This is a genomic window from Rhizobium sp. WW_1 (genome assembly GCF_003610155.1).
GTDB classification, from domain to species: domain Bacteria; phylum Pseudomonadota; class Alphaproteobacteria; order Rhizobiales; family Rhizobiaceae; genus Rhizobium; species Rhizobium tropici_A.
The window spans coordinates 515,136-628,054 of sequence record NZ_RAIN01000001.1 but is presented as its reverse complement, the minus strand read 5'-3'; the positions used below and the strand labels follow the sequence as shown (position 1 = coordinate 628,054).

Genomic DNA, 112,919 nt, shown 5'->3' with positions numbered 1-112,919 from the left:
GGCGCGCAAGCTGGCTGACATGATTGAAGGCATCGAGGACGAGAAGATCAGGGCCGCGGTTCAGCGCCTGGGCACGGCCATGGCCTGGAAGCGTAGGTAGAAGCCGGCCAAACCGCCGGTTTTGCAGATTGTGGACAGAATTTAAGTTGTCTGTCTTTGCCAGGTCACAATTCTTTGAAGAAAGTTGGCCAACCGTGCCTTGTTAGCGGCAAGCAGCCGTTATATCGCATGAAACATTCGAAGACCTCTTTAACGACGGGTGACTCTATGCCGATGTCCGACATGCTCCTGACCAAACGCCATCTGCTGGGCGGCTCTGCCTTTGCAGCCCTTTCCGTGGCGTTCTCTACCTTTGCCGAGACCGCATCCGCCGCGTCCGCAGAAGACGAAGTGCCGCCGGCTGACGGCGACGTCAACATGAGCGAAGTGCTGAAGCCCGGCCCGCTGCCGGAAATCGCGCTCGGCAAGCAGGATGCCCCCGTCAAGATCGTCGAATACATGTCGCTGACCTGCCCGCACTGCGCGCATTTCGCGGTCACGACCTTCGAGACGATCAAGCAGAAATACGTCGATACCGGCAAGGTTCTCTTCATCATCCGCGAGTTCCCGTTCGATCCGCGTGCCGCTGCCGCCTTCATGCTCGCCCGTTGCGCCCCGCAGGAGCAGTACATGCCGATGGTCGAAATGCTGTTCAAGCAGCAGATCGCCTGGGCCTCGCCCGATGTCGACGGCCGCGCAGCACTGCTGCAGATGTCGAAACTTGCTGGTTTTACTGAGGATAGCTTCACGAAGTGCTTGACGAACCAGAAGCTTCTGGATGATGTCAACTCAGTACGGGAACGCGCAGCCAAGGATTTCGGCGTCAATGCCACGCCGACCTTCCTGATCAATGGCAAGCGCTATGCAGGGGACATGTCTGTTGCTGCCATGTCGAAGCTTATCGACAGCCTGCTCTGATCCGCGCCTTTTTCAATCACAGGCGGGCGGCCGAGGTTGCGCGCCTGTGATTGCCTCCTTTAGATTCGAGTCTGGAGCGATCACGCTCCCGATGCCGGCATCGTGGACGGCCTTCTCCCCGCATGGGAGAAGAGGGCGTTGCCTATGAAGTTCAACAGACTGAGACTTGTCGGCTTCAAATCCTTCGTCGAACCGGCGGAATTCGTGATCGAGCGCGGTCTGACCGGCGTCGTCGGCCCGAATGGCTGCGGCAAGTCCAATCTTGTCGAAGCCCTGCGCTGGGTGATGGGTGAGAATTCCTACAAGAACATGCGCGCCTCCGGCATGGACGACGTGATTTTCTCCGGTTCGGGGAATCGTCCGGCGCGCAACACGGCCGAAGTCGGCCTCTATCTCGACAATAGCGATCGCACAGCACCTGCCGCCTTCAACGACAGCGACGAAATCCAGGTCACGCGCCGCATTGAGCGCGAGCAGGGCTCCGTTTATCGCATTAACGGCAAGGAAGCCCGTGCCAAGGATGTGCAGCTGCTGTTTGCCGATGCTTCCACCGGCGCGCGTTCGCCCTCCATGGTCGGGCAGGGTAGGATCGGCGAGTTGATCCAGGCAAAGCCGCAGGCACGCCGCCAGCTTCTGGAAGAGGCTGCGGGCATTTCCGGCCTGCATTCGCGCCGGCATGAAGCCGAGCTTCGTCTGCGCGCCGCCGAAAGCAATCTCGAGCGGCTTGACGATGTGACGTCGCAGCTCGAAAGCCAGATCGAAAGCCTGAAGCGTCAGGCGCGGCAGGCCAACCGCTTCAAGATGCTCTCGGCCGATATCCGCGCCCGCGAGGCCATGTTGCTGCATATCCGCTGGGTGCAGGCCAAGGAGGCCGAAGCCGAAGCCGATAGCGCACTCAACCAGGCAACGGTGCTGGTCGCCGAAAAGGCGCAGATCCAGATGGAGGCGGCAAAGGCTCAGGGCATTGCCAGCTTCAAGCTACCGGAACTGCGCGACGACGAGGCGAAGGCCGCCGCCGCCCTGCAGCGCCTGCAGATCGCCCGCTCGCAGCTGGAAGAAGACGTCAATCGCATCCTGCGCCGCCGCGATGAGCTGATCCGCCGTCTGGCGCAGCTCGCCGAGGATATCAGCCGCGAACAGCGTCTGGTTGCCGACAACGCCTCCGTCCTCGCAAGGCTGGACGTCGAAGAAGCCGATCTCACAGATATCCTCGCCGACTCAGGCAGGCTTGCCGAGGAGACGCGTCTCGCCTTTGAAGAAGCCGCTGCCAAGCTCGCCGACAGTGAGCGGGTCTTTACCGCCCTGACCGCAGAGCGCGCCGAAGCCGCAGCCGGCCGCAATCAGCTGGAGCGAGCCATACGCGATCTCGCCGATCGCAAGATGCGGCTTGAGCGGCAGGCCAGCGAAGCGAACGCGGAGCTTGCCGCCATCGACGGGAAGATGGCCGATCTGCCCGACCCAAGCGAAAAGCGCGACATGGTCGAGACGGCAGAAAATGTCGTTGCGGATGCGGAAGGTGAGATTCAGCGTGTCGAAGCCGTTCTCGCCAAGGCGCGTGAAACCGAGGCGTTGTCGCGTGGACCGGTCGAGCAGGCGCGGGCGCGGGTGAATGCGCTCGAAACCGAGGCTCGGACCATTTCCAAGATGCTGGCGGCCGGCGATACGTCCGGTGCCTTTTCGCCCGTGGCCGAGGAGTTGCGCGTCGACCGAGGCTTCGAGACCGCGCTCGGTGCCGCGCTCGGCGACGATCTGGAATCCTCGCTCGATTCCGGGGCGCCGGTCTATTGGTCCGACAATGGCAGCGGCGGCAACGATCCGGCCTTGCCGGAGGGCGTCTCCCCTCTGATTACCCATGTCGGCGCACCGGCGGCGCTGACGCGACGCCTGCGCCAGATCGGCATCGTTTCGGCTCAAGACGCTCTGAGGCTGATGCCGGAGCTGAAGCCGGGTCAACGGCTGGTGACGAAGGATGGCGCCGTGTTCCGCTGGGACGGTCATGTCACCGGTGCTGATGCGCCGAGTGCGGCTGCCCTGCGGCTCGCTCAAAAGAACCGCCTTTCCGAGCTGGAAGCCGAAGCAGAGTTTGCCCGCGATGTGCTTGCCGAGGCCGAGGAGCGCCTTTCGGCTGCCGCCAATGCAATCCGAGGTGAAGAGGGCCGCTTGGCGACCGCTCGCGACGCCAGCCGCCTTGCCGCCCGGCATCTGGCCGAGGCGCGGGAAGCGCTCGCCGCCGCGGAACGCGCTTCCGGCGACCTCATCCGCCGCCGCGACGTGATCGTCGAGGCCGTCAGCCGGCTGCAAGAGCAGCTGGAAGATGTGGCCATGCAGGATGAAAATGCCCGCATCGAGCTGGAGGATGCGCCGAATCTCGACGCCATCGACCTGAAGCTGCGTGACCAGCAGGCCGAAGTCGCGACGGATCGTGGCGTTCTGGCTGAAGCCCGTGCCCGCCATGAGGGTTTGAACCGTGAGAACGAGGCGCGTCAGCGCCGTCTCCTCGCCATCCGGCAGGAGCGCGACACCTGGCGCCAGCGTGCTGTCAGTGCCGAGGAACACATTCAGACGCTGCGTGACCGCGAAGAGGAAGCGCGCGAGGAAGCCACCGAACTCGATCTCGCCCCCGATGAATTCGACGACAAGCGTCGTGCCTTGATGAACGAGCTGCAGAAGGCCGAGGAAGCGCGCCGTCAAGCCGCCGACCGCCTCGCCGAAGCCGAGATGGTTCAGCGCGAGGCCGATCGTCATGCGGCGACTGCGCTCTCCGAATTGGCGGAAAGCCGCGAAAAGCGTGGCCGCGTCGAGGAGCGGCTGGTCTCTGCCCGTGAACGCCGGCAGGAAAGCGAATTGCGCATCCGCCAGTCCCTCAATGTCGAGCCGCATGAGGCGATGCGCCTGACCGGCCTTTCGGCGTCGCAAAACGTGCCTGACCTTCGCGAGGTCGAGCGTGAACTGGAGCGGCTGAAGATCGAGCGGGAGCGTCTCGGTGCGGTTAATCTGCGCGCCGAAGAGGAGAGCAAGGAGCTGACGGAACGGCTGCAGGCGCTGATCAAGGAGCGCGATGACGTCATCGACGCCATCCGGAAGCTGCGCGGCGCAATCCAGAGCCTGAACCGCGAGGGCCGCGAACGTCTGATCGTCGCCTTCGATATCGTCAATGCGCAGTTCCAGCGGCTGTTCACCCATCTTTTCGGCGGCGGCACGGCGGAACTGCAGCTCATCGAGTCGGATGATCCCCTGGAAGCTGGCCTGGAAATCCTCGCCCGCCCACCGGGCAAGAAGCCGCAGACCATGACGCTGCTTTCGGGCGGCGAGCAGGCGCTGACGGCCATGGCGTTGATCTTTGCGGTGTTCCTCACCAATCCCGCGCCGATCTGCGTTCTGGACGAAGTGGATGCGCCGCTCGATGACCACAATGTCGAGCGCTACTGCAACCTCATGGACGAGATGGCGGCCTCCACCGAAACCCGCTTCGTGGTCATCACCCACAATCCGATCACCATGGCCCGCATGAATCGCCTCTTCGGGGTGACGATGGCGGAACAGGGCGTCTCACAGCTCGTTTCCGTCGATCTGCAAACCGCCGAACGGCTGCGCGAAATCGCCTGAGAGCAATTCCGCGCAAGGATTGTGAAAACTGTTCTCGTTTCGACAAGAAATTGCCGTGTCGCCTGCCGTGCATCATCAAAGCGTGCTAGCGTCACCTCTAAATCAACAACAGGGGCGCTGATCCGCCCGGAAGGGACGCATGTCTGGCTCGACTGGCGGTGTTTTCGATTTCCTCGGAATACTCGCCGTATTGCTGCTCGTCGCTGCCAACGGCTTTTTCGTTGCGGCCGAGTTCTCTCTCGTTTCCGTCCGCCGCAGCCGCGTGACGGAGCTCGTCGCCGAAGGGCGGATGAATTCCAAGGCCCTGCAGAAGGCGGTCGACAATCTCGACGCCAATCTCGCGGCCACGCAGCTCGGCATCACCATTTCGTCGCTCGCCCTCGGCTGGGTCGGCGAGCCTGCCCTTGCTCATCTGCTCGAGCCGCTGCTCGATTTTCTCCCCGGGACATGGGCTGCGGCCGGGTCGCATGCCATCGCCGTCGCCATCTCCTTCATCATCATCACGGCGCTTCATATCGTCCTTGGCGAGCTGGCGCCGAAGAGCCTGGCCCTGCAGCGCAGCGAAGGCACCGCGCTCGGCGTCGTGCGGCCGCTCGGCCTGTTTCTCTTCCTGCTGCGCCCGGCAATCACCGTGCTCAACGGTCTCGGTAATCTCGTCCTTCGTCTCTTTGGCCTGCGCCCCGGTGCGGGCGAGGGTTCGTTGCATTCGCCTGCCGAGATCAAGCTCCTGATCGCCGAAAGCCAGGAAGCGGGCCTGCTGGAGCAAGCGCAGCAGGATCTGGTCGAACGCGTTTTCAACATCGGCGACCGAGATGTCTCCGACATCATGACGCCGCGGCTGGAGGTCGATTGGATCGACGCCGACGACACGCCGGAGGAAATGCAGAAAACCATTCGCGAGAGCCGCTTCGAACAGCTTTTAGTCGCGCGCGGATCGATCGACGAGCCAATCGGCATGATCCTGAAGAAAGATCTTCTCGATCAGCTGCTGAACGGCGAGCGGCTCAATCCGATGGCCGTCATCCGCCAGCCCTTGGTCGTTCATGAATCGACCGCCGTCTTCAAGGTGCTTGAAAACTTCAAGCGCGCGCCCGTCCGCCTCGCGATGGTCATTGACGAATATGGCAGCCTGGAAGGCATTGTGACGCAGACGGATCTGCTGGAAGCCATTGCCGGTGATCTGCCCGACATGGAAAACGACACGCCCGATGTCGTCGAGCGCGCCGACGGATCGTTGCTGATGGAAGGCATGATGCCGGTCTACGACGCCTTTGCGCGGCTCGGTCTGCGTGTGGGCGAAGAGGACGTCAATTTCCACACGCTTGCAGGTTTTGCGCTCTACCAGCTTGGTCATCTGCCCGAGGTGGGCGAAAGCTTCTCCTTCGGCGGCTGGCGTTTCGAGATCGTCGATCTCGACGGCATGCGCATCGACAAGATCCTGGCCCAGCGCGAGCCGCAGGCCTAGCCATCTTCGTTGCCAAGCACGACCCGGAAGCTCCTGATTTCCATCAATCGATTGAAATCGGAAAGCTCCGGGTCATATTTATTGTGCAGCGCAACATTTTGCCATATTTCTCGATTTTCATTTGTGGCTCAATGAATTAAGTTCAACCGGAGGAGTTGGACGGAGACAATGACGAATTGGGTCTACACATTCGGCGACGGGAAGGCCGAAGGGAGCGCAGCAGATTTTGAGCGGCTCGGCGGCAAGGGCGCGAATCTTGCTGAAATGTGCAATCTCGGCCTCCCGGTTCCGCCGGGCCTGACGATCGTCAGCGACGTCTGCACTTTCTACTACAAGAACGGCCGCAAGATCCCCGAGGAGCTGAAACCGCAGGTCATGCGAGGGCTGCAGCGGATGGAGGCCATCGCCGGGCGTAGGTTCGGCGATACCGAGCGTCCATTGCTGGTGTCCGTGCGCTCTGGCGGGCGCGCCTCGATGCCCGGCATGATGGATACCGTCCTCAATCTCGGTCTCAACGACGCCACCGTTCAGGCGCTCGGCCACGATGCCGGCGATGCCCGTTTTGCCTGGGACAGCTATCGCCGCTTCATCCAGATGTATGCCGATGTCGTCATGGGCCTTGACAACGAGGTTTTCGAAGAGATCCTGGAGGATGAGAAGGCGCGGTTCGGTCATGAGTTCGATACCGATCTGACGGCCGTCGAATGGCAGCACGTCGTTTCGATCTACAAGACCGTCATCGAGGAAGAGCTGGGCGAAGCCTTTCCACAGGAGCCGGAGGTTCAACTCTGGGGCGCCGTCGGTGCGGTCTTTGCGAGCTGGATGAACGCCCGCGCCGTTACCTATCGCCAATTGCACAATATTCCCGAGGCATGGGGAACGGCCGTTAATATTCAGGCAATGGTGTTCGGCAATCTCGGCAATTCATCGGCGACCGGTGTTGCCTTCACCCGCAACCCGTCGACCGGCGAGAAGGAGCTTTACGGCGAATTCCTCGTCAATGCGCAGGGAGAGGATGTCGTTGCCGGCATCCGTACGCCACAGAGCATTACGGAGGCCGCACGCCTCGCATCCGGCTACGATAAGCCGTCGATGGAAAAGCTGATGCCGGAAGCCTTTGCCGAGTTTCGTGACATCTGTGCGCGGCTCGAAGCGCATTACCGCGATGTTCAGGATCTGGAATTCACCATCGAGCGCGGCAAGCTCTGGATGCTCCAGACCCGCAGCGGCAAGCGGACCACCAAGGCGGCAATGAAGATCGCCGTCGATATGGTCGACGAGGGACTGATTACGGAGGACGAAGCGGTGTCACGCATCGAGCCGTCGACGCTGGATCAGCTGCTGCATCCGACGATCGACCCGCGCGCCCGCCGCGAAGTCATCGGCTCCGGCCTGCCCGCATCCCCGGGTGCTGCGACCGGCGAGATCGTTTTCACGGCGGAAGAGGCTATTCTCGCCGAAGAGGAAGGTCGCAAGGCCATCCTCGTGCGGATCGAGACCAGCCCGGAAGACATTCACGGGATGCACGCCGCCGAAGCGATCCTCACCACGCGCGGCGGCATGACCAGCCATGCAGCTGTGGTCGCCCGCGGCATGGGCATTCCCTGCGTCGTCGGCGCCGGCACCATGCGTATCGACATGCGCAACGAAAAGCTGATCGGCGTCGGTGTCACCTTGAAGAAGGGCGATATCGTTACGATCGACGGCTCCACCGGTCAGGTGCTCAAGGGCGAGGTGCCGATGATCCAGCCGGAGCTTTCGGGCGATTTCGGTAGGATCATGGCGTGGGCCGACCGCTCGCGGCGCATGACGGTGCGCACCAATGCCGACACTCCGGCCGACGCACGCGCTGCTCGCTCCTTCGGCGCCGAAGGCATCGGCCTTTGTCGCACCGAGCACATGTTCTTCGAAGGCGATCGCATCCATGTGATGCGCGAGATGATCCTCGCGGAGGACGAGGAGGGGCGCCGCGCCGCCCTTGCCAAGCTCATGCCGATGCAGCGCCTCGATTTCACCGGCCTGTTCACCATCATGCATGGGCTGCCGGTCACCATCCGCTTGCTCGATCCGCCGCTGCATGAATTCCTGCCGAAGACGGATGAGGAGATCGCCGAAGTGGCTGTGAGCATGGGTATGGAGGCGGCCGCCCTGCGCCAGCGCGTTGACGCGCTGCACGAGTTCAATCCCATGCTCGGCCATCGCGGCTGCCGGTTGGCGATTTCCTATCCCGAGATCGTCGAGATGCAGGCCCGCGCGATTTTCGAAGCTGCTGTTCTCGCCGCGCGCGAGACGGGAGCGGCTGTCGTGCCTGAGATCATGGTGCCGCTCGTCGGCCTGCGCTCCGAGCTGGATTACGTCAAGGCACGCATCGACGAGGTGGCGCGCGCCGTGATGACCGAAGCGAAGATGAAGATCGATTATCTCGTCGGCACGATGATCGAGCTGCCGCGCGCTGCATTGCGTGCCCATATCATCGCCGAGGCGGCTGAATTCTTCTCCTTCGGCACGAACGACCTGACCCAGACCACCTTTGGCATGTCACGCGACGACGCGGCCTCCTTCATCCCCACCTACCAGCGCAAAGGCATCATCGAGCATGATCCCTTCATATCGCTCGATTTCGATGGAGTGGGCGAACTCATTCGCATCGCGTCCGAACGTGGCCGCCGCACGCGCAACGACATGAAGCTCGGCATCTGCGGCGAGCATGGCGGCGATCCTGCCTCGATCCATTTCTGCGAGGATATCGGGCTGGACTACGTATCCTGCTCCCCTTTCCGCGTGCCTATCGCACGGCTTGCCGCGGCTCAGGCGGCGATCAAGGGGCGTGCTTGATTCGTAAAGGCCGAACGGCGCCCCATCAGCGGCGCCAATAACCGCCGCGATAGTAATAGCCCGGACCGCCGACCACCACGGTCGGTCCCCAGAAGAAATCATCGTTGCTTTCCATGAAAGCCCGTTGATCCGCGCGCCGGCTGAGATCCTGGTTCATAAGGCAGTTGGCGAAGGCCTGTGTGCCTGGCTTGAAGCCGTAGCCGCTGCATCTGCCTGCGTCTGCCGCTCGGATTTCTTCGGCTGTCTGGCAGGAGGAAAGCGCAAGCGTAATGGCGAGGAGGGAGAAGACGGAGGCAGCGATACGCATGACTTGAGGTCCTGATACAGGTGTGCAGGCGACAGTTATAGCGCCGCGCATGGCGGCGCGAAAGTCGTATTGCGGCCGCAGGCCGAATTGCTCAGGCGGCTTCCTTCGGTCTTGCCGGCAGCCTCTGCAGAAGGTCGACGAAGGCATCGGCAAAGCGCAACAGGTGCTCGGTGTCTTCATCCGGCTGCAGCAGACGGATTTCCGCACCGTCCCCGTCAAGCGCGGCAAAGAGCGTACGCATCGTCGCATCGCCTTCGGGAATGCGGATGACGGCCAGTCTGCGGCAATCGTCGATCAGACCGGCGGCGGGCAGATCGAACAGGAAATCGCCATGTACAGCCGAGGCGGCGTTTCTAACGGCCTCGCAAAAGCTCGGCTCGCCGTCGGAGAAGCCTTCGAGCGAAAGCTCCAGTTCCAGCAGTTCCAACGGCAGGATCGGGTCCGCCAATTCGGCTCCGGCAATCGCCGCACCCGGCAGCTGTTTGGCAGCGACGTCTTGAGAAAGCATCGGTTCCATCTCATCAAGTCCTTTCACAGCCTCGATAAAACGCTAAAGAATGGCCTTTTTTAGGAATTTAAGCAAGCGCTCACGTTTTTGGTCTAGGCGTTACTGGTTTCAGCCTCGAGAGAACATTGCGTGTTGGTGCCGTGACATTCGATTTATTTTCGTCGTTTCTTGATCTAAACATAGGTCGTATTTTGGGATTCGGTGCATCCGGCTTCCGATCCGACGCGCCGACGAGCCCTTGATGACCATTCGCTTCGACCGTCCCGTTTCACATGCCGCCCGCGCCGCGCGTTTGATCGCTTCTTTTGCCCTGGTGTTGTGTGGCGTGACGCTGATCGGCCATCGCTTCGGGCCGCTGGAGACGCCTTATTTCGTGCTGCTGCTGCTGATTTCGGCCGGCTGTGCCGCGTTGGCGGTGCTGCTTGCGCTGGTCGGCCTTGCCCAGCTCTGGCAGAATGCCGCCATCGGTGGCGTTTCGGCCGTGAAGGCGCTGGTCTATGCCGCACTGCCGCTTGCCATTTTCGGCTTCGGCGCCGAACGCTATTGGACCCGGCCGCATATCTACGAGATTTCGACCGATCTCAACGACCCGCCGGAATGGCTGGCGACGCCGGATGCGCGCCAGCTATGGCTGCCGCCCCGTCATCTGGTGACGCAGCCGGAGCGCGAGGCGCAGTTCGATGCCTATCCCGCCTTGATCAGCCGCCGTTATGAAGGTGCGAGCGACCGTGTTCTGGAAGCGGTGCGCAAGGTCGCGCATGATTATCACATCACCATCGTCAAGGCCGAAGGCGCCGATGTCGCCGATCCGAACGGCGATACGAGACCGAAGCGGCGCGGGCGTGCACGGACCGTCAATCCCGCGCAGGATGACGTCGCCGGCGGCGATGTCCCGGCAATCGTTCCCGTGCCGACGCCGCGTCCCTTCCGCGACGGCGTGGCGGAACTCATCCGCCAGAATACCGACGTCATTCTGCAGGGAGAGACCCGCACCCGCATCTTCGGTCTGCCCTGTGACATACTCATCCGCATCCGCGAGGAGGCGGAAACGACGCTGGTCGATATCCGCGTCGCCTCTCGTTACAGCCAGGACGATCTCGGCGTCAGCGCCGATCTGGCCGATGGCTATCTGAAGGCGTTGGATGCGGAATTGCTCGGCATCGCCGGAAGCTGAGGTGGCTCAAGCCGGACGATAGGCCCCGAGCAGCGCCGGTGGCCCATCGGTTTCCACCTGGCCCTTCTCGACCAGATCCTCCAGATGCGCGAGTACAGAAAGGGCGGCCGCCCCATGCAGACGCGGGTCGGTATCGCGATAGATGGCTTTGACCATGTCCGGGATCAGCCGGTCGCCGGCCTTGATGCGCTCCAGCACGGCGCGCTCGCGCATGCGGCGGTGCGTTCTGAGGCCGCGCATGAAGGAGGCGGGTTCCTTCACCGGGCCGCCATGGCCCGGTAGAAACAAACGGTCCTCGCGGGCAAGCAGACGCTCCAGCGAGGTCATGTAATCCGCCATCGAACCATCCGGCGGCGCAACGATCGAGGTTGCCCAGGCCATGACATGATCGGCCGAAAAGACGATGCCGGTGCCGTCGAGCGCGAAGCAGGCATGATTGGCCGTGTGGCCCGGCGTCAAGAGCGCGGTCAGCTGCCAGCCGTCTCCCGAGACGCTTTCGCCATCGCCAAGCACGATGTCAGGCCGGAACTCCATGTCGGAGCTTTCGGCAAAGGGATTGACCTCGCCCTGATAGAGCGGCCGCGCCGCCCGGTGCGGCCCTTCGCCGACGGTGAGCGCGCCCGTCGCCTCCTTCAGCCGCTTCGCCAGCGGCGAGTGATCGCGATGCGTGTGGCTGACGAAGATATGCGTGACCTCGCGCCCCTTCAGCGCCGCCATCAGGGCGGCAAAATGCGCCTCGTTCTCCGGACCCGGATCGATGACGGCGACGGAGGTCGTGCCGACGATATAGCTGTTGGTGCCGTGAAAGGTGAAAGCGCTGGGATTGTTGACCGTCATCCGCTCGATGCCTGACGCGACAGGCACGGCGCGGCCATAGGCGGGGTCGAAGGCAAGGTCGAAGTCAGGCGTGCTCATGATTGCTTGTATTCGATTTCGATAAAGGACATTGGCTCGGAGCCGGCATTGACGACATTGTGCTCGACACCGGCCTCGCGCCGATAGGCGGCACCCCTGGCGATATCGACCCGGCGGCTGCCGCCGGGCTCCTCGAGCAGAAACTGGCAGTCGGTCATCGGAACGACGACATAGCCGAGGCCATGCACATGATGCCCGGTATCGGCGCCCGGCCCGAAATCCCAGCGCGTGATGCGGCAGACGGCGTCATCGAGAAGCACGGTGGGCACGGCCGGCGGTCGGGCGCGAAACTGGCTCATCGGACCTCCTCATTCCTGATGCAGTGCAGCAAGACCTATCATACCGGCCCGAAAAGCGCACAGAAATATGTATGCGCACTCAACTTAGTCATTGTAGCGCGATGCGACCTTTGCTAATCAGACGCCGATTTGGCTGGTATAAGCAGCCATCTCCTCTGTTGGGGCGTCGCCAAGCGGTAAGGCACCGGTTTTTGGTACCGGCATTCCCAGGTTCGAATCCTGGCGCCCCAGCCAAGTTTTGCTGTTTTCTCGGAAAATGCCCGATTTCGAAGGCTTCCAGCATGGCTGGGAATCTGGAAATCGCGATTGTCATACAGGAATGTCATATTCCATTGTCTGACACGTTGAAGGCTTGGGATGCCTGTTTGCCCTCCAAGAGGGTTCTCAAATGGCAGTGGCTCAATATGTTTTTAAACGTGGCGCAATCTATTGGTGGCGTCGGCGTTTACCGGATGGAACCGGTTCGCGTGCTCTGTTGCTGATCGAAATCAGCCTGCGGACAAAATTTCTGGAGCGGGCGAAACGGCTCGCGGCCGAGATTACCCTGGTTAGCGAGCATCTCATTCGGGACATACGCCAAGAGATGATCGACCCTGACGACGCGAAAAAGATACTTATAAAAGTTGCCAAGAAGCATAGCGCAGAGCTGGACGTGACCGCCGCAGCGGAAGTCGCAAACGGCGAAGACGTGGAAGCTTCTCGTTGCAGCGATATTGTTGCGGGTTGGACAAATCGGATTTTCGCAGCCCAAGGTGACTTGGCAAGAATAGGTCCACATGAACAGCGCGAAATGAAGGCTGCCGGTCTCGATGAGGTGGTGATCGACGAAGTCAAAAAGCATCTGAATTTCTATCGATGGCACGGAATCTATCCGCCTCCTCCTGGCAAAATTCTCGAAATTTTAGAAGAGCACGATATTCCGGATACGAAGGTCAATTTCCAACAAGCACAACAGCTGTATCTTCGCGGCATGTCTGCCGCTCTTTTAGATACACGAAGGCGTTGGACAGGCGTTCGGCCAGACGATGACGCACTGTTGCAAGCCGCGCTTGTCGCTGATGCCGCAGCCATAGAGCCGTATGTACCGCCGCGTCCGACATCCAAACCCATACCCATACCCCAAATGGATGGGCCGGAATTACAGCAGGAAGAAGATGATTTCGATGTCGAAGATGAAATCGAAGAGGATGGTGACGATCTGGAGGAGCCCACGAGAGGCTTGGTCGAGATCGTAGAAAGGGCCGCCGGTCAAAATGTAAAATCTGACGATTGGACGGATAAAACGGCAAAGCAGCATGTCGCGCTGGCAAAGCTATTCGTACGTTTCGTCGGACATGATAACCCTGCGAAGATGCGGCAGTCGCATGTCGCTGACTTCAAGCTGACGCTGTCCGAGATGCCCAAAAATTACGGGAAGTCTCCGCGAGACCACGTTATCCCTCTTATCGACATTTTGGCACGCGCCAAGGACATGCCGCCAGAGCAAGTCGGTTTGTCACAGGGAACGTTGAACCGGCACATGACGCAGATGGGCAATATTGCCGACATTTGCAAACATGCTGGTTTTCCATTCGGGAATTTTGAGGGCGTTTCTGGTTTGCGGTCGAAAAAGAAAGGCAGTGGGCGGGGCGAACGGGCTCGCTTTTCGACCGACGAACTTCGGCTGCTTTTTAACCTGCCCATCTGGAATGGATGTGACGGCGAGAACAGCCGGTTGTCGCCTGGAGAATTGACATTCCATGACGCGAGCTACTGGGGTCCGATGCTGGCCCTCTATCACGGTCCGCGTAGGGAGGAATATTGCGGATTGCTGGTTTCCGAAGTGGAGGCGGATGCTGAAGTTCCTGCTATCCGCATCGAGCCGAATTTCGTTCGCGGCTTGAAGAATGCAGATTCTAAACGCCGCGTTCCGATTCATCCTGAGTTGATCCGATTAGGTTTCCTGGAATACGTCGCCGCGCTCAAGGACATTGGGCATGTTCTGCTATTCCCGGAACTCAGAGCGGCAGCACCGTCCACCCCGATGGGGGACGTTTTCGATGAAGCTTGGCAAGACATGCGGGTAGCAGCCATTCCATCTGCGAAAGAGGATGGCAAAGTGCTGCATTCCCTTCGGCATTGGTGCAATAACGAAATGAAGCAGTTCGGAGTGGCGGCGGAAATCAGAAAGGATATTCTCGGGCACACCAACGCCGACACAAATGAAGGACGCTATTCTGATGCCGCCCGACTGCGCGTCATGGCCAAGGCTCTGGCTCAGTTGCCTCAACCGACCGCTCACCTTTCGCGGTTTCCAATTCGTCTGATCGAGCGCGTTGAAAAACATCATGCACCGCCGACCAAAGCGAGGAAGTCGGCTCCATGACCGCCGCGCAATCTCCATTTGCTAAAGCGATGGCATTGGCCAAACGCCTCGTTGAATTGGGAATAAATCCCTTTCAATCTGATGCTGATCGATACGTCGTCTTGCTGGATGGCGGCGGTGGGGAAATCATCGACTGGGGAAAGCCTCTGCGCGGCACCCGCTTTTTCGAGCCAAATGCCATTCGCAAGGATCGGCCAATGGTTGCCGATTTTGAAGCCTTCGCTAAGCGGCGCGGGCTCAATGACTGCGTTTACTGGGGTGTCGGCCTGACAGGGGCTAAGGCCGATCCTGAGAACCTGGATGCGGCACTGAAAAGCTTCAACGAAAAGATAAATATCGAATTTAGCGAGCTTCGAAAAAGCGGGAAGTTCGAAGTGCTTCTCCTGGCCATCCATCCACGTTATGATGACTTCTCAGGGCTTTTCGATTTGCATGCGCATTTCGTCGCCAGGGTTCCCTCAGAACATAGGGATGCAGTCAAACTACGGCTGCGGATAAAGTTCAGTAAGACGGATTTCCCTGATCGTGCAATCCGTAACGCTGGTGCTGTGGCAACCTATATGCTTTGGGGAGTCTTCCGAAACGACATCATGGTGCAGTGGCCGGACAACGCGCTACGAGCCGCCTGGAAGCTCACACAGAGCCGTTTTCATTTCGTAAGGACCGGTGGCTCATTTCGGCAATGGAGAGCTTCCACAGTGCCGGTGAAGGACAAGGCCGGGTCTTCGGTCGATGATGCAAAAAAGCGCAGCAATCGCGCGGAAACGGCTGATACGCGACAACAGGTTGCAAATAGCGACCGGCTGCTTTCAAAGATCATGATAAAAATCCGAGGCGTCCGGATGGCGGCACTTCTTTTCGAGGCAGCGCTGCCGCGTGAGGAAGCCTCTGTCAAGGCGGAGGGACGTCCCGTCCGGGAGTATTCTTCAGCGGCTAGTATCGTAACTCAGGAGCCGCCAACTTTAGAGGAGGTGACGGCCACTGCCCAACTTTCTGGTGGCCCCACCACGGTTTGGAACCGTTTCATGGTAGCCATAGAGCCCGTCACGGCACCAATCTCGGTGTGGACCAAAAAAATCCACGGAATCGGGCAACAAATTATCCGGCGGCTCCTGAGTTGATGCACCTGAAACCCGATTAGGAAACTCCCAGAACCTTGATGCCGTCTGGCCGCAGTTCCCCACCGGGAGACACATGGCGATACAGGGTTTGGCGGGAGATTTTTAGCTCTTTGCAGAGATCGGCAACAATCGTGTCAGGTTGACCCATTGCTGCTTGTGCTAGGCGAATCTTGGCTGCTGTCATCGTCGCCTTTCTTCCGCCAACACGCCCACGAGCACGAGCGGAAGCCAGTCCGGCCATGGTTCGCTCTCGAATCAGCTCACGTTCAAATTCGGCGAGGCTGGCAAAAATCCCGAACATCAACTTGCCCTGGGCAGAGGTCGTGTCGACAGGGGTCTGCCCGGATAAAACACGAAAACCTATCGACCGTTTAGAGAGGTCATCGACTGTCGTAACAAGGTGACGTAGATCACGGCCCAGCCTGTCGAGCTTCCAGACAATGAGCGTATCACCAGGACGAATGGCTTTCAGGCAGCTTTCCAGACCGATACGATCATCTTTCTTCCCGGATGCCAAGTCCTGATAAATCATAGCCGGGCTCACTCCGGCCTCAATCAATGCATCTCTTTGAAGGTCTAGCGTCTGGCTGCCGTCCGCTTTCGAAACCCTCATATATCCCAATAGTTCACCCATGCTGAAGTCCTTGTCACCTAAACGGTCGTTTATGTGACCATGATGAATCGTGATCCTGTCGGCGGCAATCGCGTCACTTAAAGCGTCACTTTTTCAATGCTCCAAATATGTGCTGAACATGTTCATTGAGACACGCAGCCGTAGACACCGTCGTCCGGCCGTGAATTATGCTTAGTTGCTGTTTCGTCATCAAAACTACCTTAGCGGGCCAATGCTGGAATTTTCAAAAATCAATGCCTTCGACGGCGGCCAACGAGCTTCATTCGAAGAACTGCTTTGCCAACTGGCGCAACGTGAGAAATTTCCAAACGGCTCTCGTTACCGACGAGTCGAGGGCGCTGGCGGGGACGGTGGTGTCGAGGCTTATTGGACGCTGCCCACCGGCAAGAAAGTCGGTTACCAGGCCAAGTTTTTCCTTCGTGCTGGCGATATCGACTGGGCGCAGATCGATAAATCTGTACTTCAGGCAATCGCCACTCATCCAGAGCTTGAAAGATATGTGGTTGGCTTGCCATGCGACCTCACAGACAAGCGAGGCAAGGCGAGAAAGGATAGCAAGTCGGGGTGGGAGCACTGGGAAAAGCATAAGAAGGACTGGGAGCAGGCAGCGCTTGCAAACGGCCTCTCCCATATTGATTTTGTTGCATGGCCTAAAAGTGAAATCAACTCGAGGCTGATTGCGAAAGGTGCGGAGGGACTTAGAGAATTCTTTTTTGGGGGCGTCGAGCTTTCTCAGGAATGGTTTCAGAACCAACTTGATCAGGCGGTTGCAGCTCTTGATGAAAGATATCATCCGGAAGATCACGTTAACATTCGCCTGCAGACATTGTTTTCAACAATAACCAGAAGCGCTGCATCCAGGAATAAACTTTCAACGACGTTGAACGCGGTATGCCAATTCACATTACCTGGCGGAGAAATAGCTTCGCTGTCGGCTCAACCGGACGTAATCATCCTTGAAAACCTTAAGAAGACGCATGCAGACCTCAATGCAATATCCGAAGATTTCGATCTTAGCCCCGCGCAGCGCTGGGATGTTGACAACTGGATCAATAAGTTAACCGCCTTAGAGAATGCAACGTCGGCACTAAACTCCTGGTGCTGGTCGCAATCTCGGAATCTGAAAGACAATTCTCGGGACGAAACTACTCTGCGGCGTTGCATTGACGAACTCGCGAAGCTTTCATCCTTAATATCGGATTTTGACGATACCATCCGTTCACCTTATATGATTGCCGAAAATCAGCGACTTGCCATCGTGCGAGGTGCGGCTGGGGCGGGAAAGAGCCATCTTTTTGCACAGTGTAGCGCCGATGCGCTCAAGGCGGGGCAACCAGCCCTGCTATTCCTTGGGCAGAGGTTTAACGATACAGAACTTTGGACACAGATTGCAGGCCAGCTTGGCTTGCCTGGTAGGACGCCGGATCAGATACTTGGTGCTCTCGATGCTGCAGGAACCGCATCCGGTGTGAGATGCCTAATTTCGATTGATGCCATTAACGAAGGCGTCGGCAGCAGATACTGGAAAAATCATATCGCTCCTTTTATCCAGATGCTCCAAAGCTATGCTGGCGTCTGCTGTGTCGTATCTTGCCGAACCGAGTATTTCGATGCCGCTGTACCCGATAGCACCGCATCAAAGTATCGAATATTTGATATTCGAGGGTTCGAGACTTCTGAAGAACAATTGGCAGCAGCGCGGGTCTATCTTGATAAACGCGGCATAGCTCGCCCCAGCACGCCTTGGTTGGCACCTGAATTCATCAATCCGCTATTTTTACGTTCCGTCTGCGTTTCGTTGGAGAGAGACGGAAAATCAGAATTTCCTTCCGGCCTTACAGGAACGAAGAAAATACTGAAATACTACCTCGAAAGTATGGGACGTAATATCCAGGCAAACGAAGATTCTGCTGTATCGCTTGTTTCCAAGCTTGGCCGTACAGCTCAAGAGATCGCAGCTCGTATGTTAGCGGATCGAACTGACTTCCTAGCTCTCGACAAATGTCGTGAGGCGATAGCCATTCATTTCGGTGACATAACGCCGCGCTCGGAAAACGAATGGCTGTCGATCATTCTGAGAAACGGGCTTCTTCGCAAAGACCCAAATCCGGACGCTTCAGATGAGGTATTTGCGGACCCCGATGTTGTGCGGTTTAGCTTTCAGCGTTTTCAAGATTTCTTGATGGCCGAAAAGGCGGTTGAAGACATCAGTGATCCAGCTGGAATCTTCGATGAAAACCAAGCTCTAAACTTTTGCATCGATGCCAAGTCGCATGTTGCCTGGCAATGGCGTGGCCTTCTTGATGCGCTCTCAACAGTGTTGCCAGAGAAGTTTGGCAAAGAGTTGGTGGACTGCATGCCAGGAGCCGCTAACCAATGGTGGAAAGACTGGGGAATTCGTGAGGGGTTCAAGGAAAGCGTTAAATGGCGGGAACGTTCTGCGTTCTCCGACCGAAGCCTAGAATTGCTGAATAAGCTCGGCGGTTCTGATTCGTTGGACATTCTGATACAGATCGCCGTCTCAGCCGATCATCCTTGGAATGCCGAGCTGTTGCATCGAAACTTAGAAAAACGAAAGCTTCCGCATCGTGATGCCAGCTGGACCAATTGGGTAAATGCTCAGGATTCTGATCCTGATTCGAATGTGGGGGTATTGATTGAGTGGTGCCTCACTGGGCAGGCACCAAACACAAATCCCCAAAACCGGTTTTTGGCAGCGCTTTCTCTATGCTGGTTTTTTTCGACTACCAATAGACGAGTTCGCGACAAGGCAACTAAAGCTCTGTCAAACCTGTTACTCGTTGAGGAGGGCATATTCGTTGAACTGCTGGCAAGGTTTGCCAAAGTGGACGACCCTTATGTCCTGGAAAGACTCCTTGCTGCTGGGTACGGCGCATGTTGCCGTAAACCAGAAGCGGGAAAATTGAACCTGTATTCGCAGGCGGTTTACAGCCACCTTTTCGAAAATCGATCACCACCTTATGGAATGTTGTTACGAGATTATGCACAAGGCATAGTTGAATTGGCGGAATACCATTCGTCCTTGCCAGTTGCCGTCGATATTCAGGTCTGTAAGCCCCCGTATAAATCTCCAAAACCGCGCCTTTCTGTCAGTGAGGAGCAGTTAAATATTGTCGCCCAAAACGCAGGAGACGACAGTATCGCATCTTCTTCAACGTCATCGATGGCCGATTTCGCGCAATACGAAATCGGCTCGCGGACACACGACTTTCTGACTGTTCCTTTGCATAAGGAACGCCCGCTTACTGCGAAGCACAAACTAAAAATTTTTGAAAAGGAAATCGTGACGTCGAATTCCGAACGCATGGTTGCATTCGAAAAGCTCGAAAAAACGGCCAATCCATATTGGTATGGGCTCTATTCAATAGAATGGGGACGTAGGGTATCGAAACCAAGCAAAGCGGAGGTCAAGCGTTGGGAGAACGATTTGGATGCCGCTAGACTCAATTTCCTGGGACTTTTGTCGGCGGAGGAAATTAAACGTTACGAGAATGAAGCTGTACCCGGTTTGTATCCCGCAAAAAAGGAAACGAAGCCACCGGAAAAGTTCAATCAGGGATCACTTCGCAGGTGGGTGGCAAAACGGGCGTATGACTTCGGATGGACGAAGGCACGTTTTCCGCATGATAGCTCCGGTAGAGGAGACTATTCTCGCGACCGACCGATGATAGAGCGGATTGGCAAGAAATATCAGTGGTTGGCTCTTGACGAGCTGTTGTGCAGATTAGCAGATAACTACTGGTTGGATACGGGGTTCGACGATCCACCCTTCGCATATCGACGTGCCACAGATATCGGCTTCAGGCGTGACATAGATGCGACGATCACCGAGGATAGAGAAAAACGTTTAAACTCGGACGAAGCGGGCAGTCAGTGGTTTTTCGAGCCGGTTATCAAATTGCCTTCCGTCGAGGAGCAGACCCTCACTAAATGGCCGTTTGAGCAAGACCCAGCCTCAGAGCTGGGACGGATGCCATTTCGCGTAGACGAGACGGGCAAGCGTTGGCTAGTGGTCTATGAGCACCAATCGCAGAGCGAAAAATATTCTCAGGACCGGCGGGGTGAGCACGGTTTAAGACTGCAGGAATTCCGCTTCCTCTCTGCAGTCAAAGTCAAGCTTACCGATGCAAGAACCGTAGCCAAGGCCTTCGAAAAGAAGCAGCAGATCGATATCCAGCATTGGTCCATCCCCGAGATGACCGACAGCGCGTTTTTGTACGAAGCTCCGTGGCGTTCAACGTGGCCGCAAGATGGATGGCGGTATGATAACTGGCGAGTGCCGACAGGCATTCCTTATGCCCAACTCGGAGCACGGTATCATTGGGAGAGTCATTTGGACGCCTCCCTGCCAAGCGGCTATTCAGCGTATATTCCCGCGCCGTGGCTTGCCCGCGAGCTAGGCCTCCAGCCGGATTTCGCGGAACTTGGTGCCTGGAAGGATGCAGAGGACAAAATAGCATTTAGACAGTTTTTTGGTGAAGATGGCAGTGTCGTAGCCCTGTTGTCGGAAGATCATCTGTCGAGAACTATCGGAGAAGACTGCACATTTTTGACGGTTATGATTGCCGAACGAAATTCCTGGCCAGGGGGGAGCAACCACCATGCAGCCTGGCGACGATCAGAGGGCGTTTGCTGGAGAGATGGGCGCGGCATAAACAAACTTTTGTGGAAGAGAGACACGCGCAACGGGACATCGGACCTGACGGGAACCGACGCCTAGTAATACCCAAAATTATTTCGTCCATTGCGGCCGACGGAAATCTCCTGAACACTTCATCATGTGGTCACTTAATTCCGAGTGACCTTCGGTTGCCAGCCATGCCTTCGTGAACACGAAGGCAGCAGGCCAGGGGGCTTTGCCCCCGTGGACCCCCGAAGGATGAGGCTGTGTTTCATGAAAGACGCATTTGTAAAAATCCGAATCTCCGATATCGACAAATCCCGGCTCATGGAGTTCGCTGGTCAGTCGAGCAAATCGGCTTCGGAAATCGTCCGCTCTGCTCTCGATGAAACCATGCGTGGGAACATAGCTGGCGATAAACGCCGCAAAGATATCGCGACGCTGCGTCGTTCTACGAATCTGATGCTCGAAGCCTTTGCCGAAAAGCCAATCGACGTTCAAAAAATTAAGGAAATTGCCGCCCAGGTCCGTCAGGATGCCCTCAGGGTGCTGGCATGATCTGCGCCGTGATTATCAAAGCCATCAGATTTAGGACGAGGTCGAGCGTAAACAGGCTGATCAGCCATCTCAAGAACGGCGTCGATAATGACGCAGTTACGTTTCTTACCGGCACCACCGCCGATATCACCGACATGCATTCCGACGCATTGGCTAAACGGTCAACGTATTCAATACGTCATTGGATCGTCAGCCCCCATGAAGCGACCACCAGGCACCAGATGCGCGAGGTCGTGACGATGCTCGCGGAAGAGTTCGATTTTGATGCTACACGCGCGGTTATCGTTGAGCACGCGAAGCCGCGTGCTGCGGCAGATGCTCACAATATTCATTGGCATGTGCTGGTCGGCGAGGTTGATCCCGTGACCCGCAAAGCGCTCCGGTGCTCATTTGATCGCATTATCCACGAGCTTGTCGCCCGGTGGTCGGAATACAAATTTGGGCACCGGTTCGTTCAGGGGATGCACACGAAATCCGTAATCGTTGGATTGCGTAAGCGTGGCGCTGAAGATGTCGCCACGAGTATCAAAGGTCAACTTGGTGAAGCGGAGCCTCCGTCAAGGGAAGCCTTTACTCATGCCCAGCATCAGGCCAAGAAACGAGTGGGGACTGATCTTCCGGCTGTTAGACAGGCTGTGAAGCAGGCCATGGCGACTGCGACCAAAAGGGCCGACCTGGAAGTCTCATTGGCCGCCTCGTCACTGCTGGTTGCGGCTGGAGAAAAGCGTGACACATGGATCGTGACTGGTTTGGACGGAGAGTTCATTGGCTCTCTGGCCCGCTTATCGGGTGTCAAGAAGGCAAAAATCGACAGAATAATGGGGGGAGTGAGCGATGAGCCAGCCAACGACAAAAGTGACAATCGAACAAGCAATTCTGGCCGAAGCGCGAGCCATTCGCCGCCTGCTGCAGCCGCCAAGCGACCAGCAAATACCCGGCCCCGAGGTTCTCATTCAGATACAGGCCAAAATCCTGGAAGCGCTGGAAAACGTGTCGAGCCAGATAGAGCGCCTGAATCAGAGATTGGATCACCTCAAGCCATCGCCCATAGTCCCGTAGGCTGGTTTGCAGGCCTAAATAAGGACACGGCTCGGCTTTCTTTGCTTCTCGGCAAGGCCAACATGGCCGCGATGTCCGCAGAAGAGCGCATTGCAGCATCCCTTTGGGAGATCGAGGAGCAGGCGAGATTTGATTTTAATCGGAAAGTTCCTGTCTTCGCATGTTCTGAAAAGACCGCCCGACTGCGGATCGACGTCGCAGACAAAGAGAAAAGCGTTGCCAAAAAATGGGACACGCACTTCGATGCGGAGCGACGGCTTGGCAAGGCCAAACGACCCAGGTGGTGGCACTACTTACTGGGAATTGCGTTTATACTGGAACGCCAACAACGGCACGTAGCGTCAGCGTTTCAGCAAGCATCCGATGAATTAAAGAAGTGCAGCTCCGATCTGCTGGTGGCAAAATCGAAGCTCGTTCGCCAGGAGTTTCGCGACAAAGAGCAGCATACCGCTCTTGTTCAGGAAATAACCAAAAGAAAGGAAGCTGCTGGTCCAGTCCTTGAGCAAGTGGCGGCAGCAAACAAGATCATCCGGCAGCATCCGCTTATGGCATTCTGCGGTCTCGATTTCATTCTCGCCCAAGCCCGTACTCGGGTCCGTGATCAGCAGCAGGCCGAGGAGAAGTTCGAGAACGACTTAGACAATCGTCGTTTCGGATATGGACTATAATCCGTATACCGATGTCTATCTGCGGCATAAAAATGTCTTGCGCTGTTGCCACAATTGTCTGTAGCATTGTCATATTAGGTAAGCAGGTTTCGCAAGGCTTCTCAATGGCTTGAGAAAGCGGAAAAACCTAGCTGGGGCTCCTGGCGCCCCAGCCATGTTTGCTGAATAATATATCGCTTAGCGTCACCCTTAGGGGAAAGTCGGTCCCGATTGAGGACAAATGTACTTGTTAGTATTTGCAACCTATAATATTATTTGTATGCTCCTATAACCTCTGGGAGAGTCGGAGCAAATGCATGGGGTTTATATCGTCGCTGCTGGCCTTGATCGGAGCAGGTGGTAATCGGACGGCTGATACGAGCGACCAGCGTGCCGAAGTCGCCCGCTTAAATGCCGAGGTTGCGACAGAGACAAAGCGGGCGTTGGATATGATTGAGGCGGCGATACCCAGATTGACACAACGTTGCGCTGAGGTTTGCGGAGATGATCCGCAAATGTGCGAAAGCATGGTCAAGGTGCTTGATGAGCAGAAAGAGGCTGCGCTCAAGGTTTTGAGAATGGCCGAGGACTACGAAACCAAGATCATGATCGCGGATAGTTTCATCAATTGGAACAGGGTGCTTCAGCAAGTCCGAGAATGGCGCGAGACCGCTTCACGAATGGCGCCGTGGGTCGAGGAAATCATCGGCCGGTACGACAGAGCTTTTGATAAAGCCGGCGCACGGAATTAAAGGTTGCACCACCGCTTCACACGTCCGCTGGCGGTCGCCGCCGCCCCAAGTAATGTCTTGTTAACACGGCACCAGATGGCCAATATCCCGTCGACAATGGGACCGGCGCACTCGCACTGAACTCGCCATCCCATCACCAAAACGAAAAGGCCCGCCGAAGCGGGCCTCCTGGTCAAAGGATCTTCGCCAGAAAATTCTTGGTTCGATCCATCTGCGGATTTGAGAAGAGCTCCTTCGGAGGACCTTCTTCGAGGATCTGGCCGTGATCCATGAAGATCACGCGGTGGCCCACTTCGCGGGCAAAGCCCATTTCGTGGGTGACGACGACCATCGTCATGCCTTCCCGCGCCAGATCGTTCATGACCTGCAGCACTTCGCCCACCATCTCGGGGTCGAGCGCCGAAGTCGGCTCGTCGAAGAGCATGACGTCGGGCCCCATCGCCAGCGCGCGCGCGATGGCGACACGCTGCTGCTGACCGCCGGAAAGCTCGTCGGGATAGTTCGCTTCCTTGCCGCGCAGGCCGACTTTTGCCAGCAGGTCATGCGCCACGCGTTCGGCCTCCTCAGGCGCAACCTTCTTGACCTTGCGTGGCCCGATCGTGATGTTTTCCAGGATCGTCAGGTGCTTGAAGAGATTGAACTGCTGGAACACCATCCCGACATGCTGACGCAGCTTGTGGATGTTGGTCTTGGGGTCGGTCAGCATCATCCCTGCGACTTCGATGTCGCCGCTGGTTGGCGTCTCCAGCCCGTTCAGGCAGCGCAGGAAAGTGCTCTTGCCGCTTCCCGACGGTCCGATGACGACGACGACTTCGTTGTTCTCCACATGCGTGGTGATGCCTTTGAGGATTTCATGATGCCCGAAGGACTTGTGAAGCTCTTTAACGCTTATCAACTTGAAGCCTCCTCTCGATATAGGACGAGCACTTCGACAGGGAGAAGATCATGATGAAGTAAAGTACCGCGACGAAACCCCAGATCGTGAAGGATGCGAAGGTTTCGGCAATCACGATCTCGCCCTTGTAGACCAGCTCGGCAATGCCGACCGGCGCCAGCAGTGAGGTATCCTTGATTGTCTGGGCCGCCTGGTTGACCAATGGCGGGATCATGCGCTTGAAGGCCTGCGGCAGAACGATGTAGCGCATCGTCTGGAAGCCGGTCATCGCGATGCTTGCCGCTGCCTCCTTCTGCCCCCGGTCGACGCCGAGGATGCCGGCGCGGACGATCTCGGTGACATAGGCGCCCTCGTTCAGGCTGAGGGTGAGGGCGGCTGCGAGGATAGGGTAGGTGAGCTGCCCGAACCAGGCATTGACAGGCAGAATTGCCGGCAGGCCGAGCACGATGAAGAAGAGCTGGACCAGCAAGGGCGTCGATCGGAAAATCTCGACATAGGCGGTGGCGATCCATCGCAGCGGCGCAACCTTCGAAAGACGCATGAGCGCCGCAACCAGCCCGATGATCACCATCAGGATGATAGCGACGACCGAATACTCGATCGTCAGGAGCAGACCGTTGAGGATCACAGGTAAATTTTGCCAGATGGCGTCCATGAACCGTGCCTTATTTGTTTGTTTTATTTATTATGTACCGGAGGATCGATGCGGGCTGCGCAGCGCGATCAAGCGCTACGCAGCTTACGGATCAATCACATGACTTCCGGGAAGCCTGAAATATCGCCGGCCGATATTATTCCGAAAGCGCGACCTTTGCCGGGTCGACCACGTCGTTGACCTCGCCGCTCGTATCGCCGCCAAAATACTTCACGAACAGCTGATGATACTCACCGCTCTTGCGGATCTTGGCGAGGCCGTCATTGATCTTGGCGACGAGATCGGGCTTCGTCTTGCTGATGGCGATGCCGTAATATTCGCCCGTCAGCAGCGGGCCGACGGTCTGCACGCCGCTGTGCTTGGCCTTGAAGTCGATGTTGACGGGGTTGTCGAAGATCACCGCGTCCGCACCGCCGGTCATAAGGGCCTGATAGGCGGCGTCGATGCTCTGGAACTGCTTGATGTAATCGGATGAGAAGCCGTGGCCCGTCAGGTAATCGACCGAAGACGTTGCCTTCTTCGTGGCGACGACATGACCCTTCAGATCATCGAAGCTCTTGATGCTGGAGTCCGCCTTCACCAGAACCGACAGGCCGGACTTGTAATATGCATCGCTGAAATTGGCGTTCTGCAACCGGCTAGTCTTGATCGTGATGCCCGCGACCGCGGCATCGATCGAGCCGGCCTGCAAGCTCGGGATGAGCCCGTTGAACGGCAGGGTCTTCAGCGTGACCGTCATGTTCTCGGCCCTGGCGATCGCATTGATCATGTCAATGTCGAAGCCCGTGACGACGCCGTCCTTTTCGGTTTCAAAGGGCGGGAACGTGGTATCGGCGCCGACCACGATGTTGGTTGCCGCATCCTGAGCGACGGCAACGGAAGTTCCACAAATTACGGTTGCAAGGCCGGAAGCCACGGTGGCGACCAATAAGATAAGTGCTTTATTTTTCAAGGGGGCTCTCCTTCTGACGGGAGATCATACATTTGGGCCGCCGCAACGATTTCGATAGCGCGTAACCTTAGACTGCAAGCATCTCCCGAAAAACATATTCAACGACAATCTTTCTGGGTCAAGGGTCGGGTGGAAACATTTTTGAAGATGCTAAAGCATATATGTCTCGCCCGAATCGGCGATTCCCCGCGATTTGCAGGCGATTCGCGATGCGGACACGGACTCGGCTTGGCACCGATGGCGGCTCGTCTTCAAGGATCTGCGAGAGCCAGCAGCAGTGCTGTCGGTGTGGCCGGTCGAGGCCAGGCAATGGCGCCGGCTTCGCTTGGTCATGAAACCAATGCGCGAAATTGCGCGGTGCGCCATTCATCCGCCCTTAAAGCTTGTTTGACCTTTTTCCGGCACTCTGATCGCCATCTTTTCGATGCAGGCGATCATGAACCAGAAACCCCAGGAACTGCTGCTTTCCATCGTTGCTCCCTGCCACAATGAGGAGGAGGGGCTTGGCGAATTTTGCCGGCGGGCGGAGGCGACGGCGCGGGGCATTGCCGGCGAAGCCTTCGAGATCGTCCTCGTGGATGATGGATCGACGGACGGCACCTGGGAGATCATCGCCTCGCTTGCCGCAACGACGCCGCAGGTGCTCGGCGTGCGCCTCATGCGCAATCACGGCCACCAGCTTGCCGCGACCGCCGGTCTTGCCGCCTCGCGCGGCGAGCGGGTGCTGCTGATCGATGCCGATCTTCAGGACCCGCCGGAGCTCCTGCTGATGATGATGCCGATCATGGATCGCGGCGCGGACGTCGTCTATGGCCAGCGCGTGCGCCGGCAGGGGGAGAGCTGGTTCAAGCTTGCCTCCGCCTCGCTCTTCTATCGGCTCCTGTCGCGGCTCGCCTCGGTCGCGATCCCGCGCGATGTCGGTGATTTCCGGCTGATGCGCCGCCGCGTCGTCGATATTCTGCTGGCCATGCCGGAGCGGGACCGCTTTATCCGCGGCATGGTGAGCTGGATCGGCGGCCGACAGGTGGCGCTGCCCTATGAGCGCGATGCGCGCTTTGCCGGCACGACCAAATATCCGCTGCGCAAGATGATCAATTTCGCGATCGACGCGATCACCAGCTTTTCCACCGTGCCGCTGCGCATCAGCACCTGGCTCGGTCTCGCAAGTGCGGGCTGCGCCGCCCTGCTGCTGTTTTACACGCTCATCCGCTGGGTTGAAGGCGAGACGATCGTCGGCTGGTCGAGCATCATGGCGGCCATTACCGCCTTCAGCGCCATTCAGCTGATCTGCATCGGCATCATCGGCGAGTATGTCGGCCGCCTCGTGCAGGAGAACAAGCGGCGGCCGATGTTCATGATCGAAAGCCTCCTGCAGGGCGACCGATCGCTCGATATCCCCGGCGGCTTTTCCGATATGGATGCGGCAGGCAAACGCCGCGTGCTCGACGATGCCCTGCACGGGCTCGGCGAAGGGGCTGATGGTGCGGCGCAAGTGAGGGCGATTCAGTGACGCCGCGGCATTCCGCGACTTTATCGTCGATCGAGCAGACGGCGGTTTCCGATGCCGTGTCGGCGGGTCGGACGATCGATACGGATGCCGTTGCCGTCAGGCAAAAGCCGGGCATCGTCATTGCGGCCTTCCTGCTCTTGGTTGCCGTCCTTGTCGCCGCCTTCAAGTTCCCGCCGCTCCTCGATTATCCCAACCACTATGCGCGCATGTGGCTGCTCGCCGGCGGCATCGACACACCACCGTTTCATCGGATCTATGCGCTCGATTGGAACAAGACTTTCACGAATGTCGGCATCGATCTCGCCGCCTATTGGCTCGGGCCGCTGATCGGCGTGTCGCTGCTTGCGCGCAGCCTTCTCTTCCTGGCGATCGTGCTGCCGCCGCTCGGCGCGATCGCGCTGCACCGGCGCCTGCATGGCGGCGGCTACTACTGGCAGATCGGCATATTGTATTTCGCCTGGTGCGCGACGCTGATCGGCGGCTTCATCAATTTCCAGATCGGGCTCGGTATGGCGCTGTTCTTCGCGACAGCCGACCATGCCCTGCAATCGCGCAATCCGGTCGTGCTCTTCGGCTGGCGTCTCTTGGCAGGGCTGCTGCTGACGGTCATGCACCTGTTTTCGCTTGGCTTCTACATGGCGCTCGTCTGCGGCCTCGAATTCTCGTCGACGACGGCGGCCCTGACCTCGCCGCGCAATTTCCTGCGCCTTTGCGGCAGGCTCCTGATTGCGATGCTGGCCTGCGCCTTGCCGGCGATTTGCCTTTTCCTCTACCAGCCTGTCCTGCCTGATGGCGGTGGCGGCCTCGCTGCGTCCTGGAACAATTCCATTGCTCTGATCATCGCCAACCTGCTGTCGGCGCTCTGGAGCTATACGCTGCTCGCCGACATGCTGTTCCTCATCCCGCTGATCCTCGTCTGCACCTATGCAATGCGTACCCGTCGCATGACGGTGCATGTTGGTATGGCGGTCGCCGCTGTTGGTCTCTTGCTTCTGTCCTGCATCGTGCCGCGCCACATGCTAGGGACCGGCTGGATCAGCTGGCGCTTTCCGATCATGGCCGCCCTCGTCGCCATGGTGACGATCTGCCCTTTGCCTCGCCTGCCACACCGTCAGGCGTTGGTCGTCATGCTCGTGCTTTCAACGATCGTGTTGGGCAGAACAGCCTGGATCGGTGTCAATTGGTGGAATGGGGAGGCCGATGTAGCCGACATCCGGACCGTCCTGGCCGCGGTGCCCGAGGGCGCGGCGATCCTGCCGGTCACGCGGCAGCGGGGCACGCGTGACATGGTGGATCATCGGTATTTCGCCTGGAGCCAGGATGTCTTCCGGCATCTGCCGACGCTTGCCGTTCCCTATGCGCATGCCTTCGTGCCGACGATCTTTACCGCCAAGGGCAAGCAGCCGCTGACCGTGTTGCCGCCATGGAGCGATATCGCCGTACCGGAGGGCAATCTGTTCTCCATAAGCCTTCTGGATTGTCCCGATGAAATCCGGGCTTTCAGCGACATCGCACCCTATCTCAAGGATTGGCGGCGGCGCTTCGACTTTGTCCTGCTCGTCAATGCCGATGTCGAGGATCGCTTCGGCGGCGTGGTTCCGCAAGGCGTGAAACTTGCGGCCGAAACTCCGTTTGCCAAGCTCTATGCCATCGACAAGGCCTTTGTCCCAGCTGCCGATATGCCGCGCTCGAAGAGCTGCGAGGCACTCGCCGCAGCGAATGGCTGATCCCCAAAACGCAACAGGCGGCCCTTGCAGGCCGCCCGCTGGCATTGTTCCGTGATGAAGCTTCGCCTCAGCTGGCTGCTGCTGCCTTTTCCGGCGGAGCCAGAAGCTCGGCGCAGTAGGACGGGCCGTTGACGCCGGGCTGGTCGCCGAGGATGCGGACCGAGCGGATTTCGTAGCTCTGGTTGGTGACGATGTCGGCCTTGCAGCTGAGGGAGCGCTTGCCGGTCTTCTTGCCGTCCTTGGTGACGATGGTGACGTTCTTGTAGCCGCCGCGCCACGTATAGACGCGGTTGCCGCTTTCGTCGCGATCGGAGATCGGCGGGCCGTAGGCTGCGAAGAAGCGGCCAGCGGACTGGCCCTGCCAGCGATCCTGAACCGGGTTCTTGGCAAGCAGCGGCAGGGCCGCTGTCGTGGTTGTGGTTGTGGTGCTGCAACCGGCTAGAGCCAGCAGCAGTCCAGCCGCGGTGATCATGCGGATATTCATCGTGTCGTCCTTGAGCTTCTGTCACGCATTCGGTTGCGGAAAAGCCGCTCTGTCCAACGACGTTTCCACCTGTCCCGCTTAGGGCTTTAGCGCCAAAGCCGGCAAAAGAAAATTCCCATCCGCGTGTACAAGCGGGATTTTACGCTACCTGTTGCGTCTTTTGCACGCCGGTGTTTTCGGCCGACAATTCCTGCCCGTTTTCTAGGCAGATATGGCTGTAATCTTTTCGTCAAAAATCAAACGCTTTTTTGAAATTGGTGCTTGTACATCAAAAATGGCTGGTCTATAGAAGCGCCGCTGGTCACGGAGTGTAGCGCAGTCTGGTAGCGCACCACGTTCGGGACGTGGGGGTCGAGTGTTCGAATCACTCCACTCCGACCAGCTTAAAACACTGATCTTTTTCCCGAAAAACCTCCTATAAAGAAACGCCAGTCGCCTGTAGAGCGCAAGGTCTTGCCGCCGCGCGGCCGCGGCCTTCCGTCTTGATATGCAGGTTGCCTCGACGTCAGAGACTTCTGGCTTTGCCGCCATCGTTGCAGCGGCGATAGAGCCTGCTCCCGATCCCTCCGATCGCAATCCAGATCACGCCTGAAATATGCTTTTACAAAACCGGCCCTTTTTGTCGCCCGAAGCACCATATACAAGGAAGAGGGACGTGCATCCGACTCATGGAGGGGTTCGGTTGGCGCCTGCTAGAGCGGAGTGACGGAATGGACCGAGTTGAGGGGATAGTCAGATTGGCCGGGGAGACGTTTGTAAGTGGACGCCAGTGTTGCGGCGCTTTGCGCGACAATGCCGTCAGAAAGAGAGTGGGGATTGCCACCGGCTTCGGCGTGCTGGCGTTGAGCGCCGCATTTCTTCTGGGTTCCAGCACCAACGCCCTGCGCGCGGCCGATTGCGGCAATGTCGCCGGCCCCGGACTTGATTGGAGCGGCTGCAGCAAAACCAATATCATGCTGCAGAACAGCGACCTACACGGCGCCAATCTTGCCGGCGCTCATTTCGACAGCACCGATCTCAGCGACGCCAACCTGACGTCCGCCAATCTCGAAAAGGCGACTTTGGTGCGGGCCTGGCTGAAGAATGCCAGGGCAGACGGCGCCAATTTCGCAAAGATCGAGGCCTATCGCTCGGATTTCAGCAATGCCTCCGCCAATGGTGTTTCCTTTGCCAATGCCGAATTGCAGCGGGCCGAATTTGCCGGTGCGCAGCTGAAAGATGCCGATTTTCAGAAAGCGGAGCTTGGTCGAGCCGATTTCGACAAGGCCGTGCTGACGGGCGCGAATTTCTCCTTCGCCAATCTCTCGCGCGCAACCTTGAACGGCGCGGTAATAGACGGACCGACCTCTTTTGGCGCCGCCTTCATGTATCTGACGCGCATCGAGGGTGTCGATCTGTCGAAGGCGAGTGGTCTGCAGCAGGCACAGGTCAATCTGGCCTGCGGCGACAATACGACGATATTGCCCTCCTGGCTGAAGGCGCCATCCGGCTGGCCTTGCCCGCCTGACGATAAGGACTGATAGCTTCTTCAAGACGAGAACTGTGAAAGAACAAGCCATGTTCGTAGAAAAAGCCATCCGACACGACAGCAAGCCCGAGTTTTATCGCGAGCTTGCTGATCAGCTGAAGGCCTTGCTGGACGGCGAGCACGACCCGATTGCCAACGCAGCCAATACATCCGCCCTGATCTTCCAGATGCTGCCGGATCTCAACTGGGCCGGCTTCTATTTTCTGCGCCAGGAAGGCGAGCTTGTGCTCGGGCCGTTTCAGGGCAAGCCGGCTTGCGTGCGCATCGCCGTCGGCCGCGGCGTTTGCGGGACGGCGGTCGAAAAGGCGCAGTCCGTCCTTGTTGAGGATGTGCATGCATTTCCCGGCCATATTGCCTGCGATGCCGCTTCGCGCTCGGAGCTGGTCGTGCCGCTGTTCCGCGATGGAAAGGTCTTCGGTGTGATCGATCTCGACAGCCCGATCGCCGGCCGCTTCGACCACGATGACCAGGCTGGAATCGAGGCGATCGCCGCAATTTATACCGGCTCAAGCAAGGCGAACGGGTAAGATTCGAGAAGGGCAGGGCGTCACGCAGTCGTGACCGATATGGCAAATCGATCGCGCGATGCCTATATTGGCTCTGCAACCACTCCCTTAGCGCTGATCGAGCTTCATCCGGCCCTCCAGAGTCCTCATTGAGACATCAGGCCAAGCTCGGAAGGCGTGCCGAGGGGCAAGGAGAACAACAATGGGCAAATACAGCAAGACGGCAGAGGCAGTAGCCAAGCTTACCCCTGAGCAGTATCGCGTGACGCAGCAGAGCGGCACGGAACGTCCCGGATCCGGCGAATATCTCTACAACAAGCAGTCGGGTATCTATGTCGATATCGTCTCGGGCGAGCCGCTTTTTGCGTCTGCGGATAAATTCGATTCCGGCTGCGGCTGGCCAAGCTTCACCAAGCCGATCGAGCCCGCGAATGTCAGCGAGCTGACGGACATGTCGCACGGTATGGTGCGCGTCGAAGTGCGCTCGGCCGGTGGTGACAGCCATCTGGGCCATGTCTTCCCGGACGGACCGATCGATCGCGGCGGGCTGCGCTATTGCATCAATTCCGCTTCGCTTCGTTTCGTACCGCGTGACCGCATGGAAGCAGAGGGTTATGGTGCCTACATCGATCAAGTGGAGGATGTAAGATGACAACGGAACGCGCAGTTCTCGCCGGCGGTTGCTTCTGGGGCATGCAGGATCTTATCCGCCGTTACAATGGCGTCATCTCGACGCGCGTCGGCTACAGCGGTGGCGATGTCCGCAACGCCACCTATCGCAACCACGGCACCCATGCCGAGGCGATCGAGATCATTTTCGATCCGCAGAAGATCAGCTATCGCGATCTGCTGGAGTTCTTCTTCCAGATCCACGATCCGAGCACGCGTAATCGTCAGGGCAATGATGTTGGCTTGAGCTACCGTTCGGCGATCTTCTACACCAGCGAGGAGCAGAAGCAGATCGCTTTGGATACGATCGCCGATGTCGACGCTTCCGGCCTGTGGCCCGGCAATGTCGTCACCGAGGTCGCACCGGTTGGCGATTTCTGGGAGGCCGAGCCGGAGCACCAGGATTATCTGGAGCGCTATCCGAACGGCTATACGTGCCACTTCGTCCGGCCGGGCTGGAAACTGCCCCGCCGGCAGGCTGACGCAGCACAGCGCGCGGCCTCCTGATGGAAGGATCGGCCGGCCTTGGCCGGCTGAGCCTCTTCCTCGGCACATGGGAGGTGAAGCGGCGGATCATCGATCGCTTCAATCGCTCTCTGATCATATTCGAAGGGCAGGCGTTCGTGACGCCTGTCCAGTTCGAGGAACACGGCGATACGCGAAGCGATCACGCAACACTGAGAAGCAGCCGCACCTATCGGCTCGATGACGTAGATAACGATCTCGTCGTGCGTTTCCCCAATCTTTCGGAATTCATTCGCATCGGTGACGGCGCCTCGCAGCGCGTCACCCATCATTGTGGTGCCGATCTCTATCGGGGCCGTCTGTTCTTTCGCTCGCCCGATGCCTGGGCCGAGATGTGGCACGTGCGCGGGCCCAGAAAAAACTATCTGAGCCTCGCGCACTACCGACGTGTTTGACCCGAGCCGGTCTCCCGAATGAGAGATGGTGTCAGCGCGCTTGGCGTCGTGCCTGAACGGCTCTTGCCAGGTCTTCCAGTGTCCGGACGGAGGTCGGCCAGTCGATGCAGCCATCGGTGATGCTCTGGCCATAGACCAACGGCTTGCCGGGCACGAGATCCTGGCGACCGGCAACGAGATTGCTCTCCATCATCATGCCCTTGATCCGCCGATCGCCGGCTGCGACCTGCTCCGCGACCGAGGTGACGACAAGCGGTTGGTTTTCCGGGTTCTTGCTGCTGTTGGCGTGGCTGGCATCGATGATGATCCGCGGCTCGAGGCCGACCTTGAGGGATTGTTCCGCCGTCGACTGCACGCTTGCGGCATCATAGTTGGGCACTTTACCGCCGCGCAGGATGATGTGGCAGTCCTCGTTGCCGCGCGTCGAGGCGATTGCGGCGAGGCCTTCCTTGGTCACGGCCGGGAAGTGGTGCGGCTGCGATGCCGCGACGATCGCGTCGAGCGCAATACGTACGTCGCCATTTGTACCGTTCTTGAAGCCGACGGGGCAGGAGAGGCCCGACGCGAGCTGCCGATGCACCTGGCTCTCGGTCGTCCTGGCACCGATAGCGCCCCAGCTCACCAGATCGGAAATATATTGCGGCGTGATCGTATCGAGATATTCGCAGCCTGCCGGCAGGCCGATCTCGTTGACATCGAACAGCAGCTTGCGGGCGATGCGCAGACCTTCCTCGATGCGGTAGCTGCCGTCGAGATGCGGGTCGTTGATTAGGCCCTTCCAGCCGACGGTCGTGCGCGGCTTTTCGAAATAGACGCGCATGATGATTTCGAGATCGTCGGCGAAACGGTCCCGCTGTTGCTTGAGGAGTGCTGCATATTCATGTGCCGCAGCCGGATCGTGGATGGAGCAAGGGCCGATCACGACGATCAGCCGATCATCTTCATCTTGCAGGATATTGTGAACGGCATTGCGCGCCTGAGTGACGGTCGCTGTCACGGCTTCGTCGCGGGGGATTTCGTCGATGATCCGAGAGGGCGGCGTCAACGCCGTGATCTCGACAATGCGCAGGTCATCAGTGGAATTCAACACGGTATCGGTTCCTTTTGGGGTCATACCGTGGCGACAAAAAAGCCGCCAGGTAGAACTAGCGGCTGTTCGGGTCTTTGCTGTCGTGTCTCTTCTAACTACGCACAGGCCCGGCTCCGCTGAGAGCAGCGGTACGAATAAAATCGCGAGGCATATGCATGGTTCAAAGACATGCGCTGTCTCTACGACAAAAAATACTGGATGTCGATGAGGAGGAATAAGAATTGGGAGGATAGCGCCACATCTACTCTTGGCAGCAGCCCACCGCCGCCTCCGGTGCGCTGATCCTTCTCGATAGACAGAACTGCGCCGGGCAAAATAACTAACCCCTGCCTCGGAAGGACCGGCCCGACTTCGCTGGAAGTAAGGCCGGCCCCCATCCGATCAGGGGTCAAGTCAGATCAGATCTCGTAAACGAGCTATTAGAAGCTGCGGTGGAAGCGGAGCATGCCCGACCACTGGTCCTGATTGATGGAGTCCCAGTTGGTGTAGGAGACTTCCGGCGTGATCTGGAAGTTCTTGACCGGGGTGAACTTGAGGTTCGCCGTGGCGGCAAAGATCTTCGAGTCGGTGTAGGCAACCTGAGCATTTGCCTGCAGCTTGGCGTTGATCGGAACGGTTACGCCGCCCCAGGTCGCCCAGTCGCCCCAGCCGATGTTCTTGGCCGGACCAGCGCCGTTCGAGCTGGCGTACTTGTTCAGCTGGTCGCCGTCGGTGTTCCAGCCAGCCATCAAGAAGGCCTTGAAGATACCGAAGTCGGCATCGACGCGAGCCTTGATGGCGCCTTCTTCGACGATCGAGTCGTAACCGCCGACGATCTTGAAGCCGAAGTTGCCAGCCTTGTAACCGAGACCTGCAACAACGTCCGGCGTGTAGTGGTTGACGCTGCTACGGCCGTTTACGCCCGTGGCACCGGCGCCGGAGTTCGAGTCTTCGAGCGAGATAACAGCGGTGAATCCGTTGCCTGCGTCGTAGTTGTAGGTCAACTGGTTCAGTTCGTAAGGGCCGTCATAGACCACGTCGTCGTTGATGACGCCGCCAGCATAACCCGTGTACAGGTTGTACTGAGAGTCGAGCTTACCAACCGTGAAGCCGCCGAGGCTGATGTTGGCGAAGATCAGCTTGGTGGTGGTGGCGCCGCCGTCGTTCCAGTCGAAACGCAGAACGGTGTTGGTCTTCAGCGCGCCGTATTCGGTGTCGGTCGCGGTGTCGACGGTCAGGTGCGCACGGCTACGCCAGTAGGTGCCGTTGGTCGAACGCGGGTTATAAGCGTCGTACCACTTGCCTTCGGTACGGACATAACCACCGATCTTGAGGCAGGTTTCGCTGCCCGGGATGAAGAAATAGCCAGCGCCGAATGCGTCGCAGATGCGGACATATTCCAACGGTTCCGGCTCGGCAGCAACGATAGCGTCAGCCGCCTGGGCGCCAGAAACTGCTACCAAGGCAGCAGCGGAGCCGAGAAGAAGGCTCTTGATATTCATAAGTACTCCAATCCAATATAGATTGGGCATAGGCATTCGCGCCGAAAAATCGACGTGCCTTGACCCTATCCCTGTTTAAAAACCCCGACTCGGGAGAAACGGGCCCCACCCGCTTCTGGTCGTCATTAAAGACGAATTCCTGCAAAGTTATATGATATATTTCTCTCAGGATGACTTTTTCGTGATTTTTAAATTTTAGTTGCAGGAAAGCAACATCTGCAAACATAGATAGTAAGTCCTGCATAATATTGGCTGCGCAATAGTCATTTTGTGGTACAATCATATACTTTATTTCATTCGAATATTATTTGATAATATTTCTGACGAGCGTCAGGCCGCGCGGCTGCGCGCTTGATCCTTTGCACGAGGGTTGTGGTGCCCGTGCAAGAACTAAGGTCGGTATGGTCGAGCGATAGGTGGTTTGTCCGGTGCGATCAGTACGACGCGGGTCGCTTGGAGGCCGGGATGATCAGCTTGCTCAGCATCGAGCCGATCATGATGCCCCAGAGCCCGCTGGTCATGCCGACGATGATGTCGAGCGTCGAACCGTAATTGCCGCTTGTCAGCAGATGCGAAACGGAAAGCGCCAGCACGCTGCCGATCATCAGCAGGCAGGTGAAGGAAGGCGACTGCGGGTAGGCGAGACGCGCGAGCATGCCCGCGATGCAGAGTGCGACGGCACGAAAGATGTCAAACGGATTTCCGAATGCGGCCTGCCAATTGAGATGCGCAAAGGTCACGCCGATGAGCGTCGCAATATAGGTCCAGGCAATGATCTTCAAAAACCGGTCTGATATCATGGGGATATGATATAGCAGCGGCGGATGCAAACACCAGCCTGACACTGCTCCGAAGGCCGTTCGGACGCGAATACGGCGCGCACATTTTATGTGGTTTCGAAACATTCTGTTGCGCTGCGGCGGATCTTTCGGCCGTTCCCAGCCTTTGATTTGCCCTTTTGCTGTGCGGCGTGACTGGCCGGGTTACCTCCCGGCCAGCAGTCGATGCAACTTAGGCCTTCGATACGCGAAGCGCGTCTTCACCCTCTTGCAACTGCTCGAGATCTTCCGTGGGAGTTACCGAAGATGACCGGCCGAGGAAGGAAAAGACGACGACAGCCGTGATGACCGTGATAGCGGTCAGGAGCCAAAGCAGTCCGCTAAAGGCATGGCCATAACCTTGGATGATGGCGTCATGACCGATCGCCGGCACATTCGTTGCCGCCGCGCCCAGATTGCCCGTGACGAGCTGTTGCGCCGCGACCGATGCACGCTCGCCCGCCGATGCTCCGAGGCTCGACTGGATAAGGGCTGAGAGAATGGCGCTGACGATCGCCAGCGCCACGCCCTCACCAGCGACGCGGGTGGTGCTGAAGATGCCGGTTGCCATGCCGGCGCGTTCCTTGGGAACGACGCTGACCGCAAGCCCGTCCATCAGGCCCCAGGGCAGGCTGATACCGGTGCCGATCGCCAGCAGCGGGCCAATCAGCGCCGATGGGGCGGTGCCGGCGGTAAAGTGGCTGAGCCAGAAAAGACCCGCCGCGGAGATGAGGAGGCCGGTGCCGCAGATCGTCGCCGGGCTGAACCAGCGGGTGAGAAGCCCGGCAACGATCGGCAGGATCAGCAGCGGCGCCGAAAGCGCGACCATCATCCGCCCGGCGGCGATCTCGCTCATGCCTTCGATGCCGACGAAGCGAACCGGCAAAAGGATCAGCAGCACGACGAAGGCGTAGGCTGGGGCGGCTGCCAGAAGCTGCACGCCAACAAAGCGCGGATAGCGAAACAGGCTAAGATCCAGCATGGGCCTCTTCACGACGCGTTCGATGATGCCGAAGGCGAGGAAGAACAATGCCGCGCCTATCAGCAGGGCAATGACGAGCGGATCGCTCCAGCCGGTTTCGGGCGCGCGCAGGACGCCATAGGTGAAGAGTGTCAGGGCAAGCGTGAAGCTCAGTGCGCCCTGCCAGTCCAGGCCTGTCGCATCCGGATCGCGGGATTCGCGCAGGAAGCGGGCGCCGAGGCCAAACGCGAGCAGCGCCAGCGCAACCACAAGAATGAAGATCGACGGCCAGCCGAAAGCATCGATCATCAGGCCGGATGCGATCGGCCCGAAAGCGAGGCCGACGCCGAAGCTCGAGCCGACGATGCTGAAGGCGCGCATTCGCGCCGCGCCGTCGAACTCCTGAGCCAGCGATGCCATGCCGCCGGAAAAGGCGGCTGCGGCGCCGAGCCCTTGCAACGCCCGCAAGATGTCGAACCAGACGATGTCTTTGGCGAGCGCCAATCCGGCTGAAAACAGCGCAAAGCTGCCGACGCCGGTCAGGAAAATGCGCCGCCGGCCAAAGCTGTCTGCGAGCGCGCCTGCCGCCATCAGGCAGCTGCCGAAGGTCAGCATGAAGGCGTTGGTCACCCAGTTGAGGGCGATCGGGCTGCCGCCGAGCGTCCGGCTGATAGCCGGCAAGGCAACGGCCGGGCCGGTGAAGGTGAGGGGCATCGCCGCCGCAGCGCAGCAGACTGCGACGAGCACGAAGAATTTCTCGGTCGGGCTTGCGACCTTTGTCTGAGGAGAGATCATCCGATTACCGTTGAGTTTGAGCAAGGGGGAAGCCGCGGGCAATCCTGGGAGCGATGCTGACCAAAAGGCCGCCGCCCACGCGCTTCAAATGACCTCAGCAAGATATATTTGCTGCAATTGGATGATAATTGGCTTATAATTCCATTTATCCCGGAACAAAACTCTCGAATGGAGCGTGCCCATGGATCGCCTGAGCGGCTTGACGGCTTTCGTTCGCACGGCGGATCTTGGCAGCTTTGCGGCCGCCGGGCGCGTGCTCGGCCTTTCGGCCTCCGCCGTCGGCAAGGCAGTGAGCAATCTGGAGCATCAGCTTGGCGTCCGGCTGCTGCAGCGCTCCACGCGCAGCATCCGGCTGACCGAGGAGGGGCGCCTCTTTCATGAGCGTTGCCGGCGGGTGCTCGACGATCTCGACGACGCGCAGGCCTCGCTTGCCCAGGCGGTGGCGGTGCCGCGCGGACGGTTGCGCGTCAGCGTGCCGATCGTCAGCTATCACTTCCTCCTGCCCGTCGTACCGGAATTCGTCGCTCGCTATCCTGAGGTCGAGCTCGATATCGATTTCAACGACCGCATCGTCGACATGATCGAGGAGGGGGTCGATGTCGCGATCCGCAGCGGCGACCTGCCGGATTCGCGGTTGATATCGCGCACCCTGCGGCCGTTTCAGATGCTGCTCTGTGCAGCACCTGGTTATCTCGACCGTTTCGGCCTGCCTGATTGTCCGCGCGCGCTCGATGAGCACCTGGCAATCCGCTTTCGTTTCCCGAACAGCGGCAAGCTGCAGGATTGGCCATTGAAAATGCCAGAGGGCGAGTTGGATCTGCGGATGCGGACGGCCTTCTCCTGCAACAATATGGAGGCGGTGCGCGGCGCGACGGTCGCGGGTCTCGGCATCGGCTGCATGCCGGATTTCCTTGTGCGTAGTTCGCTCGCCGACGGCAAGTTGCGAACCGTTCTCGATGATTTCATCGACGAGCCCGGCCACTTCCATCTGCTCTGGCCGTCCAACCGTCATATGTCGCCCAAGGTCCGCGTTTTCGTCGATTTTCTGAGTGAGCGGCTTTTCGCCAAGAGCTGCGATGTTCTGCCGGCCGCTACGAAGCCGTGAAGCAGGGCCCATGCTGGTTGGCCTTTGACGGCATGAGCGGTCGACCGCGGTCATTGACGACAGGTGCGAACCCCTTAAGGTGGCGGTGTCCTCATTGACCTGCTGAGCTTCCATGTCTTCGGATTACATAAAGTCGCTACGCTCAAAACTGGGTTCCCAACTCATCATTTTGCCAAGCGTTGCCGCAGTCATTTCAGACGAGGCGGGACGATTGCTTCTTCAAGAAAAGTCGTCGGGTGAAGGCTGGAGCCTGCCCGCCGGCGCAATCGAATTGGGTGAGACGCCGCAACAGGCAATAGAGCGCGAAGTCTTGGAGGAAACAGGGCTGCGGGTTATCCGGTCGGAAATTCTGGCCGTGTTTAGCGGCTGTGATTTTCGCTACACCTATCCGAATGGAGATCAGGTTGAGTATCTGGTCGTGCTGTTCAAATGCGCGACAAGCGGCGAGCCAGGCGGGTTTACGGACACCGAGACGGCCAGCTTGAAATACACGGCTTTCGATGAGATGCCTAAGCTCGCGCTTCCCTATCCGATAGAGCTTTTGTTTCCGACCATCGCTCAAACCGGGTCAATCCGGTAGTCCCGCATGGCGCAAAAGATACCGCTCTACGCTGGCGTCCGCGACAGCAGTCCGTAAAATTGAAGTACGCGATATCGAGCCGCCTGCAACCGCCAAACTTGGAAATCACGATGAGCCGCTTCTGGAGCCCTATTGTTCATTCTCTCATTCCCTATGTCGCCGGCGAGCAGCCGACCACGGGCGGAATAACCAAGCTTAACACGAATGAGAGCCCTTATGGCCCTTCGCCGCTTGCCTTGGAGGCGATCTCGAAGGCCGCGTCCGATACGCTTCGTCTCTATCCGGACCCGACGGCGCGGGAGCTGCGCATCGCAATCGCGGAAAGCTTCGGGCTCGACAAGGATGAGGTCTTCGTCGGCAACGGGTCGGACGAGGTTCTGGCCCACACATTCCAGGCGCTGCTGAACCATGAAGAGCCATTGCTCTTTCCCGATATCACCTACAGCTTCTATCCGACCTATTGCCGCCTCTATGGCATCACATACCGGCAGGCTCCGGTCGATGCGGAAATGCGGGTTTGCCTTGATGATTACCGCCAGCCCTGCGGCGCGATTATCCTGCCCAATCCCAATGCGCCGACAGGGATCGGCCTGCCTCTGGCTGATATCGAAAGCCTTCTTCGGGATCATCCCGATCAGCTTGTGGTCATCGACGAAGCCTATGTCGATTTCGGCGGCGAGAGCGCCGTTCCCCTTGTCCGGAACTATCCGAACCTCCTGGTCGTCCAGACCCTGTCGAAGTCGCGCGGGCTTGCCGGCCTGCGCGTCGGCTTCGCCGTCGGGCAAAGGCCTCTGATCGAGGCTCTGGAAAGGGTCAAGGACAGCTTCAATTCCTATCCTCTCGATCGGCTAGCCTTGGCAGGTGCGACGGCTGCCTGGAAGGATCGGGCCTGGTTCGACCATCATCGCGACCTGATCATCGCCAGCCGCGAAAGGCTGGCCGCCATGCTCAAGGAGCTTGGCTTCCACGTCCTTCCGTCATCCGCCAACTTCCTGTTCGCGCGGCATCCGAGCCGGCCGGGTGCGGAACTGGCGGCTGAGCTGCGGAGCAGGAACATTCTGGTCAGACGGTTTTCGGCGGAGCGGATCGGCGACTTCCTGCGCATCAGCATCGGCACGGATGAGGAATGCGATCGGCTGGTGGCGGCGCTCAAGGACATATTGCATTGACCTGACACCTCGGAAGACTGCGCCGAGGTCTCTTTCAACGACCCCAAACTCCGTCTGACCGATCGAAAGTCGCCTTGGCGCCGCAGGGCCACAAATGAAAAAGGCGGCCGAGCCGAGCTCGCCGCCTTCCTCTCTTACATATGAAAGAAAGCGATCAGATGTCGCTTGCCGCGTTCGCCCAGATTTCGGCGGCCTGCGCGGCGGTGACGCGGCGTACGTCCGTTTCGTCGCGACGGCTGGCGAAGAGTTCGCTTGCCATGATCTGCTCGGCGAGATCGGCCGGCAGCGACAGGAGAACGCGCTGGCCATCCTTGTGGATGCCGCCGACGTCGGAGCGCTTGCCGGTAATCATGCCGCCAGCAACCGTGTTGTTGCTTTCGGGATCGATCAGGATGAAGGAGCCGGTCGAGCGGTTCTGTTCGTAGGGGTCGAAGATGGCGCTTTCGTCAAAGGTCAGGCGAACCTTGCCGATGGCGTTCATCCATAGCGCCTGCGCCGGTGCCCATGCGCCGGTCTTCAGCTCGAGTTGGGCGATCGGCTGCACCTGGACGCGCTGGCGGCGGCTGCCGCTTTTCAGCCAGTAGCGCTTGCCGGGTTCGATACCCTCCGGCTGCAGCGCGACGATCTGCGCATCGAAGGAAAGACCGGTCTGCGGCTGGCTGTCGATGGCGACGATCATGTCGCCGCGCGAGACGTCGACCTGTCGATCGAGAACGAGGGTGATAGCATCGCCTGCGACGGCCGCGTTGCGCACGAGATCGTAGGTGACGATCTTCGAGACATTGGCGACCATGCCCGACGGCAGGATCATGACGCTGTCGCCCGGCTTCACCGAACCGCCGGCAACCGTGCCCTGATAGCCGCGGAAGCTTTCGCCCGGGCGGGAAACGCGCTGGACTGAAAGACGAAAACCGACCGTCTGCGCAGAGCGAACGGTCGCCAGTTCCAGCGTCTCGACCAGCGTCGGACCGGTATACCACGGCATCGCCGCCTGGCCGGAATAGACGACGTTTTCGCCCTTCAGCGCCGATATCGGAATAGCCGTGATCTGCTTGACGCCGAGCGACAGCGCGAACTCGCGGAAGTCGTTGGTGATCTTCTCGAAGCCGGCCCGATCGTAATTGGTCAGATCAATCTTGTTGACGGCCAACACGAACTGCTTGATGCCGAGCAGCGACGCGATCGTTGCGTGCCGGCGGGTCTGCTCGAGAATGCCCATGCGCGCATCGACCAGCAGAACGGCGAGATCGGCCGTGGAAGCGCCGGTTGCCATGTTGCGGGTATATTGCTCGTGGCCGGGCGTGTCGGCGACGATGAAGGAGCGCTTGTCGGTCGAGAAATAGCGATAGGCGACATCGATGGTGATGCCTTGTTCGCGCTCGGCCTGCAGGCCGTCGAGCAGCAAGGCGAAGTCGGGCAGGCCGAGATCGTTCTGCTTGCCCGTGGAATCGCGCTGCAGCGTGGCGGCCTGATCTTCCTTGACCGCCTTGGTATCCCAGAGAAGACGGCCGATCAGGGTGGACTTGCCGTCATCGACGCTGCCGCAGGTGATCAAGCGAAGGGGACGCGAATCGCGAAGAGCCTTGGCCGGTTCGGCTGCGGGCCCAACAGCGGGAATGGCGACGACGTTTGCGTTGACGGTCATCTCAGAAATATCCTTCACGCTTCTTCTTTTCCATGGAGCCGGATTGGTCGCGATCGATGGCGCGGCCCTGCCGTTCGGAAACCGTGGCGATTTCCAGCTCTGCAATGATCTCTTCAAGGGTCGTGGCGGCGGAACGGATGGCACCGGTCAGCGGGAAGCAGCCGAGCGTGCGGAAGCGGATGAGTTCCTCGCGCTTGACCTCGCCTGGCAGCAGTTCGAGCCGCGGATCGGCGGCCATGATCATCATGCCGTCGCGCTCGACAACCGGGCGCTTGGCCGCGAAATAGAGCGGCACGATCGGGATTTCCTCAGCCTGGATGTATCGCCAGATATCGACCTCGGTCCAGTTGGAGAGCGGGAAGACGCGGACGCTTTCGCCCTTGCGGATCTGACCGTTATAGACGTTCCACAGTTCCGGGCGCTGGTTGCGCGGGTCCCAGCGATGATCGGGCGTGCGGAAGGAGTAGATGCGCTCCTTGGCGCGCGATGCCTCCTCGTCGCGCCGCGCGCCGCCGAAGGCGGCATCAAACTGACCGGCGTCGAGGGCATGACGCAACGCTTCCGTCTTCATGATGTCGGTATAGCGCGCAGAGCCATAGGTGAAGGGCGTGATGTTCTCAGCCTTGCCACGCGGGTTGATATGCTCGATCAGGTCGAGATCGTACTTCTTCACGATCTCGTCGCGGAAGGTGATCATCTCGGCGAATTTCCAGCCGGTGTTCACATGCAGCAGCGGGAAGGGGACGCGGCCGGGGTAGAAGGCCTTGCGCGCCAGATGCAGCAGCACGGACGAATCCTTGCCGATCGAATAGAGCATCACGGGACGCTCGAATTCGGCCGCAACCTCGCGGAAAATATGGATCGCCTCGTTTTCCAGCGCTTTCAGATGCGGATCGAGCGGCGGCTTGACGCTTTGCGGATTGGAGATTTCCGTATCCGGACGGCTATCGGGCATTGACGACTCCAGAACTTCTAGATGTCCCGACCGAAACTTGGCCGGAAAGAATGGATGCGTTGGTTCCCGGTTGATCGGCGGCGTGTGAAACGCGCCTTGGATCGGCGGCCGGGAGCCGGCGGGTGTTTCATTGTGCTGCGGCAGCACCTTCTTCGTGGACATGCAGGCCGCATTCGCGCTTTTCGTCGTTTTCCCACCACCAGCGGCCGGCACGCTCGGGCTCGCCGGGCTTGATGGCCCGTGTGCAGGGCTCGCAGCCGATCGAGGGATAGCCCCGCGCATGCAGCGGATTCACCGGCACGCTGTTGTCGGCGACATAGGCTCGGATGACATCAATGTCCCAATCGGCAAGCGGATTGATCTTGATGAGATTGCGCTCGGGGTCGAATTCGGCAAAGGGTGTGTCGGCGCGGTTGGCGGACTGGCCACGGCGCAGGCCGGTGATCCAGATGGTGGCACCTGAAAGAGCGCGCGCAAGCGGCTTCAGCTTGCGCACGCCACAACAGGCATGCCTGGCTTCGACACTCTCATAGAAGCCGTTCAGACCGTATTTCTCCGCATAGGCATCAATATCGGCCTGATCGGGTTCGTAGCGGACGATATGGATATCGTATTGGCTTTCCGTCTCGTCGATGAGGGCGAGCGTTTCGGGAAAGAGGCGGCCGGTCTGCAACGTCGCCACTTCGATCGGCAGACGGTGATTGCCGATCTCCGCCGTGATGACCTGATCCTCGATCCCGAGCGAGGTCGTGAACACGGCACGACCACCCAGGCCCGCGACGAGGGACAGACGGCCGGCAAGATCGAGCGATGCGAGCTGGCTGTTGAGCGCCGCGGCGTCTTCAATTGAAGTAATGGCAGTCATTGGGGTCCTGTCCTGATGTTGCCAGGAGTATCGCAGCTAGTCAGGGCAGCGGACAGAAAAATAGATTTCGAAAGCGAGCGGCTGGAGAGTAAATATCTCCATGAAGCGGCGTCGATAAGGAAAAGCGACCGCCTCGGCTGTTAACCAAGGCGATTTGCCACCGATGGCGGCCTTCCGGAAGCACTTGATATGGCTCGCCATGTTTAAGTGCTTGCTTTAATGTCTATAGAAATAGTAGAGTTACACATAGCTTGTCAAACGGAAATCCGAAGTGATGCCCAAATTGATGCGCTGCAGTGGATTTTGCGCTAAACTATGGGCATAGCGACGAAGAATGACAACAAGTCTGGGTTGCTGATGTTCCCTGGCCTTGCGCCATGGGTGTGGGTGCTTCGAAAATGCCCCGGGGACGAGGGCTGAGGAGTTCGGGAGCGGACCGGTCGATTCCATCGGCCGATCGTATCGCATGTGTGTGTGAAGCGGTTCGAAATGATTACTCAGAAAGCAAAATATGCGCTGCGGGCGCTATCTGCCTTGGCCCAGTCCCAGGCGGGTGAGCCGATGATGATTTCAGACATTGCGGCCCAGCAGAAGATCCCGAAGAAATTCCTGGAACAGATCCTTCTCGACCTGAAACATCAGGGCATCGTGATCAGCCGCCGCGGCAAGCAGGGCGGTTACCTGCTGCGCAAACCGGCGGCGGAAATCACTTTCGGCGAAATTCTTCGCGTCATCGACGGGCCTCTGGCGCCGCTGCCCTGTCTGTCACTGACAGCCTATCGTCGCTGTGACGATTGCGACGGTGAGCAGACCTGCGAAATCCGCCACGTCTTCGCCAGGGTTGCCGATGCGACCCGCAAGGTGCTGTTCTCGACGACCATCGCAGATGCGGTGGCGCAGTCGGAAGGCGCCGAAGTCGCAAGGCTGATGGCCTAGCATAGATTAAATCAAGGGAAGCCCCTCGGGTCTTTCCTCCCGCTAGGGGGAGGGCATCCGCTCTTAGTGGGCGGCGTGTTCTTCGCCGCCTTCCTTTTCCATGGCGCGCCGGGCACGGATGGCCGCGGCGATGAAGACGCGGGACAGGCCGTGATAGAGCGGTTCGCGCGACAACAACCGCGAGGTGACGTAGCCGATCATCGACACCGCCATGATCGGGATGACGGCCTGATGATCTCCGGTCATTTCCAGAATGATGACGAAGGCTGTCATCGGCGCCTGGACAACGCCGGCGAAATAGCCGGCCATGCCGAGGATTGCCGCAAGCGCCACGCCACCGCCAACCAGCGTGCCGACCGTGCTGCCGAAGCCGGCGCCGACGGCAAGCGATGGTGCGAAAATGCCGCCGGGAATGCCCGAGATCATCGACAGGAAGCTTGCCAGCAACTTGCCGACGAAGAAGAGCGGCGGCAGGGCATGCCCCTCGACCGCGCCACGGGCCTGCTCGTAGCCGGTGCCGAAGGTCTGGCCGCCGGATATTACGCCGACCGCGGCAACGATGAGGCCGCAGACGCCGGCAAGGATCAGCATGCGCTTCAGCGGCTGCGGTTGCGCCCAACGGCGGATGCGGATGCCGGCATAGAGCGCCAGCCCGCTGAAGGTGGCGCCGAGCGCCCCGCCGCCGACACCGCAGATCAGCATTACGATCCAGTCCCGAAACATCGTCGGCGCCGCATCGGCCGTGCCGAAGTAGTTGTAGCTGCCGGAAAGGCCGAGTGCGGCAAGACCGGAGAGAATGACGGCCGTCAGGACCAGACCATTGGCGCGCGATTCATAGGTGCGGCTCATCTCTTCGATGGCGAAGACGATGCCGGCAAGTGGCGTATTGAAGGCAGCCGCAATGCCGGCGGCGGAACCGGCAAGGATCAGCCCCTTCGCCTGCGCCATACCACTGAAGCGGGCCACGGCCAGCATAAAGGAAGCGCCGACCTGTACCGTCGGCCCTTCGCGGCCGATGGAAGCGCCAGTCAGCAGCCCTAATATGGTCAGCACGATCTTGCCGAAGGCGAGACGCAGCGACAGCAGCTTCGTGCGATCCTCGTCATGATGCAGGTGCCGCGCGGCAATCGCTTGCGGAATACCGCTGCCTTGCGAATTGGGAAACAGGGTCGCCGCGAGATATGCCGAGAGCACGAAGCCGAGCGGCGTCAGCACCAGCGGCAGCAGCCACATCCACTCACCCGATTGGGTGACGCCGGTAAAAGCCCGCTGCGCCAGATCGGCTGCCTTGGCAAAGCCGACGCTGATTACACCGATCGCCAGCGCACCCGTCCAGAACACCAAGCGCGGCCGCCAGAGATTGAAGGAGCCCCAGATGACGCGGGAACGGCGGAGTAGCTTGGACTTGCGGTAGATTGGGGGCATGGGACATGTGACCGGCGGATTGATGGACGGGTCTTTGCGGACTCTGTTCGGGCAATCTGCTTAAAAACGACGTCTTAAGATAGTCACACTGTCTTACAGAGCTTCACTTTGCTGACGTCTCTTTGCGCCCCTTGCGCACCGAGGTCAACATATTGTGTGCCCGAGCCATGCCCGGCCATCAGCGATCGCTCGTCTCCCAGCGTGGATTGATCCATGGTTCCTGGTTCGATCGCGCCAGCCGCGGCTTGCCGAGAATGTGGTCAGCTGCCTTCTCGCCGGTCATGATCGAAGGGCCGTTCAGGTTGCCATAGGTGACATGCGGGAAGATAGAGCTGTCGGCGACACGCAGCCCGTCAACGCCGATGACGCGGGTATCGGGATCGACAACCGCCATCGGATCGTCCTTCGCGCCCATACGGCAGGTGCCACAGGGATGATAGGCGCTTTCCAGATGTTCGCGCAGGAAGGCGTCGATCTCATCGTCGGTCTGGACATTGGCCCCCGGCTGGATCTCCGCGCCGCGATAATCGTCGAAGGCCTTTTGTCCGAAGATTTCGCGGGTAAGGCGCACGCAGTGACGGAATTTCTCCCAGTCCTCCGGATGGCTCATATAGTTGAAGCGGATGACCGGGTCGGCCTTCGGATCGAAGGAGCGCAGCGTGACGTTCCCACGCGATTTTGACAGATTGTAGCCGACATGCACCTGGAAGCCGTGGCTCTTGGCCGCCGCCTTACCGTCATAGCTGATGGCAACCGGCAGGAAGTGATACTGGATATCAGGCTGCTTGACACCGGGTGCCGAGCGCAAGAAGGCGCAGGCTTCGAACTGATTTGACGTACCAAGCCCCTTCTTGAATAAGAGCCACTGCGCGCCTGCAATGCCCTGCATGTACCAGGGCAGCCAGGAATAAAGCGACACCGGCTTCAGGCTCGTCTGCTGAAAATAGAATTCCATATGGTCCTGCAGGTTGGCGCCGACGCCTGGCCGGTCGACCTTCACCTCGATCCCCATGTCGCGCAGATGCTGACCCGGTCCGACGCCGGAAAGCATCAGCAGTTTCGGAGAGTTAAACGACGAGGCGGAGACGATCACCTCGCGGTTCGCCTTGATCACCTCGATCTTGCCGTCACGCTCGACCTCGACGCCTGTGGCACGGCCGTTTTCGATGACGATCTTGCGGGCATAGCAGCGGATGAGCTGCACATTCGGTCGCTTCAGGGCAGGCTTGAGATAGGCAGTCGCCGCGGACCAGCGCCGACCCATCCAGGTCGTCTGCTCCATCAGGCCGAAGCCTTCCTGCTTGCTGCCGTTATAATCTTCGGTCGCCTCGAAGCCCGCCTGTTTGCCTGCCTCGATGAAAGCGTGGAAGAGCGGGTTGCGGGCATCGCCCCGGCGCACATGCAGCGGGCCATCCGTGCCGCGCCATCCGTCTTCGCCGCCATGCGAATGCTCCATTCGCTTGAAGTAGGGCAGCACGTCGGCATAGGCCCAGCCCTGCGCGCCGAGCTCCTCCCAGCGATTGAAGTCCTCCGCGTGGCCGCGCACATAGACCATGCCGTTGATCGATGAGGAGCCGCCGATCACCTTGCCGCGCGGGGCGGTGATGCGGCGGTTGTTGAGTTGCGGTTCGGGCTCGGAGAGATAGCCCCAATTGTAGCGGTCCATGCTCATCGGCCAGGCAAGTGCCGCCGGCATCTGGATGAAGGGGCCGAAGTCGCTGCCGCCGAACTCCAAAACGATGACCGAATGCTTCCCGTCCTCCGACAGGCGGGAAGCCATGGCGGAGCCAGCCGAGCCTGAGCCGACGATGACGAAATCTGCTTGCATGACCATGTGCTCCAAACGGATAGGGGCGTAAATCGCGGCGGTTCTTCACCCTCCCCTTGAGGGGGAGGGTCGGCCGAAGGCCGGGGTGGGGTGATTGCTGCTATGCGCGCTGCGGCTGGTCACCCCCACCCGCCGCTAAGCGGCGACCTCCCCCCTCAAGGGGGAGGTGGATCAATAAGGCGCCTGTACCGGCCCCATGCCGACATAGACGGTCTTCAGTTCCGAATAGTGTTCCAGCGCCGCCAGCGAGTTCTCACGGCCGAAGCCGGATTGCTTGGAGCCGCCGAAGGGGATTTCGACGGGGCAGAGATTGTAGGTGTTGATCCAGAGCGTGCCGGCTTCGAGCTGGTCGACGACGCGGTGGGCGCGGGTAAGGTCGGCTGTGAAGACGCCGCCGGAAAGGCCGAATTCGGTGGCGTTGGCGCGGGCGATCACTTCAGCCTCGTCGTCGAAATCGAGAACGCACATGACCGGCCCGAAGATTTCTTCGCGAGCGATCGTCATATCGTCGGTGACATCGGCAAAGACGGTCGGCTGGATGTAATAGCCTTCGCCGGAGACATTGTTCGGGATGCCGCCGCCGGTCAGCAGCGTCGCGCCCTCGGCCTTGCCCTTTTCGATATAGGCGAGCACTTTTTCGCGCTGCGCCCATGACACCATCGGGCCGATCTGCGTCGCCTCGTCCATCGGGTCACCGATGATCATCGCGTCGGTGCGGGCCTTCAGGCGCTTCAGGAATTCGGATTTGATCTTACGGTTGACGAAAACGCGCGTGCCGTTCGAGCAGACCTGGCCCGTCGAATAGAAGTTGCCGAGCATCGCCCCGCCGATGGCGCTGTCGATATCGGCATCATCAAAGACGATCAGCGGCGACTTGCCGCCGAGCTCCATGGTGACATGCTTGAGATTGCCGGCGGCGGAAGCCGCGACCTTGCGGCCCGTCGGCACCGAGCCGGTCAGCGATACCTTGGCGACGTCAGGATGGTTGATGAGCAGCGGCCCGGTTTCGCGGTCGCCCTGGATGACATTGTAGAGCCCCTTCGGCAGGCCGGCTTCGATGAGGATTTCGGCGATCTTCAGCGCGCCGAGCGGGGTGTTTTCGGAGGGCTTGAACACCATGGCATTGCCGGCAACGAGAGCAGGCGCACCCTTCCAGCAGGCGATCTGCTGCGGGTAGTTCCATGCGCCGATGCCGACGCAGACGCCGAGCGGCACGCGCTTGGTATAGGCAAAATCGCCGCCGAGCGGGATATAGGAGCCGTTGAGGCCGGCTGCGGCGATGCCGCCGAAGAACTCGAAGCTGTCGGCGCCTGAAGTCGGGTCGGCGACGATGGTTTCCTGGATCGGCTTGCCGGTATCCAGCGTCTCCAGCTCGGAAAGCTCGCGGTTACGCTCGCGCATGATGTCGGCGGCGCGCTTCAGGATACGGCCGCGCGCCGTCGGGCTCATGGCCGCCCATTCCGGCTGCGCGCGGCGGGCAGCGGCGATTGCCCTTTCGACAATGGCAGGTGTCGCCGCGTGCAGGCGGGCGATCACCTCGCCGGTCGCCGGATAAATGCTCTCGATAAGGGTGCCGTCGGTGTCCTCGACATATTCTCCGTCGATGAAATGCGAGGCTTTCGGTTGTGCGCGCATTATAGAACCCTCAATTCTTCGTAGGACACCATGACATGCTCTTGAAAAGCAGGCCGCTCGGTCAGGTTTTCGTAGTAACGCTCAAGCCGCGGATGGGCGGGGCGCTGGATGTCGATGTCGAAATAGCGATAGAGAAGATGCCCGAATTGTATGTCGGCAAGCGTCAGATTATCGCCGGCCAGGAAGCGATGCCGTCTGAGCTGCGACTCGGCGATGTCAAGCTTCGCAGCGAGCGCGGCAACGGCCGCAGCGATTGCCTTCTCGTCCTTGAGCGCAGGGGCTGTGCGCACCACGCGCCAGAATATCGGGGCGGTGAAATTCAAGGCGATATTGATCTTCGCCCATTCCGCCCATTTGTCGATCTGGGCGCGATGACGCGCATCCTTCGGCCAGAATGCATCCTCACCATATTGCGTGGCGAGATAGCGCAGGATTGCCCCCGATTCCCACAATGGTTCGCCATCGCCGTCGCGCAGCACCGGAACGGTGCCGTTCGGATTCATCGCGAGGAATTCCGGCGTGTCGTTGACACCGTAGGTGAACCCCGCATCGATGCGCTCATAGGCAAGGCCGAGCTCGCCGATGCACCACATCAGCGCCTGCACGTTGGATGACGATTTGCGGCCCCAGACGGTGAGCATGACCTTCAGCCTTTCAATGCGTTGAGGTGGGTCGTGAGATAGTCCTCGGTCAGCGTGATCGACGCCTCGGTGCTGATCGGCGCGGATCTAAGGCCCTGGCGGATATAGAGACCGTCGATCATGGCAGCCGCGCCTTCGGCGATCCGTGCGGCATCGGGAGCTGAGCACAGAGCCTTGAGGTTGGCGACGAGGTTCGAATGCAGGCGCCGTGCGTAGATGACGAGAAAGCGGCGTGTCTCCTCCGAGCGCTGCGCTTCGGCATAGAAGGCGAGCCACGCGGCGATCGTTTCCGGCGCGAACTGGTCGGCCTGGAAACTGACGCGGATGACAGCCGAGAGTTTTTCGCGCGGTGTGTTTGCAGCCCTAAGCGCCGTCACTACGCTGTCGCGCAACCGCTGTAGATGAACACGGACGGTCTCGATCAGCAGCTGTTCCTTGCTGCCGAAATAGTGATGCGCGAGAGCAGGAGAAACGCCGGCCTGCTTGGCGATTTCGGACATGGTGACTGTCAGCGAGCCATGATCGCCGATCACGCGCATCGCGGCATCAACAAGCGCCTTGCGGCGCACCGGTTCCATTCCGACTTTCGGCATCTGTCATCCCCAAGGCTGACGTCAACTGTATTTTTGATTGACTGATCAATCAATAAAAAAATCAAACGCCGGGCGATCCGCGGCGAAAAATCCGCAACCTCTTTCCGCAAAGCGTTTCTGTGCCATACTTCTAAAAAGGAGGAGGTGCAGTCATGGTTGATATTCTTGATGAAGTTCCCCCATCCGCAATGCGCGACAAGTGGGGCTGGTTTGTTGGTCTCGGCATATTGCTGCTGATCTGCGGCGGCATCGCCCTTGGCAATCTGTTCATCGCCACGGTGGCCTCGGTCTACTACGTTGGGATGCTCATGCTGATCGGCGGCGTCGTGCATCTGGCCCATGCCTTTCAGGTGAGGGGCTGGGAGCATATCCTGTTCTGGGTGCTCAGCGGCCTGCTCTATACGGTTGCCGGCATCCTTGCCTTTGCCAATCCCCTGTTGGCTTCCGAGGCCTTGACGCTGTTCCTTGCTATCGCGCTCCTTATCGCCGGCACGTTTCGCGTCTGGGTCGGCCGCAAGTTGAAGCCGGAGCGCGGCTGGGTGTGGATCGTCGTCAGCGGCCTTGCAACCGCCGTCGCGGGCATTGCCATCGCACTCGGTTGGCCGGTCAACAGCCTTTGGATTCTTGGCCTCTTCCTGGCCTTCGATCTGATTTTCCAGGGCTGGACGCTGGTGGTCTTCGGCCTTGTGCTCAGGCGGTAGATGATCCCCCAAAAGGGGGTAACGGACTGCGACTTTTTGACAAAGAGCGTGAGCGGCGTTAATCTTTCGTCTCTCTGCCTCATTGGGCGGAGCGGCGTCGAGTTGATGTAACGACGGTACCCATCCTCTGGAAGCGTGCAGATCGGATGATTTGCCCTGCAGGTACCGGTCCAAGCCGCGGAACATGCTTCCAGCGAAATTTCCGCATGGCAACGTCAAGGGAGGAATATCATGCCGATGGTAACGGTTTCCATCTCTCCGCTTCAGGCTGCCGGCATCAGGGCAGCGGTCGATACCGGCACCTATGCCTCAAGCAGCGAGGTTGTGCGGGAAGCCCTGCGCATGTGGGATGCAGCCCGCAAGCGCGGTGACATTTGCGATGTCCCGCATGCTGCCAACGACGGCGGTGAGGCGGCAAAGAACAGCCGCTGCGTCGCGGACATGTTTGCCGACTACGAGGCGGAACGGCATTCGAGCAACTAGCGCCGAAGCCCGTTCGGCATGACCGGCGAACTCTTGGTTTGGACGGATTTTTCCGTTCCGACGAATGGTTAATATTGCTTTACCATTCATGAAACTTTCACATACGGGAAAGGTTTCGTTGACGCTTTATGGCGCATCTTGAGTTGAAAACGCGGTAAACCCAAAGTTTTACTTAAATAAATTAGATCAGAATCCGCAAGTGGAGATGGGCATGTCCCTGACTGCCGCAGTCGAACCAGGCGTATTGCGCCGATATGCCAGCGACCAGATCGTCACTCTCGCCAAACTCGTGATCGAAAACGCATTTCAGCCGATCGTGGAGGCCGGCACCGGCGCCGTTTTCGGCTATGAATCCCTGATGCGCGGCCAGGAACGCATCGGCTTCGACAGCCCGATCGATATTCTCGACGAAGCCGAGCGCACCGGCCAATTGCTTGGGCTGGAGCAGATGGTGACGAGCCGCGCGCTCGCGAAATTTGCCACGCTGCCCAATATCACCGCGACAACGCTTTTTCTCAATCTGGATGTCCGGCTGATTCCGCAGGGTGGGGTACTGGTCGATAGCCTGCTGCAACATATGAGAAAGGCCGGCATTACCCCTTCCTCCGTCTGCTTCGAGTTTTCCGAACGTTTCGATAATACCATCGTGCCCGAGTTCTCGGCGCTGGTCGCCAAGATGCGCAATGCCGGTTTCAAGCTTGCCATCGACGACTTCGGCGTCGGGCGCGGCGAGATGAAGCTGTTGTCCGATTATCCGGTCGATTATCTCAAGATCGACCGGCACTTCATCGTCGATATCGATCGCAGCGCCCGCAAGCGCCATATTCTGAGGAATCTGGTCAATATAGCCCATGTTCTCGGCACGCGCGTCATCGCCGAAGGCATCGAAACCGAGGCGGAGTTCCTGACCTGCCGCGAATTCGGCGTCGATCTCGTCCAGGGCTGGTTCATCGCTCGCCCGACCGTACTCGTCAACGAACTCAAGCCGAGCTTTCCGCACCTGCAGGATATCGGCAAGACGGCGCGCAACAGCCAGTCGCTCGACGAAATCCTCATCCGCAAGCAGATCGAGGTGCTGCCGACCATACGCGAAACCGATAGCATCGATAGCGTCTTCGAGCTCTTCCGCCGCAATCCGCGCCGCGCCTATTTCCCGGTCGTCAACGCCAATGACGAGCCGCGCGGCATCATTCACGAGTATCAGCTCAAGGAATATATCTATCAGCCCTTCGGCCGCGACCTGCTGAAGAACAAAGTCTATGAGCGCTCGATCTCGCATTTCGTCGAGATGGCGCCGATCGTCGGGCTCGATTCCGATGCCGATACGCTGATGACGATCTTCGCCAACATGGAAAGCAGCGATTGCCTGATCGTGACCGAAGGCACGCATTATGCCGGCATCGTGTCGGCCGCCTCGCTCATCAAGGTGATCAATGAGAAGCAGCTTAAGATCGCCCAGGATCAGAACCCGCTGACTGGCCTGCCGGGCAACAGGGCAATCCACGATTTCATGCAGAGCGCCGGCCGCGACGGCGATGAGATCAGGCATTTCTGCTATTGCGATTTCGACAATTTCAAACCGTTCAACGATGCCTACGGCTTTCATCTCGGCGACCACGCCATCTCGCTGTTCGCGGCGCTGATGCGCCGCTATTTCTTCGCCGAGCGCCATTTTCTTGGCCATGTCGGCGGCGACGACTTCTTCATCGGCGTCACCGGCTGGAGCATGCAGGAGGTTCGCGAGGTTCTGGACCGCTTGCTCGCCGATTTCCATGCCGACGTGCTCGAGCTCTATTCGGCGGAAGACCGAGCTGCCGGGCGCATCCATGGTCATGACCGCAGCGGTGCGGAAGCGGAGTTTCCGCTGATGCGCTGCTCGATCGGCATCCTGCAGCTGCCGGAAGGGTTGGTAATCGACAATATCAACCGCGTCAGCACCTCCATTGCCGGCATCAAGGCCAAGGCAAAGGAAAGCGCAATCGGCGTCGCATTCCTCGGTTTGACCGAGACGAATTGACGCCCTCTCGTACTCGATCCTTTTCAAGCGCGCTGCGCTAAACTATCTCCACTGCTTTGCTGGGAGAGGAGATTGCGCCATGCCCTTGCCGTCTGAAATGCGTTTCGTGGATTTGCCGTCCTTTGGCGGGCCTGAGGTCATGACCATCGCCCGCAGGCCATTGCCGGTCTTGAAGCCGGGTGAGATCCTGGTTCGCGTCGAGGCCGCCGGCGTCAATCGGCCGGATGTGGCGCAGCGGCAGGGCACCTATCCGCCGCCGAAGGATGCAAGCCCGATCCTTGGCCTCGAAATATCGGGCGAAGTCGTCGATGTCGCGCCCGGCGTGACCGAGTTTGCGATCGGCAACAAGGTCTGCGGCCTCGCCAACGGTGGCGGCTATGCCGAATATTGCGTGCTTCCCGCCGGCCAGGCGCTCCGTTTCCCGAATGGCTACGACGCGGTACGAGCTGCGGCCGTTCCCGAAACCTTCTTCACGGTTTGGGCCAATCTCTTCCAGATGGCTGGCCTCACCGAAGGCGAGAGCGTGCTGATCCACGGCGGCTCCAGCGGCATCGGCACGACGGCGATCCAGCTTGCCCACGCTTTCGGCGCAACGGTCTATGCGACGGCCGGCTCGAAGGAAAAATGCGAGGCATGCGAGAAACTCGGCGCGAAGCGCGCCATCAATTATAAAGAGGAAGATTTCGCCGAGGTCATCAAGGCGGAAACGGAGCATGGCGTCGACATCATCCTCGACATGATCGGCGCCGCCTATCTGGAGAAGAACCTTGCCTCGCTCGCCCGCGACGGCTGCTTGTCGATCATCGCTTTCCTCGGCGGCGCCTTGGCTGAGAATGTTAATCTGGCTCCGATCATGGTCAAGCGCCTGACGGTCACCGGTTCGACCATGCGTCCGCGCACGGCCGAGGAAAAGCGGGCGATCCGCGACGACCTTCTCTCCCAGGTCTGGCCGCTGCTCGACGAGGGCACGGTTGCCCCCGTCATCTATCGGACATTCTCCTTCGACGATGTGGTCGAGGCGCATCGGCTGATGGAAACCAGCGACCACATCGGCAAGATCATGCTGAAGCTGGCTTGATCGTCAGCGACAGGGCGATGGCGATGAGGCCGGGTATGGCCATCAGCGCGTAGAGCCATGTCGCGGCGGAGATGCCGCCGGCAATGCCGCCCGGATGGGTCAGGCCCGCGCCGTTGACGATGACGCCCGCGAGCGCGGCGCCGAAAGCGCCGCCGAGCGACTGCGTCATGGAGATCGCCGCCGAGGCCTTGTCCTGCTCGGTTTTGCGGGCGATGCCGATGATCTTCGTCACCAGATGCGCCCAGCCGAGACCGACGCCGAACCCCATCAGGAACATGGCGATAACGGCAGGCGCAAATCTGGCAAGGGTGTCAAAGGGCGTGTTCGTTGCCAGGAACGGGATCAGCGATGCGGTCGCTGCGGTCTCCAGAATGCAGCCGCTGACAATAGCTACAACGGCCTGCCGGCCGGAAAACGAGGCGCTGAAGAAGGCTGCGATCGTCCAGCCCAATGCGACGAGCGCGACGAGGTAACCGGAGACCAGCGGCGTGACACCGTGCAGGGTCTGCAGGAAGTAGGGGATATAGATGTCGCTCGTCAGCACCATCATGGCCGTAAACATCGTCAGATAGAGCCGCGAGATCGGATTGCCGAGCATGACCGCGCCATAGGGCAGGAGCCGCACATCGTCCTTGCGCTCGATTACGACCATGGTTGCGACCAGGGCGATGGAAATGGCGATCAGCACGACTTTGTAGGTTCCGTGGTCGACGGTGCTGGCGATGCTGACGAACAGCACAGCCGTCAGCAGAAGCCCGATCTGGGCGAGCGGCGTTCTGGTATCGATGCGGTCATCGGCGACGCCGGGCAGCAGCCGGCGCGCGGAAAGCGCCATGATCACGGTCAGCGGCACGAGGATGATGAAAGCCTCGCGCCAGGCGCCGCCGGCGGCAAAGAGACCGCCGAGCGTCGGACCGAGCACGGTCGCGACACCCCATATGGCGGCATAGAGCGTGGAGGCCTTGCGCCACAACGCCTCCGGATAGACGAAGCGGATGAAGGCGTAGGCGAGGCCCGACAGCATGCCGGCGCCGTAGCCCTGGATGGCGCGGCCGGCCAGCAATACGGGCATCATCGGCGCGATGGCGCAAGCGAGGCTGCCAATGCCGAAGATAAGCGCTGCTCCGACGTAAACTGTGCGAAGTCCCATGCCTTTCGGTCGCGTGGCAACGGTGATCGAGCCGAGCACGCCGGCGGCGACGAAGAGCGTCGTCATCCACGAGAAGAGTTCGAGGCCGCCGATATCCCGGACGATCGACGGCGCGATCGTGGCGGTGATGTAGGATTCGACGGCATAAAGCGTCACGCCGCCGCCGAGCATCAGCGTTGCGGGCAGAAGTTTCGGCGAAAACAATGTGAAGACGGAGGAGGATGGGGTGGGGGCAGTGTTTTCGATGCTGGACATCGGACGATCCTCGGTATTTTCCCTAGCGGTTGATTATTTTCCAAGTTATAATTTGGAAAATTACATCCTTGCCGGATTAAAACAAGAGAAAACTTGGAAAAATGCGTCAGTCGCCCGCCAATCGAATTCTGATCCTGTTGAAAACCGAGGGGCCGCAACTGGCAGCGGCTGTTGGCGATACGCTCGGCATATCGTCCGAGGCGGCCCGCCAGCAGTTGACGAAGATGGCGGAAGAAGGATTGGTAGAGCCGGTTTCGGAGGCGGCAGCCGGCCGGGGCAGGCCGCGCCAGTTCTGGCACCTGACATCAGCCGGCAATCGGCAATTTCCGGATGGTCATGCCGACCTGACCGCGACGCTGCTTGCGACCATGGTCAGCCAGCTGGGGCAGGGCGCTGTCGACACTCTCATTTCCGCGCGCGAGACGGATACGCTTCGGCGCTACCGCAGCGAGATCGATCTTGCGGCCGATCTGCCGTCGCGCGTCGCAAGCCTTGCCGCCATCCGAACGCAGGAAGGCTATATGGCCGATCACTGGCAGGACGATGACGGCTCGCTCATGCTGGTGGAGAATCACTGCCCTATCTGCGCCGCCGCCTTCGCTTGCTCCGGTTTTTGCCGATCGGAGCTGGAAACGTTCCGTGCCGTGCTGGGGGCGCAGGTCGAGCGGGAGGAGCATATCCTGCTCGGCGCTCGACGTTGTGCCTACAGGATTCGGCAGGCGGCCTGAACGATGTTTTTTGATGGCAGCAAGCGCCGCCGATGATTGGCAATTGCGGATGCAGCGGCTATCACTGCCCGTCCCGCAAATCAAAGGCTGCATCCTGTCATGTCAAATCCCGTCTGCGTCGAAGTCACCCGTGGCAATCTGGTCGAGAGCCGCCATCGCGGCTCCATCGTCGCGATCGACGGCGATGGGAAGGTGATCTTCTCGGTCGGCGATATCGGCAGTGGCATCTTTCCGCGCTCGGCCTGCAAGGCGATGCAGGCCCTGCCGTTGGTCGAAAGCGGCGCGGCGGACGCTTATGGCTTCGGCAGCAAGGAACTGGCGCTCGCCTGTTCCTCCCATAGCGGCGAGGACGAGCATGTTGCGCTTGCCGCTTCGATGCTGGCGCGCGCCGGCCGCGATGTCGGCACACTCGAATGCGGCGTGCACTGGTCTTCCGATCAGAAGACCGTCATTCATCAGGCCCGTACCATCGAAAAGCCGACGGCGCTGCACAACAATTGTTCTGGCAAACACGCCGGCTTCATTTGCGCCTGCTGCCATCAGGATATCGATCCCAAGGGCTATGTCGGCTACGATCATCCGCTGCAGCAGCAGATCCGCGAGACTATGCAGAGCCTGACGGGCGCCGTTCTTGCTCACGACAATTGCGGCACGGACGGCTGCTCGATCCCGACTTATGCCGTGCCGCTCAAGGGACTAGCGCACGGCTTTGCCAAAATGGCGACAGGCGTCGGTCTTGAGCCCCTGCGCGCCAAGGCGTCGCGCCGGCTGTTCGATGCCTGCATGGCCGAACCCTTCTACGTTGCCGGAACCGATCGCGCCTGCACCAAGCTCATGCAGGTTGCGCCCGGCCGCATCTTCGCCAAGACCGGCGCCGAGGGCGTGTTTTGCGCCGCGATCCCCGAGCAGGGCATCGCCATCGCGATCAAATGCGACGATGGCAACGGCCGTGCGGCAGAGGTCATGGTGGCCGCGACGCTCGCCCGTTTCTTCGAGAATGACGGCGCGGCTCATGCCGGCCTGATGGCGATGGCCGACCGGTCCTTCAAGAACTGGAACGGCATCCATGTCGGCGATATCAGGCCGGCCGCTGCCCTGACGGCATAACTTGGCCTCTCGCCTCAATCTCCGGTTTGTCGCGCCGGCACATGGTGCCGGACGACCTTATATTCCTGCCAGATCAGGATCATGACCACGAGGTCGAAGATCGTAAGGATGATGAGGCCGATGCCGTGCGTGTCGGTAAAACGGTACAGCTGGTAGGCGATGAAAAGTCCGAGCGCCACCAGCGAGGCCGGATAGGCCCACATCTTGCCCCTGAGCAGGCCGATGACGAGCAGCACCTTCACGAGCCCATGGCTCAGCAGATAGTAGGCATAGAAGTTCTTGGTGCCGACGGAGAAATCCTGCGCCCAGGTGAGCAGGTGCGTCGCGATGAAATCATGGGAGTCGTTGAGCAGTTCGGGCTGGGCGATCCTGTTTGCCAGGCGAAGGATGGATTCCGTGCTGACGAGGGCGAGCACAAGGCCGCCGATGCATTCGATCAAGGCGTGCGCGCCCTTCAACAGGACACTGATTTCGAAGAGCTGATGAATGCGGCGTTCGTTCATGGGCGATCGTAACCTTTGGGGTATCTTGAGGTAGGTTTGATCGGCGATGACCGCAAGGCAGGCCGATCTCCGATCGAGATATGATCGATCTTCGACCGCATCATGATGACGATGCGTCAATCCCGACGGAGCTGCCTTGCCGGCGGATTGCGCGGTGCAGCGTCAGGCGAGGAAGATCGGCATCTCGGTCGCCCGGTAGGGGGCGAGGCTTTCCTCCGGAGCATCCGATGGCACGACGAGACCCGAAATGCTCCTTACAGGCAGGATCTGGCAAGGCGAGGCGGCATCGAGCTTCTCGGCCGTCGCCAAGACATAGGTCTCCGCTGAGCATTGCGCGATATGCCGCTTGATGGCCGCTTCCTCGAAATCGCCGGTCGAAAAGCCGCGGGCGGGATGGATGGCGGTGACGCCCAGAAAGAAGATATCGGCCCTAATGGAGGCGATCGCCGCCATGGCGGCAGCACCCGTCGCCACCATCGAATGCTTGTAGAGCTTGCCACCGATCAGGATCACCTCGGCCAAAGGGTGATGCTCCAGTTCGCCCGCTATCGTCGGGCTGTGGGTGACGATGGTGACGGCGAGATCCTTCGGCAGCTGGCGGGCGATCTCGGCATTCGTCGTGCCGCCGTCGAGGAAAACCGTCTGGTCCGACTGGATCATGTTCGCCGCATAGGCGCCGAGCCGGCGTTTTGCATCCGATGAAACCGCCTGCCGCGCCGTAAAATCCGTCAGCTCGGGTGATAACGGCAACGCGCCACCGTGCACCCGCTTCAGCAGTTTCTCCGCCGCCATCTCCCGCAAATCCCTGCGGATCGTGTCTTCGGATAGGCCGAGATCGTCGGCCAGCGCCTTGGCGATCACCTGGCCGTCCCGGCGCAATCTGTCGAGGATGAGGGCTTTGCGTTGGCTGGTCAGCATGTCGATCTCTGCACGATATTTCACGAATAATCACGAACATATCAGAATAGATTCGACATTCAAGAAAATATGCGCATATTCGTGCAAATTCCTGCAGGAAGCAGGAGTTAGAAAAATGGAGACATGACATGTTGATCCTGATTGCCGGGCCCTATCGCTCCGGCACCGGCGATGATCCGAAGAAGATGGCCGAGAACCTCAAGCGCCTGGAGGAGCCGTCCTATGCCCTGTTCAAGGCCGGGCATCTGCCAATGATCGGCGAATGGGTCGCTTTGCCGGTCTGGAACGCCTCAGGCGGCAAGAGCATCGGTGACGACCTCTATGAAGAAATCTTCCATCCCACGGCCGGCCGTCTGCTGCAGCTTTGCGAGGGCGTCCTGAGATTGCCGGGCGATTCCAAGGGCGCGGACAATGACGTTCGCATCGCCCGCGAGCGCGGTATTCCCGTCTGGCACAGGCTGGAAGACGTGCCCGGCTGCGCCTAAACGCCGGCAGCCCATCCTCATTGCGCCAGCCGATGGGGATGGGCACATCGCGCTGATCGATCAAAACCTTTTGTCGCAGCTATCAGCATCAGCCACTTCCGTATTGGCCGGGTTCGCTTTAGCTTCCTCGCAGAATTCAATCGAGGAACGGAACATGCTGACATTCTATTTCGCGCCCGGCAGCTGCGCGCTTGCCAGTCTCATTGCCTTGGAGGAGTCGGGTCTCGCCTACGAGCCCCGCCGCCTCATCCTCGCCAATGGCGATCAGCGCCAGCCGGATTACCTTGCCATCAACCCCAAGGGCCGTGTTCCGGCGCTGGTCACCGACAGGGGCGTGCTTACGGAGAATATCGCGATCCTGGCCTATATCGCCCAGAGCGTGCCCGCCGCCAAACTGGCGCCCCTCGACGACCCCTTCGAATTCGCCGAGATGCAATCCTTCAACAGCTATATCGCCTCGACCGTGCATGTGAACCATTCGCACAAGGCACGCGGCGCCCGCTGGACCGATGATGCTGCCGCCATCGAGACCATGAAGGCCAAGGTGCCGCAAACCATGGCCGAAAGCTTTGCCCTGATCGAGGACAAGATGCTGAAGGGCCCCTGGGTGATGGGCGACGAATATACGGTCGCGGACGGCTATCTCTTCACCATGGCGAAGTGGCTGCCGGGGGACAATGTCGATCTCGACCGGTTCCCGAAGGTGAAGGCCCATTATGCCCGCATGCTGGAGCGCCCGGCCGTGAAGAAGGCACTTGCCGTCGAGGAAGGCTGATCCCGTCAGCCGAATGTCGCCAATATCTTTTTCGGGGCGCGGTACTGCCACGCCTCGATCAATCGCTGCTGCAGCTCCTCGTCGCCGATCGCACCGATGCGTAGCGGCAGGGCAGGCCAGCCGACATAGTGATCGGTCTGGAAATAGATCTCCGGCGCCATTTCCATCAGCTGTTCCTTGCGGTCGATCGGCAGCGACAGCACGATGGTTTCGTTATTCTTCACCGAGACGAAGGCTTTCCCGCCGACCTTGAATGCCGGCATGCCGTAGTGCAGGCCAGGTTCAACGGCCGGCAGCCGGGCTTGAGCTATAAGCCGCTGCAATCGTTCCGCAATTGCGTCCATGTCGACGGTCGATGTCATGTTTGCACGTGTGGAGCAGGTTTCTCTTACGCGCATTCTTCCGGCTGAACGGTCCGCTTGTCCATAGGGCGCCCGAGATTTTCCGGCATGAGCGGCAGGTCGGCCAGTTCTTCCAGCGACATGCCGGCGAGCGTGGGATGCTGCAGCGGATCGTTGTCTGGTTCGCGATCCTCTTCCAGCAGATGACTAAAGAAAAACTTCAAGATCGACATGGGATGCCTCCTTGGATCTCCGCATCGATGCAACCATGAGGGCATCAGCCGAGCGGGTGGCGGCGGTCTTCAATTTCATGGTGCAATAATCGCGCGAATAAGCGTCCGATGCAATTGAGAATGACGGGATGCTGATATAGATATTCTATAATGAGAAACCTCAACAACGTTCATCTGAATGGCTTGCGCGCCCTGGAGGCCGTCGGGCGGCTCGGTTCGCTGCAGGCGGCGGCCGACGAGCTCGGCGTGACGGTCGGCGCGGTCAGTCAGCAGATCATCAAGGCCGAGGCGCAGCTCGGTCGGCCGTTGTTCGAGCGAACGCCCAAGGGCATGGCCGTCACGGAGGCGGGGGGTGCGATCCTGGCGAGGCTCGGCGAAGGCTTTCAAGCGCTTTCGGCGGCCATCGCGCTTGCGCAGCACAAGGATGAAAACATCCTCACTATCTCGGTCGCGCCGGTTTTCGCCGCCCGCTGGCTGGTGTACCGGCTCGATCGCTTCGCCAATCGCCACCCGGATATCCGCCTGCGCATCGATGCCACCACGCGCCTGATCAATCCGGCGACGTCCGATGTCGATATCGGCATTCGGGTCGGCAGCGGTCAGTGGCCCGGCGTCAAGTCCGAGCTGCTGCTGGCGCAGGAGGTGTTTCCGGTCGTCACCCCGCGGATTGCCGCCACCCTGCGGGAGCCCGCCGATCTCCTGAAGGTTCCGGCCGTCATCGATGGCCATGCGATGTTCAGCTGGGAGGTTTGGCTGCGCAAGGCCGGGCTTTCAGGCCATTGCATGGAAGAACGGCACATCTTCAACGATGCATCGCTTTGCCTGGATGCTGCGATGGCAGGGCAGGGCGTCATGCTTGCCTGGCAGACGCTGGCGGCCTATGCGCTTGAGCAGAAATGCCTTGTCGATCCCTTCGGTATCCGAGCAACGACCGGCTTCGGCCATTACTTCGTCACTGCCGAGGGCGTGCGCGAGCCAAAGAAAGTGACCGCCTTCAAGGCCTGGATACGCGAGGAAATGGAAGAGAGCATCCGCCTCTTCCAATAGAGCATGCGCTTCAGGCGCTCGTCAGACCGGCTCTTTACTGCGGGTTGCCTGCATGGCCTTGTAGGCGTCGCGCGACTGGCAGCGACCGATCCAGGCTTTCACCTTGGGATGGCTGTCGAAGAGTTCCTGCTCCGTCTGTGCGTAGCGCAACACCTCGGCGAGGTTGAGATCGGCAACGGTAAAGCGGCCGCCGATGAGATAATCCTGATTCTGCAAATGCTTTTCGAGGACATCCAGCGGCCTCTTCAGCGAGCGGCAGGCAACCGCGATACCCGCTTTACCCTGCTCGCTGTTTTCCTGCGCATTGTCATAGATACGCACGAGCGCGACGCTATAGGGCTCGACCTCGGTTGCGGCCCACATGGTCCACATCGCCATCAGCCCTTCTTCCTCGACCGTCTTGCCGGCGAGCGGGCCGCCATATTTGCGCGCGAGGTAGAGATTGATGGCAAGCGACTCGTGCATGGCGAGATCGCCGTCCTTGATGCAGGGGATCATGCCCATCGGATTGACGGCCAGAAACTCCGGCGACATCGTGTTGACCGGCGCGTCGGCGGCGAGCGGATTGGCAAGCCGGCTGCCCTGAATCACGGGTATGGATTTGAACTCGATGCCGAGTTCGTTTGCCATCCAGTAGTTGCGCGAGGCGCGCGAGCGATAGACGCCGTAGATCGTCAGCATATGGGTCTCCCAGATTCGAGTCTGGCGCGACATTATGGGGCGGGCCGGAGGAGTAAAAGGGCCTGGCGCTGATATCTCCAATGAAAGCTCGTGATGGATGACAGGCATCGAACCACGAGCGTGGATGATGGGCACGTCGCAAGCACGAAAATATCGGCAGCCCCTCGAATTTTTTGCAAAACATGCTGCCGATGCCCAGCCTTCGTTCGGAAATTAGCCATGGCGCATGTTAGGGTTTAACCTCGGTTTTCATCGAATGCGGTAGGAGGCATTCGGCGGAAACACATGTGCGCAATTGGTCACTGCGATCTCGGGAGGAGAGCAGATGCTTGCAACCAGTGTATCGCTAGACGACAAATATACCGCAGAGGAAGGCCGGGTCTTCATGACCGGCCTGCAGACGCTGGTGAGGCTGCCGATGACACAGATGCGGCGCGACCGCGCCGTTGGCCTCAACACGGCGGCGTTCATTTCCGGTTATCGCGGTTCGCCGCTCGGTGGCTACGATCAGCAGCTTCTGAAAGCCAAGACTTACCTTGACGCGCACGACATCACCTTCCAGCCAGGGATCAACGAGGATCTTGCCGCGACGGCGGTCTGGGGCTCGCAGCAGGTCGGCCTTTCGCCCGGCGCTCGCAAGGATGGCGTGCTCGGCATCTGGTATGGCAAAGGTCCCGGCGTCGACCGCTCCGGCGACGTATTGAAGCACGGCAACGCGGCCGGAACGTCCAGACATGGCGGCGTCCTTTGTATCGCCGGCGACGACCATGCCGCCAAATCCTCCTCCATCCCGCATCAGACCGACCATGATTTCATGTCGGCGCTCATCCCGGTCATCTATCCCTCGTCCATCCATGAATTCCTCGAATACGGCCTGCTTGGCATCGCCATGTCGCGCTATTCGGGCTGCTGGGTCGGCATGAAATTCATTGCCGATACCGTCGAGACGACCGCGACGGTGGATCTTTCCGGCGAAAAACGGCAATTCGTCTTGCCGACCGATTTCGAATTGCCGCCCGGCGGCCTCAATTTGCGCTGGCCCGATCCGCCGCTGGTTCAGGACGACCGCCTGCAGACCTACAAGGCCTATGCGGCCATCGCCTTTGCCCGGGCCAACCGAGTCGACGAAGTCACGCATGATGTGCCCAATGCCCGCTTCGGCATCATCTCGTCAGGCAAGGCCTACGAGGATGTGCTGCAGGCGCTGCGCGAACTAGAGATCGGCCCGAAGGAAATGGCTGCGATCGGTCTGCGCATTCTGAAGGTGCGCATGCCCTGGCCGCTGGAGCCGGAAGCCGTCCGGCACTTTTCCGAAGGGCTGGACGAGGTTCTTGTCGTCGAGGAGCGGCGCGAGATCATCGAAAACCAGATCAAGCAACAGCTTTTCAACTGGCGTGCGGATGTTCGGCCGCGCATCGTCGGCAAGTTCGACGAACATGACAAGCCCTATCTCAGCCTCTCGGCGGCCTTGACCGTCGGCGCAGTCGCAAGAGCGATTGCCGGACGTATCCTCAAGCTCGATCTCGACCGTGGCCTGCATGACCGCATCGCCGCCAAGCTCGCTTATCTGGCCGAGCGCGGCCAGATCAGCCGCGGCCATGTCGCGCCGCTGAACCGCACGCCGTTCTTCTGTTCTGGCTGTCCGCACAATACGTCGACGCGCGTGCCCGAAGGCAGCCGCGCCATCGCCGGTATCGGCTGTCATTATATGGTCACCTGGATGGACCGAAACACCGAAACCTTCACCCAGATGGGCGGCGAAGGCGTGCCGTGGACGGCGATCGCCCGCTACACCGACGAAAAGCACATGTTCGTCAATCTCGGCGACGGCACCTATTTTCACTCCGGCATTCTCGCCATCCGCCAGTCCGTCGCCTCAAAGGTCAACGTCACCTACAAGCTGCTTTACAACGATGCCGTCGCCATGACCGGCGGCCAGCAGATCGACGGCTATCTGACGCCGCAACTGGTGACGAAGCAGTTGCACGATGAAGGCGTCAAGCCGATCTACCTGCTGTCGGACAATCCGGATGCCTATCGCGCCTCCGAGCTGGCTCCCGGCGTCAAGGTGCTGCATCGCGACCATATCGATCAGGTGATGTTGACGCTGCGCGACACCGAGGGCTGTTCGGCGATCGTCTATGTCCAGACCTGCGCGGCGGAGAAGCGCCGTCGTCGCAGCCGTGGCTTGATGGAAGATCCGGCCAAGCGCGTCTTCATCAACAAGGCCGTTTGCGAAGGCTGCGGCGATTGCTCGGTGCAATCCAATTGCATCTCGATTGAGCCGCTCGAGACGGAATTCGGCCGCAAGCGCCAGATCAACCAGTCGAGCTGCAACAAGGATTTCTCCTGCGTCAAGGGCTTCTGCCCGTCCTTCGTGACGGTTCACGGCGGCAAGCGCCGCAAGCGGAAGGCAATGGAGCACGCCGATGTCGATGTGCCAATGCCCGAAATCCCCGTCATCGGCGAAAGGCCCTGGAACATAGCGATTGCCGGCGTCGGTGGCACCGGCATCCTGACGATCGGCGCCATTCTCGGAATGGCCGCGCATCTCGACGGCAAGGTGCCGATGATCCTCGACATGGCCGGCCTTGCCCAGAAGGGTGGCGCGGTCATGAGCCATCTGCGCATCGGTCACAATGAGGCTGATGTCACCTCCTCGCGCATCGTCAATGGCGGCGCCGATCTGCTGCTTGCGGCGGATGACGTGGTGGGCGCCTCCAAGGATGCGATCACGCTCTGCTCGCCGGTGCGGACGACCGCCATCGTCAATACCGGCCTGATGCCGGTCGCCGATTTCGTCCGCAACCGCGACTTCGATTTCAAGACAAGTTCGATCCAGCACACGATCGCCAAGACCGTTAGCGACAAGTCCGTCTTCCTCGATTTCGGCCATGTTGCGACCGAGGTGACGGGCGATGCCATCTCGACGAATATCCTGCTGACCGGTTTTGCCTGGCAGCGCGGTTTGCTGCCCCTGTCGCTGGAGGCGATCGAAAAGGCGATCGAGCTCAACGGCGTCGCCGTCAAGTCGAGCCTCTCGGCCTTCCATTGGGGTCGGCTTCTGGCGCATGATCCGCAGGCCGTCCAGGCGATGATGGCCGAGCCGGAAGATGGCAAGACGCTGGCTGACATGAGCCTCGATCAACTCATCAATCATCGCAAGGCGCATCTGACCGCATATCAGAATGCGGCGCTTGCCGAGCGCTATGCCGCTTTCGTCGCCCATGCCAACGCGCTGGCGGCACGGGAACGTCTGTCTGACAAGGTGCCCTTTGCGGTCGCCGCCACTTATGCGCGGGTTCTGGCCTACAAGGATGAGTACGAGGTCGCCCGTCTTCTGACCGCCCCTGCTTTCGAGGCACAGTTGCGCGAGGAGATGGAAGGCGATTTCAAGCTGGCCTTCAATCTCGCCCCGCCGATCCTCGGCGGGAAAGATCCGAACGGTCGGCCGAAGAAGCGCGAATTCGGCGCCTGGATCTTGCCGGTGCTGCGCGTCCTTGCGCCGATGAAGCGGCTGCGCGGGACCGCCTTCGATCCCTTCGGCTATATGGCGGAGCGGCGACTGGAACGCCGTGTGATCGCCGATTACGAAGGGATTGCCGGGCGTGTTCTGACCGGCCTGCGCCACGACAACGAGGCCGAGGCACTTGCCATCCTCTCGTTGTTTGATGAGATAAGAGGCTTCGGCCCGGTGAAGGAGGCCGCCGTCCGGACGATCATGGCGAAGATTTCGGATAGGCTGAAGGTCTATGAGACGCCGCAGGCAAAGCAGCAAGCGCCCGCCGACGCCGCATGACGATCATGGCTGAAGCTTGAAGCGGGCTTAAAGAAATATAGGTTCACAAGGAACGGTTGTTCGCGGACAGCGGGAGGAGAGGCTGGATGTTTGCAGGAGGATTGAACTTCGCGCTGGGTGAGGACATCGACGCGCTGCGTGAGCAGGTGCGCCGCTTTGCCGCCAACCGCATCGCGCCATTTGCCGACGAGATCGACCGCAACAACAATTTCCCGATGCATCTTTGGCGGGAGATGGGCGAGCTCGGCGTACTCGGCATCACCGTCGCCGAAGACTTCGGCGGCGCTGGTCTCGGCTATCTCGCCCACACGGTCGCCATGGAAGAGATCAGCCGTGCTTCGGCCTCGGTTGGCCTCAGCTATGGCGCCCATTCCAATCTTTGCGTCAACCAGATCCACCGCAACGGCACCACGGCGCAGAAGGAGCGCTATCTGCCGAAGCTGATCTCGGGCGAGCATGTGGGGGCGCTGGCCATGTCCGAACCCGGCGCCGGTTCCGATGTTGTCTCCATGAAGCTTCATGCTGAAAAGCGCGGCCATCACTATGTGCTGAACGGCAGCAAGATGTGGATCACCAACGGTCCCGACGCCGATGTACTTGTCGTCTATGCCAAGACCTCGCCGGATGCCGGCCCGCGCGGGATCACCGCCTTCCTCGTCGAAAAGGGCTTCAAGGGATTTTCGGTCGGCCAGAAGCTCGACAAGCTCGGCATGCGTGGCTCGAACACCTCGGAACTGATCTTCATGGATTGCGAGGTGCCAGAGGAAAATGTGCTGGGGCACGTCGATGGCGGTGTGCGCGTGCTGATGTCGGGCCTCGACTATGAGCGCGTCGTACTGTCGGGCGGTCCCGTCGGCATCATGGCCGCCTGCATGGATGTGGTGTTGCCTTACATGCATGAGCGCAAGCAGTTCGGCCAGTCCATCGGCGAGTTCCAGCTGATGCAGGGCAAGCTGGCCGATATGTATGTGACGATGAATGCGTCGCGCGCCTATGTCTATGCGGTGGCGGCGGCCTGCGATCGCGGCGAGACGACCCGCAAGGATGCGGCCGGCTGCATTCTCTATTCCGCCGAGAAGGCGACGGCGCTGGCGCTCGAATGCATCCAGGCGCTCGGCGGCAATGGCTACACCAATGATTATCCGGCCGGACGGCTGCTGCGCGACGCCAAGCTCTATGAGATCGGCGCCGGCACCTCCGAAATCCGGCGTATGCTGATCGGCCGCGAGCTGTTCGGCGAGACGGCCTGATTTCGTATTCCATTTTACTCGACCGGTGAGGCCGCATGACCGTTCTGAAATCAGAGATATCGACGCATAGCGATCGCTTCCGCGACAACCGCGCCGCCATGCTGGAAGCGATCGGTGTCGCCGAGGCGGCCGCGGCGCAGGTGGCGGAAGGCGGCGGCGCCCAGGCGCGCGAGCGTCATGTCAGCCGTGGCAAGATGCTGCCGCGCGATCGCGTCGCGGGCCTGATCGATCCCGCCACGCCCTTTCTGGAAATCGGGACGACAGCTGCTCATGGTCTCTATGGCGGAGATGCCCCCGGAGCCGGCCTGATCGCCGGCATCGGCCGCGTTTCGGGCCGCGATTGCATGATCGTCTGCAATGACGCCACGGTCAAAGGCGGCACCTACTATCCGATCACGGTGAAGAAACATCTTCGTGCGCAGGAGATCGCGGCGGAAAACAACCTCCCCTGCATCTATCTCGTCGATTCCGGCGGCGCCAACCTGCCGAACCAGGATGAGGTGTTTCCGGACCGCGATCACTTCGGCCGCATCTTCTACAACCAGGCCAATATGTCGGCGGCGGGCATCCCGCAGATCGCCGTGGTCATGGGCTCCTGCACGGCAGGCGGCGCTTATGTGCCGGCCATGTCGGACGAAACCATCATCGTCGAGAAACAGGGAACGATTTTTCTCGCCGGCCCGCCGCTCGTCAAGGCGGCGACTGGGGAGGTGGTCTCGGCCGAAGATCTCGGCGGCGGCGACGTCCATACGCGGCTTTCCGGCGTTGCCGATCATCTGGCGCGCGACGATGCCCATGCGCTTGCGCTTGCCCGGCGGGCGGTTGCCAACCTCAATCGCCGCAAGCCGGAAGGCGTCGAGCTTCGCACGCCGGAGGCGCCCCTCTACGACCCCGAGGAGATCCTCGGCATCGTCTCTTCCGACCTGCGTACGCCCTACGATGTGCGCGAGGTCATCGCTCGCATGGTGGATGGTTCCCGCCTCGATGAGTTCAAGGCGCGCTACGGCACCACGCTGCTCTGCGGCTTCGCTCATATCCACGGCATTCCCGTCGGCATCATCGCCAACAACGGCGTTCTTTTCTCGGAGTCGGCGCTCAAGGGGGCGCATTTCGTCGAGCTTTGCTCGCAACGGAAGATCCCGCTGGTCTTCCTGCAGAACATCACCGGCTTCATGGTCGGCCGCAAATACGAAACCGAGGGCATCGCCAAGAACGGCGCCAAGCTGGTGACGGCTGTGGCCACCACCAAGGTTCCGAAGGTCACCATGCTCATCGGCGGCTCCTTCGGTGCCGGCAATTACGGCATGGCCGGTCGTGCCTATTCGCCGCGTTTCCTCTGGACCTGGCCCAACAGCCGCATCTCCGTCATGGGCGGGGAGCAGGCGGCCGGCGTGCTCGCCACCGTGCGCGGCGAAGCGCTGGCGCGTGCTGGCAAGCCCTGGACGACAGAGGAAGAGGCGGCCTTCAAGGCGCCGACGCTCAAGATGTTCGAAACCCAGAGCCACCCGCTCTATGCCTCGGCCCGTCTCTGGGACGATGGTATTATCGACCCGCGCAAGAGCCGCGACGTGCTGGCTCTGTCGCTTTCCGCCGCGCTCAACGCGCCGATCGAAGACACGCGCTTCGGTCTTTTCAGGATGTGAGGAGATGGAAATGAAACGCGAAAACATCAACGCAAAGAACGCACCGCAGCCCCGCGGCGGTTATGCGCAGGCCGTAAAGCTCGAGAATTTCGAGCGACTGCTATTTGTCAGCGGCCAGGTTCCGCTGACGTCGGACGATGTGCTGCCCGAGGGGTTCAAGGCGCAGGCTCGCCAGGCCTGGCTCAATGTCGACGCACAGTTGAAGGCTGCCGGCATGAGCAAGGCCGATATCGTCAAGGTGACGGTCTTTCTTGCCGACCGGCACCACACGATGGAGAACCGCGAGATCCGCGCCGAATATCTCGGCGCGCTCACGCCGGCCATGACTGTCGTGATCGCGGGTATTTTCGACACCGCCTGGCTGCTCGAAGTCGAAGTCATTGCCGCGCAATAGGGTCTGCCGATGTTTTCGAAGATACTGATCGCCAATCGCGGCGAAATCGCCTGCCGGGTCATCCACACCGCACGGCGCTTGGGCATCCGCACGGTCGCCGTCTATTCCGACGCCGATCGGGATGCGCTGCACGTGGCGCTGGCCGACGAGGCCGTTCATATCGGCCCGGCGGCGGCAAGCGAGAGCTATCTTTCGAAGCAAAAGATCATTGCGGCGGCTCAGCGCACCCAAGCGGAAGCCATCCATCCCGGCTACGGCTTCCTCTCGGAAAACGCGGACTTTGCCGAAGCCGTCGAGACAGCGGGCCTCATCTTCATCGGCCCGTCTCCGGCCTCGATACGGGCCATGGGGCTGAAGGATGCGGCCAAGGCGCTGATGGAGCGGGCGGGCGTGCCTGTCGTGCCCGGCTATCACGGTGATCGTCAGGAGCCCGGTTTTCTTGCCGAACAGGCCGATGGCATCGGCTTTCCCGTCCTCATCAAGGCGCGCGCCGGCGGCGGCGGCAAGGGTATGCGCCGCGTCGACCGGCCGGAGGATTTCGCCGCCTCGCTGGAAGCGGCAAAGCGCGAAGCGAAATCGGCTTTCGGCGACGACGCCGTGCTGATCGAAAAATATCTGGTGAAGCCCCGCCACATCGAGATCCAGGTCTTCGGCGACAGTCATGGCAATGCCGTGCACCTCTTCGAGCGCGATTGCTCGCTGCAGCGCCGGCACCAGAAGGTGATCGAGGAAGCGCCGGCGCCTGGTATGACGGAGGAGATGCGCAGTGCCATGGGCGAAGCGGCCGTTTGCGCCGCCCGCGCCATCGATTATTGCGGCGCCGGCACGGTCGAATTCATCGCCGATGTCTCGGGCGGCCTGTCGCCGGATCGCTTCTTCTTCATGGAAATGAACACACGCCTGCAGGTCGAGCACCCCGTGACCGAGGCGATCGCCGGCGTGGATCTGGTGGAATGGCAATTGCGCGTCGCGAGTGGCGAACCGCTACCGAAATCCCAGGACGAACTCACCATAAACGGCTGGGCCTTCGAAGCCCGCATTTATGCGGAGGACCCCTCGCGCGGCTTCCTGCCGGCAACCGGCACGCTCTCGCGCTTACACTTTCCCGAAGGTGAGGTCCGCATAGACGCAGGCGTGCGCGAGGGCGATAGCATCACCCCGCATTACGATCCCTTGATCGCCAAGCTGACGGTGCATGCGCCGGATCGCGCCGCTGCTCTTGCCAAACTCACGCGCGGTCTGGAGCAGACACAGGTCGCCGGAACGACGACCAATCTCGATTTCCTCATCCGTCTCAGCCGCCAGCCGGACTTCGCCGCCGGCCATCCGGACACGGGACTGATCGACCGGGAGGTGGAAGCGCTGACATCGGTTCAGCAGCCCGACGATGCGGCGCTTGCGATCGCTGCCATTGTCGAGGCGGGCGGACTTGCTCGAGCCGATGTCAGCGACCCCTGGCTCTCCCTCGGTGCCTGGCAGCTCTGGGGTGAGCCAAGCCGTCCCGTCACGCTGCATTTTGCCGGCGATCAGAGGAGTTGCCGCGTTACCGTCAGGGATCATTCATCTTTCGGCGTCGCTTTCGATGATCGCACCATTCAAGTCCGGCTGTTCGCCAACGACGGTGGCGCCAGACGCGTCGAAATCGATGGCCGGCAGTCCCGGGTTGATGTCTTCGAGACGCCAGCGGGCATGACGCTGTTCCTCGATGGGCAAACCCACCATTTCTATCGCCTCGACCCGCTCGATGGCGGCGAGGAGGCAGCCAGCGGTGGCGACCGCGTGATCGCGCCGATGCCGGGCCTCGTCAAGATCGTGCGGGTGCGTGAGGGCGATACGGTGGCGAAGGGGCAGGCGCTGATCGTCATGGAAGCGATGAAAATGGAGCTGACGCTGACGGCGCCGCGCGACGGCATCGTCGAAAGCCTGCATGTCGGCGAGGGCGATCAGACCAGTGAGAGCGCCGTGCTTCTGTCGCTTCGTCCAGAGGATGCGGCATGACCGACAAGCCCTCCAACCACGTCACCATCGTCGAAATGGCGCCGCGCGACGGGCTGCAAAACGAGAAGCAGCAGGTCGATACCGCGCGCAAGATCGAGCTGGTCGATCTGCTCTCCGATTGCGGCTTCGAGCGCATCGAGGTCACGAGTTTCGTCAGCCCGAAATGGGTGCCGCAGCTTGGTGATGCCGCCGCCGTCATGGCCGGTATAGAGCGGCGCTCCGGCGTCCGCTACGCGGCACTGGCGCCCAACATGCAGGGTTTCGAAGCGGCACTTGCGGCCGGCGCCGCCGAGGTGGCGATCTTTGCCTCGGCGTCCGAAACTTTCTCGCAGCGCAACATCAATTGCTCCATCGCCGAGAGCATCGAGCGTTTCCGGCCGGTTGCCGCCGCCAGTCGCGATCGCGGGGTTCCCCTGCGCGGCTATGTCAGCTGCGTCGTTGAGTGCCCCTATGAGGGCGCGGTCCCGCCGCAAAATGTTGTCAGCGTTGCCTGGCAGCTCCGGGCGCTCGGCTGCTATGAGATCAGCCTCGGCGACACGATCGGCAGGGGAGTGCCCGAGGCCGTCGACCGGATGCTCGCCGCAGTTCTGGGCGAACTGCCCGCCATGGCTCTTGCCGGTCATTTTCACGACACGTCCGGCCGCGCGCTTGAGAATATCGGCGTCGCCCTGGAGCGCGGTCTGAGGGTGTTCGATGCGGCAGCCGGTGGTCTCGGCGGTTGTCCCTTCGCGCCCGGCGCCAAAGGAAATGTCGATACCGTTTCGGTCGACGACTATTTGACCGCGAATGGCTACGAAACCGGCCTCGACAAGGACAAACTTGCCTATGCCGCCGCCTTTGCCCGCAGCCTGAGGAGTGCCTCATGATCTCGCAAACGATCCGTATCGCCACCGATGAACGCGGTGTTGCCCATCTCACGCTGGCGCGCCCGGAGAAGCACAATGCCCTGTCGGCGGAAATGATCGATGACTTGACGGCGGCAACGGAGGATCTTGCCCATGACAGGTCAGTCCGGATCGTCGTGTTGACGGGCGAGGGGGCCAGCTTCTGCGCTGGTGGCGATCTCGGCTGGATGCGCGCCCAGTTCGACGCCACGCGCGCCGGACGCATGGCTGAGGCGCGCAGGCTTGCCATGCTGTTCAAGGCGCTGAACGAATTGCCGAAGCCGCTGATCGCTCGCGTCCAGGGCAATGCCTTCGGCGGCGGTATCGGCATCCTGAGCGTCTGCGATATGGTGATATCGGCATCGACGGCTCGTTTCGGCCTGACGGAAGTGCGCCTCGGCATCATTCCCGCAACGATCAGCCCTTATGTCGTCGCCAGGATCGGCGAGGCGAATGCCCGCCCACTTTTCCTTTCCGGCAAGATCATCGATGCCTGGCAGGCACATGCCGCGGGTCTTCTGTCGCGGGTCGTGGCGGAAGAGGCGCTGGATGAAGCCGTGGAAACCGAAGTCCGGCATTTCCTGGCAGCCTCTCCGCAGGCGGCTGCTCGTGCCAAGGCCCTGGCGCGCTCCGTCGGTAGGCCGATAACCGATAGCATGATCGATCATGTCGTCGAGCAATTGGCGGATGCCTGGGAGACCGAGGAGGCGAGGGAGGGCATTACCGCTTTCTTCGAAAAGCGGCAACCAAGCTGGCGATCGGTTTAAGGCGCATGCCGTTATCGCAAAACCGTTGCACACTTTTGCGCGGCATGCGTTAAGCCGATCTGTTGTTTTCGATGGTCAGCTGTGGGAATTGCGAGCTTCCCTTGGTGAGATCGCCGGATGCCGGCTTGTCCCAGCGAAAGCCCATGATCGCGGCTTGTTGCATCTCCTGGAAGAGATTGCCCGCAATCACGGCCGAGCCGGCGCCGTCGGCGACCGAGACCACGCAGCCGATGCCGGCCTGCCTGACGATATTGCCTGTTGCGACGACGTTGCGGAGATATTGCCCCCAGCCGAGCCGCATGCCCCAGAGCGGTGCATTCTCGATGACATTGTCTGAAACCAGTGTATCGGCTTCCGCCGAGATGCCGATACCGAAGCCGCCATCCTGCTCGTAAGGTGCCGTCAGCGACAGGTTGCGGATGACATTGCCTGTCACCGAGGCGAGCCTGCCGCCCTTGTCGAAATTGGTGACCGCAATGCCGTTCGCGGCTCCATCGACCAGATTATCGTTGATCGTAGCGCCGACGAACTCGAATTCGCAATAGATGGCCGTTTCGCCGGAACGCAGGCATTGATTGTTTGATATTTGCACATTCGATGCCGAGTTGGCGCGGATGGCGGTGAAAGCGCAGTCAGCAATCTGGTTGCCCGAAACAGTAACGCCATCGGCGCGGAAAACATTGATGCCGTTGCCGTTCTGGCCGGTGCCGCCGCCATTGGCGCGGATGCGGGCAATGCGGTTGTTGATGACGCTGCTGCCATCCTCGGCCTTGTCCCAGCGATGGATGAGAATGCCGCCATTGCCGCAATCCTCGACGCGATTGCCGGTGACCGCCAATCCCGTTGACTGCACGGAATAGATGCCGGCTTCTGCAGCGCCGGAGATGCGGCTGCGTTCGATCCGGCCGCCGCAGCGCTCCAGCTGCAGCGCGTGCTTGCGGCTGCCCGTAACTTCGCAATTGTCGATCAGCACTTCGTCGACGCCGGCGAATTGCAGGAGGCCGCCGGCATAGTCGGCGAGCCAGCGGTTGCCGCCGTCAAGCACGAGGCCGGAAAGCTCGATGCGTTTGGCCTTATCAGCATTCATCAGATGGCCGTCGCCGCTATAGACGAGCCGCGAAGCGCCGGGAACCCCGGTGATGCGGGTATTATCGGGGAGCGTCAGGTTGGAGATGTTGTATGTGCCCGGCGGCAGGAAGAGCGGCATGTTGGTGCGCGCCGCATTGTCGATCATCGTCTGCAGCTTGCCGCTCTTGAAATCGCTGGCTCCCGGCGTCGTCTTCAGCGCGATGGCATCGATCGGCCCGCGCAGCTCGGCGCCCGTCATCTTGGCAAGCGGCGCGGCGAAAACGCGGGGCGCAAGCAGACTGGCCGCTGCCGAGGCGGCGAGGGAAGCGATGAAGGCGCGGCGTTGGATCATTGCGAACTCCGTGGATGACATCCATCAAGCAGAAATCGTGCCAGGCCCATCTGTGCCGCATTGATACAAGACGCGTCAGTCCGCACGCTGAACGCAAGGTTTAAGAGCCGTGCTCTTCGCATTTCCTTCACCAATCCGGCACAGGCAATGAACCGCATCCGATCCATTCACGCTAGGGGCGACTCACCGCGCATGTTACCCCATGCCACATGCGCATCGCGGCCTTTCAACGTCTGGCACTTTTCGACGCCGTCGAGCAGACGGCGGAGATTTTGGCGCGCGATTTGGCCTGGGCCGAGGCACAGGGCATCGATCTCGCCCTCTTTCCCGAATGCTATCTGCAGGGACATAGCTACAATGAAGCTATCGCGAGACGCCGCGCGCTTTCTCTGGACGATCCGTATCTGAGCGCCCTTGTCACCCGCTTTGCGACGGGCAGAACGACCGCCATAGTCGGTCTTTTCGAGAAGAGGGGCGATGCGCTCTACAACAGCAGCATCGTTGCGAAGGGCGGCCGGGTTATCGGGGTCTATGCCAAGGCTCATCCGCTCGAAAGCGGCTGCATGCCCGGAAGGGATTTTCCTGTCTGGGATGAGAGCCATTGGCGCTTCGGCATCAATATCTGCGCCGATCTCAGATATCCCTATACCGCACGCCGCCTGGCCGAAAAGGGAGCGGGTCTCATCTGCAATCCCATCAACCTGATGCTCCGGCCTCACAAGGCGGAAAGGTGGCACAAGCCTGGGATTTCGGGCCTGCAGACCTGCGCCAGGCATACGGGCTGCTGGGTCATGGCGTCAGACGTGGTCGGTAGTAACGCGGATGGTTGGGTCAGCTATGGCAGCAGTGCGATCGTCGATCCGAATGGTGTCGTCGTGGCAAAGGCGAAGCCTTATTGCGAGGATGTTCTCGTCTTCGATCTACCCGATCGGCAACCCGAACGCAGTTTCGATCGAAAAGCGGCTTATGTCGCTACCTAATCGTGCAAATCGCGCTATCCTCTTCACTCATGAGACCGGAACAACTGCTTTATCCCGCGCCTGAAGGATTGTTCTGCCCGATCGGCGGCTTCTATATCGACCCGGTGCAACCGGTCGAGCGCGCGCTCGTCACGCATGGTCATTCGGACCATGCTCGCTCTGGCCATGCTCATGTGCTCGCCACGCGCCAGACGCTCGATATCATGCGCATTCGCTACGGTGATAATTTTGCCGGGTCGGAGCAGGCGGCTGCTTTCGGCGAGGAAATAGCGATCAACGGAGTGAAGGTGAGCTTCCATCCGGCCGGCCATGTGCTTGGCTCGGCGCAGATCGCCGTGGAGAAGGATGGGCTGCGTATCGTCGTTTCCGGCGATTACAAGCGCCGGCCGGACCCGACCTGTGAAGCCTATGTACCGGTTCCCTGCGATGTCTTCATCACCGAGGCTACCTTCGGTCTGCCGGTCTTCCACCATCCCGATCCCATGGCCGAGACGCGCAAGCTGCTGGCCTCACTTCGCCAGTTCCCCGAGCGAACGCATCTGGTCGGCGCTTATGCGCTCGGCAAGGCGCAGCGTGTCATTCGTCTTTTGCGCGACGTCGGCTACGACAAGCCGATCTATATCCATGGCGCGCTGGAAACGCTTTGCGATTATTATGTCAGCCAGGGCATTGCGCTCGGCGAACTCAGGCCGGCCACCATCGAAAGCCGCGATCAGTCGATCTTCCACGGCGCCGTCGTCGTCGGCCCGCCCTCCGCCTTCCAGGATCGCTGGGCGCGGCGCTTTCACGATCCGCTGCCGGCCTTCGCCTCCGGCTGGATGATGGTGCGCCAGCGCGCCAAGCAGCTCGGCGTCGAGCTGCCGCTGGTCATATCGGACCATTGCGATTGGCCGGAGCTGACCGAGACGATCTCCGATCTGAAGCCGAGCGAGGTCTGGGTCACGCATGGACGCGAGGAGGCGCTGGTGCGCTGGTGCGAGTCACAGGGCATCGCCGCCAAGCCGCTGCATCTCATCGGCTACGAAGACGAGGGCGATTGATGAAAGCGTTTGCGGACCTTCTCGACCGCCTGGTGCTGACGCCGAGCCGCAACGGCAAGCTGAAGCTGCTGACCGACTATTTTCGCGATACGCCCGATCCCGACCGTGGCTATGGTCTGGCCGCCATCGCCGGCACGCTCGAGGTGCGCAACGTCAAGCCCGCCATGCTGCGCGAACTCGTTCTTGAGCGCATGGACGAGGTGCTGTTCCGCTATTCCTACGACTATGTCGGCGATCTCGCCGAGACGATCTCGCTTGTCTGGGACAAGGAGAGCGACATCGAACGTCCCGCCGGCGAGCAACCGAGGCTTGGCGAAGTCGTGCGCAGCATGAATGCGCTCGGGCGGACCGAGGTGCGCAGCTTCGTCCGTGATCTCCTTGACCGACTGGATACGTCGGGCCGTTTCGCCTTCCTGAAGCTTGCGACCGGCGCGATGCGCATCGGCGTTTCGGCGCGTCTTGCCAAGCAGGCGCTGGCGGAGCTCAGCGGCAAGGACGTGACTGAAATCGAAACGCTGTGGCATGGCCTGCAGCCGCCCTATGAAAGCCTGTTCCGCTGGCTGGAAGGCAAAGGCGAGCGGCCGATACTCGCGACGCCGGCGATCTTCCATTCCGTCATGCTCGCCAATCCGGTCGAGCCAGGCGATCTCGACGGGCTTGACCCCAGCGATTTTGCCGCCGAGTGGAAATGGGACGGCATTCGCGTCCAGCTTTCGCGCTCGGGCGCCACGAGCAAGCTCTACTCCCGCTCGGGCGACGATATTTCAGGCGCCTTTCCGGATATTGTCGATGCGATGAGCTTCGAGGGCGTCATGGATGGGGAATTGCTGGTCGGCGGCACCGTTCGCTCCAATAGCTCGACGCGCAGCTTTTCCGATCTGCAGCAGCGTCTCAATCGCAAGACCGTCACCTCGAAGATGCTGGATGAATTCCCGGCTTTCATCCGCGCCTATGATCTTCTCTTCGATGGCGCGGAGGATGTCCGCGCCCGCGGCTTCCTCGATCGGCGCGCGCGACTGACCGAAATCGTCGACGCCGCGCCGCACGACCGTTTCGATCTCTCGCCGCTTGTCGATTTCACCTCCTGGGAAGAACTTGACCGGTTGCGCTCCTCGCCGCCCGATCCGGTGATCGAAGGGGTGATGATCAAGCGCAGGGATAGCGCCTATCTCGCCGGTCGCGCCAAGGGTCCATGGTTCAAGTGGAAGCGCGACCCGTATAACGTCGATGCCGTGCTGATGTATGCGCAGCGCGGCCACGGCAAGCGATCCAGCTACTATTCCGACTTCACCTTCGGCGTCTGGGCGACGACGCCGGAGGGCGAACAACTAGTGCCTGTCGGCAAGGCCTATTTCGGCTTCACCGATGCCGAGCTGGAGGTGCTCGACAAGTTCGTGCGCAACAATACGGTCGATCGTTTCGGCCCCGTGCGGGCCGTGCGCGCCGACCGCGATTTCGGCTTCGTGCTCGAAGTGGCCTTCGAAGGCATCAACCGTTCCACCCGCCATAAGTCGGGCGTTGCCATGCGTTTTCCGCGCATTGCACGTCTGCGACCGGACAAGCCGCCCTACGAAGCCGATAGGCTGGAAACTTTGATCGCGATGATTGACGCCAAGGCTCCGACTGTCGATGAATAGGGCGAGGCGATTCCTCACTACAAAGTGAGTTGGCCTTGCCTTTCAACCCGTGCAGATTTGAGCTGCGCCGGGACACTTGGACAAAGCCGATGACCACGTCTGACGACAACGCATTTCGTCCCAATCGCCGCGGCGTTCTTGCCGGCATCGCCGTTACGCTTTTTGCGCCCGCTATCGTCAAGGCGGCCGACGACAGCACGACCGGCACCAAACCTGCCGATAACAAAGCTATCGCCGGGAATGAGGAAAAGGCCGAAGACGCCCCGCCGCTGCTGTCAGGGGACTATCGGTTGGAGCGCCATCAGTTCAAGACTGACCTGCTCAGCAAGGGGCCTGCTCCCGACATCTATGAGCCTCTGGTGACGCCATCGACGGCCGAGCGGCTTTTCTATCGCAGCGGCGTCGGCGAAGAACTGGAACTCGTTGCCTGGGTTTCTCGCTATACGCGCTCGGAGAAGCCGAAACCGGCCGTGCTTTTCCTGCATGGCGGCAACGCCATCGGCCAGGGACATTGGCAGCTGATGAAGCCTTATGTCGAAGCCGGCTATGTCGTCATGATTCCATCCATGCGCGGCGAAAATGGCCAGAAGGGTAATTTCTCGGGCTTTTACGACGAAGTTGCCGATGTGCTGGCTGCATCCAACCGGTTGCGGCACCTGCCTGGTGTTGATCCGCATCGCATGTTCCTGGCGGGACACAGCATCGGCGGCACGCTTGCCATGCTCGCCGCGATGTCCGCGAAGCGGTTCCGGGCGGTCGCGCCGATATCGGGCAATCCGGATGCCTACGCCTTCTTCAGCCGCTATCCGCAGGATATCCGTTTCAACACCAAGAACCCGCGCGAATTCCAGATGCGGTCGCCGCTCTGCTATGCGCGCAGCTTCAAGAGCCCGATCAAGCTATTTCACGGCACCGAGGAAGCCCATTTCGATTCGCGTCTGGCCCTGCTTGCAAAGCGGGCGACGGCCGCGGGCGTGAAGATGGAGATGGCGACTGTGCCAGGCAGCCATAATTCGGCGCTGCCGGGCGAGATCGAGCAGAGCATCGAGTTCTTCAGAAGCGTCGCCGTCTAAACCCGATTGCTCACGCCATCAGCTTTTCGATCAGCGCCGTTGCCGCCTCCGCGATGACGGTTCCGGGCGGGAAGATCGCATCGGCGCCGGCTGCCTCCAGCGCGGCGAAATCCTGAGGCGGGATAACGCCGCCGACGGCAATCAGTACGTTGCGGGCGTGGCGGCGGCTGAGCGCCTCCTTCAGTTCCGGAACTAGAGTCAGATGGCCCGCGGCCAGTGACGAAGCGCCAAGGATATCGACCCCCTCGCGCACGGCGACGTCGGCCACTTCCTCTGGCGTCTGGAACATCGCGCCGACGACGACATCGAAGCCGAGATCGGCAAAGGCCGTTGCGATGACCTTCTGACCGCGATCGTGCCCGTCCTGACCCATCTTGGCGATGAGGATGCGGGGCTTTTCGCCGCGCGCGTTGCGGAAGGCTTCGACCGTGGCGACGGCCTTGTTGAAGGTGGGATCGGCATCACCGACCTCTTGGCGATAGACGCCCGAGATGGTCCTGATTTCGGCGACATGCCGGCCATAGGCTTTTTCCAGCGCCAACGAGATCTCGCCGACCGTCGCTCTAGCCCGGGCAGCCTTCACGGCGAAGTCGAGCAGGTTGCCGCCGCCGCTGCGCGCGGCATTGGTGAGGGTGTCCAGGGCCGTTTCGACGGCGGAAGTCTCACGCGTCCCCTTCAGCTGCTGCAGCTTGGAAAGCTGGCGCGCGCGCACTTCGGAGTTGTCGACCTTCAATACGTCGACCTCGATGTCTTTCTCCGGCTTGGAGAAGTTGATGCCGACGAGGGTCTGATGGCCGCTGTCGATGCGCGCTTGCGTGCGTGCGGCCGCCTCCTCGATGCGAAGCTTCGGAATGCCCTTTTCGATCGCCTTTGCCATGCCGCCGAGCGCCTCCACTTCCTCGATATGGCTAAGGGCGCGCGCGGCGAGATCATGGGTCAGCCGTTCCACATAGGCCGAGCCGCCCCACGGGTCGATGATATCGGTCGTGCCCGATTCCTTCTGCAACAGGATCTGGGTGTTGCGGGCGATGCGGGCGGAATGATCCGTCGGCAGGGCGAGCGCTTCGTCGAAGGAGTTGGTGTGGAGCGACTGCGTATGCCCCTGCGTCGCCGCCATCGCCTCGACCATGGTGCGGATGATGTTGTTCATCGGGTCCTGCGCCGTCAGCGACCAGCCTGATGTCTGGCTGTGGGTCCTGAGTGCCAGGGATTTCTGGTCCTTCGGCGCGAAATTCTTCTGCATCAGCGCCGCCCAGATCAGCCGTCCCGCGCGCATCTTGGCCACTTCCATGAAGAAGTTCATGCCGACGGCCCAGAAGAAGGAGAGGCGGGGCGCGAAGCTGTCGATATCAAGCCCGGCGGCGACGCCCGCCCGCGCATATTCGATACCGTCTGCGATCGTATAGGCGAGCTCCAGATCCGCCGTCGCGCCGGCCTCCTGCATGTGGTAGCCGGAGATCGAAATGGAGTTGAATTTCGGCATCCTCTGGCTGGTATAGCTGAAAATGTCCGAAACGATCCGCATCGAGGGTTGCGGCGGATAGATGTAGGTGTTGCGGACCATGAACTCCTTGAGGATGTCGTTCTGGATCGTGCCGGACAGCTTGTCTTCGGAAACACCTTGCTCCTCCGCCGCGACGATATAGAGCGCCATGACCGGCAGCACCGCGCCGTTCATGGTCATCGACACGCTCATCTCGTCGAGTGGGATGCCATCGAAGAGCTGGCGCATGTCGAGGATGGAATCGATCGCCACGCCCGCCATGCCGACATCGCCTGCCACACGCGGATGATCGCTGTCATAGCCGCGGTGGGTGGCAAGATCGAAGGCGACGGAGAGACCCTTCTGCCCGGCTGCAAGATTGCGGCGATAGAAGGCGTTGGACTCCTCAGCCGTCGAGAAGCCGGCATATTGACGAATGGTCCAGGGCTGCTGGACATACATTGTCGGATAGGGGCCGCGCAGGAACGGTGCTGCGCCGGGATAGGTGTCCAAGAACTTCAGGCCGGCGAGATCGGTTTCGCCGTAGGCACGCTTGACCACGATGCCTTCCGGGGTTTCCCAGGCTGGGGCGGTGGCTGTCTCTGATTTGGCTTGCGGCGTCTTCCAGGACGTATTGCTGAAGTTGGGGATGCGGGTCATCGAGTCAATACCTCCGTGGAGACGGGACGTGCGATACCCCCCTCTGTCACTTCGTGACATCTCCCCGACAAGGGGGGAGCTCGTTCTGAGCCTGCTGCGTCGCGCAACGGAAGCGAAAAGCTAGGCCGGTGCCGGTGTGCGTTTGATATGCATTTAAGGGCGCGGGGTGCCGTGGAGCTCCAATCTCCCCCCTTGTGGGGGAGATGTCGCGAAAGCGACAGAGGGGGGTGCGCACTCTCCGCGAATTCAGCAATCGCGATCATGAAACCACCTCATCCAGTCGCACCGGCATCAATCCCATCCCGCCGTCAACCGGCCCCAAAGGTCCCGAAACCGTCACCGGCCGCTCCGTCTTCATGGCAAACAATGTCGTCCCCACGATCGGTTTGGCGACGCGCTTCTCGCGCGCCTCGGCAACCATCGCCGCAAGCTCGCCGCTGGCAATCACCCTCGCCAATCCGCCTTTGCCTTCGATGTCGGCAAATATATCCCAGGCCCGCTCGGCCAGCGCGTCAGTCAGCGCCTCGATACCGCCGGCACCCGAAGCCGGATCGACCACATGATCGAGATGGCTTTCGGCCACGAGGATCGTTTGCGTGTTGCGCGCTAGGCGCCTTGCCAGAGGATCTGGAATGCCATGCGTCAGGCTGTGCGGCAGAACGCAGATCTCGTCGGCGCCGCCGACGCCGGCCGAAAACACTGCGATCGTGTTGCGCAGGATGTTCGTTTCCGGATCGAGGCGGGTCAGCATGCGGTAGCTCGTTTCGGCGAAAAGATGCGCCGGCGGCGAATCGGCGACACCGCAGGCTAAAGCGACCCGGGCAAAGATCAGCCGCGCCGCGCGCATCTTCGCGATCGTCGTGAATTGGTTCTGATCGGCCGACAGGCAGAGGCTGGTTGCAGCCAGCGCCGCTTCCGGCGCAAGGCCGACTTCTTCGAGCAGCCGCAGATGGCCGACGAGGCTCGCGGCCATCACCGCAAGCTCCTGAGCCTCGGTGCCGCCGGCATTGTGGACGACACGGCCGTCGGCGTTGACGATGGTGCCGGCAAACCCACGTTCGGCGAAGCGCTTGGCGTCGTTTGTAAAGGTGGCCGCGGCACCATCTTGAGAGAAAGCATCGAGGCCGAGATGCGTTGTCTCGACCGCCGGATTCTCGGTCGATGCGATTAAAGCGTCGATCGAACGAGAGGCAAAGCCGTCGAAACGCAAGGTCAAGGCTTCTTGTGGTGTCGCCGCCAGCGCATCGGCCAAGCCCGGGGCTTGCGCGTCGATACCCGCGCCGAAGGCAGAGGCGGAGGTTTTGGAGACGAGCGAGATGCCGCTTGCGCCATTGGCAAGGTCGTCGCCGAGCTGCAAGAGCGCCCGGCTCGGGTCCAGATCGTCCATGCGCTGGGTCAGGGTCCAGGGCAGATCGTCCCGCTGACGGGAAAGCCGAATGCCCACTTGCCGGCGCTCGTAAAGCGGCTCGATGGCGATCCCGTCGTCGGTTTGCGATACCAGCGTTTCCTGGAAATCCTTGCCTTTCAGCGCCCGCTCTACAAGCTTCAGCCAGGCTTTATGATCGCTCTGGCCGAAGATGCCCGGGTCGAGACTGTCGATATTCATGCGTTCCTCCGTACCGCACTGGTCTAGCTCATGATGCAGCATGGGAAAACAGGAGTTTGGCCAATCCGTGCAATATCTTCGCCGGCGCTGTGGTGACGATCGACGCCAGCTTCGCTCCAGCCGCGGCAGTCATTATGCGGCCGATCCGATATGTTCCAACTGGTTTCCGATGATGGTCGATCTGCTGCCTGCCTCCCGTCACCTGCTTGCCGCAACCGCTCTGGTGGCCCTCTCGGCCTGCAGCATCATTCCCGATACCGGCGCGACCGATCCGGATCGTTTCGTGCAGGAGACCACGCCGGTCTTTTATCGTCCCGAAGGCATCGATCCGAACAGGGTCAAGCGCCTGCCGGTGCAGCCGGTGCCGCAGGCCCGCGATCTCTTCCAGACGCAGTTCCATCAGACTTATGGCCTGCCGACCTTCAATCCGGTGCATCAGGCCATGTATGCGCAGCGCAGCGAGGATGATTTCACGCTGCCGGCGATTCCCTACAAGCGCATCGATCCGCGCTTCCTGCGGCAGGAAGTGGACTACCAGACCAAAGAGCGCCCAGGCACGATCGTCGTCGATACGCGAAACCATTTCCTCTATTTCGTCGAGCCGGGCGGCAAGGCCATGCGCTATGGCGTCGGCCTCGGGGCGGCAGGATATGCCTGGCACGGCAAGGGCCTGATCCAGTGGAAGCAGAAATGGCCGCGCTGGACGCCGCCCGCAGAAATGGTGGCGCGCGACCCGCAGATCAGGCCGCTGTCGGCCGAGCGCGGCGGCATGAATCCGGGACCGACCAATCCACTTGGCGCGCGTGCGCTCTATATCTACCAGAACGGCAAGGACACGCTTTACCGAGTCCATGGCACGCCGGATTGGCAGTCGATCGGCAAGGCCGCGTCCTCGGGATGCGTGCGCATGCTCAACCAGGACGTGATAGATCTCTACAACCGAGTGCCCGATAAGGCAGAAATCGTCGTGTTGTAGCGGTATTTTACCACAAATTTTCGTGATGTTGCATAAGTGCGATAGTCGGGGTGATCGACGCTCTTTAGTTTTGCGTCTGTCTCTGCGAACCTCTCGGGGAACCGAATCAGCCTGTTGTCACGGGTTTTCGCTTCCTCCACAAAAGGAACTATGCTGTCGACATGAGCCTTCCTTCATCTTTTTCCCGACGTAATTTCCTCGCCCTTGCTGGTCTCGGCGCCGTCTCGACGCTAGCCAGCTGTGCCTCCACCATCGATAACGGCCCCGTCGTCAGCCCGGTTCAATATACCGGGTCGCCGCGGCCGTTCCGTACCTGGTTCTCCAGTTATGATGGCGAGCAGCCCGACCCGGCCGTGATTTATGCGTCCGTCGAGGACGGCGGCTTCGTTGTTCCGGCGGTTCCCTACAAGCAGATCGATCCGCGCTTCTATCGTCAGCGGGTGATCGACCCGACGGGCGAGGCGCCTGGCAGCGTGGTCGTCAACACGACCCAGCGCATGCTCTATGTGACCGAGCAGGGCGGAACGGCAATGCGCTATGGCATCGGCGTCGGTCGTGAAGGGTTCGCCTGGCAGGGCCGTGGCGTCATTCAGTGGCGCAAGAAGTGGCCGCGCTGGAATCCGCCGGATGAAATGGTCGCGCGTCAGCCGGAACTCGTGAAATATTCCATCGCCAATGGCGGCATGGCTCCCGGCCTGATGAACCCTCTCGGCGCCCGCGCGCTCTATATTTTCGAGGATAAGCAGGATTCGCTTTACCGCCTGCACGGTAATCCCGAGTGGCGCTCGATCGGCAAGGCGGTTTCCTCCGGCTGTGTTCGTCTGCTGAACCAGGATGTCATCGATCTCTACGATCGCGTGCCGGAGCGCGCGCCGATCCTGGTGACGGCCTGATATCGCATCATCGCAAACAAAAAGGGCGCCGGCGGCGCCCTTTTTGTTTGCAGTCTCGACCGGCGCATCCGGCGTGCTGACGCCGGTTCAAACCGTTGTCAGATTGATCTTCAACTGCCGCAGCCGGTCACGCAGCTCGGCCATTTCGGTCATATCGCAACCCGTCGCCTGACCGATGGCATCCATGATCGCGGCGACCTGGCATTTCATGCCCGTACCCTTCTCCGTGAGCGAAATAATGACCTGGCGTTCGTCTGCCGGATCGCGGGCGCGACCGATCAGGCCGGCTTGTTCCAGCCGCTTTAGAAGCGGCGACAAGGTGCCGGAATCGAGATCGAGCTTCTCGCCGATGGTCTTGACCGGCAGACTGCCCTTTTCCCAGAGCACGAGCATGACGAGATATTGCGGGTAGGTGAGGCCGACCTGATCCAGAATCGGCTTGTAGGCGCGGTTGAAGGCATGGGCGGCGCTGTAGACGGCAAAGCAAAGCTGTCTTTCCAGCCGCTTTTCCTCATCGGGGATCGAGCCCCCATCCGCCCCGTCTGTCATCGCCGCTCCGCCAGCTTCTTGCCCGCGGTATTGTCACAAATTCACTTTCTGAAATCAAATTGCAAAAATGTATTGCGCACGATTAAATCGTTGTGTATATAAAATCCATCCAAACCGAAGGGAGACATGACATGCCTATTCTCTATACCACCAAAGCTTCCGCCACCGGTGGCCGCGCCGGCCATGCAGTTTCCGAAAATGGCGTCCTCGACGTGACGCTCACCGTGCCGAAGGAGCTTGGCGGCGACGGCGCGACCGGCACCAATCCGGAGCAGCTCTTTGCAGCCGGCTATTCTGCCTGCTTTCTCGGCGCTTTGAAATTTGTCGCAGGCCAGCAGAAGGTCAAGATTCCGGAAGACGCAAAGGTCACGGCGACTGTCGGTATCGGCCCGCGCGCAGACGGCACCGGCTTCGGCATCGAAGTGTCCCTGGCTGTCCACATTCCCGGCATGGACAAGGCCGAGGCTGAAAAGCTCGCCGCCGCCGCCCATATCGTATGCCCGTACAGCCACGCCATGCGCACCTCGACTGAAGTGGCTTACGCAGTCGTGTGATTTAACGTCCAATTTCGCCTGAACAGGTGAAATAAGAGCGATCAGGAGCGGCAGCATTGCTTGTCGCTCCTTTTCTTTTGCAAGAAAGTTGCTATATCTTTTCATAGGAAAGGATATGGTCATGGCAAAAGCTCAGGCAATAGATCAGGTAAAGCCCGGCGAGGCGCTCGTGATCACCAAGGCGGTGGTCAGTGCCGCAGAGCGGTTGGGGCTCAATGCACGCATATTATCGGCCGTTATCGGCGTGTCGGAGGCGACTGTCTCGCGCATGAAGCGGCAGGATCACCTGTTGGAACGCGATAGCAAGCCTTTCGAGCTTGCCGTGCTTCTCGTTCGTCTCTTCCGTTCGCTCGATGCGATAGTTGGCGGCGATGAAGCTGTAGCCCGGCAATGGCTGCGCAACGGCAATCTCGCCTTCGGTGCAGCACCCATCGACAAGATCACTTCAATTTCCGGTTTGACAGATGTCCTTGCCTATCTGGACGCCCGCCGCGCTCTCGTCTGAGGCGAGGGCCATCTCCGGCCAGTATTGGCGGCTGGTGGAATCGCAACACCAGGTGTCGACGCTGAAGCTTGTCGATACGCTAGAGGAGCAGGCTCTCCTCGAAAGCGTGCTCGAGGAAAGCAAGCCGGTTCTGCCGCCGGAATGCGCCGGGCTCGACTATCTCCTTGCCACACCCTTTCGCTATGGGGCGATCTATCCTCACGGCTCGCGTTTTCGTCGCGCCGGCCGCACGCTCGGCGTCTTCTATGCCTCCGAGCAGGTGGAGACCGCTTTGGCGGAGATGAGCTTCTACAGGCTGCTGTTCTTCCGCGATTCCCCTGATACGCCGTTGCCCGCCAATGCCGCTGAATATACCGCCTTTGCCGCTGCGATAGCGACAAAAGCGACTATCGATCTGACCGCACCTCCCTTGGATCGAGATTGGCAGCACTGGACCGATCCGGTCGACTATGAGGCCTGCCAGTCGCTTGCGGAAGCGGCGCGAACCGGTGGGATCGAAGCAATCCTCTATCGCTCCGTTCGTGATCCCAATGGCGGCAGGAACATCGCGTTGCTGACGGCCAAGGTCTTTTCCGCGCGCGAACCTGTCGAACGCCAGACCTGGCGGATACGATTGTCGCGCGTCGGCGTGCAGGCGCTGTGCGAGTTTCCCCGGCGTCGCATTGGCTTCCAAAGGCAGGATTTCGAGAGCGATCCCCGGCTTTCAGAGCAGCGGCTCAAAGCAGAGTAGCAAGGTCGCCGCGCAGGCGGTCGCCATTGCCATGTGGCAGGCGCTCTTCCAGGGCCGCGTGCGTCGTCTTCCAGGTCGGCACCGCGGCGGCGAGCGCTGCCTTGCCCGATGGGGTGAGGCTGAGCAGGCGGGCGCGGCGATCCTTCGGATTGGGTACGATGTTCACCCATCCCCGCCGTTCCAGCGGCTTTAAGGCCGCCGTCAGCGTGGTCTGGTCTATTGCCAGGAGTGCCGTGACCGATCCCATGGAGGTCGGCGCGGGCCTGTTCAGCGACATCATCAGGGAGAATTGGCCGTTGGTGAGCCCGAAGGGCCGTAGCGCCTCGTCAAAGCGACGGGCAAGCGCGCGCGCCGCCCGCTGCACATGCAGGCAGAGGCAGGTATCGCGCACCAACAGCGTGGTTTCAAAGGGGATTTCGGGGGCGTTTGACATGGTTTATTAATATTGATATCAATGTATTTGTCAAGATTTGGGAGTTTAAACGCCGGAGGAGGGCGCAGACAATGAACCAGGTCGTTTCCAGGGAAGTGTGGCTCGAGGCGCGCCGTCAACTGCTCGCCAGCGAAAAAGAAGCAACCCATCTTCGCGATCGCGTCAATGCGGAGCGCCTAGCTTTGCCTTGGGTAAAGGTCGACAAGGATTATGTTTTCGACACTCCGGCTGGCAGGAAGACGCTCGCCGATCTCTTCGACGGCCGCAGTCAGCTGATCATCTACCACTTTATGCTCGGCCCGGATTGGGATGCCGGCTGCACCGGCTGTTCCTTCCTCGCCGATCACCTCGATGGCGCGCTTCCGCACCTCAATCACCATGACGTCACCCTGGTCGCGGTCTCGCGCGCGCCGCTGGAGAAGGTGGAAGCCTACAAGAGGCGCATGGGCTGGAATTTCCCCTGGGTGTCGTCCTTCGCCAACGACTTCAATTTCGATTATCATGTCTCCTTCTCGAAGGAGCAGCTGGCCGGCGAGAAGGTGTTCTACAATTTCACACCCATGGATGCGGCCGAAGGGTTTGACGAGCTTTCCGGTCTCAGCGCCTTCTACAAGGACGAGGCGGGGAATGTCTTCCACACCTATTCGAGCTATGCGCGTGGCCCGGAGGAACTGATCGGCACGCTGATGATCCTCGATCGTGCTCCCAAGGGACGCAACGAAGACAGCACGATGCACTTCGTGCGCCGTCATGACGAGTACGAGGCTGCGCCGAAGGCGCAATCCTGCTGCCATTGACGTATATCGAGGTGGTGGAATTTGCCCTTTAGGGAACAGGGGGCGGAATTTCGCGTTTCATGTCCAGGCAAAGCTCATGTTTGCCGGCCGGGAAGGGGCGAATGATGAACCATCGTTCGGCCGTCATTTTCATCGACCATGATGTGTCCGTGCCTGCTCCTGCTCCAGGACGGGACGGATGAGTGGCAACAATCAAAATAGGGAGAACGATGCTATGGCTGAGAAGGGATATTTCGTCTGGTACGAGCTGATGACCACGGACATGAAGGCGGCCGAGGCCTTCTATTCCAAGGTCGTCGGTTGGGATGCTGCGGATGCCGGCATGCCCGAAGTCGGAATGGATTACACGCTGTTCAGCGCCGGGGCTGGGCCCGTCGCCGGTCTGATGATCCTGCCGGAGGAGGCGAAGGCTATGGGCACGCCACCCTGCTGGACCGGCTATATCGGCGTTCCCGACGTCGACGAAGCGACCAAGACAGTCGTCGGCAAGGGCGGCAAGACCTATCGCGAGCCCATGGATATCCCGGGCGTCGGCAGGTTCTCTGTTGTCTCCGACCCCTATGGCGCCGCCTTCTGCCTGTTCACGCCACTGCCGGGCGAGGATTGGGAGCCGGCGGCTCCCGGCACGCCGGGCTACTTCGGCTGGCATGAGCTCTATTCGAACGACGGCCCGAAGGCTTTCGAGTTCTACAGCGAAATGTTCGGTTGGGAGTTGAGCTCCGATTTCGACATGGGGCCGATGGGCAAGTACAAGATCTTCAAGATCGACGATCGAGACTTCGGCGGCATCATGACCAAGCCGGCTGAAATGCCGGTGGCTGCCTGGAATTTCTACATCAACGTTCCGGCGATCGATGCTGCGATTACTCGCATCACCGATGGCGGCGGCAAGGTTGTCAACGGCCCGATGGAAGTCCCCGGCGGTAGCTGGATCGTCCAGGCCACCGATCCGCAAGGTGCGTTCTTCTCGCTGGTCGCGCCGGTGCGCTGATTTTTACCCTCCCCTTGAGGGGGAGGGTCGGCCCGTAGGGCCGGGGTGGGGTGATCTCCAAGTTTGCGGCGTGTCACCCCCCACCCGCGGCTTTGCCGCGACCTCCCCCTCGAGGGGGAGGTGTCTATCTACCGCTTGAAGCTGCCGAGGATGCCGCGGACAATGGCGCGGCCGACCTGCGTCGCCACCGTGCGCGCCATGCTTTTCATCGTTGCTTCAAGGATCGTTTCGCGCTGATAGCCTGAACGACGCCCTGCGGGTTTGCCGCTGTCGCCGCCGAAGCCGGGCAGCGTCCAGCCATCGCCTGCGCTGCCGCTCTGCTGTTCGGCAGCCTTGCGTGCACGTTCCGTCAGGATCTCATAGGCGGATTCGCGGTCGATCGTTTCGTCGTAGATGCCGGCGACCGGGCTGGCATTGATGATCGCCCGCCGCTCGGCATCGCTGACCGGACCGATGCGGCCGGATGGCGGGCGGATCAGCGTGCGCTCGACCACCGACGGCGCACCCTTGCCCTCCAGCATCGATACCAGCGCCTCGCCGGTGCCGAGCGTGGTGATGACCGTGGCGCAATCGAAGGCGGGATTGGGCCGGAACGTCGAGGCTGCCGTCTGCACGGCTTTCTGCTCGCGCGGCGTATAGGCGCGCAGGGCATGTTGCACGCGATTGCCGAGCTGCGCCAGCACCGTTTCCGGCACATCGAGCGGGTTCTGGGTGACGAAATAGACGCCGACGCCCTTGGAGCGGATCAGGCGCACTACCTGCTCGACGCGCTCGATCAGCACCTTGGGCGCATCGTTGAAGAGCAGGTGCGCCTCGTCGAAGAAGAAAACCAGCCGTGGCTTCTCCGGGTCGCCCACTTCCGGAAGTTGCTCGAACAGTTCGGAGAGAAGCCATAGCAGGAAGGTGGCATAGAGACGCGGGTTCATCATCAGCTTGTCGGCCGCAAGCACCGAAACCTGACCGTAGCCGTCATTGCTGACCCGCATGATGTCGGAGATTTTCAGGGCCGGTTCGCCGAAGAAGTTTTCTGCACCCTGCTGCTCCAGGACAAGCATTGCGCGCTGGATCGAGCCGACGGACGATTTCGAGATCAAGCCGTATTTGCTGGAAAGCTCGCTGGCGTTTTCGCCCATATAGTTCAGCAGCGCCTGCAGATCCTTGAGATCGAGCAGCGCCAGGCCGTTCTCATCCGCGATCTTGAAAGCGATGTTGAGCACGCCTTCCTGCGCCTCCGAAGCATCCATCAGCCGCGCCAGTAGCAGTGGCCCCATCTCCGCAATGGTTGCGCGAACGCGATGGCCCTTTTCGCCATAGAGATCCCAGAAGATGACCGGAAACTGATCGAATTCATAAGGAGACAGGCCGACTTCTTCGGCGCGCTTCAGCAGGAAATCCTTCGCCTCGCCTTTGACGGCAATACCGGAGAGATCGCCCTTGATATCAGCGCAGAAGACGGGCACGCCTGCTTTGGAAAAACCTTCCGCCAGCACCTGCAGCGTCACCGTCTTGCCGGTGCCCGTGGCGCCGGTGACGAGGCCGTGGCGGTTGCCGAATTTCAGCGTCAGGAACTCGTCCTTGTTGATACTTTCATCCGGATTGCGGCTCGCGCCGACGAAAATCTGTCCATCCTGCTGCGGCATGGTGTTGTCTCCCTTAGAGCATGATGCCGAAAAGTGTCACCGGTTTTCGGACGACATCATGCTCTACCTATTTGATTCTAGAACCGGATGACTTTGGATCGTTTCGATCCAAAGTCATCCGGTTCTAGGGCGGCGGCACAACAGCTTTTAAGGGCTGCCAGGGCCATTCATCGATTTGTCCTGACACTGTTATAAGAACTCGCATGAAGAGGGACAACCATTCGCGTCGAGGTTCCGCTTCTGGTAGAATGTTGGCCTCCGGCGCGGCTTGTGCCGGTTGCTTCATTCAGTTACGTTGACGTTAACGTCGTAAAAGGCAGGAGGCCACAGTGAACGAAGTTATTGATCAGATCGCGACCAAAGCCGGCATCGCTCCCGACCTCGCGGAGAAGGCTGTCGGCATGATTCTCAGCTTCCTGCAGCGCGAGGCTCCGGATGGCCCCGTCACCAAGATGATCGAATCGTTCCCGGGCGCAACCGATCTCGTTGCCCAGTACGGCGGCGAGCAGGCAGGCGGCGGCGGTCTTCTTGGCGGCCTCTTGAGCGCAGTCGGCGCCGGCGGCGGCGTCATGGGCCTCGGTCAGCAGCTGATGAGCACCGGCCTCAGCATGGGCGACATTTCCTCGCTCGCCAAGGAAACGGTCGCAACCGCCCGCCAATATGCCGGCAACGATGTCGTTGACCAGGTCGTGAATTCCGTTCCGGGCCTGAGCCAGTTCGTCTAATCGAGACCGTTGTCACTGAAAAGAGAGCCCCGCGGCGATGCTGCGGGGCTCTTTTTTGTTGGGGAGGGCACTTTTTGACAAGTGCCCGATCTCAATTTCAAACCTTTCTTCCGCTCGATTTCCCATCGATCTCATGCCATTTGCGGCCGTCGCGTTCGATGAGTTCGTCGGCGGAAGCCGGGCCGGTGCTGCCGGGGGCGTAGGGGTCGGGCTTGCCGCCCGCTGCCCAGAGATCGAGGAACGGTTGCACGGCCGCCCAGCCGGCTTCGATGCCGTCGGCGCGCTGGAAGAGCGTCTGGTCGCCGACGAAGAGTTCGTAGAACAGGCTCTCGTAACCGGTCTGTTTGCCGATGTCGAAACGGTCGGCATAGCGGAAATCGAGCGAAACCGGCGCTGTCTTCAGCACCAGGCCAGGTGATTTGATCGAGATTTCCATGTCCAGCCCCTCGTCGGGCTGCACCTGGATGATGAGCCTGTTCGGCGGCAGTTCGGGTCGGGAGCCGGAGCCGTCGTGGCGCGGAAACTGCGCGAAGGGCACCGGCCGGAAGGTGATGACCACCTCGGTATCGCGGGCCTTCATCGCCTTGCCGGTGCGCAGATAGAAGGGCACGCCGGCCCAGCGCCAGGTATCGACGAAGAGCTTCAGCGCCACGAAGGTTTCGGTGTTGCTGTCGGGCGCGACATCGGGTGTCTGGGTAAAGGCCGGCAGATCCCTGCCGGCGATCGGGCCGGCGGTGTAGGCGCCGCGCACGCCATTCTTGGCCGCTTCCTCACGCGAATAGGGGCGCAGGGCCTTCAGCACCTTGCCCTTTTCGTTTCGGATGGATTCGGCATCGAAGCTGTTCGGCGGCTCCATCGCCACCATCGCCAGCAGCTGGAAGAGGTGGTTTGGCACCATGTCGCGCAGCGCGCCGGTCGCGTCGTAGAACTTGCCGCGCGTGCCGACATCGACGAGCTCCGCCGCTGTGATCTGCACGTGGTCGATATAGTTGTTGTTCCACAGCGCCTCGATCATCATATTCGCAAAGCGCGTCGTCATGATGTTCTGGACGGTTTCCTTGCCGAGGAAATGGTCGATGCGGTAGATCTGGCTTTCATGCGTGTGGTTCAGCAGCCGTGCGTTCAATGCCTGCGCCGACGCGAGATCGTTGCCGAAGGGCTTTTCGATCGCGATGCGGCGGAAGGCGCCGGTCGCCTCGTTCATCAACCCGTTTTCGGAAAGCTTTTCCGCAATGTCGCCGAAAAATTGCGGCGGCACGGCAAAATAGAAGGCGGCATTGGCGCTCGGCGCATGGGAGAGATAGTCCGAGATTTCCTTGTAGACGCCGTTCTGGGTGAAATCGCCGGAGATATAGCTGATGCGCTTGCGCAGGCTCTGCCAGGCGGCTTGCCGTTCCGGATCGTCCATGTCGCCGGACGTCTTCAGGAATGATTCCAGACGGTCCAGCAGCATCTCGACGCCGCCGGTCTCGATGCCGATGCCGAGGATGTGCAAATCCTCCCCGATCAGCCCGCTGCGGGTCATGTTGATGAGGGTCGGGATCAGCAGGCGCCGGGTCAGATCGCCGGCGGCGCCGAAGATCACGAAGGTCAGCGGCGGGGCGGGTGCGACGTCGGGGGTGGTCATGAGCGGATCTCCTTCTGGCGGCCATATTGGGGGCGTCTGGACGACATCGACTATCTCCTCGGAGCTATTGCTGTTTCAGCTTTGGCTTGTCATGTTCTAGCGCGGGCCGACGCCGGTTGTCGATGGGATCGACGCACCGCCGTCAGCCGGTATTTCGGGAGTGTCAAACAGTCTATTTCTTCACGGCGATCATGAAGAGCCGCGGGAAGCGCAACAGCACCTTGCCGTCGACGAGCGGCGGATAGGCATTCTCGATGCGCTTCAGATATTCAGCGGTGAAGGCATCGCGATGCTCGGCGCCGGCATGGTCGAGATAGGGGCGCAGCCCTGTGCCCTTCACCCATTCGACGATGGCAGCCGCATTTTCCAGCGCATGATTGTAGTTGGTGTGCCAGATGTCGACGCGGGCCGACTTGCCGATCAGCCTGTTGTAATAGACCGAAGGTGCGGGCAGTGGATTGCGCCGCACGCTCTTCTTGGCGAAGGCCTCGCTCCAGGGGCCGTTCTTAGCCGTCTCTTCCATCATCAAATGGCTCTGCTCGGTCAGATTGTCAGGCATCTGCACGGCAAGCACGCCGCCCGGCTTCAATCCGTCCATCAGGCTGTCGAGAATGTCGAGATGGTTCGGCAGCCATTGAAACACGGCGTTGGCAAAGAGCAGGTCGACAGGCTCCTCCGGCCGCCAGGTGGCAAGATCGGCCTTGACGAAGCTCGTGCCGGGCATGCGCTTGCGCGCGGCCTCCAGCATATTGTCGTCGCTGTCGAGGCCGGAGACGCCGGCCGCGCCATAGCGCTCGACAATCAGCTCGGTCGAATTGCCGGGACCGCAGCCGAGATCGATCGCCCTCTCGACGCGCTGCAGCGGCACTTGCGCCAGCAGGTCGCGCGCCGGGCGCGTGCGTTCATCCTCGAATTTCACATATTGGCCGGCAGACCATGCCATGAGCGTATCCTCTTCCTAGATTGCATATTCCAGCGGTTGAATCCGGACCTTGTCGATATTTCGGCCATTGAGCTTGATCACTTCAAAGGCGAGCCGGTCGGAGTTGAAGCGCTCGCCCTCGTGCGGCAGATGGCCGAGGCCCCACAGGATGAAACCGGCAAGCGTCGAATAACGATCGGTCTCGTCGACGAGATCGATGCCGACCAGTTTCGACAGACGGCGAATGTCGATCCAGCCGTCGACGGTCAGCGATCCGTCCTCACCCTTGTCGATCGTCAGCGGTTCGTTGTCCTCGTCGGGGAATTCGCCGGCGATGGCTTCGAAGAGGTCCGTCGTCGTCACCAGGCCTTCGATTTCGCCATATTCGTCGAGCACCAGCGCCATCGCCTGGTTTGCCTGACGCAGCCGCTCCATCAGCTTGAGCACGTTGATGCTCTCATGCACGGCGAGCGGCTGGCGGATCGAGCGTTCCAGATCGATTTCGCCTTTCTGCGTGAGGTCGCGCAAGACGTCGCGCGCGCTGGCGATGCCGACGAAATCGTCGAGGCTGCCGCGCACGACCGGAAAGCGCGAGTGGCCGATCTCGATGACGCAGCGCTGTTGCTCCTCGCGCGGCTTGTCGAGATCGAGCCAGACGATATCGGTGCGCGGCGTCATGATCGAACGGGCCGAGCGCTCCGCCAGCGTCAGCACGCCGTGGATCATGTCCTTCTCTTCGGTCGAGAAGACCGCCTCGTTTACCGTCTCTTCCGCCGTCCGCTCGGCCACTTCGCCGAGCGGGCTCTGCGGCCTTTTCGCACCGAGCAGGCCGAGAACGGCATCGGCGGTGCGATTGCGGATATTGGTCGGCGTGATCAGCCGCTCCTTGTTGCGACGGGCGAGCTGGTTCAGCGTTTCGATGATGATCGAGAAACCGATTGCCGCATAGAGATAACCCTTCGGCACATGGAAGCCGAAGCCTTCGACGACAAGCGAGAAGCCGATCATCATCAGAAAGCCGAGGCAGAGGATGACGACGGTCGGGTGCTTCGAGACGAAGGCCATCAGCGGCTTCGACAGGAACAGCATGACGCCGACCGCGAAGATTACGGCGACCATCATGATCGAAAGTTCCTGGACCATACCGACAGCGGTGATGACGCTGTCGAGCGAGAAGATGGCATCGAGTACGACGATCTGCACGATCACCTGCCAGAAGACGGCGTGAACCAGCTTCTTTTCACCTTGCGCCTCATGTCCTTCCAGTCGCTCGTGCAGTTCCATCGTGCCCTTGAACAGGAGGAACAGGCCGCCGAAGATCAGAATGAGGTCGCGGCCGGACAGGCTGAAGCCCCAGATGGACATCAGCGGCGTAGTCAGTGTCACGATCCAGGCGATGGAGGCGAGCAGTGCGAGGCGGATGATGAGCGCCAGCGCGAGGCCGATCATGCGCGCGGCGTCGCGCTGATGCGGCGGCAGCTTGTCGGCCAGAATCGCGATGAAGACGAGATTGTCGATACCGAGAACAATCTCGAGAACGATCAGGGTAGCAAGACCGATCCAGGCGGAAGGGTCGGATAGCCAGTCGAAGATCATTAATGTGCAAGCTTGGCGCCGGCCGTGATGGGCCTGCCAATTCTTTCCTTCTGTTTGTCGGGTGAGATGCCGCGCGCCATTGCCGTCGCGCAGCTTATACAGCCGTCGCTATCCGGATCGCTATTTGTCGGGCCGGCTTTCCTGGAGCAGGAACTATAAGGCTCGCTTTCGGGCATGGGCGGCAATCTGGACACGAAATGAGATTTGCGCAAGGGCATCGGATAAATCAGTCTATCCGGATTGCATGACAGTTTTTCGAAAACGTCTCCACATCGCCCGGTTGAGGCGAGCGATGCGAGCAACTATTGGGGTTTCTTCGTCGAGGCTGCCAGCGTTCAAAATTGCGTGATGACGTTGATGCCCTTGCCCTCGGCCTTGTCGAGCGACATCAGCGCCGGGACGGCCTCTTCCAGGCTGATCCTGCGGCCGATCAGCTTCTGCGGCGCGATCTTGCCGGCGGCGAGCATGTCGAGCATGGCGTCATAGCGCCAGGCCTGCATGCCGTGGCTGCCGTAAATCTCAAGTTCGTGGCCGATGACCTGCGCCATTGGAATCTGCGGCGTCGCATAATCACCGAGCATGAGGCCGACCTGCACATGCCGGCCGCGCCGACGCAGGTTCTTGATGGAGTTGAAGCAGGTGGCGGGGTGGCCGAGCGCGTCGATTGAGACATGCGCGCCGCCCTTGGTAATCTCGCGCACCGCCTCCGCCACATCGGCGACCTCGGCCGCGTTGATGGTTGCGACGGCCCCGCATTCGCGGGCGAAGGCGAGCTTTTCGTCGGAGATATCAATGGCGATGGCGTTCGCGCCAAGGGCACTCGCGATCATGATGGCAGACAGGCCGACGCCGCCGCAGCCATGCACGGCGATCCACTCGCCTGGCCGCGTCTTCGCCTGGTCGGCCACGGCGCGGAACGAGGTGGCGAAACGGCAGCCGAGGCTTGCCGCCGTCGCGTCATCGACCGCATCTGGCAGGTGGACGAGATTGGTGTCGGCATAGTCGATCGCGACATATTCGGCGAAGGAACCCCAATGCGTGAAGCCGGGCTGGAACTGGCTCGGACAGACCTGCTGGTTGCCGGAATGGCATTCGGCGCAATGGCCGCAGCCGGAAACGAAGGGAACGGTGACGCGATCTCCGACCTTGAAGCGCACGACGCCGCGCCCAGTCGCGACGACCTTGCCGGCAAGCTCATGGCCGGGAACATGCGGCAACTTGATATCCGGATCATGCCCCATCCAGCCGTGCCAGTCGCTGCGGCAAAGGCCGGTCGCACCGACGGCAATGACAACGCCGTCTTCGCCCGGTGTTGGATCGGGCAGGGTGCGGATTTCGGGTGTTGCCTCGAAGGCCTCGTAATACATGGCTTTCATGGGAGTTCTCCCTCTTTCCTGACGATCCGTGCGGCTCATCACTTTTGCTGATGGACCCATTCGTCAAGTTGTTGTTTCGACGCATGAAAATTGCGCTATGAATGCAGTATAGGGCGGTTTGTTGCAAATGGATTTTGCCGTGCAGTTTCTGCTTGACCCTGGGGTTGCACGGTTATTTGCTCTTCGCCACCCGGAGCAATTCCAGGAAAACTGCGCAGCGGTTTTCCGTCCGAAATTGCGAGAAAACAAAGAGAAGAGCGGTCCAGAGGTTCCGTGAAAAGCTGAGCCGCTCAAGGAGAGGAAACCACCATGTCCGTCGATACGTCGCCCCGCACCACCACCTGGACCTATGTCGAGGGAGAATGGCTCTCCGGCAATCCGCCGCTGATCGGGCCGACCTCGCATGCCATGTGGCTCGGCTCGACGGTGTTCGACGGCGCCCGCTGGTTCGATGGCATCGCGCCCGATCTCGATCTCCATTGCCAGCGCATCAATCGTTCGGCCGTTGCGATGGGGCTGAAGCCGGTCAAGACCTCGGAGGAGATCGAGGCGCTTGCCTGGGACGGCATCAAGAAATTCGACGGCAAGACGCCGATCTACATCAAGCCGATGTATTGGGGCGAGCATGGTTCGCCGGGCAGCGTCGTCGCCGTCGATGCGGAATCGACGCGCTTCGCCCTCTGCCTGTTCGAAGCGCCGCTTGGCGGCACCGGCGGTATCACGCTCACCGTCTCGCCTTTCCGCCGTCCGTCGCCGGAAACGGCGATGACCGATGCCAAGGCTGGCTCGCTCTATCCGAACAGCGGCCGCATGATCCTCGAAGCGAGGGGTCGCGGCTTCAACAATGCGCTGGTGCGCGACATGAACGGCAATGTCGTCGAGACCGCATCCTCCAACGTCTTCATGGTCAAGGACGGTATCGTCTATACGCCGGTCGCCAACCGCACCTTCCTCGCCGGCATCACGCGCGCCCGCGTCATCGGCCTGCTGCGCCGGGAAGGCTTCGATGTCCGCGAGGAAACCCTCTCCGTCGAACAGTTCATGGCGGCTGACGAAATTTTCACGACCGGCAACTATTCCAAGGTCGTCAGCGTCAATCGCCTGGATGATCGCGAATTCCAGGAAGGCCCGGTCGCCCGCAAGGCGCTGGAACTGTACATGGATTGGGCACACGGCCGCAGCGCCAGAGAAGAGTGAGCCGCCATCGACCGGCGAGACAAGTGGGATCATTGCCTCGCGGTGTCGGCCTCGTAGGCAGCCTTTGTCATGCTGTAGGAGGCAAAGGGCTCGTCGTGATAGGCGGTTCGGCGCGGCTGCGATAGGCCGAGCTTTTGCGCAACGCGGACGGACGCCGCATTGCCGGGGGCAATATCGGCAATGACGCGATCCAGCTCGAGTGTCTGGAAGGCATGGGCGAGTACGGGCTTTGCCGCTTCTGTCGCGTAGCCCTTGCCCCAGGCAAGCCTGTTCAACCGCCATCCGATCTCGATGTCTGGCCCGATGGCGTCGGCGGGTATCAGCAATATCCAGCCGAGGAATTGCACGCGATTCTCGCGGGCGCGGATCGACCAGTAACCCAGGCCGTCGCCGAAATCCGCTTCGATCCGACCTTTCACGAAGGTCCGGTGCGCTTCCGTATCGTGCCATGGGCCTGGAATGAAGCGCGTCACCTCCGGATCGCGATCCATGGCGATGCAATCGCCAAGGTCGGCCATGGTGCGGGGGAGGAGGATCAGTCGCTTGGTTTCGAAGCTTGGAAGCGCCATAGAGATATCTCCACAACTGCCAATGGTGAGAGAATATCAAAAGCGCGTTTGGGCTCAACATAGCTTCAGTAGAATCGCGACGAACAAGCCGCGATTCTGGTCAGCAATGCCCGATATCGAAGGCGCCGGGACAGGCTACTCCGCTTCCTTCTTCGGGCTGACCCACCAGCAATAGACGGCACCCATCGCCAGCAGCACGCAGGTTCCGAGGAACACGGCGGGCATGCCGATATGGCCGCCGACGAAGCCGCCCATGACAGGCCCTGCCACTTGACCGACATATTGCGACGAGATCGAAAGGCCGAGAATGCTGCCCGTCGCCGCATCCGGCACGTTATGGCGGATGACGGCGGTGATGCAGGGCAGAAGGCCGCCGAGCGCCACGCCCATCAGGAAGCGCAATGCGATCAATTGCCAGGCCGAGGTCACGAAAGCCTGCGGGATCAACAGCAGCGCGGCGACGGCAAGGGCTGCGGTGATGACGCTCCAGTAGCCGATGCGGTCGGCGAGCTTGCCGAGCCAGGAGGACGACAGGATGCTGCCGAGTGCAGCGGCGGCCATGACGACGCCCGAAACCATCGTCACGTTGGCGTCGCTGACGAACTGCGCGACATAGACTGTTATGATCGGCTCGATCGACATGTTGGCGAGCATCAAAAGCAGGCCGAGCGACAGCATGGCAACGACGGGGCGCTTGTCCGGAATGGAGGCCCAGCTGCCGCTTGCCTTCGCCGCCTTCTTCCGAGCCGTGGATTTCTCCTCCTTGATCAGGAACGTCGTCGCCAGGAAGGTGAAGAAGATCACGCCGCCGGCCAGCAGGAAGGTGCCGCGAATGCCGATAATTGGCGGCAGCGCGCCGCCGATCAGCGGTCCGACGAGGTTGCCGGCCATGATGCCGGCCGATAGCGTGCCGAGCGCCCATGCCGAGCGGTGCTTCGGCGTCTGCGCGGCCACCAGCACCATCGATCCCGAAGCATAGCCGCCGGCAAGGCCGGTGAACAGGCGCAGCGCCACCAGTTCCCAGACGTTTCCGGCCATGCCCATCAGCGAGATAGCGACCGTCATGCCGAGGCTGGCGCGTATCAGCATCAACTTGCGGCCATAGATATCGCCGAGCCGCCCCCAGAGCGGCGCGACGAAGGCGGCAGCAAAGAAGGTGGCGCCATAGGCGATGCCGGACCATTGCACGATCGCGGCCTTATCGCTGACGCCGAGTTCCTCGACATACAGCGGCAGGAAGGGGAGCAGCAGCGTCATTGCCACGATCGTCGTGAACGAGCCCAGAAGGCAGATGATCAGATTCCGCATCCAATGCGCGGTTTCCGGCTCGGCCGGTGCGGCTGCATCCCATCTCGTCTCGGTCATTTCTCGGCCTTTGCATTCAATGTGTAAAACAGTTCCTGGCTGCCTGACGCCAGGATATGCCCCTTCGCGGCGGCGATGAGATCGGCGCGGGTGAAGAGATCCGGAAGGTTCAGTCTGTTGACGTCGAGCGCATAGACGGTGATGTGGTAGCTGTGGACGCGCGCGTCGTTCCAGGGCGGGCAGGCGCCCATATAACCGCCATGCGGCCCGTCCTTCAAGTTGCCGCCGCCGGCGCCGTTCTGGCCGCGTCGCCCATAAGCCGTGCGCTCAAGCGGCAGGCCGCTGGACGAGGGGCCGTTTCCATCCGTGCCTTCGGCAAGGCTGGTGCGCGAAGCCGGGATATCGGCCAGCACCCAGTGAACGAATTCCATCCGCTTGAAATCCTTCGGGATGGTCTTGTCGGCCTTGTTGAACAGCGAGAAATCCGTGGGAACGTCGGGGTCGACCATGGTTACGGCATAGGAGCGGGTTCCCTTCGGCCCCTTCGACCATGAGACGCCCAGGCTCTTGTTCGGTCCCGGCGCCGATTTGTCGGACCCTGTCGAAATGCAGGACGCATTTTCCGGCAGCAGCATACGGCCATTGCTCTTTGCAAAGGTCACATTGAGATCGGCCGATAGCGCCGGCGTGGCGGCGGCTGTTGCAATGACGATGGCGTTCAGAACTTTGAGCATGGTTTTCATGATGTTGCCCTTTCGTGTTGCGGCTGCTGTGAGCCTTCGAGGGCAGGGTCTAACAAATTCGTGCCGAGCATCCGCGCACGCAAACGCTCAAAATGCAGTCGGAAACGCTCACGCGCTGCGAAGTCTATCGGCGAAGCGTCGAGGCGAGCGATAGCCGGTGGCAAGCGCCGCCTCCCGCAGCGACAGCCCGTCTTCAGCCAGAAGGGTTGTCGCCAGCGCCACCCGCTCGCTCGCAAGCACGGCACGCAACGCAGTGCCCTCGCGTGACAATCGCCGTCGCAAGGTCGCGTTGCTGGTGCCGAGTTCGGCAGCGATGAGATCGGCCGTCCAGGGACGATCCGGCTGCCAGCGCACCAGTGCCCGCACCGCCTCGGCTGTGGTCTCGGGCGAGCCGGGCAGGGCGCCGCGCATCCCGAGCACCATGAGGATTTCGAGAAGCCTGTGCTCGATCAGCGGGATTGGCATATTGCCGCCGGCAATGCCTTCGCCAGCATGGTTGATGGCCGCAGCCAGCAGCGGATCGAGCGGCAAGTCTGCCTGTGAGGCGATTTGTGTGGGCGGAAAGGCCTTCGCCGCGCGGCGTGCCAATTCCTCGGGAAAGGTAATGAAGATTGCCCGATAGACACCGGTCTGCGGATCTGGATCGTTGACGACGTCACCGCTCCAGCCGGCGGGCAGGACAAGCACCGTACCGGCCGCAAAATGCCGCTGCCGTCCCATGCTGACGATTTCCTTGGAACCTTCGAGGATGGCGACGATTGAAACCTGTGAAAAGGCCGAGCCGGCAATGCGCTCGCGTTCGCGCGTGACGAAGGTGAAAAGCGTCGAATAGCTGCCGAGGCCGCTCGGCGGGACCGTCGGACGATTATCCTTTGCCGCCAGACGGCGCAGCTTTTCCAACATGTGGTGATGAGCCTCGGACACTGCGATGGCTTCCTGCTGATTGGGGTGCCCGAGGAGTTTGGACCACGCGGATCACAATGCCAAGTCCGCAAAGCGCCTTGTTGGTTCGGCTGCCTTGTGTTATTTTCTGATTGCATTTTGCAATCAGTTTGCGGTCAGGTAGCCGAAACTACCCCTGACGCAAAGGAGGAGGCAGATCATGAACTCTCTGGAAAATGCTCGTTGCGACACGGTCAAGCGCCTGTTTGCGGCCTATCTCGCGCAGCATCCCGATATCGTGGATCCGATGCTGACCCCGGATTTCACCTTTTCCAGCCCGCGTGACGATCACATTGATAAGAAGCGCTACTTCGAGCATTGCTGGCCTGGGGAGAAAGCCTTCCGTGACATTCACATCGAACATCTGGTTGTCGATGGCGATGATGTGATCGTCGGCTATCGCGCCGAAAAAATGGATGGCGGCAGCTTTCGTAATGTCGAACTGATCCGCTTTGCCGGAGACCGCATTGCCGAGGTGAACGTCTATTTCGGGCGGAATGTGTAACCCTTCAGCCGGCCGTGATTTTCGCCACCGCCGCCGCAAGTGCCGTTGCCGGCCCGGTCATCGGTCGCGGATGATCTTCCGGAAGAAGCCGTGTGGCGTCCGTCATGGATGCCTGCGCAAAGGCGATCGTAACGGGGCCTTCGCCATTGGCTGCCCTCACGGTATCGGCGATAGAAGCAAGATAGGCTGACAGATCGCCAGCGCGAAAGTGCGCCCACGCACCAGGGACCAGCCGAACCTCGATTTCGGCTCCCGTTGCCTCCGCTGCGGCTTCGAAAAGCGCCGATGTCGGCGCGATAGTCGTTTCGACCGTACAGAGCACGATGACCTTACCGCCGGCCTCGACCGCTTGTTCTGCGAGTGTCGCATCCGCGCGTATGATCGGCACTGCGGCACCGGCTGCGACCTTTGTCACTGCCGGGCCAAGCGTCGAGCAATTGAGGACGACCGCATCAGCATCCTCGGCGAGATGCCAGAGGAGGGCGGCCGTTTCCGCCGATATCTCATCCGTCAGCCGCCCCGCTTTTTCGGCGGCGAGAAGGAGATCGGCGCGGACATGATGACGCAGCGTGCCATCAGGCAATCCGAGCGCCTTTGCCGCCCTTTCATAGACGGCAATGTTGCTCTCGGCGGTGTGCAGGCAGGCGATCATCACGGGCATTCCTCGCAATAGCGGAAGGTCCGCGAACCTAGCCTCGGCAACGTGCTTTGTCGACATTTCGATGCCACGCGTCGCAATCCATCCAGACCTCGTCATATGCACTAAGGTTTGTTTTTAAGCATAGGCTATACCCAATTGAAAAATAGGGCAATTTTTGCTCTTGCGTGCAACTTTTTTGGCATGTCGCCGGTTGCTCTTCCAGGCGACCGCTCCTATGTTCCGGTTCACCTGCCGACCGCAATTTTTTGCCAAGAGGAGATAAGACCATGGCTTTCGAATTGCCTGCACTTCCCTACGATTACGACGCCCTTTCGCCCTTCATGTCGCGTGAGACCCTCGAGTATCACCACGACAAGCACCACAAGGCCTATGTCGACAACGGCAACAAGCTCGCTGCCGAAGCAGGTCTTTCCGATCTGTCGCTCGAAGAAATCGTGAAGAAGTCCTTCGGCACCAATGCAGGCCTCTTCAACAATGCAGCCCAGCACTACAACCACATCCATTTCTGGAAGTGGATGAAGAAGGGCGGCGGCGGCAACAAGCTGCCGGGCAAGCTCGAAGCAGCTTTCGCTTCCGATCTCGGTGGCTACGACAAGTTCAAGGCCGATTTCGCCGCTGCCGGCGCCACCCAGTTCGGCTCGGGCTGGGCATGGGTTTCCGTCAAGAACGGCAAGCTCGAAATCTCCAAGACCCCGAACGGCGAAAACCCGCTCGTTCACGGTGCAGACCCGATCCTCGGCGTCGACGTTTGGGAACACTCCTACTACATCGACTATCGCAACCTGCGTCCGAAGTACCTCGAAGCCTTCATCGACAGCCTGATCAACTGGGACTACGTCCTGGAGCGCTACGAAGCCGCTACGAAGTAAGGTTTGCCGTATAGGCTGGCTTTCGCACCCGGCGTCTTTTCGGCGTCGGGTGTTTTCTTATCCGCCGGCCTTCGTTGATTATCCGCGTGCCGCTTTACGGCCTCAGGAGACTGCCCAAGGAGGCTGAATGCCGTCAGCACCGCTCTTCCGCTTTGGTGTGATTGCCGATCCGCAATATGCCGATCTGGAACCCAATCTGGCTCTCAATCGCTATCCCGCGAACAGCCTCGACAAGCTTCGCGAGGCAATTGAGGAGTTCAATCGGCACGATCTCGCCTTCGTGGTGACCCTCGGCGATATCATCGACCGCGAATGGAAGAGCTTCGACGCCATCCTGCCCGCCTACGAGGCTTTGCGCCACCCGAAGCACTTCCTTCTCGGCAATCACGATTTCGCTGTGGCATCGGAACATCTCGGCAGCGTATCCGCCCGTGTGGGCATGCCATCCGCCTATTACGATTTCAGCCATTCCGGCTATCGCTTCATCGCGCTCGACGGCAATGAGATCAGCGTCTTCGCCCCGCCCGAAGACGACCCGCGCCGGCAGGAGGCGAAGGCGTTGATGAAGCGGCTGGAAGATTCGGGCGCGACGAATGGCCAGCGCTGGAATGCGGGCATCAGCGACGTACAATTCGACTGGCTTGTCGCCAAGCTACAAGAGGCAAGGGCGGCGGGCGAGAAGGTCATCGTCATGAATCACTACCCGGTCTTCCCGGATAATCCGCACAATGCGCTCGACAGCCACCGGATGCTTTCACTTCTGGCCGAGCACGACCATGTCGCTGCCTACCTCAACGGCCACAATCACGCTGGCAATTTCGGGGTGTCGGACGGCACCTATTTCATCAATTTCATGGGCATGGTCGACACCGAAGACACGAGTGCCTATTCGATCGTCTCCGTCTACGATGACAGGCTCGAGATCATCGGCTTCGGGCGCGAGACGAGCCGGACCCTGATACTGCGTTAAGCCTCACTCCGCCGCCATCCGCATCTCGGTCACGTCCCGCTTCGGCGGCGTGCCGAACATGCGGGTATATTCCCGGCTGAACTGCGAAGCGCTTTCATAACCCACCTGATAGGCGGCGCTCTCCACATTCGCATGGCCTGCGACCATCAGGCGACGCGCTTCAAGCAGCCGCATCTGCTTCTGATATTGCAGTGGGGTCATCGAGGTCAGCGTCTTGAAATGCTGGTGGAAGGAGGAGGGGCTCATGCGTGCGGCAGCCGCCAGTTGCTCGATGCGTACGGGCTCTGCAAAATTATCGCGCAGCAGGCGAATGGCGTCGGCGATGCGTCGTGTCTGGCCATCCGGCAGTACCAGCTTGCACACCTCGCCGCCATTCGGGCCGGTGAGCAGCCAGAAGCAGATTTCCCGCATGATTGCGGGATAGAGCACGGGAATGGCGCTTGGGGTCGCCAGCATCCGGGTCAATCGTACGAGGCAATCGGCAAGCGGCTGGCTGAGATTCTCGACGAAGATGCCAAGACCGGCGTTGCCGGTTGGCTTTGGCGGCTTGTCGAGCTGTTCCATCACCTCGCGCATCATCCCGACATCGAATTCGAGCGAGATCGCCATGTAAGGCTTCTCCTCGCTTGCCTCGACCACCTTGCCAGCCGCGGGCAATTCTATGCTGATGATGAGGGCCTGCATTTCGGCATAGTCGATCACCCTGTCGTTTAGCATCAGTTGCTTTGCGCCTTGAACGATGACGCAGAGCGCCGGCCTGTAGACCATCGCATGCGGCATCTTCAACTCCGTCGAGCGCATGATGTGCAATCCGTCGATGCCGGTCGAATACAGCCCGTTGTTGCCGCCATCGCTGGCGTCGATGAATTGCGTGATTGCGTCCTTGAGGGCTGACGACATGGGTCGGTCTCCTTGGCATGGTGCCGTTCCATCATCATAGCAGGGGCAGGCTGGTCGACAAGGCAGTTGGAGGAATAGGCAAGAAATTCGAGAGTTCCGGCATTCAAGGAAATGGCACCCGGGGCGTAACTTTGCGTCATCAAGCATTCCTTGGAGAACGGCAATGACAACGGGAAATACCGATAAATCAAAGGCAAAGATTGCAATCATCACCGGCGGCGGCCGGGGGCTCGGGCGCAATACCGCCATTCATCTCGCCCGTCGCGGCGGCGATATCATCCTGACCTACAACGCAAATAAGGCAGAAGCCGACAGTGCCGTTGCCGAGATCGAAGCGCTCGGCCAAAAGGCCGTGGCCCTGAAGCTCGACGCCGGCAATGTCGCGTCCTTCGACGCTTTCGTTGCCGAGGTCGGCCGCGCGCTGCAGCAGGTATGGGGCCGTGATCGTTTCGATTTTCTCGTCAACAATGCCGGCACCTCCTATCATGCCTCCATCGCCGAAACGACGGAAGCCGAGTTCGACAAGCTCTACAACGTCCATCTCAAGGGCGTCTTCTTCCTGACGCAGAAGCTGCTGCCGCACATCGTTGACGGTGGCCGTATCGTCAATATTTCCTCCGGCCTTGCCCGCTTCAGCAATCCAGGCTCGTCAGCCTATGCCGCCATGAAGGGCGCGGTCGAGGTGCTGACGCGTTATCTTGCCAAGGAGCTCGGCGCTCGCGGCATTACGGCCAACACGGTGGCGCCGGGCGCGATCCAGACGGATTTCAGCGGCGGCATCGTTCGCGACAATCCGGAGGTGAACAGGATGGTCGCTTCCATGACGGCGCTCGGCCGTGCGGGTCTGCCCGACGATATCGGCCCGATGATCGCCTCGCTGCTGTCGGACGACAACCGCTGGGTCAACGGCCAGCGCATCGAAGTCTCGGGGGGTATGGTTGTCTAACGCTTGAAAACATCTTCGAGTTTTCGAACACCTCAGCCGGCAGCGGCTGGGGTGTTTATCTGCCAGCCATTGACCCAGATTTGACGCAGGCCGTCGCCTTCACCCTTGAACCAGAGCCCGGTCGGCTGGCAATCCTCGATCCGGTCGCTGCGGAAATTGCGGATCGCCTGGCGTAGCTCGCACCAGGCGACGATATTGGCGGTTTCGGAGTAATAGATCAGCGCAATCGGTCGGATGATGCGCTCGGTGGCGCGGCCGAGCTCATCGCGATAGGCTAGATCGAGCTTCTCCTCGTCGCGAATGGCGCGGCGCACCAGCGAAAGATCGATGGCCGAAGCCGAAGGTGCTGCAAAGCCCCAGGCATGCAGCGCATTGGCATCGAGGGTCTGGCGCAGCGGCGGCGGCACGGCGGCGGCGATCTTGGCGGTGACGCGCTTGGCCGCCTGCTTCAGCTCCGCATCTCCTGTGCGCTCCAGCAGCGCCAGCGACAGCACGATCGCCTCCATTTCCTCGATCGAAAACATCAGCGGCGGCAGGTCGAAGCCGGGCCGCAAGATGTAGCCGATGCCGCGCTCGCCCTCGATCGGCACGCGCATCGCCTGCAGCGCGGCGATATCGCGATAAACCGAGCGCACGGTCACCTCCAGCCGGCCGGCAATATCGGCGCCCGTCACCGGCTTTTTGGCCAGTCGCAGGATCTGGATGATCTCGAAAAGGCGTGACGCCTTGCGCATTTCTTGCCTCGAAGATGAAGGCTACTGACAATACCCCGTCAGTTGGATCTCTTTATAAGATCGCCTATTCGCCTGAAAATCAACAATTTCCTCTCCGGACTTCATGGAGAGATCGATAGGCAACTGACATGGGCTACGCAGAAAATCTCTGGCTTTTCTTCATTCTTCTCTTAGGCATCATCATCGTGCCGGGCATGGACATGCTGTTTGTGCTCGCCAATTCCTTGACCGGCGGCAGCAATCGCGGCCTAGCCGCGACGGGCGGTATCATGCTCGGCGGCGCGGTGCATTCGCTGAACGGTGCCGTCGGCATCGGCCTGCTGATGCATTTCGTGCCCGTCCTCTTCAATCCGCTGCTTGTTATCGGTGGAGCCTATATGGCCTACATCGGTTACACGCTGATGCGCAGTTCGATCACCGTGGGCGGCGAGGGACCGGCCGGCAGCCGTTCCGCCTGGAAAGCCTTCCGGCAAGGTGCTGTGACTTGCCTCATCAATCCAAAGGCCTATCTCTTCATCTTTGCCGTCTATCCGCAATTCCTGAAGCCGGACTATGGCCCGATGTGGATACAGGCAGTCATCATGGGAGCGATGACCATCGCAACGCAATTTGCCATCTATGGAGCTCTTGCCGTCACTGCCGGGCACAGCCGCGACCTGCTGGTCGCCAATCCGAAGGCAACCGCCTTTGCCGGTCGTGCAGCCGGGCTGCTGTTGGTCGCGGTTTCCATATTCACGGTCTGGGAGGGTTTGAAAATGGCGTGAGGGTCGATGCGGCGAATGAGTGTGTCGGCAGCATGACACTGATTTCACTTGGCTCTCACCACTTTGTGACTTCATTGCCGGAAAGGAAACCGGCAAACATGTCGCCGTAATCACGCGCCGGCCGCATAGACGGTCTTGATCACTCGGAGAGGTAGGAGAACGAAATGAAGTGGAAAGCGATTGTGATGGCGACGGCTCTGGCCGGCATCGCACTGGGTTCGGTCGTCGCAGCCGACGGCACGCATGACGCCCGCATCGGTATGATGAAGAAGATCGGCGGCGCCACGGGGGCTCTCGGCGCGATTGCCAAGGGCGACAAGCCCTATGATGCCGATATCGTCAAGGCGTCTTTGACCACGATCGCCGAAACCGCCAAGGCCTTCCCGGACCAGTTCAATCCGCAAAGCGACAAGAACGATGCCGAGGTCAATCCGAAGATCTGGGACAATCTCGATGACTTCAAGGCGCACGCCGCCAAGCTTTCCACCGATGCCGAGACGGCGCTTGCCCAGCTTCCTGCCGACAAGGCCGGTGTCGGCGCGACGCTGAAAACGCTCGGCGGTAGCTGCGGCGCCTGTCATCAGGCCTACCGCATCAAGAAGGACTAAGCGGTAGGTCGGCCTCGTCTGATGCAACGCCAGGAAAGGCGCATGGCGGCTCTCCTGGCGAAATTGCGTAGAGATAGATGGATGGGGCGTTTTCGCGATTCGAGGGAAGCGGAAGGGTTCCGAATATTGGTTTCGGCTTCGCATCGGTTCTCCGACCGGTGCGGAGTATAGTGGTTTTGGAGTCGGAAGGGGGCGTTGTGATGGCAAGGTTTATTCGGTGGCTGCTTTGTCTTTTCGGCGTGATCGTTCTTGGATGCGGCGCATTCTATGTGGTGACCGCGCCGTCGCCTTTGCCTGCGAGTCACTGGGCCGATCTTGGCACTCCCGATGTCAAGAATGGCGAGATGGTCTTCTGGGCCGGCGGCTGTACGAGCTGTCACGCCGCGCCGGGCGCGCAGGGTGACGCCAAGCTGGTGCTTTCGGGCGGTCTGGCGCTCACCAGTCCTTTCGGTACCTTCCACGTGCCGAACATCTCGCCGGACGAAAAAGCCGGGCTTGGCAGCTGGACGCTTGCCGATTTCGGCAACGCCATGAAGCAGGGCGTCGGCAGACAGGGCGAGCATCTCTACCCGTCCTTTCCCTATGGCTCCTACACCCGCATGAGCGACAAGGATATCAATGATCTGTGGGGTTTCCTGAAGACGCTGCCGAAGAGCGACAACGTCGCCCCGCCACACGAGCTGCCGTTTCCGTTCGACATCCGGTTGGCGATCGGTGTTTGGAAGTTCCTCTATCTCAACGACCAGCCGCGCGTCGTCCTTGCCAATGCGAGCGAGAAGGTCAGGCGCGGACAATATCTGGTGGAAGGGCCTGGCCATTGCGGCGAATGCCATACGCCGCGCGACAGTCTCGGCGGTTTCGTGAGCGGCCAATGGCTGGCCGGTGCGCCCAATCCTGAAGGCAAGGGCCAGATCCCGGACATCACACCCGGTTCCAAGGCCATCGGCAGCTGGAGCGCCGGCGATATCGCCAATTACCTCGAAACCGGTTTTACCCCCGACTATGATTCCGCCGGCGGCTCGATGGCCGAAGTCCAGCAGAACATCGCCCATCTGCCCGCAACCGATCGTGAGGCGATCGCAGCCTATCTGAAGGCGCTACCGGCACGGTAAAGGATGCCATGAGCCCTGAATGATCAAAGCAACAGGCTAATGGGGATCAATGATTTCAATTGCCAAACAGTGCAGCCCCTGCATTGGGGTCTAATTCATTGATGAGCGAGGCAATTGCCAATTCAATGTCGCGGCGGATAAGAGTGACAAGTTCTGTTTCGGTAAGCTGCGATGCACTAGCTATCCTGTTCGCTTGCATCATAATTATTCGTTCGAATAGATTTCTGACCTCACGTGCGTTTGCGAACGTGGAGGGCTTGGAATTGCAACGAGTCTGGAACGTATCCAGTATCAACGCTTGTGCATCGGGGCCGATTTCGTAGCGATCTTTCCGGGTCATCCGCATGAATATCTCGACCATCTCCTCTGCGGTATAGTTAGGAAACTCGATGATCCTTGGAAATCGCGATCGCAGTCCCGGATTCGCGTCCA

Annotated in this window: 104 protein-coding genes and 2 tRNA genes (2 of these 106 cut by a window edge); 61 read left to right on the top strand and 45 right to left on the bottom strand. The window is 60.4% G+C overall.

Features of this window, described 5'->3' with window-relative positions; genetic code table 11:
• The 5 genes from BJ928_RS02930 to ppdK form a co-directional block, all read left to right on the top strand.
• Window positions 1-100, top strand: partial view of a DUF721 domain-containing protein gene (locus tag BJ928_RS02930; RefSeq protein ID WP_047627659.1) — the final stretch only. Its footprint begins 395 nt before the window's first position; the window shows 100 of its 495 coding nt (coding positions 396-495); the start codon falls outside the window, past its left edge; its stop codon occupies window positions 98-100.
• A gap of 167 nt (window positions 101-267) precedes the next feature.
• A complete protein-coding gene (locus BJ928_RS02925) occupies window positions 268-957 on the top strand; it encodes a DsbA family protein (RefSeq protein ID WP_047627657.1) in 690 nt (229 codons plus the stop codon).
• 144 nt (window positions 958-1,101) lie between these two features.
• Window positions 1,102-4,563, top strand: coding sequence for a chromosome segregation SMC family protein (locus BJ928_RS02920; RefSeq protein ID WP_047627656.1), 3,462 nt, complete (start codon window positions 1,102-1,104; stop codon window positions 4,561-4,563).
• Window positions 4,564-4,702: 139 nt separating this feature from the next.
• Complete coding sequence (locus BJ928_RS02915) at window positions 4,703-6,028, top strand: hemolysin family protein (RefSeq protein WP_047627655.1); 1,326 nt, start codon at window positions 4,703-4,705, stop codon at window positions 6,026-6,028.
• A gap of 168 nt (window positions 6,029-6,196) precedes the next feature.
• On the top strand, window positions 6,197-8,863 hold the full coding sequence (ppdK, locus tag BJ928_RS02910; protein ID WP_047627654.1) for a pyruvate, phosphate dikinase: 2,667 nt from the start codon (window positions 6,197-6,199) through the stop codon (window positions 8,861-8,863).
• A gap of 25 nt (window positions 8,864-8,888) precedes the next feature.
• Here ppdK and BJ928_RS02905 read toward each other — a convergent pair whose 3' ends face one another.
• Window positions 8,889-9,170, bottom strand: coding sequence for a hypothetical protein (locus BJ928_RS02905; RefSeq protein WP_047627651.1), 282 nt, complete (start codon window positions 9,168-9,170; stop codon window positions 8,889-8,891).
• A gap of 91 nt (window positions 9,171-9,261) precedes the next feature.
• On the bottom strand, window positions 9,262-9,678 hold the full coding sequence (locus BJ928_RS02900) for a hypothetical protein (protein ID WP_047628763.1): 417 nt from the start codon (window positions 9,676-9,678) through the stop codon (window positions 9,262-9,264).
• A 241-nt stretch (window positions 9,679-9,919) separates the two neighbouring features.
• Between BJ928_RS02900 and BJ928_RS02895 the strand changes: the two genes are divergently transcribed.
• The gene (locus BJ928_RS02895; protein ID WP_047627649.1) at window positions 9,920-10,852 is read left to right on the top strand and encodes a DUF1499 domain-containing protein; all 933 of its coding nucleotides are present in this window, start codon (window positions 9,920-9,922) and stop codon (window positions 10,850-10,852) included.
• A gap of 6 nt (window positions 10,853-10,858) precedes the next feature.
• On the opposite strand, the gene BJ928_RS02890 is transcribed toward BJ928_RS02895, so the two are convergent.
• Window positions 10,859-11,767 (bottom strand): MBL fold metallo-hydrolase, encoded by a 909-nt coding sequence (locus BJ928_RS02890; protein ID WP_047627647.1) that lies wholly within the window; start codon window positions 11,765-11,767, stop codon window positions 10,859-10,861.
• Entirely contained in the window at window positions 11,764-12,066 is a 303-nt protein-coding gene (locus BJ928_RS02885) for a cupin domain-containing protein (RefSeq protein WP_047627645.1), read from the bottom strand. The genes BJ928_RS02890 and BJ928_RS02885 overlap by 4 nt, the downstream gene beginning before the upstream one ends.
• 159 nt (window positions 12,067-12,225) lie before the next feature.
• On the opposite strand from BJ928_RS02885, the gene BJ928_RS02880 reads away from it, so the two are divergent.
• The 3 genes from BJ928_RS02880 (at window position 12,226) to BJ928_RS02865 (ending at window position 15,552) form a co-directional block, all read left to right on the top strand.
• Window positions 12,226-12,300, top strand: a tRNA-Gln gene (locus tag BJ928_RS02880).
• Between the two features lie 154 nt (window positions 12,301-12,454).
• Complete coding sequence (locus tag BJ928_RS02870) at window positions 12,455-14,431, top strand: site-specific integrase (RefSeq protein ID WP_147413886.1); 1,977 nt, start codon at window positions 12,455-12,457, stop codon at window positions 14,429-14,431.
• Window positions 14,428-15,552 carry a hypothetical protein gene (locus BJ928_RS02865; RefSeq protein WP_047627640.1) on the top strand — a complete coding sequence of 375 codons (1,125 nt, stop codon included), beginning with the start codon at window positions 14,428-14,430 and terminating at the stop codon, window positions 15,550-15,552. Before BJ928_RS02870 ends, BJ928_RS02865 begins: the two co-directional genes overlap by 4 nt.
• A 16-nt stretch (window positions 15,553-15,568) precedes the next feature.
• On the opposite strand, the gene BJ928_RS02860 is transcribed toward BJ928_RS02865, so the two are convergent.
• Window positions 15,569-16,186, bottom strand: coding sequence for a recombinase family protein (locus tag BJ928_RS02860; RefSeq protein WP_047627638.1), 618 nt, complete (start codon window positions 16,184-16,186; stop codon window positions 15,569-15,571).
• Window positions 16,187-16,397: 211 nt separating this feature from the next.
• On the opposite strand from BJ928_RS02860, the gene BJ928_RS02855 reads away from it, so the two are divergent.
• The 4 genes from BJ928_RS02855 to BJ928_RS02840 all read left to right on the top strand — a co-directional run bounded on the left by BJ928_RS02855 (window position 16,398) and on the right by BJ928_RS02840 (window position 23,844).
• Entirely contained in the window at window positions 16,398-20,927 is a 4,530-nt protein-coding gene (locus BJ928_RS02855) for a hypothetical protein (RefSeq protein WP_052227468.1), read from the top strand.
• A gap of 174 nt (window positions 20,928-21,101) precedes the next feature.
• A complete protein-coding gene (locus BJ928_RS02850; protein ID WP_047627636.1) occupies window positions 21,102-21,386 on the top strand; it encodes a hypothetical protein in 285 nt (94 codons plus the stop codon).
• A complete protein-coding gene (locus tag BJ928_RS02845; RefSeq protein ID WP_047627635.1) occupies window positions 21,383-23,113 on the top strand; it encodes a relaxase/mobilization nuclease domain-containing protein in 1,731 nt (576 codons plus the stop codon). Before BJ928_RS02850 ends, BJ928_RS02845 begins: the two co-directional genes overlap by 4 nt.
• Before the next feature lie 296 nt (window positions 23,114-23,409).
• A complete protein-coding gene (locus BJ928_RS02840; protein ID WP_047627634.1) occupies window positions 23,410-23,844 on the top strand; it encodes a hypothetical protein in 435 nt (144 codons plus the stop codon).
• Window positions 23,845-24,016: 172 nt separating this feature from the next.
• Here BJ928_RS02840 and BJ928_RS02835 read toward each other — a convergent pair whose 3' ends face one another.
• The 3 genes from BJ928_RS02835 to BJ928_RS02825 form a co-directional block, all read right to left on the bottom strand.
• The gene (locus BJ928_RS02835) at window positions 24,017-24,739 is read right to left on the bottom strand and encodes an amino acid ABC transporter ATP-binding protein (protein WP_047627633.1); all 723 of its coding nucleotides are present in this window, start codon (window positions 24,737-24,739) and stop codon (window positions 24,017-24,019) included.
• A complete protein-coding gene (locus tag BJ928_RS02830) occupies window positions 24,726-25,394 on the bottom strand; it encodes an amino acid ABC transporter permease (protein WP_047627631.1) in 669 nt (222 codons plus the stop codon). The genes BJ928_RS02835 and BJ928_RS02830 overlap by 14 nt, the downstream gene beginning before the upstream one ends.
• A 136-nt stretch (window positions 25,395-25,530) precedes the next feature.
• The gene (locus tag BJ928_RS02825; protein WP_063769428.1) at window positions 25,531-26,346 is read right to left on the bottom strand and encodes a transporter substrate-binding domain-containing protein; all 816 of its coding nucleotides are present in this window, start codon (window positions 26,344-26,346) and stop codon (window positions 25,531-25,533) included.
• A gap of 436 nt (window positions 26,347-26,782) precedes the next feature.
• Here BJ928_RS02825 and BJ928_RS02815 point away from each other — a divergent pair, with 436 nt between their 5' ends.
• On the top strand, window positions 26,783-27,856 hold the full coding sequence (locus BJ928_RS02815) for a glycosyltransferase family 2 protein (protein ID WP_052227489.1): 1,074 nt from the start codon (window positions 26,783-26,785) through the stop codon (window positions 27,854-27,856).
• Between the two features lie 56 nt (window positions 27,857-27,912).
• A complete protein-coding gene (locus BJ928_RS02810) occupies window positions 27,913-29,583 on the top strand; it encodes a hypothetical protein (RefSeq protein WP_052227488.1) in 1,671 nt (556 codons plus the stop codon).
• Between the two features lie 67 nt (window positions 29,584-29,650).
• On the opposite strand, the gene BJ928_RS02805 is transcribed toward BJ928_RS02810, so the two are convergent.
• Complete coding sequence (locus BJ928_RS02805; protein ID WP_047627628.1) at window positions 29,651-30,067, bottom strand: hypothetical protein; 417 nt, start codon at window positions 30,065-30,067, stop codon at window positions 29,651-29,653.
• 304 nt (window positions 30,068-30,371) lie between these two features.
• Here BJ928_RS02805 and BJ928_RS02800 point away from each other — a divergent pair.
• From BJ928_RS02800 to BJ928_RS02775, 6 genes are all read left to right on the top strand, one after another.
• Window positions 30,372-30,448, top strand: a tRNA-Pro gene (locus BJ928_RS02800).
• A 452-nt stretch (window positions 30,449-30,900) separates the two neighbouring features.
• Complete coding sequence (locus BJ928_RS02795) at window positions 30,901-31,587, top strand: pentapeptide repeat-containing protein (protein WP_245432239.1); 687 nt, start codon at window positions 30,901-30,903, stop codon at window positions 31,585-31,587.
• A 37-nt stretch (window positions 31,588-31,624) separates the two neighbouring features.
• Complete coding sequence (locus tag BJ928_RS02790) at window positions 31,625-32,122, top strand: GAF domain-containing protein (protein WP_047627624.1); 498 nt, start codon at window positions 31,625-31,627, stop codon at window positions 32,120-32,122.
• A 181-nt stretch (window positions 32,123-32,303) separates the two neighbouring features.
• Window positions 32,304-32,753, top strand: coding sequence for a peptide-methionine (R)-S-oxide reductase MsrB (gene msrB, locus BJ928_RS02785; protein WP_047627622.1), 450 nt, complete (start codon window positions 32,304-32,306; stop codon window positions 32,751-32,753).
• Window positions 32,750-33,277, top strand: coding sequence for a peptide-methionine (S)-S-oxide reductase MsrA (gene msrA, locus BJ928_RS02780; protein ID WP_047627620.1), 528 nt, complete (start codon window positions 32,750-32,752; stop codon window positions 33,275-33,277). Before msrB ends, msrA begins: the two co-directional genes overlap by 4 nt.
• Window positions 33,277-33,690 carry a DUF6314 family protein gene (locus BJ928_RS02775; RefSeq protein ID WP_047627618.1) on the top strand — a complete coding sequence of 138 codons (414 nt, stop codon included), beginning with the start codon at window positions 33,277-33,279 and terminating at the stop codon, window positions 33,688-33,690. Before msrA ends, BJ928_RS02775 begins: the two co-directional genes overlap by 1 nt.
• Before the next feature lie 31 nt (window positions 33,691-33,721).
• On the opposite strand, the gene BJ928_RS02770 is transcribed toward BJ928_RS02775, so the two are convergent.
• The 4 genes from BJ928_RS02770 to BJ928_RS02750 all read right to left on the bottom strand — a co-directional run bounded on the left by BJ928_RS02770 (window position 33,722) and on the right by BJ928_RS02750 (window position 38,835).
• Entirely contained in the window at window positions 33,722-34,780 is a 1,059-nt protein-coding gene (locus tag BJ928_RS02770; RefSeq protein WP_047627617.1) for a 3-deoxy-7-phosphoheptulonate synthase, read from the bottom strand.
• A gap of 419 nt (window positions 34,781-35,199) precedes the next feature.
• Window positions 35,200-36,261 (bottom strand): porin, encoded by a 1,062-nt coding sequence (locus BJ928_RS02760; protein WP_047627613.1) that lies wholly within the window; start codon window positions 36,259-36,261, stop codon window positions 35,200-35,202.
• Between the two features lie 434 nt (window positions 36,262-36,695).
• Window positions 36,696-37,061, bottom strand: a complete 366-nt coding sequence (locus tag BJ928_RS02755; RefSeq protein WP_245432219.1) for a hypothetical protein — start codon at window positions 37,059-37,061, stop codon at window positions 36,696-36,698.
• Window positions 37,062-37,272: 211 nt separating this feature from the next.
• A complete protein-coding gene (locus BJ928_RS02750; RefSeq protein WP_052227466.1) occupies window positions 37,273-38,835 on the bottom strand; it encodes an MFS transporter in 1,563 nt (520 codons plus the stop codon).
• A 181-nt stretch (window positions 38,836-39,016) separates the two neighbouring features.
• On the opposite strand from BJ928_RS02750, the gene BJ928_RS02745 reads away from it, so the two are divergent.
• The 3 genes from BJ928_RS02745 (at window position 39,017) to hisC (ending at window position 41,689) form a co-directional block, all read left to right on the top strand.
• Window positions 39,017-39,940 carry a LysR family transcriptional regulator gene (locus tag BJ928_RS02745; RefSeq protein ID WP_047627611.1) on the top strand — a complete coding sequence of 308 codons (924 nt, stop codon included), beginning with the start codon at window positions 39,017-39,019 and terminating at the stop codon, window positions 39,938-39,940.
• Between the two features lie 112 nt (window positions 39,941-40,052).
• A complete protein-coding gene (locus BJ928_RS02740; RefSeq protein ID WP_047627609.1) occupies window positions 40,053-40,520 on the top strand; it encodes an NUDIX domain-containing protein in 468 nt (155 codons plus the stop codon).
• 110 nt (window positions 40,521-40,630) lie between these two features.
• A complete protein-coding gene (gene hisC / locus BJ928_RS02735) occupies window positions 40,631-41,689 on the top strand; it encodes a histidinol-phosphate transaminase (protein ID WP_047627607.1) in 1,059 nt (352 codons plus the stop codon).
• Between the two features lie 154 nt (window positions 41,690-41,843).
• Here the strand turns inward: hisC and cysN are convergent, their stop codons facing one another.
• From cysN to BJ928_RS02720, 3 genes are all read right to left on the bottom strand, one after another.
• Window positions 41,844-43,334, bottom strand: coding sequence for a sulfate adenylyltransferase subunit CysN (gene cysN / locus BJ928_RS02730; protein WP_047627605.1), 1,491 nt, complete (start codon window positions 43,332-43,334; stop codon window positions 41,844-41,846).
• A gap of 1 nt (window position 43,335) precedes the next feature.
• On the bottom strand, window positions 43,336-44,289 hold the full coding sequence (gene cysD / locus BJ928_RS02725) for a sulfate adenylyltransferase subunit CysD (protein WP_047628754.1): 954 nt from the start codon (window positions 44,287-44,289) through the stop codon (window positions 43,336-43,338).
• A 127-nt stretch (window positions 44,290-44,416) separates the two neighbouring features.
• Complete coding sequence (locus BJ928_RS02720) at window positions 44,417-45,154, bottom strand: phosphoadenylyl-sulfate reductase (protein WP_047627603.1); 738 nt, start codon at window positions 45,152-45,154, stop codon at window positions 44,417-44,419.
• Window positions 45,155-45,643: 489 nt separating this feature from the next.
• On the opposite strand from BJ928_RS02720, the gene BJ928_RS02715 reads away from it, so the two are divergent.
• Window positions 45,644-46,090: an Rrf2 family transcriptional regulator gene (locus BJ928_RS02715; protein ID WP_047627601.1), complete on the top strand. Its 447-nt coding sequence runs from the start codon at window positions 45,644-45,646 to the stop codon at window positions 46,088-46,090.
• A gap of 63 nt (window positions 46,091-46,153) precedes the next feature.
• Here the strand turns inward: BJ928_RS02715 and BJ928_RS02710 are convergent, their stop codons facing one another.
• The 5 genes from BJ928_RS02710 to betI form a co-directional block, all read right to left on the bottom strand.
• Window positions 46,154-47,515 (bottom strand): chloride channel protein, encoded by a 1,362-nt coding sequence (locus BJ928_RS02710; protein ID WP_047627599.1) that lies wholly within the window; start codon window positions 47,513-47,515, stop codon window positions 46,154-46,156.
• A 178-nt stretch (window positions 47,516-47,693) separates the two neighbouring features.
• Window positions 47,694-49,343 (bottom strand): choline dehydrogenase, encoded by a 1,650-nt coding sequence (gene betA / locus BJ928_RS02705; protein WP_047628752.1) that lies wholly within the window; start codon window positions 49,341-49,343, stop codon window positions 47,694-47,696.
• A gap of 171 nt (window positions 49,344-49,514) precedes the next feature.
• On the bottom strand, window positions 49,515-50,978 hold the full coding sequence (gene betB / locus BJ928_RS02700) for a betaine-aldehyde dehydrogenase (RefSeq protein ID WP_047627597.1): 1,464 nt from the start codon (window positions 50,976-50,978) through the stop codon (window positions 49,515-49,517).
• Entirely contained in the window at window positions 50,978-51,619 is a 642-nt protein-coding gene (locus tag BJ928_RS02695; RefSeq protein WP_047627595.1) for a glutathione S-transferase family protein, read from the bottom strand. The genes betB and BJ928_RS02695 overlap by 1 nt, the downstream gene beginning before the upstream one ends.
• A gap of 5 nt (window positions 51,620-51,624) precedes the next feature.
• Window positions 51,625-52,212: a transcriptional regulator BetI gene (gene betI, locus BJ928_RS02690; protein WP_047627593.1), complete on the bottom strand. Its 588-nt coding sequence runs from the start codon at window positions 52,210-52,212 to the stop codon at window positions 51,625-51,627.
• Window positions 52,213-52,364: 152 nt separating this feature from the next.
• On the opposite strand from betI, the gene BJ928_RS02685 reads away from it, so the two are divergent.
• The 4 genes from BJ928_RS02685 to BJ928_RS02670 all read left to right on the top strand — a co-directional run bounded on the left by BJ928_RS02685 (window position 52,365) and on the right by BJ928_RS02670 (window position 56,491).
• Window positions 52,365-52,913 (top strand): HdeD family acid-resistance protein, encoded by a 549-nt coding sequence (locus tag BJ928_RS02685; protein ID WP_047627591.1) that lies wholly within the window; start codon window positions 52,365-52,367, stop codon window positions 52,911-52,913.
• Between the two features lie 231 nt (window positions 52,914-53,144).
• Entirely contained in the window at window positions 53,145-53,396 is a 252-nt protein-coding gene (locus tag BJ928_RS02680) for a type II toxin-antitoxin system ParD family antitoxin (RefSeq protein WP_047627589.1), read from the top strand.
• 211 nt (window positions 53,397-53,607) lie between these two features.
• Window positions 53,608-55,413 carry an EAL domain-containing protein gene (locus tag BJ928_RS02675; RefSeq protein WP_047627587.1) on the top strand — a complete coding sequence of 602 codons (1,806 nt, stop codon included), beginning with the start codon at window positions 53,608-53,610 and terminating at the stop codon, window positions 55,411-55,413.
• Window positions 55,414-55,492: 79 nt separating this feature from the next.
• Entirely contained in the window at window positions 55,493-56,491 is a 999-nt protein-coding gene (locus BJ928_RS02670; protein WP_047627585.1) for an NAD(P)H-quinone oxidoreductase, read from the top strand.
• Here BJ928_RS02670 and BJ928_RS02665 read toward each other — a convergent pair.
• On the bottom strand, window positions 56,472-57,896 hold the full coding sequence (locus BJ928_RS02665) for an MFS transporter (RefSeq protein WP_047627583.1): 1,425 nt from the start codon (window positions 57,894-57,896) through the stop codon (window positions 56,472-56,474). The two genes, BJ928_RS02670 and BJ928_RS02665, sit on opposite strands and share 20 nt — an antisense overlap.
• Before the next feature lie 101 nt (window positions 57,897-57,997).
• On the opposite strand from BJ928_RS02665, the gene BJ928_RS02660 reads away from it, so the two are divergent.
• Window positions 57,998-58,624, top strand: coding sequence for a transcriptional regulator (locus BJ928_RS02660; protein WP_047627581.1), 627 nt, complete (start codon window positions 57,998-58,000; stop codon window positions 58,622-58,624).
• Window positions 58,625-58,723: 99 nt separating this feature from the next.
• Window positions 58,724-59,731, top strand: coding sequence for an asparaginase (locus BJ928_RS02655; RefSeq protein WP_047627579.1), 1,008 nt, complete (start codon window positions 58,724-58,726; stop codon window positions 59,729-59,731).
• A 14-nt stretch (window positions 59,732-59,745) separates the two neighbouring features.
• On the opposite strand, the gene BJ928_RS02650 is transcribed toward BJ928_RS02655, so the two are convergent.
• On the bottom strand, window positions 59,746-60,234 hold the full coding sequence (locus BJ928_RS02650; protein WP_052227465.1) for a DUF2127 domain-containing protein: 489 nt from the start codon (window positions 60,232-60,234) through the stop codon (window positions 59,746-59,748).
• 162 nt (window positions 60,235-60,396) lie between these two features.
• Complete coding sequence (locus BJ928_RS02645) at window positions 60,397-61,152, bottom strand: DeoR/GlpR family DNA-binding transcription regulator (RefSeq protein WP_047627578.1); 756 nt, start codon at window positions 61,150-61,152, stop codon at window positions 60,397-60,399.
• Window positions 61,153-61,280: 128 nt separating this feature from the next.
• Here BJ928_RS02645 and BJ928_RS02640 point away from each other — a divergent pair, with 128 nt between their 5' ends.
• On the top strand, window positions 61,281-61,637 hold the full coding sequence (locus BJ928_RS02640; RefSeq protein ID WP_047627576.1) for an NUDIX hydrolase: 357 nt from the start codon (window positions 61,281-61,283) through the stop codon (window positions 61,635-61,637).
• Window positions 61,638-61,791: 154 nt separating this feature from the next.
• Window positions 61,792-62,412, top strand: a complete 621-nt coding sequence (locus BJ928_RS02635; RefSeq protein WP_047627574.1) for a glutathione S-transferase N-terminal domain-containing protein — start codon at window positions 61,792-61,794, stop codon at window positions 62,410-62,412.
• A gap of 5 nt (window positions 62,413-62,417) precedes the next feature.
• On the opposite strand, the gene BJ928_RS02630 is transcribed toward BJ928_RS02635, so the two are convergent.
• Both BJ928_RS02630 and BJ928_RS02625 read right to left on the bottom strand, forming a co-directional pair.
• Window positions 62,418-62,774, bottom strand: a complete 357-nt coding sequence (locus tag BJ928_RS02630) for an MmcQ/YjbR family DNA-binding protein (protein WP_047627572.1) — start codon at window positions 62,772-62,774, stop codon at window positions 62,418-62,420.
• A gap of 26 nt (window positions 62,775-62,800) precedes the next feature.
• Window positions 62,801-62,986, bottom strand: a complete 186-nt coding sequence (locus tag BJ928_RS02625; RefSeq protein WP_047627570.1) for a hypothetical protein — start codon at window positions 62,984-62,986, stop codon at window positions 62,801-62,803.
• A gap of 150 nt (window positions 62,987-63,136) precedes the next feature.
• Here BJ928_RS02625 and BJ928_RS02620 point away from each other — a divergent pair, with 150 nt between their 5' ends.
• The gene (locus tag BJ928_RS02620) at window positions 63,137-64,033 is read left to right on the top strand and encodes a LysR substrate-binding domain-containing protein (protein ID WP_047627568.1); all 897 of its coding nucleotides are present in this window, start codon (window positions 63,137-63,139) and stop codon (window positions 64,031-64,033) included.
• Window positions 64,034-64,054: 21 nt separating this feature from the next.
• On the opposite strand, the gene BJ928_RS02615 is transcribed toward BJ928_RS02620, so the two are convergent.
• Window positions 64,055-64,714, bottom strand: a complete 660-nt coding sequence (locus BJ928_RS02615; RefSeq protein ID WP_047627566.1) for a glutathione S-transferase family protein — start codon at window positions 64,712-64,714, stop codon at window positions 64,055-64,057.
• A gap of 307 nt (window positions 64,715-65,021) precedes the next feature.
• Here BJ928_RS02615 and BJ928_RS02610 point away from each other — a divergent pair, with 307 nt between their 5' ends.
• From BJ928_RS02610 to BJ928_RS02580, 7 genes are all read left to right on the top strand, one after another.
• Complete coding sequence (locus BJ928_RS02610) at window positions 65,022-68,513, top strand: indolepyruvate ferredoxin oxidoreductase family protein (RefSeq protein ID WP_281024115.1); 3,492 nt, start codon at window positions 65,022-65,024, stop codon at window positions 68,511-68,513.
• 86 nt (window positions 68,514-68,599) lie between these two features.
• The gene (locus BJ928_RS02605; RefSeq protein WP_047627562.1) at window positions 68,600-69,763 is read left to right on the top strand and encodes an isovaleryl-CoA dehydrogenase; all 1,164 of its coding nucleotides are present in this window, start codon (window positions 68,600-68,602) and stop codon (window positions 69,761-69,763) included.
• Window positions 69,764-69,798: 35 nt separating this feature from the next.
• On the top strand, window positions 69,799-71,406 hold the full coding sequence (locus BJ928_RS02600; protein ID WP_047627560.1) for a carboxyl transferase domain-containing protein: 1,608 nt from the start codon (window positions 69,799-69,801) through the stop codon (window positions 71,404-71,406).
• Window positions 71,407-71,416: 10 nt separating this feature from the next.
• Entirely contained in the window at window positions 71,417-71,800 is a 384-nt protein-coding gene (locus BJ928_RS02595; RefSeq protein ID WP_047627558.1) for a RidA family protein, read from the top strand.
• 9 nt (window positions 71,801-71,809) lie between these two features.
• On the top strand, window positions 71,810-73,798 hold the full coding sequence (locus BJ928_RS02590) for an acetyl/propionyl/methylcrotonyl-CoA carboxylase subunit alpha (protein ID WP_047627557.1): 1,989 nt from the start codon (window positions 71,810-71,812) through the stop codon (window positions 73,796-73,798).
• On the top strand, window positions 73,795-74,664 hold the full coding sequence (locus BJ928_RS02585; protein ID WP_047627556.1) for a hydroxymethylglutaryl-CoA lyase: 870 nt from the start codon (window positions 73,795-73,797) through the stop codon (window positions 74,662-74,664). The genes BJ928_RS02590 and BJ928_RS02585 overlap by 4 nt, the downstream gene beginning before the upstream one ends.
• Window positions 74,661-75,449 carry a crotonase/enoyl-CoA hydratase family protein gene (locus BJ928_RS02580; protein ID WP_047627554.1) on the top strand — a complete coding sequence of 263 codons (789 nt, stop codon included), beginning with the start codon at window positions 74,661-74,663 and terminating at the stop codon, window positions 75,447-75,449. Before BJ928_RS02585 ends, BJ928_RS02580 begins: the two co-directional genes overlap by 4 nt.
• Window positions 75,450-75,498: 49 nt before the next feature.
• On the opposite strand, the gene BJ928_RS02575 is transcribed toward BJ928_RS02580, so the two are convergent.
• Window positions 75,499-76,869 carry a TIGR03808 family TAT-translocated repetitive protein gene (locus BJ928_RS02575; protein WP_047627553.1) on the bottom strand — a complete coding sequence of 457 codons (1,371 nt, stop codon included), beginning with the start codon at window positions 76,867-76,869 and terminating at the stop codon, window positions 75,499-75,501.
• Between the two features lie 209 nt (window positions 76,870-77,078).
• On the opposite strand from BJ928_RS02575, the gene BJ928_RS02570 reads away from it, so the two are divergent.
• The 4 genes from BJ928_RS02570 to BJ928_RS02555 all read left to right on the top strand — a co-directional run bounded on the left by BJ928_RS02570 (window position 77,079) and on the right by BJ928_RS02555 (window position 81,599).
• Entirely contained in the window at window positions 77,079-77,849 is a 771-nt protein-coding gene (locus tag BJ928_RS02570) for a carbon-nitrogen hydrolase family protein (protein WP_047627551.1), read from the top strand.
• A 29-nt stretch (window positions 77,850-77,878) separates the two neighbouring features.
• A complete protein-coding gene (locus BJ928_RS02565) occupies window positions 77,879-78,889 on the top strand; it encodes a ligase-associated DNA damage response exonuclease (protein WP_047627549.1) in 1,011 nt (336 codons plus the stop codon).
• Window positions 78,889-80,526 carry a cisplatin damage response ATP-dependent DNA ligase gene (locus BJ928_RS02560; RefSeq protein ID WP_047627547.1) on the top strand — a complete coding sequence of 546 codons (1,638 nt, stop codon included), beginning with the start codon at window positions 78,889-78,891 and terminating at the stop codon, window positions 80,524-80,526. Before BJ928_RS02565 ends, BJ928_RS02560 begins: the two co-directional genes overlap by 1 nt.
• An 89-nt stretch (window positions 80,527-80,615) precedes the next feature.
• On the top strand, window positions 80,616-81,599 hold the full coding sequence (locus BJ928_RS02555) for an alpha/beta fold hydrolase (protein WP_047627546.1): 984 nt from the start codon (window positions 80,616-80,618) through the stop codon (window positions 81,597-81,599).
• 10 nt (window positions 81,600-81,609) lie between these two features.
• Here the strand turns inward: BJ928_RS02555 and scpA are convergent, their stop codons facing one another.
• On the bottom strand, window positions 81,610-83,742 hold the full coding sequence (gene scpA / locus BJ928_RS02550) for a methylmalonyl-CoA mutase (RefSeq protein WP_047627544.1): 2,133 nt from the start codon (window positions 83,740-83,742) through the stop codon (window positions 81,610-81,612).
• Window positions 83,743-84,001: 259 nt separating this feature from the next.
• Window positions 84,002-85,348: a methylmalonyl-CoA mutase family protein gene (locus BJ928_RS02545; RefSeq protein ID WP_047627543.1), complete on the bottom strand. Its 1,347-nt coding sequence runs from the start codon at window positions 85,346-85,348 to the stop codon at window positions 84,002-84,004.
• Between the two features lie 172 nt (window positions 85,349-85,520).
• Here BJ928_RS02545 and BJ928_RS02540 point away from each other — a divergent pair, with 172 nt between their 5' ends.
• The gene (locus BJ928_RS02540; protein ID WP_052227487.1) at window positions 85,521-86,324 is read left to right on the top strand and encodes a L,D-transpeptidase; all 804 of its coding nucleotides are present in this window, start codon (window positions 85,521-85,523) and stop codon (window positions 86,322-86,324) included.
• Window positions 86,325-86,485: 161 nt separating this feature from the next.
• Window positions 86,486-87,217 carry a L,D-transpeptidase family protein gene (locus BJ928_RS02535; protein ID WP_047627541.1) on the top strand — a complete coding sequence of 244 codons (732 nt, stop codon included), beginning with the start codon at window positions 86,486-86,488 and terminating at the stop codon, window positions 87,215-87,217.
• 87 nt (window positions 87,218-87,304) lie between these two features.
• Here BJ928_RS02535 and BJ928_RS02530 read toward each other — a convergent pair whose 3' ends face one another.
• Complete coding sequence (locus BJ928_RS02530) at window positions 87,305-87,766, bottom strand: MarR family transcriptional regulator (RefSeq protein ID WP_047627540.1); 462 nt, start codon at window positions 87,764-87,766, stop codon at window positions 87,305-87,307.
• Between the two features lie 131 nt (window positions 87,767-87,897).
• On the opposite strand from BJ928_RS02530, the gene BJ928_RS02525 reads away from it, so the two are divergent.
• The 3 genes from BJ928_RS02525 to BJ928_RS02515 all read left to right on the top strand — a co-directional run bounded on the left by BJ928_RS02525 (window position 87,898) and on the right by BJ928_RS02515 (window position 89,555).
• Window positions 87,898-88,320 carry an organic hydroperoxide resistance protein gene (locus BJ928_RS02525; protein WP_047627539.1) on the top strand — a complete coding sequence of 141 codons (423 nt, stop codon included), beginning with the start codon at window positions 87,898-87,900 and terminating at the stop codon, window positions 88,318-88,320.
• A 121-nt stretch (window positions 88,321-88,441) separates the two neighbouring features.
• The gene (locus tag BJ928_RS02520; RefSeq protein ID WP_047628748.1) at window positions 88,442-88,825 is read left to right on the top strand and encodes an MbcA/ParS/Xre antitoxin family protein; all 384 of its coding nucleotides are present in this window, start codon (window positions 88,442-88,444) and stop codon (window positions 88,823-88,825) included.
• Entirely contained in the window at window positions 88,785-89,555 is a 771-nt protein-coding gene (locus BJ928_RS02515; protein WP_063769427.1) for an RES family NAD+ phosphorylase, read from the top strand. Before BJ928_RS02520 ends, BJ928_RS02515 begins: the two co-directional genes overlap by 41 nt.
• Here BJ928_RS02515 and BJ928_RS02510 read toward each other — a convergent pair.
• A complete protein-coding gene (locus BJ928_RS02510) occupies window positions 89,542-89,988 on the bottom strand; it encodes a MarR family transcriptional regulator (protein WP_047627536.1) in 447 nt (148 codons plus the stop codon). The genes BJ928_RS02515 and BJ928_RS02510 overlap by 14 nt on opposite strands.
• A 71-nt stretch (window positions 89,989-90,059) precedes the next feature.
• Here BJ928_RS02510 and BJ928_RS02505 point away from each other — a divergent pair, with 71 nt between their 5' ends.
• Both BJ928_RS02505 and BJ928_RS02500 read left to right on the top strand, forming a co-directional pair.
• Complete coding sequence (locus BJ928_RS02505) at window positions 90,060-90,785, top strand: thioredoxin family protein (RefSeq protein ID WP_047627534.1); 726 nt, start codon at window positions 90,060-90,062, stop codon at window positions 90,783-90,785.
• Between the two features lie 214 nt (window positions 90,786-90,999).
• Window positions 91,000-91,776, top strand: coding sequence for a VOC family protein (locus tag BJ928_RS02500; RefSeq protein ID WP_047627532.1), 777 nt, complete (start codon window positions 91,000-91,002; stop codon window positions 91,774-91,776).
• Window positions 91,777-91,904: 128 nt separating this feature from the next.
• Here BJ928_RS02500 and BJ928_RS02495 read toward each other — a convergent pair whose 3' ends face one another.
• Window positions 91,905-93,416: a helicase HerA-like C-terminal domain-containing protein gene (locus BJ928_RS02495; protein ID WP_047627531.1), complete on the bottom strand. Its 1,512-nt coding sequence runs from the start codon at window positions 93,414-93,416 to the stop codon at window positions 91,905-91,907.
• A 329-nt stretch (window positions 93,417-93,745) separates the two neighbouring features.
• Here BJ928_RS02495 and BJ928_RS02490 point away from each other — a divergent pair, with 329 nt between their 5' ends.
• Window positions 93,746-94,141, top strand: a complete 396-nt coding sequence (locus BJ928_RS02490; RefSeq protein WP_047627529.1) for a hypothetical protein — start codon at window positions 93,746-93,748, stop codon at window positions 94,139-94,141.
• A 97-nt stretch (window positions 94,142-94,238) separates the two neighbouring features.
• On the opposite strand, the gene zwf is transcribed toward BJ928_RS02490, so the two are convergent.
• From zwf to BJ928_RS02470, 4 genes are all read right to left on the bottom strand, one after another.
• On the bottom strand, window positions 94,239-95,768 hold the full coding sequence (gene zwf, locus BJ928_RS02485) for a glucose-6-phosphate dehydrogenase (protein ID WP_047627528.1): 1,530 nt from the start codon (window positions 95,766-95,768) through the stop codon (window positions 94,239-94,241).
• 172 nt (window positions 95,769-95,940) lie between these two features.
• Window positions 95,941-96,711, bottom strand: a complete 771-nt coding sequence (gene tam / locus BJ928_RS02480) for a trans-aconitate 2-methyltransferase (RefSeq protein WP_047627527.1) — start codon at window positions 96,709-96,711, stop codon at window positions 95,941-95,943.
• A 15-nt stretch (window positions 96,712-96,726) separates the two neighbouring features.
• Complete coding sequence (locus tag BJ928_RS02475; protein WP_047627525.1) at window positions 96,727-98,286, bottom strand: TerC family protein; 1,560 nt, start codon at window positions 98,284-98,286, stop codon at window positions 96,727-96,729.
• Between the two features lie 335 nt (window positions 98,287-98,621).
• Window positions 98,622-99,662, bottom strand: a complete 1,041-nt coding sequence (locus tag BJ928_RS02470; protein WP_047627523.1) for a zinc-dependent alcohol dehydrogenase family protein — start codon at window positions 99,660-99,662, stop codon at window positions 98,622-98,624.
• 309 nt (window positions 99,663-99,971) lie between these two features.
• On the opposite strand from BJ928_RS02470, the gene BJ928_RS02465 reads away from it, so the two are divergent.
• Entirely contained in the window at window positions 99,972-100,859 is an 888-nt protein-coding gene (locus BJ928_RS02465) for a branched-chain amino acid aminotransferase (RefSeq protein WP_047627521.1), read from the top strand.
• Between the two features lie 29 nt (window positions 100,860-100,888).
• On the opposite strand, the gene BJ928_RS02460 is transcribed toward BJ928_RS02465, so the two are convergent.
• From BJ928_RS02460 to BJ928_RS02445, 4 genes are all read right to left on the bottom strand, one after another.
• Window positions 100,889-101,428 (bottom strand): GNAT family N-acetyltransferase, encoded by a 540-nt coding sequence (locus BJ928_RS02460; protein WP_047627519.1) that lies wholly within the window; start codon window positions 101,426-101,428, stop codon window positions 100,889-100,891.
• 135 nt (window positions 101,429-101,563) lie between these two features.
• Window positions 101,564-102,793, bottom strand: coding sequence for an MFS transporter (locus BJ928_RS02455; protein WP_047627517.1), 1,230 nt, complete (start codon window positions 102,791-102,793; stop codon window positions 101,564-101,566).
• Window positions 102,790-103,476: a YbhB/YbcL family Raf kinase inhibitor-like protein gene (locus BJ928_RS02450; protein ID WP_047627516.1), complete on the bottom strand. Its 687-nt coding sequence runs from the start codon at window positions 103,474-103,476 to the stop codon at window positions 102,790-102,792. The genes BJ928_RS02455 and BJ928_RS02450 overlap by 4 nt, the downstream gene beginning before the upstream one ends.
• A gap of 108 nt (window positions 103,477-103,584) precedes the next feature.
• Entirely contained in the window at window positions 103,585-104,400 is an 816-nt protein-coding gene (locus BJ928_RS02445; RefSeq protein ID WP_047627514.1) for an AraC family transcriptional regulator, read from the bottom strand.
• 178 nt (window positions 104,401-104,578) lie between these two features.
• Between BJ928_RS02445 and BJ928_RS02440 the strand changes: the two genes are divergently transcribed.
• Entirely contained in the window at window positions 104,579-104,923 is a 345-nt protein-coding gene (locus BJ928_RS02440; protein ID WP_047627513.1) for a nuclear transport factor 2 family protein, read from the top strand.
• A 4-nt stretch (window positions 104,924-104,927) separates the two neighbouring features.
• Here BJ928_RS02440 and BJ928_RS02435 read toward each other — a convergent pair whose 3' ends face one another.
• Window positions 104,928-105,575 carry an aspartate/glutamate racemase family protein gene (locus tag BJ928_RS02435; RefSeq protein WP_245432238.1) on the bottom strand — a complete coding sequence of 216 codons (648 nt, stop codon included), beginning with the start codon at window positions 105,573-105,575 and terminating at the stop codon, window positions 104,928-104,930.
• Window positions 105,576-105,850: 275 nt separating this feature from the next.
• Between BJ928_RS02435 and BJ928_RS02430 the strand changes: the two genes are divergently transcribed.
• Window positions 105,851-106,453 carry a superoxide dismutase gene (locus BJ928_RS02430; RefSeq protein ID WP_047627512.1) on the top strand — a complete coding sequence of 201 codons (603 nt, stop codon included), beginning with the start codon at window positions 105,851-105,853 and terminating at the stop codon, window positions 106,451-106,453.
• A 127-nt stretch (window positions 106,454-106,580) separates the two neighbouring features.
• Window positions 106,581-107,423: a metallophosphoesterase gene (locus tag BJ928_RS02425; RefSeq protein ID WP_047627510.1), complete on the top strand. Its 843-nt coding sequence runs from the start codon at window positions 106,581-106,583 to the stop codon at window positions 107,421-107,423.
• A 3-nt stretch (window positions 107,424-107,426) separates the two neighbouring features.
• On the opposite strand, the gene BJ928_RS02420 is transcribed toward BJ928_RS02425, so the two are convergent.
• On the bottom strand, window positions 107,427-108,323 hold the full coding sequence (locus BJ928_RS02420) for an AraC family transcriptional regulator (RefSeq protein WP_047627509.1): 897 nt from the start codon (window positions 108,321-108,323) through the stop codon (window positions 107,427-107,429).
• Between the two features lie 163 nt (window positions 108,324-108,486).
• Here BJ928_RS02420 and BJ928_RS02415 point away from each other — a divergent pair, with 163 nt between their 5' ends.
• Window positions 108,487-109,269: an SDR family oxidoreductase gene (locus BJ928_RS02415; RefSeq protein ID WP_047627507.1), complete on the top strand. Its 783-nt coding sequence runs from the start codon at window positions 108,487-108,489 to the stop codon at window positions 109,267-109,269.
• A 32-nt stretch (window positions 109,270-109,301) separates the two neighbouring features.
• On the opposite strand, the gene BJ928_RS02410 is transcribed toward BJ928_RS02415, so the two are convergent.
• A complete protein-coding gene (locus tag BJ928_RS02410; RefSeq protein ID WP_047627506.1) occupies window positions 109,302-110,003 on the bottom strand; it encodes a YafY family protein in 702 nt (233 codons plus the stop codon).
• Between the two features lie 128 nt (window positions 110,004-110,131).
• Between BJ928_RS02410 and BJ928_RS02405 the strand changes: the two genes are divergently transcribed.
• From BJ928_RS02405 to BJ928_RS02395, 3 genes are all read left to right on the top strand, one after another.
• A complete protein-coding gene (locus BJ928_RS02405; protein WP_047627505.1) occupies window positions 110,132-110,767 on the top strand; it encodes a LysE family translocator in 636 nt (211 codons plus the stop codon).
• A gap of 164 nt (window positions 110,768-110,931) precedes the next feature.
• Window positions 110,932-111,375 carry a cytochrome c gene (locus BJ928_RS02400; RefSeq protein WP_047627502.1) on the top strand — a complete coding sequence of 148 codons (444 nt, stop codon included), beginning with the start codon at window positions 110,932-110,934 and terminating at the stop codon, window positions 111,373-111,375.
• A 197-nt stretch (window positions 111,376-111,572) separates the two neighbouring features.
• Window positions 111,573-112,487: a cytochrome c gene (locus BJ928_RS02395; RefSeq protein WP_047627501.1), complete on the top strand. Its 915-nt coding sequence runs from the start codon at window positions 111,573-111,575 to the stop codon at window positions 112,485-112,487.
• Between the two features lie 55 nt (window positions 112,488-112,542).
• Here BJ928_RS02395 and BJ928_RS02390 read toward each other — a convergent pair whose 3' ends face one another.
• Window positions 112,543-112,919, bottom strand: the end of a protein-coding gene (locus tag BJ928_RS02390) for an AAA family ATPase (protein ID WP_183079354.1). 1,042 nt of this gene lie beyond the right edge of the window; only the last 377 of its 1,419 coding nucleotides appear in the window; its start codon lies off the right edge, out of view — the gene reads right to left on this strand; it ends in the stop codon at window positions 112,543-112,545.

What these genes read in the sequence shown, in the direction of transcription:
- BJ928_RS02925 (WP_047627657.1), top strand. Translation starts at nt 268, where the DNA reads ATGCCGATGTCCGACATGCTCCTGACCAAACGCCATCTGCTGGGCGGC.
- BJ928_RS02920 (WP_047627656.1), top strand. Translation starts at nt 1,102, where the DNA reads ATGAAGTTCAACAGACTGAGACTTGTCGGCTTCAAATCCTTCGTCGAA.
- BJ928_RS02915 (WP_047627655.1), top strand. Translation starts at nt 4,703, where the DNA reads ATGTCTGGCTCGACTGGCGGTGTTTTCGATTTCCTCGGAATACTCGCC.
- ppdK (WP_047627654.1), top strand. Translation starts at nt 6,197, where the DNA reads ATGACGAATTGGGTCTACACATTCGGCGACGGGAAGGCCGAAGGGAGC.
- BJ928_RS02905 (WP_047627651.1), bottom strand. Translation starts at nt 9,170, where the DNA reads ATGCGTATCGCTGCCTCCGTCTTCTCCCTCCTCGCCATTACGCTTGCG.
- BJ928_RS02900 (WP_047628763.1), bottom strand. Translation starts at nt 9,678, where the DNA reads ATGCTTTCTCAAGACGTCGCTGCCAAACAGCTGCCGGGTGCGGCGATT.
- BJ928_RS02895 (WP_047627649.1), top strand. Translation starts at nt 9,920, where the DNA reads ATGACCATTCGCTTCGACCGTCCCGTTTCACATGCCGCCCGCGCCGCG.
- BJ928_RS02890 (WP_047627647.1), bottom strand. Translation starts at nt 11,767, where the DNA reads ATGAGCACGCCTGACTTCGACCTTGCCTTCGACCCCGCCTATGGCCGC.
- BJ928_RS02885 (WP_047627645.1), bottom strand. Translation starts at nt 12,066, where the DNA reads ATGAGCCAGTTTCGCGCCCGACCGCCGGCCGTGCCCACCGTGCTTCTC.
- BJ928_RS02870 (WP_147413886.1), top strand. Translation starts at nt 12,455, where the DNA reads ATGGCAGTGGCTCAATATGTTTTTAAACGTGGCGCAATCTATTGGTGG.
- BJ928_RS02865 (WP_047627640.1), top strand. Translation starts at nt 14,428, where the DNA reads ATGACCGCCGCGCAATCTCCATTTGCTAAAGCGATGGCATTGGCCAAA.
- BJ928_RS02860 (WP_047627638.1), bottom strand. Translation starts at nt 16,186, where the DNA reads ATGGGTGAACTATTGGGATATATGAGGGTTTCGAAAGCGGACGGCAGC.
- BJ928_RS02855 (WP_052227468.1), top strand. Translation starts at nt 16,398, where the DNA reads ATGCTGGAATTTTCAAAAATCAATGCCTTCGACGGCGGCCAACGAGCT.
- BJ928_RS02850 (WP_047627636.1), top strand. Translation starts at nt 21,102, where the DNA reads ATGAAAGACGCATTTGTAAAAATCCGAATCTCCGATATCGACAAATCC.
- BJ928_RS02845 (WP_047627635.1), top strand. Translation starts at nt 21,383, where the DNA reads ATGATCTGCGCCGTGATTATCAAAGCCATCAGATTTAGGACGAGGTCG.
- BJ928_RS02840 (WP_047627634.1), top strand. Translation starts at nt 23,410, where the DNA reads ATGGGGTTTATATCGTCGCTGCTGGCCTTGATCGGAGCAGGTGGTAAT.
- BJ928_RS02830 (WP_047627631.1), bottom strand. Translation starts at nt 25,394, where the DNA reads ATGGACGCCATCTGGCAAAATTTACCTGTGATCCTCAACGGTCTGCTC.
- BJ928_RS02815 (WP_052227489.1), top strand. Translation starts at nt 26,783, where the DNA reads ATGAACCAGAAACCCCAGGAACTGCTGCTTTCCATCGTTGCTCCCTGC.
- BJ928_RS02805 (WP_047627628.1), bottom strand. Translation starts at nt 30,067, where the DNA reads ATGAATATCCGCATGATCACCGCGGCTGGACTGCTGCTGGCTCTAGCC.
- BJ928_RS02790 (WP_047627624.1), top strand. Translation starts at nt 31,625, where the DNA reads ATGTTCGTAGAAAAAGCCATCCGACACGACAGCAAGCCCGAGTTTTAT.
- msrB (WP_047627622.1), top strand. Translation starts at nt 32,304, where the DNA reads ATGGGCAAATACAGCAAGACGGCAGAGGCAGTAGCCAAGCTTACCCCT.
- msrA (WP_047627620.1), top strand. Translation starts at nt 32,750, where the DNA reads ATGACAACGGAACGCGCAGTTCTCGCCGGCGGTTGCTTCTGGGGCATG.
- BJ928_RS02775 (WP_047627618.1), top strand. Translation starts at nt 33,277, where the DNA reads ATGGAAGGATCGGCCGGCCTTGGCCGGCTGAGCCTCTTCCTCGGCACA.
- BJ928_RS02760 (WP_047627613.1), bottom strand. Translation starts at nt 36,261, where the DNA reads ATGAATATCAAGAGCCTTCTTCTCGGCTCCGCTGCTGCCTTGGTAGCA.
- BJ928_RS02755 (WP_245432219.1), bottom strand. Translation starts at nt 37,061, where the DNA reads ATGATATCAGACCGGTTTTTGAAGATCATTGCCTGGACCTATATTGCG.
- BJ928_RS02750 (WP_052227466.1), bottom strand. Translation starts at nt 38,835, where the DNA reads ATGATCTCTCCTCAGACAAAGGTCGCAAGCCCGACCGAGAAATTCTTC.
- BJ928_RS02745 (WP_047627611.1), top strand. Translation starts at nt 39,017, where the DNA reads ATGGATCGCCTGAGCGGCTTGACGGCTTTCGTTCGCACGGCGGATCTT.
- BJ928_RS02740 (WP_047627609.1), top strand. Translation starts at nt 40,053, where the DNA reads ATGTCTTCGGATTACATAAAGTCGCTACGCTCAAAACTGGGTTCCCAA.
- hisC (WP_047627607.1), top strand. Translation starts at nt 40,631, where the DNA reads ATGAGCCGCTTCTGGAGCCCTATTGTTCATTCTCTCATTCCCTATGTC.
- cysN (WP_047627605.1), bottom strand. Translation starts at nt 43,334, where the DNA reads ATGACCGTCAACGCAAACGTCGTCGCCATTCCCGCTGTTGGGCCCGCA.
- cysD (WP_047628754.1), bottom strand. Translation starts at nt 44,289, where the DNA reads ATGCCCGATAGCCGTCCGGATACGGAAATCTCCAATCCGCAAAGCGTC.
- BJ928_RS02720 (WP_047627603.1), bottom strand. Translation starts at nt 45,154, where the DNA reads ATGACTGCCATTACTTCAATTGAAGACGCCGCGGCGCTCAACAGCCAG.
- BJ928_RS02715 (WP_047627601.1), top strand. Translation starts at nt 45,644, where the DNA reads ATGATTACTCAGAAAGCAAAATATGCGCTGCGGGCGCTATCTGCCTTG.
- BJ928_RS02710 (WP_047627599.1), bottom strand. Translation starts at nt 47,515, where the DNA reads ATGCCCCCAATCTACCGCAAGTCCAAGCTACTCCGCCGTTCCCGCGTC.
- betA (WP_047628752.1), bottom strand. Translation starts at nt 49,343, where the DNA reads ATGCAAGCAGATTTCGTCATCGTCGGCTCAGGCTCGGCTGGCTCCGCC.
- betB (WP_047627597.1), bottom strand. Translation starts at nt 50,978, where the DNA reads ATGCGCGCACAACCGAAAGCCTCGCATTTCATCGACGGAGAATATGTC.
- BJ928_RS02695 (WP_047627595.1), bottom strand. Translation starts at nt 51,619, where the DNA reads ATGCTCACCGTCTGGGGCCGCAAATCGTCATCCAACGTGCAGGCGCTG.
- betI (WP_047627593.1), bottom strand. Translation starts at nt 52,212, where the DNA reads ATGCCGAAAGTCGGAATGGAACCGGTGCGCCGCAAGGCGCTTGTTGAT.
- BJ928_RS02685 (WP_047627591.1), top strand. Translation starts at nt 52,365, where the DNA reads ATGGTTGATATTCTTGATGAAGTTCCCCCATCCGCAATGCGCGACAAG.
- BJ928_RS02680 (WP_047627589.1), top strand. Translation starts at nt 53,145, where the DNA reads ATGCCGATGGTAACGGTTTCCATCTCTCCGCTTCAGGCTGCCGGCATC.
- BJ928_RS02675 (WP_047627587.1), top strand. Translation starts at nt 53,608, where the DNA reads ATGTCCCTGACTGCCGCAGTCGAACCAGGCGTATTGCGCCGATATGCC.
- BJ928_RS02670 (WP_047627585.1), top strand. Translation starts at nt 55,493, where the DNA reads ATGCCCTTGCCGTCTGAAATGCGTTTCGTGGATTTGCCGTCCTTTGGC.
- BJ928_RS02665 (WP_047627583.1), bottom strand. Translation starts at nt 57,896, where the DNA reads ATGTCCAGCATCGAAAACACTGCCCCCACCCCATCCTCCTCCGTCTTC.
- BJ928_RS02660 (WP_047627581.1), top strand. Translation starts at nt 57,998, where the DNA reads ATGCGTCAGTCGCCCGCCAATCGAATTCTGATCCTGTTGAAAACCGAG.
- BJ928_RS02655 (WP_047627579.1), top strand. Translation starts at nt 58,724, where the DNA reads ATGTCAAATCCCGTCTGCGTCGAAGTCACCCGTGGCAATCTGGTCGAG.
- BJ928_RS02650 (WP_052227465.1), bottom strand. Translation starts at nt 60,234, where the DNA reads ATGAACGAACGCCGCATTCATCAGCTCTTCGAAATCAGTGTCCTGTTG.
- BJ928_RS02645 (WP_047627578.1), bottom strand. Translation starts at nt 61,152, where the DNA reads ATGCTGACCAGCCAACGCAAAGCCCTCATCCTCGACAGATTGCGCCGG.
- BJ928_RS02640 (WP_047627576.1), top strand. Translation starts at nt 61,281, where the DNA reads ATGTTGATCCTGATTGCCGGGCCCTATCGCTCCGGCACCGGCGATGAT.
- BJ928_RS02635 (WP_047627574.1), top strand. Translation starts at nt 61,792, where the DNA reads ATGCTGACATTCTATTTCGCGCCCGGCAGCTGCGCGCTTGCCAGTCTC.
- BJ928_RS02630 (WP_047627572.1), bottom strand. Translation starts at nt 62,774, where the DNA reads ATGACATCGACCGTCGACATGGACGCAATTGCGGAACGATTGCAGCGG.
- BJ928_RS02625 (WP_047627570.1), bottom strand. Translation starts at nt 62,986, where the DNA reads ATGTCGATCTTGAAGTTTTTCTTTAGTCATCTGCTGGAAGAGGATCGC.
- BJ928_RS02620 (WP_047627568.1), top strand. Translation starts at nt 63,137, where the DNA reads ATGAGAAACCTCAACAACGTTCATCTGAATGGCTTGCGCGCCCTGGAG.
- BJ928_RS02615 (WP_047627566.1), bottom strand. Translation starts at nt 64,714, where the DNA reads ATGCTGACGATCTACGGCGTCTATCGCTCGCGCGCCTCGCGCAACTAC.
- BJ928_RS02605 (WP_047627562.1), top strand. Translation starts at nt 68,600, where the DNA reads ATGTTTGCAGGAGGATTGAACTTCGCGCTGGGTGAGGACATCGACGCG.
- BJ928_RS02600 (WP_047627560.1), top strand. Translation starts at nt 69,799, where the DNA reads ATGACCGTTCTGAAATCAGAGATATCGACGCATAGCGATCGCTTCCGC.
- BJ928_RS02595 (WP_047627558.1), top strand. Translation starts at nt 71,417, where the DNA reads ATGAAACGCGAAAACATCAACGCAAAGAACGCACCGCAGCCCCGCGGC.
- BJ928_RS02590 (WP_047627557.1), top strand. Translation starts at nt 71,810, where the DNA reads ATGTTTTCGAAGATACTGATCGCCAATCGCGGCGAAATCGCCTGCCGG.
- BJ928_RS02585 (WP_047627556.1), top strand. Translation starts at nt 73,795, where the DNA reads ATGACCGACAAGCCCTCCAACCACGTCACCATCGTCGAAATGGCGCCG.
- BJ928_RS02580 (WP_047627554.1), top strand. Translation starts at nt 74,661, where the DNA reads ATGATCTCGCAAACGATCCGTATCGCCACCGATGAACGCGGTGTTGCC.
- BJ928_RS02575 (WP_047627553.1), bottom strand. Translation starts at nt 76,869, where the DNA reads ATGATCCAACGCCGCGCCTTCATCGCTTCCCTCGCCGCCTCGGCAGCG.
- BJ928_RS02570 (WP_047627551.1), top strand. Translation starts at nt 77,079, where the DNA reads ATGCGCATCGCGGCCTTTCAACGTCTGGCACTTTTCGACGCCGTCGAG.
- BJ928_RS02565 (WP_047627549.1), top strand. Translation starts at nt 77,879, where the DNA reads ATGAGACCGGAACAACTGCTTTATCCCGCGCCTGAAGGATTGTTCTGC.
- BJ928_RS02560 (WP_047627547.1), top strand. Translation starts at nt 78,889, where the DNA reads ATGAAAGCGTTTGCGGACCTTCTCGACCGCCTGGTGCTGACGCCGAGC.
- BJ928_RS02555 (WP_047627546.1), top strand. Translation starts at nt 80,616, where the DNA reads ATGACCACGTCTGACGACAACGCATTTCGTCCCAATCGCCGCGGCGTT.
- scpA (WP_047627544.1), bottom strand. Translation starts at nt 83,742, where the DNA reads ATGACCCGCATCCCCAACTTCAGCAATACGTCCTGGAAGACGCCGCAA.
- BJ928_RS02545 (WP_047627543.1), bottom strand. Translation starts at nt 85,348, where the DNA reads ATGAATATCGACAGTCTCGACCCGGGCATCTTCGGCCAGAGCGATCAT.
- BJ928_RS02540 (WP_052227487.1), top strand. Translation starts at nt 85,521, where the DNA reads ATGGTCGATCTGCTGCCTGCCTCCCGTCACCTGCTTGCCGCAACCGCT.
- BJ928_RS02535 (WP_047627541.1), top strand. Translation starts at nt 86,486, where the DNA reads ATGAGCCTTCCTTCATCTTTTTCCCGACGTAATTTCCTCGCCCTTGCT.
- BJ928_RS02530 (WP_047627540.1), bottom strand. Translation starts at nt 87,766, where the DNA reads ATGACAGACGGGGCGGATGGGGGCTCGATCCCCGATGAGGAAAAGCGG.
- BJ928_RS02525 (WP_047627539.1), top strand. Translation starts at nt 87,898, where the DNA reads ATGCCTATTCTCTATACCACCAAAGCTTCCGCCACCGGTGGCCGCGCC.
- BJ928_RS02520 (WP_047628748.1), top strand. Translation starts at nt 88,442, where the DNA reads ATGGCAAAAGCTCAGGCAATAGATCAGGTAAAGCCCGGCGAGGCGCTC.
- BJ928_RS02515 (WP_063769427.1), top strand. Translation starts at nt 88,785, where the DNA reads ATGTCCTTGCCTATCTGGACGCCCGCCGCGCTCTCGTCTGAGGCGAGG.
- BJ928_RS02510 (WP_047627536.1), bottom strand. Translation starts at nt 89,988, where the DNA reads ATGTCAAACGCCCCCGAAATCCCCTTTGAAACCACGCTGTTGGTGCGC.
- BJ928_RS02505 (WP_047627534.1), top strand. Translation starts at nt 90,060, where the DNA reads ATGAACCAGGTCGTTTCCAGGGAAGTGTGGCTCGAGGCGCGCCGTCAA.
- BJ928_RS02500 (WP_047627532.1), top strand. Translation starts at nt 91,000, where the DNA reads ATGGCTGAGAAGGGATATTTCGTCTGGTACGAGCTGATGACCACGGAC.
- BJ928_RS02495 (WP_047627531.1), bottom strand. Translation starts at nt 93,416, where the DNA reads ATGCCGCAGCAGGATGGACAGATTTTCGTCGGCGCGAGCCGCAATCCG.
- zwf (WP_047627528.1), bottom strand. Translation starts at nt 95,768, where the DNA reads ATGACCACCCCCGACGTCGCACCCGCCCCGCCGCTGACCTTCGTGATC.
- tam (WP_047627527.1), bottom strand. Translation starts at nt 96,711, where the DNA reads ATGGCATGGTCTGCCGGCCAATATGTGAAATTCGAGGATGAACGCACG.
- BJ928_RS02475 (WP_047627525.1), bottom strand. Translation starts at nt 98,286, where the DNA reads ATGATCTTCGACTGGCTATCCGACCCTTCCGCCTGGATCGGTCTTGCT.
- BJ928_RS02470 (WP_047627523.1), bottom strand. Translation starts at nt 99,662, where the DNA reads ATGAAAGCCATGTATTACGAGGCCTTCGAGGCAACACCCGAAATCCGC.
- BJ928_RS02465 (WP_047627521.1), top strand. Translation starts at nt 99,972, where the DNA reads ATGTCCGTCGATACGTCGCCCCGCACCACCACCTGGACCTATGTCGAG.
- BJ928_RS02460 (WP_047627519.1), bottom strand. Translation starts at nt 101,428, where the DNA reads ATGGCGCTTCCAAGCTTCGAAACCAAGCGACTGATCCTCCTCCCCCGC.
- BJ928_RS02455 (WP_047627517.1), bottom strand. Translation starts at nt 102,793, where the DNA reads ATGACCGAGACGAGATGGGATGCAGCCGCACCGGCCGAGCCGGAAACC.
- BJ928_RS02450 (WP_047627516.1), bottom strand. Translation starts at nt 103,476, where the DNA reads ATGAAAACCATGCTCAAAGTTCTGAACGCCATCGTCATTGCAACAGCC.
- BJ928_RS02440 (WP_047627513.1), top strand. Translation starts at nt 104,579, where the DNA reads ATGAACTCTCTGGAAAATGCTCGTTGCGACACGGTCAAGCGCCTGTTT.
- BJ928_RS02435 (WP_245432238.1), bottom strand. Translation starts at nt 105,575, where the DNA reads ATGATCGCCTGCCTGCACACCGCCGAGAGCAACATTGCCGTCTATGAA.
- BJ928_RS02430 (WP_047627512.1), top strand. Translation starts at nt 105,851, where the DNA reads ATGGCTTTCGAATTGCCTGCACTTCCCTACGATTACGACGCCCTTTCG.
- BJ928_RS02425 (WP_047627510.1), top strand. Translation starts at nt 106,581, where the DNA reads ATGCCGTCAGCACCGCTCTTCCGCTTTGGTGTGATTGCCGATCCGCAA.
- BJ928_RS02420 (WP_047627509.1), bottom strand. Translation starts at nt 108,323, where the DNA reads ATGTCGTCAGCCCTCAAGGACGCAATCACGCAATTCATCGACGCCAGC.
- BJ928_RS02415 (WP_047627507.1), top strand. Translation starts at nt 108,487, where the DNA reads ATGACAACGGGAAATACCGATAAATCAAAGGCAAAGATTGCAATCATC.
- BJ928_RS02410 (WP_047627506.1), bottom strand. Translation starts at nt 110,003, where the DNA reads ATGCGCAAGGCGTCACGCCTTTTCGAGATCATCCAGATCCTGCGACTG.
- BJ928_RS02405 (WP_047627505.1), top strand. Translation starts at nt 110,132, where the DNA reads ATGGGCTACGCAGAAAATCTCTGGCTTTTCTTCATTCTTCTCTTAGGC.
- BJ928_RS02400 (WP_047627502.1), top strand. Translation starts at nt 110,932, where the DNA reads ATGAAGTGGAAAGCGATTGTGATGGCGACGGCTCTGGCCGGCATCGCA.